We start from the raw sequence: 112662 nt of genomic DNA on the forward strand, positions 1-112662 counted from the left end.
CGGCCGTCCCGACGCTCCGCAGGCTCCGCGTCGCGCCGGAACCGGCTCGCAGGGGCCCAGCGCCCCGCGTCGCTTCGACCGTGACGACCGTGCACCGCGTCGTGACAACGAAGACCGTCCGCGTCGTTCGTTCGACCGCGATGACCGCGCTCCGCGTTCGTTCAACCGTGACGACCGCGCGCCCCGTCGTGACAACGATGACCGGCCCCGTCGCTTCGACCGCGATGACCGCGCCCCGCGCAGCTTCAACCGCGATGACCGTGCCCCGCGTCGTGACAACGATGACCGGCCGCGTCGTTCGTTCGACCGTGACGACCGTGCGCCCCGTCGTGACAACGACGACCGTCCGCGTCGTTCGTTCGACCGTGACGACCGTGCGCCCCGTCGTTTCGACCGCGACGACCGTGCACCGCGCAGCTTCAACCGCGACGACCGTGCGCCCCGTCGTGACAACGACGACCGTCCCCGTCGTTCCGACCGCGACGACCGCCCGCGTCGTTCGTTCGACCGCGACGACCGTGCGCCCCGTCGTGACAACGACGACCGCCCGCGTCGCTCGTTCGATCGCGACGACCGCGCCCCGCGCAAGTTCGACCGCGACGACCGCACCGACCGTGCCCCGCGCCGCTCGTTCGACGAGCCCGAGCGCGGCAAGTTCGTGCCGGCCGACGACGTCAAGCTCGAGAAGCTCCAGGCCGAGGCCACCATCGCGGCCGACGTCGAGGGCGTGACCTTCGGTGACCTGGGCATCGGCGGCAACATCTCCCGCGCCCTGCAGGAGCTCGGCGCCTCGAGCCCGTTCCCGATCCAGGCGGCGACGATCCCCGACGTGCTCGCCGGCAAGGACGTCCTCGGTCGTGGCCGCACCGGCTCCGGCAAGACCATCGCCTTCGGTGCGCCGCTGGTCGAGAAGCTGATGGAGCACGGCGGCGGCACCAAGCGCAAGATGGGCCGCGCCCCGCGTGCGCTCATCCTCGCGCCGACCCGTGAGCTCGCCCTGCAGATCGACCGCACGGTGCAGCCCATCGCCCGTTCGGTCGGCCTGTTCACGACGCAGATCTACGGCGGCGTGCCCTACGGCCGTCAGGAGGGCGCGCTCGAGCGCGGCGTCGACATCATCGTCGGCACCCCCGGTCGTGTGCAGGACCTGATGAACAAGGGGAAGCTCGACCTCAGCGAGGTCATCATCTCCGTGCTCGACGAGGCCGACCACATGTGCGACCTCGGGTTCCTCGAGCCGGTGCAGGAGATCCTCTCTGCCACGGCGGAGGTCACCCCGCAGGGCAACCGCGCGCAGAAGCTGCTGTTCAGCGCGACGCTCGACACCCAGGTCGCGGCGCTCGTCGAGCAGTTCCTGCACGAGCCGAGCGTGCACGAGGTCGCGGGTGAGGACCAGGCGTCCTCGACCATCGACCACCGTGTCCTCGTGGTCGAGCAGCGCGAGAAGGACCGTCTCCTCGAGGAGCTGGTCGCCGGCGACGGCAAGACCATCGTCTTCGCCCGGACCCGCGCCTACGCCGAGCGTCTGGCCGACCAGTTCGAGGACGCCGGCATCCGCGCGACCTCGCTCCACGGTGACCTGAACCAGTCGCGTCGCACGCGCAACCTGCAGCTGCTCACGAGCGGCCGCGTCAACGTGCTCGTCGCCACCGACGTCGCCGCCCGCGGCATCCACGTCGACGACGTCTCGCTCGTCGTGCAGGCCGACGCCCCGGACGACTACAAGGCGTACATGCACCGCTCCGGCCGCACGGGTCGTGCCGGCAAGGAGGGCACGGTCGTGACCATCGTCCCGCGTGGCCGCATCCGCAAGATCGAGGGCATCCTCGAGCGCGCCGAGATCGAGGCGGACCTGGTGCAGGCCGCGCCCGGTGACGGCATCGTGTCGGAGCTCGCCGCGCGCTAGTCGCGAGCACACGACGGACGGGAGGCCCGGTACCAGCTGGTACCGGGCCTCCCGTCCGTCACACGGTGCGACCGAAGACCGCACGGGTCCGGTCCGCGGCCCGGCCGCGACGTCAGCTTGCGTCCGGGTCATCCTCTCGGAGGACCCAGAGCCGCCGTGCTCATGCCCCCGACTGATGACACGGGCGAGCAGGACCGCTGCAATGATCACGTGACACCCGCAGCGCTCGTCGGACGACTCCGCCGGTTCCCCGTCTCCGTCTCCGTGGCCGCAGCGACGACCGCGCTCCTCGTGACCGCGCGGATCGCTCACGCCGAGCCCGACTTCCCGCACCACCCGCCCGTCGCGTGCCTCGCCATGGTCCTCGTGATCGTGACGACGGTGCTCGCCGAACGGTCCTTCGGTTCCGTCCGCACGGTGGCCATCGGCGTGGTGGCCCCGGCGCTCGGCGTCCTCGGAGCCCTGCTCACCGTCAGCATCGGGTCAGCGCTCGGCGAGGCACACGCCGAACTCGCGGTCGGCCAGCCGCTCTTCGCCCCGTCGATCGTCGCCGCCGCCTTGCTCGGTGCCGCTTCGGCAGCGATGCCCGCGCAGCACCGGTGGCGTACGCGAGCCGCGCTCTGGACCGTCGTCCTCACGCTCGTGCTCTTCGCCGGCCACGGATCGGACCTCGCCCGTGCCCTGGCGACGCTGCTCGGCACCGCAGCCGGTTCGTTCGTGGTGCGCCGGGCCTCCGGTCCCGACGCGCCGACCGCGCGTGACACCGTCAGTGCACGCACCTGCGTCGTCGCGACGCTCATCGCGCTCGGCGCGGGCACCCTGGTGACCCCTGTCGTGCCGGACCCGGACGGCGTGCTCTCGGTGTTCGCCGACGCCATGAGCGACCGTGCGGTCGTCATCGTCGGGCTCCTCCTGCTGGTGTCCGCCTGGCTCGTGCAGCGTGGCCGGCGGACGGGCATCGTGCTCGCCGTCGGCGTGCTCGTGACGCTGACCGCTGTCCTCGCCGATGTGTTCCTCATCGAACCGATGACCGACGACGCCGTGCAGTGGCGCGGTCTCGGGCTGGACGCGATCGAGTGGCAGGTCACACTGCTCGGCGCGTGGCTCGTGCCGGCGATGGTGCTGCTGGCGGTCCTGGCGCTCCGCGGACGCCTCGTCCGCTCGCGGTTCCGTGCCGCCACCGACGGCCGCGGTGCCCTGGTCGAGATGCTCCGCGACGGCGATGCCGGAACCCTCGGCCACATGGGCACCTGGCGCGGCAACGCCACCTGGACGGACCCGGACGGACGTGGGGCCGTGGCGTACCGGGTCTGCGGGGACGTGGCACTCACCGTGTCGGACCCGGCGTGCAGCGCTGCGGACCGCGCCGAGGTCGTGTCCGCGTTCACGGCCTTCTGCGACCGCAACGGCTGGGTGCCCGCGTTCACGAGCGTGCACGACCCGGTGCGGCAGATCCTCGCCGCCGACGGGTGGACCGCGCTGCCCGTGGGAGTCGAGTCGGTGCTGGACGTCGCCACCTTCGACCTGCGCGGCAAGAAGCGGCAGGACCTCCGGACGGCCTCGAACCGGGCGGACCGTGAGGGGGTCCGCGACGAGTGGACGACCTTCGACGCCCTCGCTGACGAACACCGTGCCGAGGTCGAGGCGATCTGCACGCGGTGGGCGAGCGACCGGAGACTGCCGGAGATGGGGTTCACCCTCGGCGGCTTCCACGAGCTCGACGACCCCGACGTCCGACTCATGCTGGCGGTGACGGCCGACGGGCAGGTGACCGCGGTCACGAGTTGGCTGCCCGTGTACGAGCACGGCGTGCTGGCCGGCTACACGCTCGACGTCATGCGCCGCGGCGACGACGGCATGCCGGGCGTCATGGAGTTCCTCATCGCCCGGACCGCGATCCGGGCACGCGACGCAGGCCTGCAGATGATCAGCCTCTCCGGCACGCCGCTCGCCGCACACGACGGCGCACCGTCACTCGTGTCCTTCGGATCGGTCCTCGTCGCCCGACTCCTCGAGCCGGTGTACGGGTTCCGGTCGCTCCAGCGCTTCAAGGAGAAGTTCGGCGCCCGACACGAGGCGCTCTGGATCGTGGTCCCCACGCCGTTGCACGTGCCGCGGGTCGCACGTGCCCTGGCCGGCGCGTACGTACCGGGCCTCCGTCCGAAGCACCTCTGGGCACTGCGGCAGGCACACCGCTCGGTCGTGCGCGAGCCCGCTCCGACGCGGGTGGTGTCCGAGCAGTGAGTCCGACCGAGTGGCTGCTCGCCACCCAGCTGCAGGCGCCGTCCAAGCTCGTCCCGCTGGACGTGGCGTTCGCCGTGCTCGGTCTCGCCGTCCTGCTGCCGGCGCTCGGGGCGCTGCGTTCGCGCGTCGCATGGCGACGGGCCGGGGTCCGCGCTGCCGTCGCGGTGGTCGCCGCCGCGGTGGTGCTCCTCGTGTGCTGGGTCCTCAGCGATCTGATGAACCTGTTCGGCGTCGCGCTGAGCCCCGTCACCCGGATGTGGTTCGTCGTTGCCGCAGCTGCACTGGCCCTGGCGGTCGTCGGACTCGTGCAGGGCCGTCGCTGGCGCCGCGTCCTCGCCGGGCTGCTCGTGCCGACCGCGCTGCTCGCGTCCGCCCTCGGGGTGAACGTCGAGTTCGCGATGTACCCGACGCTCGGCACCGTCGTGCAGACGGACCCGTTCCCGGAGCTCGACCTCGCCGCAGCCCCCGTCGCCACCATGCCCACGACCGGCGAGGTCCGCACCGTCGAGATCCCCGGGGAGCGATCGGGGTTCCCCGCACGGCCCGCCGTCGTCTACCTCCCGCCCGCTGCCCTGGTCAGGGATCCGGCGCCGCTGCCCGTCGTCCTCGCCTTCTCCGGCCAACCGGGGGCTCCGAGCGACCTGTTCACCGCCGGCAGGATGGGCAGCGCACTCGACGGCTACGCCGCAGCCCACCACGGCCGAGCGCCGATCGTCGTCTCCGTCGACCAGCTCTCCGCGCCCGGCCTGAACACGATGTGCGTCGACTCGGACCTCGGCAACGCAGCGACGTACGTCACCGAGGACGTGCCGCGCTGGCTGACGGCGCACCTCCCGGTGACCCCGGACCGCCGTGCGTGGGGCCTCACCGGCTTCTCGCAGGGGGCGACGTGCGCGATGCAGTTCGCCACCGCGCACCCCGACCGGTTCGGGGCCGTGCTCGCGGTGTCCAGCGAGCTGCAGCCCATCGACCAGAACCCGCAGCACAGCGCGGACCGGGCCTTCGGCGGATCGGTCACCGCGTGGAAGGCCGCCGGTCCGATCGCGCACATGCGGGCGGACGACCTGCACGGGCACGCGTTCTGGTTCACCGCGGGGTCGGCTGACGGGGCGTTCAGCCGCAGTGCTCGCGTCCTCGCCGACGCTGCACGGGCAGCGGGCGCGGACACCAGCGTCGCGTTCGCCCCGGGGAGCGGACACGACTGGAACACCGTGCAGTGGTCGTTCCGCACCGAGCTCCCGCACCTGGCCGACGCGCTGTCCGCGGGGCGTCACTGATCCGCGCCACCGGGGTCTGACCCACCTTCTGACGGACGGGAGGCCCGGTACCAGCTGGTACCGGGCCTCCCGTCCGTCACATGGTGAGCACCAATGGTCGGGTCGCGACGTCGGACCCGACCATTCCTGCTCACGAAGCGGCGGCGCGGCCGCACGGCCGCGCGCGCTCAGCGGTTGAAGAACAGCAGCCCGCGCACGAAGCCGGCCTGTCCGGCGTGCTGCGTGCAGTCGTCCAGGATGCTCACGAGGCGCGCTCCGGCCGTCACGGGCGGGTCCCACGCGTCGTCGACGACGGGGTCGAGGTCGTCCGGGCCGAGCGTGCCGAGGTACGCGACCGTGCGCTCGTGCACGGCGCGCAGGTACCCGGTGAGTAACTCGGCGGAGGCCCGCACCCGACCGACGTCGTCGCGGGACATGCCGTAGCCGAGCGCCTCGGCCGGGAACGGCAGCCCGAACCGGTCGTACCAGCCGTCCGCCGTCCAGACCTGCTCGGAGCCGGCGAGCTCGGCGATCTGCACGTCCTGGCCGCGGGCGATGTGCCACGCGAGCCACGCGAGGGTGTTCGCCCCGGCGGCCGGCCGTGCCGCGAGCTGGTCTTCGGAGAGCCCGTCGACGGCCCGCTCGACCGTCTCGGGGACGCGGGAGAACGCTTCGGTGAGGAGTTCAGAGGGGGTCATGGCGCTCACGCTACGCGCGGGCCGTGCCACCCGCTGTCACACGGCGGCGCTGCGGTGGTGGCGCTCCAGGGCGGCACCGAGCCCCTCGAACGCGGCCGCGACCACGGCGCGGTCGGACGGTGCGACGACCTGCCGGAACGCGTCGGAGTAGACGGCGCCGACCTCGCGGGCGACCGCCGTGCCCGACGGCGTGAGGTGCAGGAGCACGCTCCGGCGGTCCTCCGGGTTCGGGCGACGTTCCAGGTGTCCGTGCTTCTCGAGTCGGTCGATCAGCGACGTCATCGCCCCGGTGGTGAGCTCGAGGTACTCGCCGGCCTGCTTCGGGGTGACGCCGTGGCCGCCGGCGGCGCTGAGGAAGAACACGAAGCGGGTGTCCGTGGCGTTCAGCCCGCGGATCGTGCTCTCGTGGTGCAGGACTCGTGCGTGCTGCATCTGGAGCACCCGGAAGGCGGTGAGCAGTCGCGGCAGGTCGGCGTCGGGGTCCGTGTCGGCGGTGACGGGGTCGAGCGCCGTGACGTCGGGCGACATCGGTGCCGGCGGCGTGGTGGGGGCGACGCGCGCCGCGGGGACGGCGGGTGCGTGCGGGGGGAGGACGACCGGGTCGGTGTCCGTCATGGGAGCTCTTCTCGGGTACAGGGTGGGAACTTCAGTCAACAAGTAACTCACTCGTCAAGATACCCCCATCAGTGGGGACATCTCAGGTCTTGTGAGCTGCTCGAACGCCAAGTAGCTTGATCGTCGTACCACCTCGGCACGTAGCGCGACCAACCACCGCGGGCCCGTCCGAACCACCGATCAGATCTCTTCCTCACGGAGTCCAACCATGTCTCGTGTCACGCCTCGTGCTGCCCGCCTCGCCGCCTGGATCGCCATCCCCGCCGCCCTCGTCGCCTCGGGGGTCGTCGTCTCGACGGCCTCGTACGCGGCGTTCTCCTCGACCACCGTCAACCCGACGAACAACTGGACGGCCGGCAGTGTCGCCCTGTCCGACGACGACAACAACACCGCGCTGTTCACGGCGAACAACCTGAAGCCCGGCTCGGCCGGTGCGAACTGCATCGCGGTGACCTCGACCGGTTCGCTGCCCTCGGCCGTCAAGCTCTACGGCACGAACGTCTCGACCACGAAGGACCTGGCCGCGAACGTCAACCTGACCATCGAGCAGGGCACCGGCGGCGGCTTCGGCTCCTGCTCCGGCTTCACCCCGGCCGCCACCGGCGGCTCGCTCTACAGCGGCACCGTCGCGGGCTTCGGCGCCGCCTCGACCAACTACGCGACCGGCGTCGGTACCTGGGCCCCGACCGGCACCGCGTCCGAGACGCGCGTCTACCGCGTCAGCTACACGGTCTCGAGCACCGCTCCGAACACCGTGCAGGGCGGCACCGCAGCCCTCGGCTTCACCTGGGAGGCCCAGAACAGCTGAGCCGGGACCGGGGCCGAACCAGCCCCGTCCGTTCCCTCCCCGCAACGCGCCCCCGGTCGAAGGCAGTCATGAGCAGCATCGCAGTGCACGGTGGTCCCGCACCGCACGCAGCGGTCCGTGACGCCGTCGACTGGGGGCGCGTCGTCGTCGCCACCCTCGCCCGGGGCGTGGTCGCGACGCTGCTCGGACTCGCACTCTGGGCGGCCGCGCCGGCGCTCATCGGCTGGCAGCCGACCACCGTGATGACCGGCTCGATGGAGCCGCGGATCGTCCCAGGTGACGTGGTCGTCTCGCGTCCGGTCGGTTCGGGCGAGATCGCGACGGGCAAGGTCCTGCTCGCCGACGACCCGGACCAGCCGGACCACCTGCGCATGCACCGCTACGTCGAGGACGGCCCGCGCGGCACCATGGTCACGAAGGGCGACGCCAACCCCCAGCAGGACTCCACGCCGATCGAGCGCTCCGCCGTGCACGGCGTCGCCTTCCTGCGCATCCCGTTCATCGGGACACCGATCCGGTGGATCAGCGCCGGGGAGTGGGGCCTGGTCGCGATGCTCGCGCTCGGCCTGACCGCGGTGCTCGCGCTCTGCACGATCGACGGGTCGCTCCGGCGACTCGTCGAGGCCGACGACGACACCGACGGCACCGCCGGTGGTCCGGACGACGCAGCTGGCCCGAACGACGCCGCCGGTCCGGCAGACGGTACCGACGACGGCCTGGAGGCACGGGACGGCGCCGCTACGGGCCTCCCGACCGGTGCGTCCACCGTCCTCACCCGTCGCGCGCTGCGTCGACGAGCGCGTCGCGTGCGGCGGCTGCGCCGCGTTGGCGGGGGCGCCGCGGTGCTCGTGCTCGCCGCGGCCGTCGGCGTCCTGGTGCCCGGAGCGGCGGACGCGGCACCGTGGTCACGGACCACCGTCGCACCGACCGCGACCTTCACGGCGGGCACGGCGACCGGTGTCCCCACCCTGACCTGCGCCCCGGCCGGGTCGAACACGGTGACGATCGCCTGGACCTACGACAACGGCGCGACCGTGCCGGTGTCGTTCGACCTGATGAACGGGACGACGCAGGTGGCCAGCACGACCACCGCCGGAGCCCGTTCGATGCCCTACGCCGGTGCTGGACTCCTGAACCTCGGCACCACGTACACGCTGCACCTCCGCACGAACCTCGGCAACAACTGGACCGCGACGAGCACACCGACGGTCAAGGTCAAGGTCGTCTCGGTGCTGGGCCTGGCGTCCGCGAGCTGTGTGACCGCCTGAGTCCTCCACAGGGCGCCGCGAGGTGCTCGGAGGATGTCCCCGGCCGGCGTTACCGTGGCCGCATGCGCATCCTGCACACCGGCGACTGGCACCTCGGCCGCACACTGCTGGGTGCCGACCTGCTCGAGCACCAGGCCGCGTTCACCGACTGGCTCGTCGACCTCGCCCGCGAGCGCGCGGTCGACCTCGTCGTCATCGCCGGCGACGTCTACGACCGTGCGATCCCGCCGGTGGACGCCGTCCGCATGCTCTCCCGCGTGCTGGAACGCCTCGCCGAGACCACGACGGTGGTCCTCACGCCGGGCAACCACGACTCGGCCGCGCGGCTCGGCTTCGGGGCCGGCGTGATGGGGCAGCGCGTGCGCATCCTCGCCGAGCCCGCCCACGTGGCCGATCCGGTGCTCGTCACCGACGACGACGGCCCGGCGGCCGTGTACGGCATCCCGTACCTGCACCCCGACCTCACGCGGTACGCCCTGGCGGCGGTCCCCGACGAGCCCCTCGCCCGCTCGCACCACGCCGTCGTGCACGCCGCCACCGAACGGATCCGCGCCGACCTCGAGACGCGGGCCGACACCCGGAGCGTCGTCGTCGCGCACGCCTTCGTCGGGGGCGCCGACCCGAGCGACAGCGAGCAGGACATCCGCGTCGGCGGGGTCGACCGCGTCGCCGAGTCGGTGTTCGACGGGTTCGACTACGTCGCCCTCGGGCACCTGCACGGCCCGCAGCGCGTCGGCGACGACGACCGGATCCGGTACGCCGGGTCGCCGCTGGCGTTCTCGTTCGGCGAGCGGCACCAGCGGAAGTCCGTGACCATCGCCGACCTCGACGCGGCGGGTGCCGTCACCGTCGAGCTCGTGCCGACCCCGGTGCCACGGCGGCTCGTCGACGTCCGGGGCAGCATCGACGCCATCGAGTCCGGGGAGTTCCGGGCCGATGCCGACGCCTGGGTCCGCGTCGCGGTGACCGACACCGTGCACCCGGAACGCATGTACGCCCGCGTGAAGGACCACTTCCCGCACGCCCTCGCGATCACGCACGAACCGGCGGACCGGCCGGCCGCCACCGCCGCGCGGGCCGTCACCGCGACGTCCGACCCGGTCGAGGTCGCCGGCGACTTCGTGGCCTTCGCCACCGGCGGGCTGCCCGACGACGACGAACGCGCGGTGCTGACCGAGGCGTACGAGGCCGCGGTGCTCGCCCTACAGCGTGAGGGGGACCGCTGATGTACCTGCACCGACTCGAACTGCGCGCCATCGGGCCGTACCCCGACCTCGTGACGATCGACTTCGCGGCGCTGGCCGCGTCCGGGGTCTTCCTGCTCGAGGGGCCGACCGGTTCCGGCAAGTCGACGATCATCGACGCCGTCGTGTTCGCCCTGTACGGCGGACTCGCCGGTTCCGACGCCAGCTCCGACCGGCTGCACAGCCAGCACGCCGACCCGGCGGTCGAACCGTTCGTCGAGCTCGTGTTCGAGACCGGCGCAGGCGTGTTCCGGGTCCGGCGCACCCCGCAGTACGACCGCCCGAAGCAGCGGGGGACCGGCACGGTGAAGCAGCAGGCGTCCGTGCAGCTGTTCCGACTCGCCGCGCCCACCGACGTCGCCGGCGAACCCCTGTCGTCCCGCATCCCCGAGGTCGGGGTCGAGATCGCCCGGATCGTCGGGCTCGACCGCGCGCAGTTCCTGCAGACCGTGGTGCTGCCGCAGGGCGAGTTCGCACGGTTCCTCCGCTCCCCGGGTGAAGACCGCCGGAAGCTCCTGCAGTCGTTGTTCGGCACCCAGGTCTACGACCGCACCGCCGACGAACTCGCCGCTCGCCGCCGAGCCGTGCAGGCCGAGGTAGAGGGCGCCGACGACCGCGTCCGTGACGCCCTGGCCCGGTTCGCGCAGGCGGCCGACCTCGCCGAGGCCGACGAGTCCGTCGTCCCCGGTACGGTGGCGTCCCTCCGCGCGACGGCCGACGCCGCCGGCGCAGCCCGGACGGCTGCGGCTGCCGCTGCGACGGCGGCGACCGACCACGAACGATCCGTGACGGCCCGTGCGGCCGCCCTCGAGCGACGAGCGGCGCTGCTGCGGCGGCGGGCGCTCCTCGACGACGACGCCCCGGTGATCGAGCAGGCGCGGACCGCGGTCGCGACGGCCGAGCGTGCCGCCCGGGTCGCCGCGGTGGCCGACGGCCTCGACGCCGCGACCGTGCGGGCCGACGACACCGCCGCGGCGGCAGCCCGACTGCGCGACCAGCACGCGCTCAGCGCCGTCGACGCACAGCAGATCGCCCGGCGCCGCGACACCCTGACCGACGCCCTGTCCGACGTCCGGCACCTCGTCGCGGTCGAGGCCGGAGCGGACGGCAGGCGCACCGCGATCGCCGAGGCCACCACGACCGCATCGCGGCTCACCGACGACCTCGCCGCCCTCGACACCGCGCTCGGAGCCCGGCCGACGGAACGAGCCCGGATCGTCGAGGCCGCCCGGACCGCGTCGACGACCGCTGCCGACGCCGACGCCGCCGCGCACGAGGTCGCCCGGGTGCGGTCGCTCCGTGCCGACCTGGCCGCGCGCGACCACGCAGAGCAGCGCGTCGCCGATGCCGAACGCGTCGTGGCCGGAGCCCGCCGTCGGGCCACCGAGGCGCTCGGTGCCGAACGCTCCCTGCGCGAGCGCCGGATCGCCGGGCTCGCCGGGGAGCTCGGTGCCGCGCTGGCTCCCGGCGACCCCTGCCCGGTGTGCGGATCGACGGCGCACCCGTCGGTGGCCGCGCCGCAGGACGACCACCCGACGATCCAGGCGGTGGAGTCCGCGGGCGACGCCACGCGTCTGGCCGACCAGCAGCTCGCCGACGCCGCGGCCGACCTGGCCGTCGACCGTGCGGAGCACCGCCGGCTGACCGCCGTCGTCGGCACGGTCGACACCGTCGCCCTCGACGCCATGGCGGTGGCCGCCGACGAGCGGGTCCGAGCGGCGCACGAGGCTGCGGCGCTGGTGCTGGAGCACGAGCGCGAGCGGACGGCGCACGACACCGCGACCCGGGCGCTCGAGCGTGAGCGGAACGACCTCGACGCCCGGCGCACGGTGCTCGCGTCGACCGCGGCCTCCGATGCCGAGCGGCTCGAGGCCGACCTGCGATCGGTGCACGAGGCGATCGACCGGCTCGCAGCACTGCTCGACAGCGACGACGACCGCTCGTCTGTCTCGCTCCACGCCGTGGTCGACGAGCTCGACGGGCGGCTGACGGTGCTCCGCGCGGTCGCCGAGGCCGACGAGCGCGCGGCCACCGCGGCCCGCGCCCGCGACGAGCGCGGCGCCGAGGTCGCCCGGATCCTCGACGAGCAGTCCTTCCCCGACGTCGCTGCCGCACGAGCCGGCCTGCTCGATCCCGACACCGTCGCGCGCTTCCGCAGCAGCATCAGCGCAGCCGAGTCCGAACGCGCCGTCGTGCGGGCAGGGCTCGACGACCCCGCGGTGGTGCAGGCCGCCGACGACGATCCTGAGCAGCTCGACGTGCCGGCGGCGCAGGCCGAACGGGTCCGCGCGACGGCCGAGCTCGACGAGGCCACCCGGCTCGCGGTGACCGCAGCGCACCGCGCCGAGGCCGTCGAGCAGTGTGCGACCGAGGTCCACCGCACCGTCCGTGCGCGACAGGAGACCTCGGCCCGCAGCCGCGCCGTCGTCCGCCTCGCCGACGTCGCGAACGGCGTGGCATCGGTCAACCCGACCGGCATCACGCTCGGCACCTACGTGCTCATGCGGCGCTTCGAGGACGTCGTGGCGGCGGCGAACGACCGGTTGCGCGGCATGCTCGCCGGGCGCTTCACCCTCGAGACCTCCGACGAGCGGGAATCCGGGTCACGGTCGCGACGGACGGGGCTCGCCCTCGCCGTGCACGACCACACGACCGACACCGTCCGTGATCCCCGCAGCCTGTCGGGCGGCGAGACGTTCACCGTGTCACTGTGCCTGGCGCTCGGGCTGGCCGACGTCGTGCAGGCCGAGGCCGGCGGGGTCTCGCTCGGCACGCTCTTCGTCGACGAGGGGTTCGGCACGCTCGACCCCGAGACCCTCGACGACGTCATCGGACAGCTGTCCCGACTGACCGCGGGTGGGCGACAGGTCGGGATCGTCAGCCACGTCGAGGAACTCAAGCAGCGGATCCCGGAGCGGATCGCCGTGCGCCGCACCCCGACCGGCGGGTCGCGGGTGACGACCACGGTCTGACCTGACCTGACCTGACCTGACCAGACCAGGCGCTACGGGGTGGGCGTGGCCCCCACCGTGCCGTCCGGCGGCGGCAGGATGTCCGCCGCGATCCACGGGAACACCCACTGGAACAGCACGAACACGATCGCTGCGAGCAGGACCAGCAGCTCGAGCACCTTCAGGACAGTGGGGCCGGGCAGCAGCCGCCAGACCAGGGGGAAGATCACTTGGCGGTCTCCGAGAGTTCCTTCGGGGTGCCCTCGGACGCGGGCATCCAGTAGTCGAGCTTCGCGTGCGTCACGTACCGCTCCGCCGCCGACCACATCGGGTGGCAGGCGGTCAGCGTGAGCCAGCGGTCCTGGGCGGTCGGTTCGACGCCGGGCTTGTTCGGCACCGGCGCGATCGTCTCGATCTTGTCGGGCGTGACGATCTGGCTGTCGGTGACCTTGTAGACGTACCAGACGTCGAACTTCGTCTTCGCGTCGGTGACCCGGACCACGACCGAGTCGCCCTTCTGCAGTTCCGCGATCTGGTTGAGGGGCTTGCCGTAGGTGACCCGGTGTCCGGCGACGGCGAAGTTGCCGGGGGCGCCGGGCATCGCGGTGCCCTGGTAGTGCCCGAGCCCGATGGTGTTGAGGACCTTCTCACGATCCGTGCCCTCGCCGATCGGCCGGTTGTAGTCGTTGCCGAACCGGGGGATCTGCATCGTCCCGAACACGTCCGACAGCGCCGGCGGTTCGTCCAGCACGGGTGCGGTGCCGCGGTGCTCGGTGCCCTCGACCTTCGGGGTCTTGACCTGGTCGAGGCCCTGCACGAGCTTCGTCTGCTCGTTCACGGCGACCACGTCGGTCCACCACGCCGTCCACACCACGTACAGGCCGGTGCCGGCGCCCGCGATGATGAGCAACTCGGCGATGAGCGAGACGATCGCGCCGCCGACCGTCTGGCGTCTGCGCGGGGAACGCCGGGACCGCGAGCCGGCTTCGTCGTCCCGTGCGCTGCGGCGCGACGGGATGGTGTCGTGTGCGGTCACGGGGCTCCTGATCGGCTGGGTGGTCGGACAGGTCTATCAGATCACGACGACAGGCCGGTGACGACGTTCTCCCCACCCCCGTTAACGTGGGGGCATGGAGTACCGGATCCGCCCCTTCGCCACCGAGGACACCGACGCGGTCGTCGCCCTGTGGGAATCCTGCGGGCTCGTCCGACCCTGGAACGACCCCCGACGTGACATCGCCCGCAAGCTGACGGTCCAGCCCGAGCTCTTCCTGGTCGCCGAGCCGGACGCCACCGACGGTGACGACACCGACACCCACACCGACACCGACACCGCCGAAGCCGGCGTGGTCGCCGCGGGCATGGCCGGCTTCGACGGGCACCGCGGCTGGGTGAACTACCTCGCCGTGCGCCCCGACCTGCAGGGCTCCGGCCTCGGTCGCACCCTGATGGCCGAGTTCGAGCGGCTCCTGACCGACCTCGGTTGCCCGAAGCTCAACCTGCAGGTGCGTGCGGGCAACGAGCAGGTGCTCGGGTTCTACGCGTCCCTCGGCTACACCGACGACCGCACGGTCTCGCTCGGGAAGCGCCTCATCCCCGACGCCTGACCGCGCGCTACGCCAACGCCAGCGCCACCGACGCGACGAACGCCAGCACGATGCCGATCCACTGCTGCGCGGTCAACCGCTCCCGCAGCACCACCCCGGCCAGCACCACCGTGCCGATCGGGTAGAGCGCGTTGAGCACACTCACGACGGGCAGGGTCGCCGGATCGTCGCTGCTGTGCAGTCCCGCCTGGATGAACACGTTCGCCATCGCGTCGAAGACGCCGCACACGGCCACGGTGACCAGCAGCCGTGGACCCCATCCTCGACCCGACCGACGCCCGGGGGTCGCGGCAGCCCCGTCGGGGCGGGCCGACGTCGGGGCGGACACCGGGCCTCCCGTCCGGAGTACGACGACGATCGCCGCCGCACCCAGCAGCACCGCCTGCAGCACCCGCGCGACCACGAGAGGTGCGATGCCCGAGTCGGACGGCGTCATGTCGTAGGCCAGCACGATCCCGCCGAAGCCGCACCCGGCGACGGCGGCCGCGACCACGCCCCGGGCGGTGAGCCGTGCGCCCGAGGCGTCCCGGACCACCGCGACCAGGACCACCGCGACGACCGCGACCACGAGCGCGCCGGTGGCCACGGGTGACAGCACCGTGCCACGGAACACCGCGACGAGCACCGGCACGACGGCCGCGAAGACGGCGGTGACGGGGGAGAGCACGCTCATCGGGCCGATCGCGAGTGCCGCGTAGAGCAGCAGCACCCCGATGCCGCCCGAGAGGCCGGCAACCGCACCCCAGACCGCGGCCGGCCACGAGAACACGCCGCCGAGGACCACCAGTCCGACGAGCAGCGGCACGATCCCGATCGCGGCGGCCACCGCGGTGACGACGACCGGGCGGACCCGGCGCGAGGCGAGTCCGCCCAGGAAGTCGGCGAACCCGTAGACGATCGCGCCGGACAGGCCGAACAGGACGGTGAGCACGGCTCCCATCCTGCCCGGCCCGGTACCCTGCGGTGCGTGAGTGTTCCCTACCAGCGCCTGCCCCGGATCGACGCGCGCTGGAGGTGGTGGCGGCCGCTCGTCGCCCTCGCGTTCCTGGCGGGGTGGTACCTCGTGTCGCAGGTGCTGATCACCGTCGCCTACTTCATCCCGGTCGCCGCGGTCGGGGGCGCGTCCGGGCTCTACGGCCTGCTCGACGACCTGCAGAGCGGTGCCCTCGACCCGACCGACCCGTTGACCCTCTCGCTGACCCTGGTGTCGCTCGTGGTCCTGCTGCCGGGGGTCCTGCTCGCCGTGAAGATCGCGCGGATCGGACCGGCCGGCATCCTGTCGTCGACGCGGTTCCGGGTCCGGTGGGCCTGGACGGCGTGGTGCCTGCTGCCGACGCTCGTCATCGCGGCGTTCATGTTCGTCTGGCAGACCGGCCTGTTCTGGGACGGCGGGATGATCACGACCGACGGCGGCTTCGCCTGGAACCACGACGCGATCGGCCAGTCGACTGTCTCGCTCGGCACCCTCACCCTGACGATCGTGCTCGTCGTCCTGCTCGTCCCGTTCCAGGGCGCTGCCGAGGAGTACATCTTCCGCGGCTTCCTCATGCAGACCGTCGCGTCGTGGATCCCGCGTCGCGTCGGCACGATCATCGCCGTGGCGGTCTCGACGGTCGTCTTCGCGGTGCTGCACATCCCGAACGGCTACAACGTCTGGGGCATCCTCGACGTCGGCTCGTTCGGCCTGATCGCGGCGATCATCGTCCTCCGGACCGGCGGGCTCGAGGCCACGGTCCTGCAGCACGCGTTCAACAACATCATGATCTTCGTGCTGCAGGCGCCCGGTTGGTCGAAGGTCGACCTGACCTCGTCGGACGCGAACGGCACGTGGCAGGGGACGCTCGTCACCCTCGTCACGTCGCTCGCGTTCTGGGGCATGGTCGAGTTCCTGGCGTGGTGGCGGGGGCTGGACCGCCGGTTCGCCGGCCACGAGGCGCCCCGGTTCCGCGGTGTGACCCCGGCCTGGGCGGGCGGCGTCCGCTGGACCCGGCCGGGAGGCACGGGCTGGGCGACCACGCCGGCCCGCGCCGACGACGTGGCCGGCTCCGACCACCGTGCCGGCTCCGGCACGGACGGTGCTGTGGACAGTGCGGTGGGTGTCGCCGGTCGCCCGTAGGCTCGTGGCATGAGCACCACGCCCGCGTCCGCTGCCGTGCCTGCTCCCGCTGCCGTGTCCGCACCCCGTGCCGCTGCGCTCGACGTGCTGCACCGTGTGTGGGGCTACGACGACTTCCGCGGCGAGCAGGCGGCCATCATCGACCAGGTGGTGGCCGGTGGTGACGCCCTGGTGCTCATGCCGACCGGTGGTGGCAAGTCCCTCTGCTACCAGGTGCCCTCGCTCGTCCGTGACGGCGTCGGGGTCGTGGTCTCGCCGCTCATCGCCCTCATGCAGGACCAGGTCGACGCCCTGGCCGCGAACGGCGTCCGGGCCGCGTTCCTCAACTCCACGCAGGGCCCCGACGAACGGTCCCGGGTCGAGCGTGCCGTGGTGCAGGGCGAGGTCGACATGCTCTACCTCGCGCCCGAGCGGCTCCGGCTCGAGTCCACCCGTGCGCTCCTCGACCGGGCGCGCGTCTCGCTGTTCGCCATCGACGAGGCACACTGCGTCGCCCAGTGGGGGCACGACTTCCGCCCGGACTACCTCGAGCTGAGCGTCCTGCACGAGCGGTGGCCGACGGTGCCGCGCATCGCCCTCACCGCCACCGCCACGCCGCAGACCCACCGCGAGATCTCCGCCCGGCTCGGCCTCGACGACGCCGCGCACTTCGTCGCCGACTTCGACCGGCCGAACATCCAGTACCGCATCGAACCGAAGACCGGCGCGCTGCAGCAGCTGCTCACCTTCATCCGCACGGAGCACAGCGGCGACGCCGGCATCGTGTACTGCCTGTCCCGCAACTCCGTCGAGCGCACCGCGACCGCCCTGGCCGATCAGGGGATCAACGCCCTGCCGTACCACGCGGGCTTCGACGCCCGGGTGCGTGCCCGCAACCAGTCGACATTCCTGCGCGAGGACGGCGTCGTCATGGTGGCGACGATCGCGTTCGGCATGGGCATCGACAAGCCGGACGTCCGGTTCGTGGCGCACCTCGACCTGCCGAAGTCGGTCGAGGGGTACTACCAGGAGACCGGCCGTGCGGGTCGTGACGGGCTGCCGGCCACCGCGTGGCTCGCGTACGGCCTGAACGACGTCGTGCAGCAGCGGCGGATGATCGACCAGTCCGAGGGCGACGCCGCACACCGTCGGCAGCTCAGCGCCCACCTCGACGCCATGCTCAGCCTGTGCGAGACGATCGAGTGCCGCCGGGTGCGGCTGCTCGCGTACTTCGGGCAGGAGAGCACGGCGTGCGGCAACTGCGACACGTGCATCGCGCCGCCGGAGTCGTGGGACGGCACCGTCCCCGCGCAGAAGCTGCTGTCCACCGTCGTGCGGCTCGAGCGTGAGCGCCGCCAGCGGTACGGCGTCTCGCACCTCGTCGACATCCTGATCGGCAAGCGGTCGCCCCGCGTGCAGGAACTCCAGCACGACACCCTGGCGACCTTCGGCATCGGTGCCGACCTGTCCGAGGGCGAGTGGCGAGCGGTCGCACGACAGGTGCTGGCCCAGGGCTACGCGGCGGTGTCGGGCGACGGCTTCGGCACGGTCGTCCTCAGTCCCACGAGCGCCGAGGTCCTGACCGGCAAGGTGCAGGTGCGGATGCGTCGCGACCCGGTCAAGGCGCCGCGGGCCGGCCGCAGCAGTCGACGAACGGTCGTCACCGACATGCCGCAGGAAGCCGTCGGCCTGTTCGAGGCCCTGCGTGCCTGGCGTGCTGCCGAGGCCCGCGAGCAGGGCGTCCCCGCGTACGTGGTGTTCAACGACGCGACGCTCCGGGGCATCTCCGCCGTCCGCCCGGCCGACGTCGACCAGCTCGGCGAGATCTCCGGCGTCGGCGCGGCGAAGCTCGAGCGGTACGGGCGAGCGGTCCTCGACGTCGTCGCCGCGGCCGACTGACGCCCCCTTCCACCACTGCATGCCGTTCCGGGCATGTGCCCTCCGCGCGCCTCATTACACTCGGTAGCTCGCCACCACGAGGAGGTCCGGTGTCCGGTTCGACGAAGTTCGCCACCGTGCTCAGTCGCGCGGTGGTGACCCCGCTCGCCCGGTTGCTGTGGCGGCCGAAGATCATCGGTCGTCGGAACGTCCCGAAGCGCGGCCCGGTGATCCTCGCGAGCAACCACCGCTCGTTCATCGACTCGCCCGCGATCACGCTCATGGCGCCGCGCAAGGTGTCGTTCCTGGCGAAGCAGGAGTACTTCACGGGTTCGGGGCTCAAGGGAGCCGTCTCGCGGGCGTTCTTCGGTGGCATCGGCGCCATCGGGGTCGAGCGTGGCGCGGGTGCGGCGGCCCAGCAGGCCCTCGACCTCGGTCTGGCACGCCTGCAGGAGGGCGAGGCGTTCGCGATCTACCCGGAGGGCACGCGCTCGCTCGACGGCCGGATCTACAAGGGCCGAACTGGAGTGGCGTGGCTGGCGTTGACGAGCGGTGCCCCTGTGGTGCCCGTCGCGCTCACCGGCACCGAGGACGTGCAGCCGGTCGGGTCCCGGCTGCCGAAGCTCGCCCGCGTGACGATCGAGTTCGGGCAGCCGATCGACCTGTCGTCCTTCGGCGAGGCGTCGTCCGGTCGTGCTCGGCGCCACGCGACCGATGCGGTGATGGCGGCGATCCAGGAGCTCAGCGGCCAGGAGCCGGCGAACGCCTACAACAACCCGCCCGCGACGATCGTGGAACGGGTCCGTCGTGCGCTGCAGCCGGACGACCCGACCGCGGCCGCCGTCGACCCGGACTGATCGCGGCGACTGTCCGGTCACTATTGCACATCTGAAATATCGATGGTTGAATGGCGGACGTGCCGCTCGGCACGCCGCCATCGCCGGTCGCCCGAGAACGACCAGCCACGACATCCAGATCGGACCGTCCGCAGCATGTCCTCCACCCCGCTCTTCGACTCCATCGCCCAGCGTCGCGATCAGGCCGACGCTCCACACTCCACCGTGCACTCCACCCCGTCGCCGGCGCTCGCCGTCGTGACCCCGGTGCCGACCTCGCCGATGTCCGCGCCCGTCCGCCCGGGTGACTCCACGCTGGTCCCGGCCGCCCTCGTCGCCGCGATCGACGAGATCCCGGTGCGGGTGGCATCGGCCCTCGTGACCGAGGTCACGATCCGTCCCGAGCACCTCGTCCTGGTCGAGACCGTCGCCGACGCGATCACCCGCGCTGTCGTCGACGCCGTCGTGTGCGAGCTGGACCGGATCGCCCGTGACGGCGTCGTCCGCGTCTGACCGGGCCGGTCACCGCACGATGACGACCCTCGACGACGGTCTGCCCCGGCGCCCGCGCGGTGCCGAGCGCCGTACCGCCGACCGACCGACCGAGCCCCCGCTGCGCCGTGCACGGCACGCTGCACAGCCCGGGCCCCTCCGAGCCGCCGGGGTGGCGGTGCCCCCTCCCGCCACCCCGGCTTCCACCCGGCCCGCGCAGTCCGCACGGCCGACCCGGTCCACGCTGGCCGCGCGGCCGACCCGGCCCACGCAGGCCGCCGCTCCCGCGCGCCGCCGTCTCGCGTCGTTCCGGATCCCCGCCCGGCGGACACTGCCCGCCGCGGCGGTGACCGCCGTCACGTGCCTGTTCGTCGCGGTCGGCTCCCCGCAGACCGCCGTCGCCGCTCCGGCCGCTCCGGAAGCCACGTCGGCATCGGCCGGCATGCAGCACTTCGTCGCCGACGGTTCGTCCGGGCCGACCGCCGGCCGCGACGACTTCTCGGTGGGTCGTGCCGCGGCAGCCCTCCGGGTCCCCGGTGGCTCGGGCCCGACCGGTGGAGCCGTCCGCCCCACGGTCGGTGCGGTCCCCGACGCCGGTGGCTTCGGCTCCCGCTGGGTCGTCGGCTGCGCGGCATGCTCGTCGAACCACCAGGGGGTCGACTTCGCCGCGGCCATCGGGACCCCGGTCGTCGCCGCGCTGCGCGGCCGGGTCGTCTCGGCGGGTGTGCTCGGTGGCTACGGCAACCAGGTCCTCCTGCAGCACGCCGACGGCACCGCGACCCGGTACGGGCACCTGTCGGCGATCGACGTCCGCCCCGGCCAGGTCCTCCGCGCGGGGGAACGCCTCGGGGCCGTCGGCAACACGGGCGTCTCGACCGGCGCCCACCTGCACTTCGAGGTCATCGTGGCCGGCACACCGATCGACCCGGCCGCCTGGCTGCAGGCTCGCGGCCTCCTCTGACGGCGGCGGGCGTAGCGTCGGGACGGTCGCGGCACGGAGCCGCGCCAGGACGGAGACGCACGTGCGAGTGACGGTGTTGGGGACGGGTGCGATGGGCGCCGGCGTGGCTGGATCGCTGCTCCGTGACGGCCACCAGGTGACGGTCTGGAACCGGAGTGCCGACAAGGCCGCACCCCTGGGGGACCGCGGCGCAACGGTGGCGAGTGACCCGGGCAGTGCCGTCGAGCACGCCGAGGTCGTCCTGCTCACCCTGTTCGACACCGATGCGGTCGTCGATGTCCTCGAGCAGGCCGCTGGTGACGCCCCGACCGACGCCGTGTGGGTGCAGGCCTCGACGATCGGGGTCGACGGCACCGCGACGGTCGTGCAACTGGCCGAGAAGTACGGCATCACCCTGGTCGAGGCCATGATGCTCGGCACGAAGGCCCCCGCGGAACAGGGCAAGCTCACGATGCTCGCGGCCGGCCCCGCGGACCTGCTGGACCGTGTCGACCCCGTGCTCGACGCGATCGGCGCGAAGACCGTCCGTGCCGGCGACCACGTCGGCGACGGCACCGCACTCAAGCTCGCCGCGAACGCCTGGATCGCGTCGATCACCGCGGCGACCGGGCAGTCCCTGGCTCTGGCGGCGGCACTCGGGCTCGACCCCGCGCTGTTCCTGCAGGCGATCGAGGGCAGCGCGAGCGACTCCGCCTACGCCCACACCAAGGGTGCCGCAATGATCGCCCGCGAGTTCCCCGCCCAGTTCGCACTCGACGGCCTGCGGAAGGACATCGGACTCATCACCGATGCCGCCCGGACCGCCGGGGTGTCCACCACGCTGCTCGAGGCACTCGGGCGCGTCTACGCCGATGCCAGCGCAGCCGGGCACGGGGGCGACGACATCGCCGCGGTCGGCACCGCGTTCTGACACACGGGCACCCGCACCCGCACGCGCACGCACGGATCGGCCGATCGATCAGCCCCGACGGAACAACCGCCGAAGCCGCTTCGTGAGCCGCCCCACGGCCTCGTCGTTCATGGTGTTGGCGAGGTCGAACGCCTCACGAGCCGGATCGGACCCGGCCTGGATGCGTCGGAGTGCTGCGTCGGCACGGGCTCGCGAGTCGAGCTCGGCGAACGGCATGTCGTCCTCGGGGTGGTGCTCGCCGCGAGGGTCCATGCAGACCAGGCTACGCGCGACGGAGGTGGTCCGACCCGCCGTCGAGCTCGTCCACGACGCGGACCATTTCGTCCAGGAAGTCCACGACGACGGCCATCTCGTTGCTCGGCAGGTGCTCGGTGACCTCGAGCGCGCGGGCGTCGAGCTCCTCGATGACCCGGAGCGCGTGCCGCATCGAGGTGCCGGTGGCGGTGAGGATCACGCCACGGCGATCGTTCGGGTCGGCGTGCCGTTCGACGTGACCGCTGCGGACGAGCCGGTCGACGAGCGCCGACGTCGACGCCGCCGTGATCTCGAGCCGCTCGGCGAGGTCCTTCGCGTTGACGGTGCGGCCGTCGTGCTCGGCGTCGATCAGGAACCGGAGCGCCAGCAGTGCGTTCTCGCCGATCCCCAGTGCCTCGCGCGCTCGGCGCTGGGCAGCGCTCTCGGCCGTCCGGTACCGCCGCAGGGCGTTGAGGACGTCCACGGCGGAGACCGCGGAGTCCTCGTACCAGTACCCCGCGGTGCTGGTCATCACCTCGGACGTCATGCCCCAATGCTAGACGCTCTAGTTAGATTGTCTAGCGAGCGCGGAGACGGGACACCTGCAACACCCGTGACGCGGTTCTGTAACACCCCGGCAACGCTGGCTCGTTAGGTTCTGGACATGCAGGAGCAGCCGTGCTGAGCCGCCTCGCGGGGAACGTCTTCCACGTGGGGAGCGCGGTGGAGCGCACCGACGTCGTCGCACGGTTGCTCGACGTCTACGTCGCCCGCCGCGAACCAGGCACCCTCGACGACGACCGGCTCGTGTCCACCGAGCTCCGCAGCGTCATCGGGACCACCGGCCCCGCGAACGACCCGGACCGCGCCGCCACCGTCGACGCCCTCGCGCTCGACCGGCACGAACCCGCGTCCATCGCCGCCGCGGTCGCCGTCGCCCGCGACCACGCACGCCGTGCCCGCGAGGTCGTCTCGAGCGAGCTCTGGGACTGCCTCGACGTCACGCGGTCGCGGATGCCCCGGAAGATCGCCCCCGACCGTGCGCACGAGTTCCTCGGCTGGGTGCGGGAGCGCAGTGCCCTCGCCATCGGGGTGGTCGAGGGCGACGCCAGCCGTGACGAGGTGTGGGAGTTCTTCACCCTCGGGCGATCACTCACCCGCTGCGCCTCCACCGCACGGCTGCTGGCGTCGCGGCTGCTCGAGCCGGACGCGGTCACCTCGTGGACGGCGGCGCTCCGGGCGTGCGGCGCGGGCGAGGCCTTCCTGCGCGGACGCGACCACCCACCGGTGCCGTCCGACGCCGCCGCCTTCCTGCTCCTCGACGCCCACAGCCCGCGGTCGTTGCGCTTCACCGTGCACCGCGCGGCCGAGTGCCTGGCCGACGTCGCCCCGTCCTGCGTCGCGGACGAGGTCGCCGGGTTCGACGAGGTCCGCGCCCTGCTCGACGGCATCCCCGAGGAGTCGGCGCTCGCGGTGGCGGGTGACGTCGGGCAACGGCTGGCGGTGGCTGCCGACCGCGTCGCCGCGGCCCTCGACGAACGCGTCTTCGCGTCGTCCGCTCCCGTCCTCTGAGCCGACCGGGGGCGTGTGGCGGAAGGCGGCTGGTCCGCGCGTCGTGACCGCGGCCGTGGGCCCGGGTGGCGTCTGACGGGAGGCCCGTGGCGGCGCCGGTGCGGGCCTCCCGTCCGACGGTCGGTGCGTCACTGGCCGTCGGCCGACGGGCAGGGCGACCCGCCGGTCCGTCAGACGGCGCTGGAGCGGTCGGCGAGCGCCTCGTCGCGTTCCAGCTCGCGGCGGAGCGCCGCGCGTGAGCCGACCACCGGCACGGCGTGCGTGATCGCCAGGTGCAGCCGCGAGTCGGCGTCGTAGCGCAGCCGGACCCGCTGGTACCGGACGAGCCAGACGAGCGCGATCCCGAGTGCGACGAAGCCCGAGGCGGCGCCGACGACGATCGCCCAGCGCGGGCCGAAGGCGTCGGCGACGGCACCGACGAGCGGGGCGCCGATGGGGGTGCCGCCCGCGAAGATCGCCATGTAGAGCGCCATCACGCGACCGCGCATCGCGGGCTTCGTCGTGGTCTGCACCAGGGCGTTCGCCGTGGTCATGAAGGTCAGGGACGCGAGCCCGACGAACACCAGCACGATCGCGAAGGTCCAGTACGTCGGAGCGAGGGCCGCGGCCGTGCACGCGAGCCCGAACCCGCCGGCGGCGAGGACGAGGGTGCGCATCCGCGGCTTGTCCCGGCGGGCGGACAGCAGCGCGCCGAGCACCGAGCCGATCGCCATCACCGAGTTGAGCAGCCCGAACTCGCCGGCGCCCTGGTGGAACTCGACCCGCGCCATCGTCGAGGTGAAGATCGGGAAGTTCACGCCGAACGTGCCGACGACGAAGATCATGCAGAGCACGACGACGATGTCCGGTCGGGTGCGGACGTACCGGAAGCCGGCGACGATCTGCCCCTTGCCGCGGCCCGCCCGGACCCGTTCGGCGAGCTGGGCGGGGTCGACGAACCGGAGTGCGAGCAGGACGGCCAGGAACGACCCGGCGTTGATGACGAACACCCATCCGGAGCCGATCGCCGCGATGAGCACACCGGCGACCGCGGGGCCGATCAGGCGTGCGGCGTTGAACGACGCGGAGTTCAGGGCGACGGCGTTCGAGACGTCCTCGCCCTGCACGACGTCGGAGACGAAGGCCTGCCGGATCGGGGCGTCGAACGCGGCGACGATGCCGAGTGCCAGGGCGAAGCCGTACAGCGCGAGCAGGGTGGCGGTGTGCGTGAGGACCATGACGCCGAGTCCCAGCCCGAGCAGTCCCATCAGGCCCTGGGTGAGCATGAGCATCTTCCGGCGGTCGAACCGGTCGGCGGCGAGCCCGGTGAGCGGCAGGAGCAGCAGCTGGGGGCCGAACTGCAGGGCCATCGTGATGCCCACCGCGACGGCGTTGTTGTCCGAGAGCTGGGTCAGCACGATCCAGTCCTGGGCGGTGCGCTGCATCCAGGTGCCGACGTTCGACACCAGGGCCCCGGCGAACCAGATGCGGTAGTTGCGTCCGGCGAGGGAGCGGAACATGGCGGTCACTGCTGGGCCAGCCTCCTCATGATCTCGGTGGCGTCGGCGAGGGTGCTCCGCTCGTCGGCGGTGAGTGCTGCGAGTCGCGGGGAGAGCCAGCCGTCGCGGCGGCGTCGGGTCTCCTCGACGAAGGCGGCTCCGGCGGGTGTCGCACCGAGCAGCACCTTGCGGCGGTCGTCGCCGTGCCCGCACTTGGACACCAGGCCCCGCTCCACCAGCACCGCGACGGTCTTCGTCATCGACGGCGGGGTGACGCCGTCCTGTCGGCTCAGGTCGGCCAGGGTCATGGCGCCTTCGCGGTGCAGTCGGGCGAGGGCGGAGAACTGCGCGTCCGTGACGCTCGAGTCGGCCTTCTGGGCACGGAGTGTGCGGGACAGCCTGTTCACCGCGATGCGGAGGTCGGTGGCGTCGGTCATCGGTCGTTAGCCTAGCTCATTAGTTCAGCGAACGAACTGGATTTCGGGTGTACCGTGCTCTTAGACAACACGTGTTGCCGAGAGAGAAGGAGAACATGTCCGAGTTCGAGGGCAAGGTCGCCGTCGTCACCGGTGGTGGCAGCGGCATCGGCGAGTCCGTCGCGAAGGAGCTCGCAGCGGCGGGCGCCACGGTGGTCGTCGCCGACATCAACCTGGCGGGCGCCGAGCGCGTCGCCGCGTCGATCGTGGAGGCCGGTGGCACCGCTCGCGCGTTCGAGGCGAACTCCGCGGTCGCCGCGGACAACGAGCGCATGGTGCAGTTCGCGGTCGACACGTTCGGCGCGCTGCACCTCGCCGTGAACAACGCCGGCATCGCTGCGGCACCGCAGCCGATCGGCGAGTACGACATCGCCGCCTGGGACCGCGTCCGTGCGGTCGACCTGGACGGCGTCTTCTACGGGCTGCGCTACGAGATCCCCGCGATGGTGTCCGCCGGCGGTGGCGCGATCGTGAACATGGCGTCGGTGCTCGGCGTGGTCGGGATGGCCCAGAACGCGGCGTACGTCACCTCGAAGCACGCGCTCGCCGGACTGACCAAGGTCGCCGCGCTCGAGTACTCGTCGCAGGGCGTCCGCACGAACGCCGTGGGCCCCGGGTTCATCGACACCCCGATGCTCCGGAAGTCGCTCTCGCCCGAGGCAGTCGCGGCACTCGAGGACGAGCACGCCACGAAGCGGCTCGGCACCGTCGCCGAGGTCGCCGCGCTCGTGCTGTTCCTGCTGAGCGACAAGGCCTCGTTCATCACGGGCAGCTACCACCTGGTGGACGGCGGCTATTCCGCCCACTGACGGCTCGGGTGCACCTGGTCGTTCCGGGCGTGCCGGGTCGAAACGGGCGTACCTGGTCGTTCCGGGCGTGCCGGGTCGAAACGGGCGTACCTGGTCGTTCCGGGCGTACCTGGTCGTTCCGGGCGTACCTGGTCGGTTCTTTCGACCAGGTACGCCCGTTTCCGCTTTCCAGCGCGGGTGCGATGGGAAGGACCGTCGGACGGGAGGCCCGCCCAGCGTGCGCCGGTCGGCTCGCGCTGGGCGGGCCTCCCGTCCTTCAGTGCCGCGCGTCCGTCAGGATCGCGTCGTGCGGGAGCAGCGCGTGCACGCCCCACGTGCGGTTCGCGACCTGCGTGATGCGCATGCTCACCGCCACGCTCGCCATCGCGAGTGCCTCGGCGCGGCCGATCCCGTGCAGCCCGGCGATCCAGTCGACCATCCGGTCGAGCGCCGTGGCCGTCGCGACGTTGAGGTCGGCATCGAAGCCGAAGGTGATGCGTCCGGCGGGGGTGTCGGCGTGCACACCCTCGACCGGAGCCCGGTCGAGGAGCGTCAGGGTCATCGTCGTGGTCATGCCGCACTCGACCGCCGTCCCGGAGACCTCGCCGTCGCCCTGGGCCGCGTGCCCGTCGCCGACGTGGAGCAGGGCGTCCGGCACCGTCACGGGCAGGTACAGGGTGGAGCCGGCGATCAGCTCGCGGCAGTCGATGTTGCCGCCGCCGACCGTGCGGGGCGGGATCGTCGAGTGCTCCCCGGTGGGCTCGGGCGGGACGCCGACGACGCCGAGGAACGGTGCCGTCCGCACCCCGAGGCCGAGCTGGTTCACGGCGACACCGGCGGGCACGTCGATGTCCCAGAGCAGCGGGCCGCGCGACGCCGGATCGGTCAGGCCGAGCGCGCGGTTCACCGGGGAGTCGACCCCGCCCGAGGCCGTGTAGCCCCAGTCGTCGGGCACGAGGTCGTCGAAGTGCACCGCCAGGACCATCCCCGGACGTGCTCCCGCGACGGCGATCGGCCCGACCAGGCAGTGGCCCCGGCGCGGGTCGATCAGGGTCGGGGCGTCCAGGCCCGGGCCCGGCTGGCGTTCCGTGTAGCCCGCGGCGCTCAGGGTTCGGACCGTCACCGTGTCGCCCGGTTCAACGGTCAGGACCGGCTGGCGTTCGGCGGTGAAGACGTCGACGGCGGAGTCGACCGTGGCGTCGAGGTGGTGGTGGGTGGTCACCCGTCGATCATCCCAGGCGGGGGTTCTGGGCGTGCCTGGTCGGATCGGGCGTACCTGGGCGGAACGGGCGTACCTGGTCGGATCGGGCGTGCCTGGTCGGAACGGGCGTACCTGGTCGGAAGTTCTGACCAGGGACGCCCGATTCCACCAACCATCGCGGGTGTTCTGGGAAGGAACGTCCTCAGTGGAACTGGGGGATCGTCAACCAGATGCCCGCCAGCACCGCGGCGATGCACAGCGCGAAGCACAACACGGCTCCCGCCAGTGCCGCCGGCGGGGTGTGCCCGGAGCGCGGGGTCTCGTCGGAGTACTGCGTGCGCTCGCCGCCCGCGTCGTCCGGCTGCCCCGTCCCGAGCAACCGGAGGCCGAGCGTGTACACGAGCACCAGGCCCACGGCGGCCACGAAGCCGACGCCGGCGACCGTGCCGATCGCGGTGAAGTCGATGTCCATCGTCGTTCCCCTCAGTTCGTCGCGCCGGTCGGCTGCGGCTCGGCCTGCTCGGCCGGCCCGGACTCGGTGGTGATGTCCTCGTGCGAGATCGGCTTGCGCTTGGCGAGGACGGAGAAGGTGAGCCCGCCGGCCAGGGCGAGGACCGCGACGAGCACCAGCCCGAAGGCCGAGGTCGACGCGAGCCAGGTCGCGAGCGCCCCGACCACCGCAGCGGCGGGCAGCGTGATCACCCACGCGACGACGATGCGGCCGACGACCGACCAGTGCACGTCGGCGAGCTTCTTGCCGAGCCCCGAACCGACGACCGCGCCGCTCGTCACGTGGGTCGTCGAGAGCGCGAAGCCCAGGTGCGACGAGATGAGGATCGTCGCGGCGGAGCTGGTCTCGGCGGCGAAGCCCTGCGGCGACTGCACGTCGGAGATCTTCTTGCCGACGGTCTGCATGATCCGCCAGCCGCCCATGTACGTGCCGAGGCCGATCGCGAGCCCGCAGGCCAGGATCACCCAGAGCGCCGGACCGGTGCCGGCGGCCTGGTAGTTCGCGGCGATGAGGGTCAGCGTGATGACGCCCATCGTCTTCTGCGCGTCGTTCGTGCCGTGTGCGAGCGACACCAGCGACGCCGAGATCGTCTGCCCGTGCCGGAACCCCGTCGCCGCACCGTGCGTCGTCGCGTTCTTCGTGAGCACGTACGCCAGGTACGTCGCGACCAGGGCGATCACCCCGGCGATGACCGGGGAGAGCAGCGCTGGCAGGACGACCTTCGACACCACCGTCGCCCAGCTGATCGAGTTCAGACCGGCCCCGATGATCGAGGCGCCGATGAGCCCGCCGAAGAGCGCGTGCGTGGAGGACGATGGCAGCCCGAGGTACCAGGTCGCCAGGTTCCAGAGCACCGCGCCGACGAGCCCCGCGAAGATCATCGTGGGGGAGATGTGGATGCCGTCCTGCCCCTCACGGATGATGCCCTGCGAGACGGTCTTGGCGACCTCGGTGGACAGGAACGCGCCGACCACGTTGAGCACGGCGGAGATGAGCACGGCGGTCCGGGGCTTGAGTGCTCCCGTGGCGACCGACGTGGCCATGGCGTTCGCGGTGTCGTGGAAGCCGTTCGTGAAGTCGAACACGAGGGCCACGACGATCACCAGCGTGACGATGACGATGACGTCCATGCGCAGGACGCTAGGCCCGCCCGGAACCCCCTGCGTGAACGCCGGGTGAACAGGTCCGGGATGGAGCGCGTCTGCGAGGATGGCAGTGTCTGAAAGGATGCGAGTGTGCCCACCTTCTCCGCCGCTCGCGGCGACGCCTCGTTCACCGACGCCCACGGCGTCGAGATCGTCTACTCGACCTGGCGTGCGGCACGGCCGAAGGGTGTCGTGCAGATCGCGCACGGGGTCGGGGAGCACGGGCTCCGGTACGAACCGCTCGCGCAGGACCTGGTGCGCGCCGGCTACACCGTGCACGCGAACGACCACCGCGGGCACGGACGCACCGGCCTGACCCAGTGGGACGGCGACCACGCCAAGCTCGGTCGGCTCGGCCCCGGCGGCCTGCGTGCGGCGATCGCCGCGGTGGAGCAGATGAGCGCGGTCGCGCGGGCCGACGAACCCGGGCTGCCGCTCGTGCTCCTCGGGCACTCGTGGGGGTCGCTCATGGCGCAGCGGATCGTGAACACCTCGTCGGACCGCTACGACGGCGTCGTCCTGTCCGCGAGCGCCTACCGGCTGCCCGGCTGGATGAACAGCGGCGACCTCAACGCACGGCACGCGGGGTCGGGACCCACCAAGTACGAGTGGCTCACCCGCGACCGCACGATCATCGACGCGATGGCGCTCGACCCCCTGGCGGTCGAGGCCGACGTCATCGGGCTGTTCGGGCTCGCCGACACCCTCCGGCTGCTCGGGGTGCCGCGGCGGGGGATCCCGCACGACCTGCCGATGCTGCTGCAGGTCGGCTCCGACGACACCCTCGGGGGTCCGCGCTCGATCGAGCGTCTGGCGCAGGCGTACCGCCGACGCGGCCGGCTGTCCGACGTGACCGTGCAGGTGTACGAGGGCGCGCGGCACGAGGTCTACAACGAGACGAACCGCGCAGAGGTCATCGGCGACCTGGTCGCGTGGCTCGACCGGGTGACGGCCGGCCCACTGCCGGGCAGTCGGCCGTCCGGAATAGGGTTGCGGCATGCACGGTGAGTACAAGGTCCCCGGAGGCAAGCTGGTCGTCGTCGACCTCGAGGTCGTCGACGGCTCGATCCAGCAGTTCCGCCTGGCGGGTGACTTCTTCCTGGAACCCGACGACGCGCTGCCGCTCATCGACGCGGCCGTGAACGGGCTCCCCGCCACCACCGACGCCGCGGGCATCGCCGCAGCCGTGCGGGCGGCCCTGCCGACCGATGCGGTGCTGCTCGGCTTCACGCCCGAGTCCGTCGGCGTCGCGGTGCGCCGCGCGCTGTCGCGGGCCTCGACCTGGCGCGACCACGACTGGCAGATCGTGCACGAGGGGCCGATCAGCCCGAACGAGCACCTCGCGCTCGACCAGGTGCTGACCGAAGAGGTCGGTGCAGGCCGTCGCGGTCCCACGCTGCGCATCTGGGAGTGGGACCAGCCAGCCGTCGTGATCGGCTCGTTCCAGTCGCTCAAGAACGAGGTCGACCCCGCCGGCGCCGAGAAGTACGGCGTGCAGGTGGTCCGACGGATCTCCGGCGGCGGCGCGATGTTCATGGACGCCGGTGCCGTGATCTCGTACTCGCTCTACGTGCCGTCCGACCTGGTGCAGGGCATGACCTTCGCCGACTCGTACGCGTTCCTCGACGAATGGGTGATCGAGGCGCTCAAGTCGCTCGGCATCGAGGCGTACTACCAGCCGCTCAACGACATCACCTCGACCAAGGGGAAGATCGGCGGTGCCGCACAGAAGCGCCTCGGTACCGGTTCGCTCCTGCACCACGCCACCATGAGTTACGACATGGACGGCGAGAAGATGGTGCAGGTGCTGCGCATCGGGCGCGAGAAGATGAGCGACAAGGGCACCACCAGCGCCGCGAAGCGCGTCGACCCGCTCCGCTCGCAGACGGGGCTGTCCCGCGCCGAGATCATCGAGCGGCTGATCGGCACCTTCACCCGCCTGTACGGGGCGACCGAGGGGCACATCACCCAGGCCGAGCGGGAGCGGGCGCAGGAGCTGGTGCGGACGAAGTTCGCGACGAAGGAGTGGCTCGAGCGGGTGCCGTGAGCCCCGTTCCGATGGACGATGGACGCGACGGCCGGAGCTGAGGGGGGACGTCCCGGCCGCCGCTGGTTCGAGTGTGCGCCTCGACCTCATGAACCAGACGTGTGGATGATGAGAATCCCCCGCGCGGCTGATCCGCTCGCCGCGCAGCCCACGTAGCGTCGCTGCCGTGAACTGGTTGATCTTCCTGGGGGCGGTGGCCGCCGTGGCCGTCGTGGTGTGGATCGCCGATCGCATGGGGTGGATCGACCTGTCGAACAAATCCCAGCGGAGCGGTGGATCCGGAGGCATGGTCGGGATGCTGGACGAGGTGTTCGCACCGACCCGGCACGAGACCCAAGCCGAGTACGAACGGCAGGCGCGCCTGCCGAAACAGGCCCCGTCACCGGCGGACGACGACCACGACCTGCTCAGCGGCAGCGTGCTCATCCGGGTGCCGACGGTGCGGAGCGCCGGGCGGCACGAGGCCCGAGTGGGGACGCACGACCGCTCGTACTGAGCTGATGGGCGCCGCGCTCGTCAGCGCGTCGCTCGCGTCAGCGCGTCGTGAGCTCCTGGTAGTCCGGGTGCCGCTCGATCCACGCGTGCACGTAGCTGCACTGCGCGACGACCCGGCGTGACGAACTCGCACGCACGTCGTCGAGGGCGTGCTGCACCAGGATCGACGCGTGCCCACCACCGCGGTGCTCGGGATCGACCTCGGTGTGCACGAAGCGGATCTCGTCGCCGTCGATCTCGTACGCCGCGAGGCCGATGACCTCGCCGTCCTCGATCAGGGAGTACTGCTGCTTGTCGGTGTCGTTGCGGACCTCGGGTGCTGCTGCCATGCACTCGACCGTACGCCGGGGCCTGGGCGTGCGGTGCGTGTTCGCTCGGTGCGGTGCGGTGCGGTGCGGTGCGGTGCGGTGCGGTGCGGTGCGGTGTGCGTCGAGCGTGCTCGCTCGGTGCGCGACAATGGGTCCGTGCGCAGGGGAGACGACCGAGGCCCGGACCGCGTCGTCCTCGGCGACGCCCTCGACGTGGTCCCCGCCTACCCGGACGGGTCCTTCACGCTGGTGTACCTCGACCCGCCGTTCAACACCGGCCGGTACCAGCGCCGGCACGCGACGTCCGCCGTGCCGAAGGCCGACGGTCCCGTGATGGGATTCCACGGCCGGACCTACGAGCGGGTGCGCGGCGACCTGATGCGCTTCGACGACCGGTTCGAGGACTACTGGTCGTTCCTCGAGCCCCGACTCATCGAGGCCTGGCGGCTGCTCGCCGCCGACGGCACGCTGTACCTGCACCTCGACTACCGCGAGTCGCACTACGCCAAGGTGCTGCTCGACGCGCTGTTCGGCCGTGAGTCGTTCCTGAACGAGATTGTCTGGGCCTACGACTTCGGTGCCAAGTCCAAGACGCGCTGGCCCACCAAGCACGACACGATCCTGGTCTACGTGAAGGACCCATCGCGGTACTGGTTCGACTCCGAGGCCGTCGACCGCGAGCCGTACATGGCGCCGGGTCTCGTCACCCCCGAGAAGCGCGAGCGCGGCAAGCTGCCCACCGACGTCTGGTGGCACACGATCGTCTCGCCGACCGGCCGCGAGAAGACCGGCTACCCCACGCAGAAGCCCGAGGGGGTGTTGCGGCGGATCGTGCAGGCGTCCTCACGCGAGGGGGACTGGGTGCTCGACTTCTTCGCGGGCAGTGGGACCACGGGCGCCGTGGCACAGGCGTTGGGGCGGCGGTACGTGCTGGTGGACGACAACCCCGCGGCGATCGACGTGATGCGGAGGCGGTTGCCGGGTGCGTCGTTCGAGGTGGCTGGAGCACCGGCGGCAGCGGCGGGGGACGCGGCGCCGGCGGTCTGAGGCGCGGCACCGAGAACGGCAACGGCTCCCTCGACCCGACGACCCGACGACCCGACGACCCAACGACCCGACGACCCGAGGGAGAACCGACGCCGATGACCGCCCTGAAGCAGTGGATCGCAGTCACCGTGACCACGATCGCGATCGTCGGCACGACTGCCGGCTGTTCTGGAGGACAGATGGAGAACCGACCGACCCAGGAGCCGGCCGATGCGAAGCGCAGCATCCAGCAGCTCGTCGACGACACGACCGATGCGCTCGGAGGGACGTGGACGGCCCAGGAAGGGCCGCGGCTCGGCACGTGCGAGGACGAGCGCGGCGTCGGTGAGGGTGTGAACTACACGTACATCAAGTCCCGTGCTGATCGCGGCGACGTCGAGCAGGGGATCCGGACGCTCGAGAAGCTGTGGGGCGAGCGCGGACTCGACACGAAGCGGTTCTCCGATGCCGACGCGTCCTCCAGCGGCGTCGACGGCAGCGGGGACGGCGTGGCGAACATCGGGTTCCAGTCCTCCGACCTCGGCGGGGGCGACACAGTCAGTGGCACCTCGGCGTGCGCTGCCGGGGACTACGTCGAGATGCGCGAGCGAGAGCGCTCGTAGCCTCCGCACGGGATCGACGATGTCGATGTCGTACGACGTCGACGGTGTCGCTCCCGCGCGGCCGCAACAGTTGCACGCGCGCAGATGCGACGAGGTCGCTGTCGTGCGACAGCGACCTCGTCGTTCGGCATCAGCGAGCGAGCGCCAGCGCCGACTACTCCGCGGAGTGCCGCCCGTGCGCGTGCGCGTCGTCAGCGTCCGGCCGGGAGGCGCGGCTCGCCTCCGCCGCATCGGCTCCGGCCCCGTGGGCGTCCGGCTCCACGACCGGGGCGGCGTGGGCAGCCCGGGTCCGGATGGCACCGGTCGTCGTCGGGGGCTCGTCGACCGGCGCAGCCGCCGAGTGTGCACCGTGCGTCGTGGCGTTCGGCAGCGGCGCGCGGGTGTCGTCGACCCCGTGCGGCAGCACCGAGACGTCCGACGCCCCGGTGGCCCGGGCGGACCGAGGCTGCACGTCCGGCGACGTCGGAACGTCGGGCGAGGTCGGGAACGACCCCGTCGGCACCGGACCGGCTCCAGGTGCGGCGGCGGCAGCGGCTGCAGCGGCCCTCCCGTCCGACCCCGCACCGGCTGCCGTGCGCGCGGCATCGGCCTGCTCCTGCAGCGCCGAGGTCTTGCGGAGCGGCGGCACCCGGAAGAACCACGTCAGCACGAACGCGAGCAGGATCACCGCGAGGCCGACGTAGTAGACACGGACGGCCGAGTCGCTGAACCCGACCAGGAACGGACGGCTCAGCCGGGGGTCCGCCCCGTTCAGGAACGACGTGTCGCTCGTCGCCGAGTCGGTGGACGAGCTCGCGGCCGAGTCGCCGCTCTTGAGCTGCTTGATCAGCGTCGGGGCGACCTGGTCGACGACGTTCTCCCGCTGCCCCTTGTCGGAGTAGTCGATCTGCAGCGTGCCGTCGACGACCGAGGCGTTCGCCTTCGTGGCCGCCGTCTCGAGCGCCTGCTGTTCGGCTGCGGGCTTGGCGTCGTCGACCTGCTGGGCGATGATCGTGTCCGCTGCGGCGGCCGGGACGGTCCCCGCGGCGACCTGCTGCTGCACGGCTGCCGTCACCTGCTTGGTCACGGCGGCGTCGGCGGCCTGCTTCGCCTGCGCGGTGCCCTGGTCGAGACCGTCCTGCACCTTCTTCTGCACCGGGTCGACGATCTTCGACCAGATCTCGTCCATCACGCCCTGGTTCCTCGACGCGTTCGCGACCGAGGGCGTCATCGCGGCGTTGAGCGCGCTCTTCAGGTCGGACTCGTTCTGCATCGCGGCGCTGATGTTCGTCGGCATCAGGGTGAACAGCACGGAGAGCAGGACAGCGGTGCCCATCGTGCCGCCGATCTGGCGGAAGAACGTCGCGGCGCTCGTGGCGACGCCGATGTCCCGCGGTGACACCGAGTTCTGCGCGGCGAGGGTCAGCGTCTGCATGAGCTGTCCGAGTCCGAGCCCGATGCCGAACATGCCGAGCATCAGGAACCACAGGGGCCGGTCGGCGGTCAGGAACGTCAGGACCGTGAAGCCGATCGCCGTGAACGCCGTTCCGGTGATCGGGAAGACCTGGTAGTTGCCGGTCCGCGAGATTATCTGGCCGGAGGCGATCGACGAGATCATCAGGCCGAGCACCATCGGCAGCATGGCGAACCCGGACTCGGTCGGGGTCACGCCCTTGACGATCTGCAGGTAGAGCGGGATCGTCAGCATCGCGCCGAACATGCCGAAGCCGACGAGCACGGACAGGATCGCGGACATCGAGAACACCCGCGATCCGAAGAGCTTCATCGGCAGGATCGCGTCGTCGCCCATGGCACGCTCGACGATGATGAACGCGATCAGGCCGAGGGCGCCGATGGCGTAGCAGGCGAAGGCGGCGGGGGAGTCCCAGCCCCACTCGCGGCCCTGCTCGGCGATGAGCAGCAGCGGCACGAGCGTGACGATGACGAGCGTCGCGCCCCACCAGTCGATACGGGGCTTGCCCCGGTCGCCGAACTTCGGCAGGTGCAGGAACGTCAGCACCATGAACAGGGCGATGATGCCGATCGGCACGTTGATCAGGAACACCCAGCGCCAGCCGGCGATGAACAGCAGCTGGTCCGCGCCGGCGAAGACGCCGCCGACGAGCGGCCCGATGACGGACGAGATGCCGAAGACCGCCAGGAAGTAGCCCTGGTACTTCGCCCGCTCGCGCGGGGCGAGCATGTCGCCCATGATCGCCAGCGGCAGGGACATCAGACCACCGGCACCCAGGCCCTGCAGCGCGCGGAACCCGGCGAGCATGAGCATCGAGTCGGAGAACGACGCCGCGAACGAACCGACGATGAAGATGCCGATCGCGGTGATGAAGAGCGGCCGGCGACCGAAGATGTCGGAGAGCTTGCCGTAGATCGGGGTCGTCACCGTCGACGCGATGAGGTACCCGGTGGTGACCCAGGCCTGCTGGTCGAGTCCGTGCAGGTCGTCACCGATGGTGCGGATCGCGGTGCCGACGATCGTCTGGTCGAGGGCACCGAGGAACATGCCGGCCATCAGGCCGTAGATCACCAACAGGATCTGTCGGTGGTTCATCACGACGTTGGACGCCGTGGTGGGGGCCGCGGGGGCGGTCGCCGTCTGGGTCATGAGCAGGGTCTCCCGGGGTACCGATGCGCTGGCAGAACGATTTTTGCGCTGCCTGCAAAGTTACAACTGCCGCAAGTGCTCGGTCGCACCGAGACGGCTTCCTGAGTGGATCGGCAGTCACGGTACGCCCAGTGGGCCCCGGTGGCACACGGCCTGGAGGCCCGGCACGGTTCCGGCGGACGGGCTGCGGTGTCCGAGACCCGCAGCCCGTCCGACGAGGGCGCTACGCGCCCAGTGCTGCGTCGACGATTTCCTTGGCCTCGCGCTGCACCTGCTCGAGGTGTTCCTGCCCGACGAAGCTCTCCGCGTAGATCTTGTAGACGTCCTCGGTGCCCGACGGGCGCGCGGCGAACCACGCCTTGTCGGTGACGACCTTCACGCCGCCGACGGCTGCGTCGTTGCCCGGGGCCTTCGACAGCTTCGCGGTGATCGGGTCGCCGGCCAGGGTGTCCGCGGTGATGGCGTCGCCGTCGAGCTTGCCGAGGCGAGCCTTCTGCTCCTTCGAGGCCGCGGCGTCGACGCGCTGGTAGACGGGGGCACCGAAGCGTTCGGTCAGCTCGGCGTAGAGCTGCGACGGGGTCTTGCCGGTGACGGCGACGATCTCGGACGCCAGGAGCGCCAGGATGATGCCGTCCTTGTCGGTGGTCCACGCGGTGCCGTCGGTGCGCAGGAACGACGCCCCCGCGGATTCCTCGCCGCCGAAGGCCACGGAGCCGTCGATCAGGCCGGGGACGAACCACTTGAAGCCGACCGGGACCTCCCACAGGCGACGGCCCAGGGACTCGGCGACGCGGTCGATGATGCTCGACGACACCAGGGTCTTGCCGATCGCGGCGTCGTCGCGCCACTCGGGCCGGTGCGCGTAGAGGTACTCGATCGCGACCGCGAGGTAGTGGTTCGGGTTCATCAGTCCGCCGTCGGGCGTGACGATCCCGTGCCGATCGGAGTCGGCGTCGTTACCCGTCAGCACGTCGAAGTCGTCCTTGCGAGCGAGCACCGAGGCCATCGCCGAGGGGCTCGACGGGTCCATCCGGATCTTGCCGTCCCAGTCGAGCGTCATGAACGCCCACGTGGGGTCGACCTCGGGGTTCACGACGGTCAGGTCGAGTCCGTAGTGGTCGCGGATGGCGTTCCAGTACGGCAGCGAGGCGCCACCGAGCGGGTCGGCACCGATCTTCACGCCGGCACGCTTGATCGCGGCGATGTCGATGATGTTCTCGAGGTCGGCGACGTACGTGTTCAGGAAGTCGTAGCGCTCGGGCGCGGCGTCCTCGGTGCGCTGCACCTCGGCGTTGCCGCCCTCGATGATCGCGTTCGCGCGGTTCGCGATCCAGCTCGTGGCGTCGCTGTCGGCGGGACCGCCGTGCGGCGGGTTGTACTTGAAGCCGCCGTCGCGGGGCGGGTTGTGGCTCGGCGTGATGACGATGCCGTCGGCCGTGTCCGGGTTGCCGGCGCGGTTGTAGCGGATGATCGCGTGGCTCAGCGCGGGCGTCGGCACGAAACCGTCCTGGCTGTCGGCGAGCACGCGCACGCCGTTGGCGGCGAGGACCTGCAGAGCGGTCTGCTCGGCGGGGGCCGAGAGCGCGTGGGTGTCGCGGCCGATGAAGAGCGGCCCGTCGGTGCCCTGCTCGCGGCGGTACTCCACGATCGCCTGCGTGATCGCGGCGATGTGGGTGTCGTTGAAGGCGGTGTCGAGCGACGACCCGCGGTGTCCGGACGTGCCGAACACGACCTTCTGCTCGGGGACCGAGACGTCGGGCACTCGGTCGTGGTAGGCGGCGAGGAGCTCGTCGAGGTCGACGAGGTCGTCTGCGGTCGCTGGGGTGCCGGCGCGGTCGTTCATGCGTCCATCCTGGCATCGGCCGCCCTGGCGCGTTCGGGGGAAGTGCACCGGAGGCCGGGGGAACGCGAGCGAGCGGCCGCCCCACCCGGGTCGAGGGGGGACACCCGGGGCGGACGACCGCTCGCGGTCTGTGGAGGCAGGTGCCTCAGGCGGTGCGGAACGAACCCGTCGCCGTGCGGAACGAGCCGGTCACGGTGCGCGTCGAGGACGTCGCGGTGCCGGGACGGCGGAACTGCGTGTCGACGAAGCGGCCGAGTGCTCGGCCGATGCCGGTGCCGGTGTAGCTGCCGACCGGGCTGCGGGTCGCGTCGCCGGCGAAGGCGCCGAGCTCGGCGCGGGTCTCGAGGCCGGTCACGTAGGCGCCGCCCAGGGGGTTCTGACGGTTCTGCATGGGTGCTCCTCGTCGTCGTGCCGAGGTCCGCGGGTCACCGAGCCGGCGACCGCGACGCCGTCGGCTGGATGACCACCACTCTACGCACTTGTCTTGCATCATGCAAAACAAGAGTGCGTTCTGCGGTCAGATCCACCCTCGGTCCCAGGCCACGGCAGCGGCTGCGACACGGTTGTCGACGTGCAGTTTCGCGATCGCCGACGACAGGTGGTTCCGGACCGTGCCGTGTGCGAGCGAGAGCTCCCGGGCGATCTGCTTCGTCGCGAGCCCGTCGCGGGTGCAGCGCAGGACGTCGGCCTCCCGCGGGGTGAGCGGGCTCTCGTCCTCGGTGAGCGCAGCCGCCGCGAGACCGGCGTCGATGTACCGCTCGCCTGCCGCCACGTCGCGGATGATCTCGGCCAGCCGCGCCGCCGGTGTGGACTTCGGGACGAAGCCTCGGACACCGGCGGCCAGCGCACGCCGGAGGGTGCCGGGCCGCGCGTGGCGGGTGACGATCACCGTGGGCATCGCGTCCGACAGTGCGCGGGCGGCCTCGATGCCGTCGAGGACGGGCATCTCGAGGTCGAGCAGGACGACGTCCGGCCGATGCGTCCGGGCCGCGGCCACGGCTCCTGCCCCGTCCGCGACGTCGGCGACGACCTCGAGGTCGGTTTCCAGGCCGAGCAGTGCGACGAGTGCTCCACGGATGAGTTCCTCGTCGTCGGCGATGACGATCCTGATCACGGGCGCACCGCCGTTCGTGCGGGAACCGGGATGCGCACGAGGAGGATGAAACGGTCCTCGCTCCTGTCGGCGTCGACCGTCCCGCCGTTCGGCGCGACGCGCTGTCGGAGTCCGTCGATGCCGGTGCCGGCGCCGGTGCCGGGACGCTCGGACGGCCGCGGCGCGTCGTTCCACACCGTCAGTCGCCAGGCGTCGCCGTCCCGCAGCAGCTCGATCGACGCGGTGGTCGCGCGACTGTGCCGGATGGTGTTCGTCGCGGCCTCGCGGATGGCGACGGCGAACAGGGCGCCGACCGGGTCGGGCATGCCGGCGGTCTCGATGCGCACCGTGCAGTCGATCCCCGCCGATCGGAGGACGGCGGCGGCGTTCCGGACCTCGACCGCCACGGTGACCGTGCGGTAGCCGCCGACGAGCGCCCGGGTGTCCTCGAGCGCAGCCTGGGCCACCATGCGGATGTCCGACAGCTCCGCTCGGGCGCGCTCGGGGTCGCCGGGAAGCAGCCGTTCGGCGAGCTCGCTCTTCAGTGCGATGACCTGCAGGTGATGGCCCTGGATGTCGTGCAGATCGGTGGCGAACCGGAGTCGTTCCTCGGTGACAGCGAGGTCGGATGCGGTGCGACGAGCGGCTTCGAGCCGGAGCACGACGCGGTGGATCCAGACGACGCTGAGCGGCATCAGGGCGAAGAGCGCGAGGGTCCCGACCAGGACCAGTTCGGCGGGCTCGGCGCGGGCGTCGGCCGCCGCGACGAGCAGCACGACGGTGCCGGCGAGCACGGTGACCCGCGCCCACCCGCGCAGCAGGCAGCCGATCGTGCCGCCCGCGATCGCCAGGGTGAACGACCACGCGGAGCCGGTCGCCGACGGGACGAGCGCGACCACCCACGTGGCGGCCGCGAGCACCAGCAGGGCGAGCACGGCCGGGTGGCGTGCCGACGCCTCGCCGGCGGGGCGGAGCAGCAGCGGGATCGATGCGAGCGCCGCCACCGTCGCGGCGGCGGTGAGCACGACGAGTACGGGGGTTCGTGCCGTCGTCGGGCCGTCGGTCCCGATGAGCACCTGCACGCCGCCGCCCACCAGCACCACGAGCCAGAGCGACGCGACCGACGACCAGCGGACCACCCGGACGTCGGCGTCGGCGCGGGGCTGTTCCTGCCCGGGTTGCGTCACGCGCCCAGGGTAGCGAGGGTCGCGTCGGTGTCCCTGGCGATCCGTTCGGACAGCGTGTGGTGCAGGTAGTGGTCGCCGACCAGCCCGATCACCCGGCCGTGGTCCACGCTCGCGGCCTGGCGCTCGTGCAACCGGACCCAGTTCGGCACGTCGTTGTCGTTCGTCCGCACGAACAACAGCACCGGCAGGTCCGCGGGGAACCGCGAGTCCTCGACGGACCGGAAGTTCTCCGGCGCGTGCCGCATCTCGTCGATGATCGTCGGGGCGGCACCGTTCTTCGCCGAGAGCAGCTGCATCTGGCGCCTCGTCGCGTCGTCGTAGGCATCGCCGTACGTGTCCGAGGACGCTCCACCGAGAGCGCGCAGCAGACCGAGTCGGTCGAGGGCGACGATCGCGCCGGTCGGGATCGGCTCGTCCCAGCTCGACTGTCGCGGCACACTGCTGTCGATGCCGACGAAGGCGGTCACCTCGTCGCGGTACGCCTTCGTGTAGGGCAGGGCGTAGATGCCCGCGACCGAGTGGCCCATCAGCACGTACCGGTCGATGTGCAGGTGCTGCAGGGCCTCGTGGACCTCGCGGGTGATGTTCGCGGCGGTCCGCGGGACGTCGGTCTGGTCGCTCAGCCCGGTGCCGAACGGTTCGACGGCGACGACCCGGTGCGTCCGGGCGAGCTGGTCGGTGAGCGGCCCGAAGTCGAGCCCGGGAGCGGCGGTGCCGAGGCCCGGCAGGAGCACGATCGTCTTGATGTCGGAGTTGCCGGTGCCGCGGACGACGACGTTCATCCGCTTGCCGTCCACGGGCACACGCTCGCCGTAGTCGTCGATCTCGGACGCTTCGACGTGGGTCGCGACGACGTTGACGACCGTCGTCGTCGCCAGGGCGAGGACCGGGACCGCAACCAGTGCGCCGAGGGTGATCAGGGTGATGCGCAGGGACTTCCGCACGGTGCTCGTCTCGATCGGGCCGCGCGGGGTCCGCGCGGCGGGTCCGGTCAGTCAAACGGCGTGGGGCGCGGAGCGGATGTGCCCCGGTGTCACGATCGACCGTGACGGATGTCACGGTCGATCGTGCCGCGGGCCGGTCAGGCGAGCAGCTCGCAGAAGTTCCGGCCCTCGGCCGTCCAGCTCTGCCGCGGGACCATCCCGGCGTCCGCCGCGTGCCGGTGCAGGGCGTCGAGGCCGACCTCGGCCCACGGGAACCCGGCGCTCTCGTTGCCGTCGGCGTCCACCACCCGCGCGGTGTACACGCGGTCGGCCGCGGCTTCGGGGTTCGTCTCGACGATGACCCGGCCGCCGGCTCGTACGATCTCGCGGCAGCGGGCGAGCAGGGCCGTCGGGTCGCCGCCGATGCCGATGTTCCCGTCGATCACCAGCGCGGTGTCCCAGTGACCCTCGTCGGGCACGGCGTCGAACACGGAACCCTGCAGGGCGGTGCCGCCGGCGCGCTGCGCGATGGCCACGGCCTCGGCGGAGACGTCGACGCCGAGCGCCGGGATGCCCCGGGACCGTGCGGCGACGAGCATCCGGCCCGGACCACAGCCGATGTCGATGACCCCGCCGTCGACGTCGTCGAGGAGCGAGCGGTCGACGCGGTCGGCGGCGGCGCTCCAACGGCCGACGTCCATCGTGGTGACGGCGTCGGGGCGGTCGGCGTCGGTCAGGCGCAGGTGGCCGTCGGTGCGCAGGGCGCGAGCGTACGGCTCGCCGCCGCCGGCACCGAACGAGACGGGTGCGTGCATGGTCATCGGGTGCTCCCCACGGTCTCGGCACGGAGTGCCCGGGTGAAGTCGGAGTCGGGTGCGAGGTCGGCGACCCGCTCGGCGTCCGGGATCGTGTCGACGTCGAGCAGCTCCCCGAGCACGCCCACGTCGAGTCCGGCATCGGTCAGGCGTGCGAGCTGCACGGCTCCGGTGTCGTCACGCGACATCGGGACGCCGCGCAGCAGGTCGCCGGTGGGCTGTCGCAGGTACAGCGACCAGAAGCCGCCGTCCTCGGCCGGGCCGAACCAGGCGTCGCGGGCGGCGTCCTCGAACACCGGCGCGAGGTCCGCGGTGGACACCTGCGGGGTGTCCATGCCGACGAGCAGCAGCGGACCGTCGACGGCGTCGAACAGGAACCCGAGGCGCTCGTCCAGACCGCCACCGGGCTGGTGCAGCACCTCGAACCCGTCGGCCGCGGCGGGCACGACATCGCCGTCGAAGAACAGGACCCGGCGGGCCGCGGGCAGTGCGCGGACGGTCGCCAGGGTGTCGGCGAGGCTCGCGGACGCGACGCGTGCGGCGCCCTCGGGCGAGAGCGCCGGCGTCAGCCGGGTCTTCACCTTGCCGGGCAGGCACTCCTTCGCCACGACGGCGACGGTGACGTCGGCGCGCGGAGCGTCGCTGGCGTGGGTGGCGGTCACGAGCGGGCCTCCTCGACCACGGGGGTGGACTCCGCCGCCTGGCGGAGCGGCCCCGGTGCGACGACCCGGACATGGGCCTCCCGGCGGTACGCACGGAGCAGACGGGACATGTCCCGCACCGCGTTGATCGTGCCGCGGAGCGTGCCGGTGACCTTGCTGTCACCGATGCGCTGCGCGTACCCGATGTCGGACTCGTCGACGCGCCAGCCGGCGGCGTGCGCGGCCAGGACCATCTCGAGCGGGTAGCCGCTGCGGCGGTCGCGCAGGTCGAGGGAGACGAGGTCCTCGCGGCGCATCACACGCATCGGGCCGAGGTCGCGCAGGCGGTAGCCGGTCGCGCGGTGCATCAGGACGGCGAGGACGCGGTTCGCGAACCGCGCGTGCGGGGCCCACGCGCCGCGGCCGGTCGGGACGCGACGGCCGAGTGCCAGGTCGACGCGGCCACTGGCCACGCGGTCGACCAGGGGCGGGAGCTCGGCCGGGTCCATCGAGGCGTCGGCGTCGCAGAACGCGACGAAGTCGGCGGTTGCCGCGGCGACCCCGGCGGCACACGCCGAACCGAACCCCTTGACGGGTTCCGTCACCACGAGGGCACCGTGGGCGCGGGCGACGTCGGCCGATCCGTCGGTCGACCCGTTGTCGACGACGATGGCCCGGTAACCCGTGGGGAGGCGCGCGATGACCTTCGGCAGGGCGTCCGCCTCGTCGAGGCACGGCAGGATCACGTCGACAGTCATGTCCGTCATTCGGTGCGGTCGGTCGGATCGACGGGTCTGTCCTGGCATGCACTCGACACAACACGACGACGCGCTGCGGGGTACAGGAAACTGCCGGGTCCTGGTCGTTCAGCGCGCTCGATCCGCGTCCGGTCCCCAGAACGGGGGACAGGGTGCGCGCGTGTGTTCCGCGAGTGGTTCCGCAAGACGCCGTCGTGTCGTCGAGACGCCGCCGGATGCGGCGGCGTCTCACGCAGCAGGGGGCATGGTGCCGACACGACGGCGTCCTGCGGGGCCGTGGGGGCGGGGAATTCGGACGGGAGGCGCGGGGCGGGGCCGTCACGGCCCTCCCGTCCGGTGGCTGGCCGTGCTCTCAGGCGTCGCTCGCGCCGACCGGCCCGCTCACGCGTTCCGGCTAGCGGACGGCGCTGCGGAGCGGTGCCGTCGCGAAGTCGCGCATGCCGGCCTCGAAGTCGACCTCGGCGTGCCAGCCGAGCTCGGCGGCGATGCGTGCCGAACTCGCGGTGACGTGGCGGACGTCGCCCAGGCGGTACTCGCCCGTGACGACCGGCTGCGGGCCGTCGGGTCCGGCGATCGCGGCGGCCATGTCGCCGATGGTGTGCACGGTGCCGGAGCCGACGTTGTACGCGCGGAACGTGTCCGACGGCAGGTCGGCGGTCGCCGCGATGGAGGCGGCGTTCGCACCGGCGACGTCGTCGACGTGCACGAAGTCGCGTCGCTGGGCGCCGTCCTCGAAGACCCGGGGTGCCTCGCCGCGGGCCAGCGCCGAGCGGAACAGGGACGCGACACCGGCGTAGGGGGTGTTCGCCGGCATGCCCGGCCCGTAGACGTTGTGGTAGCGGAGCGCGATCGCGCGGCCGCCCGTGGCACGGGCCCAACTGGAGGCGAGGTGCTCCTGCGCGACCTTCGTCTGCGCGTACACGTTGCGGGGGTCGAGCGCGGCGGACTCGTCGATCAGGCCGGGCAGCAGGGGCTGACCGTCGGGGCCGATGGGGTCGAAGTGGCCGGCGTCGAGGTCCTCGCGGCGGCGGGCCGGCGGACGGGTCGGCTCGCCGGAGGCGGTGGTGTACGCGCCCTCGCCGTAGACGACCATCGAGCTGGCGACGACGAGCCGGCCGATGTCGTGCCGGTCCATGCCGGCGAGGACGTGGGCGGTGCCGGCGTCGTTCGACGAGACGTAGTCGGGGGCGTCCTGGAAGTCCACGCCGAGGCCGACCTTCGCGGCCTGGTGGCACACGACGTCGATGCCGTCGAGGGCGGCGTCGAGGGCGACCCGGTCGCGGACGTCGCCGTGCACGAACGCGATGCCCTGCTGCTGGTGGGCGTGGATGACCTCGGCGGGGTCACCGTGCACGTCGTCGCGCAGGGAGTCGAGGACGCGGACCTCGTGGCCGTCGGCCAGGGCGCGGCGGACGATCGCGGAGCCGATGAAGCCGGCGCCGCCGGTGACGAGGAGGCGGGTCATGCGGTGGCGCCTGTGGTGGCGGTGGCGGCGGGCTGGGCCTGCGTGGCGGTGGGGCCTGTGGGCTGGGCCTGCATGATGCTGGCGCTCGCGCTGGTCGGCACGAGTTCGCGCGGGGTGAAGTCGGCGGGGATGGCGGCGACGATCTGGCCGATGGCGCGGACGATGACCTCGTTGGCGCGGGCGAGGCGTTCCATGACGAGGGCGTGGGTGACGACGGCACCGGCGTCGTCGACGTCGGGGCCGCTGGCGGCGGCTGCGGCCTCGTCCTCGGTCGGGGCCAGTCCGGCGTCGGCGTCGGTGACGAACGACATGTTCACCGTGGCGATGCCGAGTTCGGCGGCCAATGGGACCTCGGGCGTCATCGTCATGTTGATGGTGTGGCCGCCGGCCTGGCGGAGCCAGACGGACTCGGCGCGGGTGGAGAACCGGGGACCCTGGATGACGACGCAGGTGCCGGTCGGACGGAACGGCACGTCGAGCCCGGCGACGGCGTCGATCGCCGCGCGGCGGAGCGTCGGGTCGAACGGGTCGGCGAAGGACAGGTGCTGCACGTCGTCCTCGAAGAACGTGTCGGCGCGGCCCCAGGTGCGGTCGATGAGCTGGTCCGTCACGACGAAGGTGCCCGGGGCGTAGTCGGGGTGCAGGCCGCCCACGGCACTCGAGGACACGATCGCGCGGACGCCGAGCGAACGGAGCGCCCAGACGTTCGCACGGTGGTTGATGCGGTGCGGGGCGACGGAGTGCTCACGGCCGTGGCGGGTCAGGAACGCGACCCGTCGTCCGGCCATCGTGCCGATGCTGATCGGGCTCGACGTCGGGCCGAACGGGGTCGGGACGTCGAGCTCGTCGGCGGTGCCCTCCTCGAACAGCTGGTAGAGGCCGGAGCCTCCGATGACACCGATCGTCACGGCTTCGTCGTTCTCCACAGGTCCTCCGGTTGGTCGTCGGCGCGGGCTGCGCGCTGGATACGCTACTGACGGCGCCACCGGGCGAACCGGGAACGGCGCCACCAACCCCTGTTCGGAGGCACCTGTGCGAACGATCGGTCAGCACCGCGACGACGTGGCGGCGTTGCTCGCCCCGGTGGTGGCGGGCCTCGGAGCAGAAGAACTACCGATCGACGAACTCGTCGGCGCGGGGTTCGGGGCCGGGTTCGCACACCGCGTGCTCGCGGCCGCCGTCCTGTCGCCCGTTCCGCTGCCGCCGTTCGACAACAGCCAGATGGACGGGTTCGCGGTGCGGGTCGCCGAGGCCGGGCAGCAGGTCCGGGTCGTCGAACCGATCCCCGCCGGCGTGGTGCCCGAACCGCTCGAGCCCGGCACGGCCGCGCCGATCATGACCGGTGCACGGATCCCGACCGGCGCCGACGCGGTGTTCCCGGTCGAGGCGACCGAGCCCGGCGCGTTCCCGGCGGCGCTCGAGCTGCCCCGGGTGACGGCGCCCGCTGACCTGACCGCCGGCACGTTCGTGCGGGTCACCGGCAGCGACCTGCCCGCCGGTGCCGAGCTCGCTCCGGCCGGTTCCGCGGTCACGCCGGCGCTGCTCGGGGCCCTGGCTGCTGCGGGGGTGACGACCGTGTCGGTGCGCCGACCACTGCGGGTCCTCGTCGTCTCGACCGGCTCGGAGCTGCAGGGCGCCGACACGGACGCGGCGACCATCGGTGACGCCAACGGCATCGCGCTCCGGGCCGCCCTGGCTCAGGTCGGTGCGGACTCGCGGGCCGTCCGGGTTCCCGACGACGTCTCTGCCTTCGACCGGGCGCTCGATGCGGCCGTGGGGGACTGGGCCGACCTCGTGCTGACCACCGGGGGCATCAGCGCCGGGGCGTACGAGGTCGTCCGACAGGCGCTCGAACCCCGCGGACTCGCGGTGACGCCGGTCGCGATGCAACCCGGTGGGCCGCAGGCGTTCGGCAGTGTCGTGTCCGGAGAAGGTCGCGCCGTACCGGTCGTGTCCTTCCCCGGCAACCCGGTGTCGGCGCTCGTCTCGTTCGAGGTGTTCCTGCGCCCCCTGCTCGCCGCCGCTGTCGGACTCGTGCCGGACCGCCCCACGCAGGTCCTGCCGGCGGCGTCCGCTGCCGGCTCACCCGTCGGCAAGCACCAGGTCCGTCGCGGCCGGGTGCAGGACGGGGCCGTGCACTTCGTCGGTGGGCCGAGTTCGCACCTGCTCGTGCACTACGCCGCCGCCACCCACCTGGTGCACGTCCCCGTGGGGGTCGACACCGTCGAGGTCGGCGACCCCCTGACCGTCTGGAGCCTCCGATGACCGACCCGTCCGCCTCCGACCAGCTGTCGCACGTCCGTGCCGACGGCAGCGCGCACATGGTCGACGTCTCCGCGAAGGACGTCACCGACCGGTCGGCCAACGCCACCGCCACCGTCGTCACCCGTCCCGACGTCGTCGCACGCATCCTCGACGGCTCGCTGCCCAAGGGCGAGGTCGTCGGCACCGCCCGGATCGCCGCGATCATGGCGGTGAAGAAGACCTCCGACCTGATCCCGCTGTGTCACCCGCTGCCGATCGCCGGCGTGCAGGTCGACATCACCGGCACCGACGACCGCGTGCTGATCGAGGTGTCGGTCCGCACGACCTCGCGCACCGGCGTCGAGATGGAAGCCCTGACCGGGGCGAGCGTCGCCGCCCTGACGGTGTACGACATGGTGAAGGCCGTCGACCGAGCGGCCGTGATCACGGACGTGCGCGTGCTCGAGAAGCACGGCGGGCGCTCCGGGGACTGGAGCAACCGATGACCGCCGAGCCGACCAAGGGCCGGGCCGCCGTCGTCGTGGTGTCCACGCAGGCCGCCGCCGACCCCGCACTCGACCGCACCGGACCCGTCATCGTCGACTGGCTACGCGACCGCGGGTTCACCACGAGCGACCCGATCATCGTCCCCGACGGCGGCGCGATCACCGAGACCGTCACCGCCGAACTCCTGGCCGACGCACGGGTCGTCATCACCACCGGCGGCACCGGGGTCACCCCGACCGACCGGACCCCCGAGGCGGTGGCGGGGCTGATCGACCTCGAACTGCCCGGCATCACCGAGGAGATCCGTCGACGCGGGCTCGCGGGTGCCGGCCCCACCGCGCTGCTCACCCGCGGCGTCGCCGGGGTCACGAACGCCGGGTGCCTGCTCGTCACCCTGCCCGGGTCGCGCGGCGGGGTGTCCGACGGGCTCGCCGTGCTCGACGGTGTGCTCGACCACGTCGTCGCCCAGGTGCACGGCGAGGGCCACGCCCCGCGGAGCGCCTCGTGAGCAGCACCGAGGCCACCGCACGGGTCGTGCTGGCCGACGTCGTCGACCGCGACATCAGCGTCGACGAGGTCGCAGCCGTGGTGGCCACCGAGCAGGACGGCGCCGTGGTGACCTTCGCCGGCATCGTCCGTGACCACGACGGTGGCAAGGGCGTCACGGCGCTCGACTACGAGCGGCACCCCAGCGCCGGCGACGTCATCACCGAGGTCGCCCGGACCATCGCCGAGGACCACCCCGACGTCCGGATCGCCGTGCTGCACCGGGTCGGGGCGCTCGGCATCGGTGACGTCGCGCTCGCCGCAGCGGTGTCGTCGTCGCACCGGGCTCAGGCGTTCGCCGCGTGCGGTGCCCTGGTCGACCTGGTGAAGGAGCGCGTGCCGATCTGGAAGCACCAGCGGTTCACCGACGGGACGGACGAGTGGGTCGCGGCGCTGTGACCGGCCCCCACCCTGTGCACCTTCGCAACCGGGACGCTCGTTCGGGGCATGGTGAGACTCCAAGCGGATCCATAGAATCGCGAACATGAGCGTCTTGCTGCCCGGGATCACCGTCATCCTGCTGGTCTTCGCCCTGATCGACATCCTGACGAAGACGGATGACCAGATCCGCGGCCTGCCGAAGATCGCGTGGGTGATCCTCGTGATCCTGGTCCCCGTCGTCGGCAGCATCGTCTGGTTCGCCATCGGCCACGACTGGGCTCCGGGCGAACGGAACCACGGTCGCTACATCGAGCCGACCCGCCACGAGGACCGGTACGCCACCCTCGGCGATGCCCGCAGTGCGCACGGCGCCAAGCGCGTGACCGGCACGGAGCAGGAGCTCGCCGAGCTCGAGCGCGAGATCGAGTACTGGGAGGCGCAGGCCCGCCTGAAGCGTGCAAAGGAGGCCGCGGGCGAAGGCGACGCGGCCCCCGCGAGCTGACCCGGGCCTCCAGGCCGTCGCACCGACGCGCGGAGCGCCGCCTCGCCGACGCACCGTGCGCGGTCTGTCGGCTGGTGCGAGGTTGCGCGCTCCGTGTGCCGCTACAGGCTCGCACCGAGCGGGCAACCTCGCACCACTCGAACAAGCGCGCACCGTGCGACCAGAGCCGGCCGAACACCCGAACCACCCGCCCCGCACCCACCACCCCGCCGCGCCACCTACCCTTGACGCGTGGCACATCTCCTCGGCGCCGAGAACCTGCATCTCGAGTTCCCCACCAAGGTCGTCTTCGACAACGTCACCCTCGGCATCGACGAGGGTGACCGGATCGGCGTCGTCGGCCGGAACGGCGACGGCAAGTCGACCCTCCTCGCACTGCTGTCCCAGCGCCTCGAGCCGGACGGCGGCCGCGTCACGCACCGGCGCGGGCTGACCATCGGCTACCTGGACCAGCGCGACATCCTGCCCGAGGGCGCGACCGTCGGCAGCACCGTCGTCGGCGACCTCGAGGAGCACGAGTGGGCCGGTGACCCGAAGATCCGCGACATCATCGGCGGTCTGGTCTCGGACATCCCGTGGGACGTCAGCGTCGACGAGCTGTCCGGTGGGCAGCGTCGCCGTGTGGCCCTCGCGCGGCTGCTGGTCGGCGACTGGGACGTCCTGTTCCTGGACGAGCCGACCAACCACCTGGACGTCGAGGGCATCGAGTGGCTCGCCGGGCACATCAACCGCCGCTGGTCGTCGAACCAGGGCGGCATGGTCGTCGTGACGCACGACCGGTGGTTCCTCGACGCGGTGTCGACCGACACGTGGGAGGTCCACGACGGCGTCGTCGACCCCTTCGAAGGTGGCTACGCCGCGTACATCCTGCAGCGCGTGGAGCGTGACCGGCAGGCGGCCACGATCGAGCAGCGCCGCCAGAACCTGGCCCGCAAGGAGCTCGCGTGGCTCCGCCGCGGTGCCCCGGCCCGCACGAGCAAGCCGAAGTTCCGCATCGACGCGGCGAACGCCCTGATCGACGACGTCCCGCCGATCCGCGACACGGTCGCGCTGTCCCGGACGGCGACCGCGCGCCTCGGCAAGGACGTCGTCGACCTGCTCGACGTGAGTGTCTCGTTCGACGGTACGCAGATCCTCGACCGCATCGAGTGGCGCATCGCTCCGGGGGAGCGGACCGGCATCCTCGGCCCGAACGGCGCCGGCAAGTCCACGCTGCTCAACCTGGTCTCCGGGCGGCTGCAGCCGACGAGCGGGCGGGTGAAGACCGGCAAGACGGTGCAGGTCGCGGTCCTCGACCAGCAGCTCGCCGACCTGCAGCAGTTCGCCGACGACCGCGTGCGCGAGGTGGTGGCCCGCAAGAAGACGAGCTACGTCGCCGACGGCAAGGAGATGACGCCGTCGCAGCTGCTCGAGCGGCTCGGCTTCACCTCGGAGCAGCTCTCCACGCCGGTCAAGGACCTGTCCGGTGGGCAGAAGCGGCGCCTGCAGCTCATGCTCATCCTGCTCGACGAGCCGAACGTGCTCATCCTCGACGAGCCCACCAACGACCTCGACACCGACATGCTCGCCGCCATGGAGGACCTGCTCGACACCTGGCCCGGCACTCTGCTGGTCGTCAGCCACGACCGGTACCTGCTCGAGCGCGTGACCGACCAGCAGTACGCCGTGCTCGGCGGGCACCTGCGCCATCTGCCCGGCGGCGTCGACGAGTACATGCGTCTGCGCGAGGCCGGCACCGGTGGCGGGACCGCCTCTGCGGCTGCCGCCGCGTCTGCCGGGAGGCCCGACACCGTGGGCGGGACCGGCTCGGCCGGTGCCGTGGCCGGGTCGACTGCCGCCGGTGCGTCCGCCCTGTCGGGAGCGGACCGGCGGACGGCCGAGAAGGAGATGTCGGCGCTCGACCGGAAGATCGCGAAGGTCGGCGCGGACCGCAAGAAGCTGCTCGACCAGTTCGCGACGCACGACCAGTCCGACTACGCCGGACTCGGCGAACTGCAGGCGAAGCTCGCTGCGCTCGAGGCCGAGGTCGAGCAGCTCGAGGAGCGCTGGCTCGAGGTCGCGGAGCTGCTCGGGGTCTGAGGCGGTCTACTCGACGGACGCGGGGTCGACCGCGTCCTGGCCGTTGTCCGTCGGGGTGGTGTCCTCGGGGGCCCCGCCGCCGGGGTTCGCCACGACCTCCCACAGGTGGCCGTCCGGGTCCTGGAAGAAGCCGGACCACATGCCCCACGGGCGCGTGTACGGCGGTTCCGGCATCGTGGCGCCCGCTGCCTGCGCCCGTTCGAGGAACGCCTCGGCCTCGGCCTGACTGCTCGTGAAGTGCCCGATCGTGCTGCTCGGTGCCGTGGCCAGCTGCACGCCGGAGTCCTTCGCCATGTCGTCCCGGCCGTAGACGCTGACGATCAGGCCGTCGTCGAGGGTGAACATCGCCGTGGTGCCGCCGGCCTGCGTCTCGGTGGCGGGGTACTCGGTGCCGATGACGCCGCTGCCCTCGATGCCGAGCAGGGCGCGGTAGAACTCGACCGATCGAGCGACGTCGGCGACGGCGAGGGTGATGGCGTGCATGCGGCGCACGCTACGCCGGGGCCGCTCGGCGCGTGTCACGCTGTCGGTCAGTCCCCGAGGCCCAGGATGAGTCGGCGGAGCAGCCCGGCCAACTGGCCCTGCTCGTCGGCGGAGACCCCGGACAGGATGTCGCGCTCGGCAGCCAGCAGGTCTGCGATCGCCGCGTCCACCGCCACCCGGCCCTTGCCCGTCAGCGAGACGAGGATGCCGCGGCCGTCCTTCGGGTCGGTCCGTCGCCCCACGAAGCCGCGGGCCGCCAGGCGGTCCACCCGGTTCGTCATCGTGCCGCTCGACACCAGGGTCTGCTGCAGCAGGGTCTTCGGGCTCAGCTCGTAGGGCTCACCCGCCCGCCGCAGTGCCGACAGGACGTCGAACTCCCACGGTTCCATGTCGCTCGCGTCGAACGCCGTCCGCCTGGCGCGGTCCAGGTGCCGGGCAAGCCGGTCCACGCGGGACAGCACCTCGAGCGGGCCGAAGTCGAGGTCGGCACGCTCACGACCCCACGCCGCGACGATGCGATCGACCTCGTCCTCATGCGGCATCTCTCCATCTTGGCCGAACCCGGAGCGGACAGCCAGCCTCGTCGGTCGTGGGAGGATGGAGGAGCACCTCCGGGTGTGTTCCGCCTTGGTGTAATGGCAGCACGACGGCCTTTGGTGCCGTTAGGTCCGGGTTCGAATCCTGGAGGCGGAGCGGACGACGGGGTGATCGGTCTATCGACGGAATCGGTTCGGTGTGTTCGCTCCGTGGAGCCTCCGGACGTGCTCGGACCTCCCGTGGCATCTTCAGCGGGGTCAGGCCGCCACTGGTATGTCCAGGGGCATGGTCGTGACCTCGATCGGATCGCCTCCTGCTGCCTCGTCGCGAGGTTCGCGTGACTGGTGGCGCTTGCCGAGTAACTCAATCACTCGGGCGAGGAGCGCGGGCGAGCGCTCATCTCATGGGCGTGCGCGTCTGCTTCGGTCTTGTAGATCTCGCCCCATGCGATGCTCGCGGGCATGGCATGGAGACGCACGTCCGCGTCAGGCAGGCTGATCTGCACGAAGTGCGGGAAGGCGGGGAACGTCCAGAGGTCTTCGTCCTCGAACCGACTCCAGAGCAACAACTCTCCGACGCCGAGCGGGTGGCCGAGTTCCTGACCGTTCAACGGCGGATCGCAGCTCACCATCAGCGCATGGTGACCGTTCGGCAGCTCGATCGGTCGTTCCACCCTGCACCGGAAGACGGTCGAGAACCGCTTGCTGTCCATGGACGAGAGGAAGAAGACTTCCAGCATTTCAGAACTCCGGGTTGGCTCCGCTGACGTTGACTGAACGGATTGATCCGATGTCGATCCTGTGCGGATGGTGACGGATCCAACGGTCAGCCGCTCGTCACCACGAACTCGGCGCGTAGTCCTTCAGGAAGACACCGAACACGTCCTCGCCGGCTTCGCCCCGGACGATCGGGTCGTAGACGCGGGCTGCCCCGTCGACCAGATCGAGTGGCGCGTGGAAGCCTTCTTCGGCGAGCCGGACCTTCGTGGGGTGCGGCCGTTCGTCGGTGATCCAGCCGGTGTCGACGCTCGTCATCAGGATGTTGTCGGTCTCGAACATCTCCTGCGCGCTCGTGCGGGTGAGCATGTTCACGGCGGCCTTCGCCATGTTCGTGTGCGGGTGCCCCGGCCCCTTGTAGGCGCGGCCGAACACCCCTTCCATGGCGCTGACGTTCACCACGTAGGTGCGGCGTCCCGTGCTCGCGGCCATGGCGGGGCGGAGCTTCGAGATGAGGATGAACGGCGCCGTGGTGTTGGCCAGCTGGACCTCGAGCATCTCGAGCGGGTCGACCTCGTCCACCTGCTGGGTCCACGAGTTCTCGTCGTGCAGGTCGGGGACCAGGCCGCCGGCGTCGATCGCGGTGCCCAGGGCGAGCCGTTCGAGCGAGCTCGACCCCGGCGCCATCGCCTGTTCGGTCAGCTCGTCGGCTCGGGCTGCGGCGGCCGCGAGGATCGGGTGCGCGGCAACCGAGCGGGCGAGCGCCAGCGGGTGCTGGTCGTTCGTGTGCCCGAAGGTCACGAGTTCGGGCAGCGGTCCGTCGGGCAGCGGCGCGAGTTCCGCGTCGACCAGCGGCTGGTAGGCGCCGGTCGACCGGCGCACGGTCTGGGTGGCGTTGTTGATCAGGATGTCGAGGGGACCGGACGCGGCGACGTCCTCGGCGAGCCCGATCACCTGCGCGGGGTCGCGCAGGTCGATGCCGACGACCTTCAGACGGTCCATCCAGTCGGCGGAGTCGGGCAGGCTCGCGAACCGGCGCACCGCGTCGCGGGGGAACCGCGTGGTGATGGTGGTGTGGGCCCCGTCGCGCAGCAGCCGGAGGGCGATGTACATGCCGATCTTCGCGCGACCGCCGGTGAGCAGTGCCCGCTTGCCGGTCAGGTCCGTCCGGGCGTCGCGCTTCGCGTGGCTCATGCGGGCGCACGCCGGGCAGAGCTGGTGGTAGAACGCGTCGACGACCGTGTAGTGCTGCTTGCACATGTAGCAGGGCCGTGCCTTCAGCAGCGTGCCCGCGGTGGTCGACGCGGTCGAGGCGCTGATCAGGACGCCGCGGGTCTCGTCGTCGATCCGGTCGGCGGCCCCGGTGGCGGTGGCGGCGATCACTCGGCGGTCGGCCTCGGCGATGACGCCGCGCTTCTCGAGACGGTGCGCGCGCTTGACGGCCTTGAACATCTTCGCGGTGGCCTGGCGGACCCGGATGAAGTCCGGGTGCGTCTCGTCGATCGACGGCAGCTGCTCGAGCACCCGGAGCGCGACGGTCAGGTCGTCGGGGTCGATGCCGCTGGGTTCGGGGTGCTCGGAGCTCACACGCGATCCTACGTCGGGACCGAGCACCGATCAGACGAGCTGCTGCTCCATGCACACGCTCGTCGGGTCGTCGACGTACGGGCCGAACCGGGGGATGTCCGCGTACCCGGCCTTCCGGTACAGCGCGATCGCCGCGGCCTGCGGCAGACCGGTCTCGAGCCGGACGGTCCCGATACCGACCGCGCGGGCCCGGTCGTGCAGGGCGTCGAGCAACCGCGTCCCCACGCCGAGCCCACGCGCGGCGTCGCTCACGAACATGCGCTTGACCTCGCCGGTGCCGTCGCCGGCGTCGACGAGCGCCACCGTGCCGAGGGCGGTGCCGTCCTCGCGCGCCACCAGGAACGTGACGTCGGGCTGGTCCAGGTCGTCGACGTCGAGGGCGTGGTAGTTCTCGGCCGGGTAGAGGCTCAGTCCGTAGTCGTCGCCCTGCTGCAGCAGGTGCAGGACGTCGTCCTGTCGGGGGCTCTCGATCCGCACGGTCAGCACCGTCACACAGTAGCGAGGACCACGAGAACAGTGGGCAGACGAGGCCCCCGGCCGACGGCGATCAGACCAGGAGTCCCTCGCTGACCTCCCACAGGCGCCGGGCATCGTCGGCGTCGACCATCGCCGAGTTCGCGTCGGACGGGATGCGGTCCGCTGTGAGGGGCAGGACCCGGTCGTCGATCACGGCGACGTCGCTGTCCTTGAGGTAGACCCCGCCGACGCCGTCGAGCAGCGGGCTCGCGGCACCGAACACGAGCGTCGCTGCGCCCTGCTCGACGGTCTTCTTGCCGACCTCGGGGTCGATGACGGTCACCCCGTGGTCGTCGACCAGTCCCTGCTCGCGGTACGAGGCGATCCGGGAAACGTCGTGCGGGCCGGGTCCGATGATGACACCCGGGTGCGCGGCGAAGGCTCGGATGCCCTGGTCGGCGTACCGCCGGTCGAGCTCCACCGTGAACAGGACGTTCGCCCGCTTCGACTGCCCGTACGCGGTGACCGGGTCGTACCCGTGCGCGAACGTCAGGTCGTCCCACCGGATCTGCCCGAACCGCGCCGCACCGGAGGTGACGGTCAGGACCCGCGCACCCCGGGCCTCCAGGAGGGCGGGGAGGAGCGCCCGCGTGAGCTGGAAGTGCCCGAGGTGCGTCGTCGAGAACGCCAGTTCGTTGCCGCGGCCGTCGAGCCGGCGGTCCGGGGTGAAGAGCATCGCGGCACTGTTCACGAGCATGTGCAGCGGGCGGCCGGAGGCCGACCAGCGCGCGGCGAAGGCATCGACCGACGACGGGTCGGTGAGGTCGAGGGCCTCGACGTGGATGCCCGGGATGTCGGCGACGGCTGCGGATGCCCGGTCGACGTCACGGGAGGCGACGGTGACGTCGGCGCCGGCCGCCGCGAGGGCGCGGCTGGTCTCGCGGCCGAGCCGGCTGTGTCCGCCGGTCACGACGACGTTCCGGCCGGTCAGGTCGACGCCGTCCAGGACGTCGGCGGCGGTGGACGCGGCGGTGAAGCCGCTGGGCAGGGGGTGCTGGTCGGTGTTCACGAGTGGTGCTCCTTCGATTCGATGTGGCCGACGGTGGCAGCAGGGCCGACGGCGTCGGCGATCGCCGACCACGCGTCGGGGTCGAGGCCGAGCTCGGTCCGGAGGAACGCCGTCGTGGTGTGGCGGACGAGGTCCACACGCTCGGGGCTCTCGTCCGTGGTGGCGGTCGACTCGTAGTCCTGGATCCCGCCGAGCAGGTGCTCGCCGCCGTGGACGGTCACCAGGTGCCGCGCGCCGGGGCTCAGGTGGTAGACGTCGGTGAACCAGTCCGGACCTCGCGTCGAGAGCTGGGACTGATCGTGGTCGCCGGCGACGACCAGTGACGGGGTGTGCAGCTGGCTGAAGTCGGGGCTCATGAACGCGAAGTGCTCCTGCGCGAACGGCGCGAGGTCGCCGCGCGCGATCCCGGTGGTGGACAGCAGGACCCCGGCGCGCACGCGGTGGTCGGTGCGGTCCTCGCCCGGCCGCCCGTCGGCGTCCAGGACGCGGGCCCCGAGCAGCATGCCCACGGACTGTCCGCCCCACGAGTGTCCGACCGCGGCGAGGCGCGCGGTGTCGACACGCCCGCTCAGGCCGGGGACCGCGTCGATGATCTGGTCGAGGTCGTCGAGTACCCGCTCGAGGTCGTCGACGCGCGTCTGCCAGAGGGTCGGGTAGCGCGGGTCCTCGAGCGTCAGACCGTAGGCCTTCGCGTCGAGGAAGGTCGGTTGGACGACGACGAAGCCGTTCGCGGTCCAGTGGTCGACCAGGGGGTCGCCGCCGGTCATGGACTGGCCGAAGCCGTGGGCGAAGACGATGACGGGCAGGTCCGTGCCGGTCGTCGGTGCGGTGATCCGGACCTCGAGGTCCTGACCGCGCGAGGGTGCGGGAAGCGTGACGGGGCGCACGCTGATGACCTGCGGTCGAGGTGCTGTGGGTGCCATGTGGGCCTTTCCGGGATGCGGTGTCGCCCGTGGTCGGAGCGATCGTCGTCCGAAACGGAGCGACGTTCCGGAACGATACGGAACAACGATCCGGATTGCAAGAAGAAGCGGAGCATTGTTCCGCATCGCGTCGGTGTCGTGCGATGATCGACGCATGAGCAGCCCGTCGACCGACCCCGTGCCGCGTCGCCGTCGCGACGTCGAGCGCAACGAGCGCACGATCCTCGACGCCGCTGCCGCGGTCTTCACGGCCTCGGGCGTCGGCGCACCGGTGCGCGAGGTCGCCACCGCCGCCGGTGTCGGGGTGGGCACGCTCTACCGGCACTTCCCGACCCGTTCGGACCTGGTCGTCGCCGTCTACCGGCACCAGATCGAGGCCCTGGTCGACGCCGGGCCGGCGCTGCTCGACTCCGAGCCGACACCGTTCGCCGCCCTGCTGCGCTGGGTGCACCAGTTCGTCGACTTCCTCGGCACCAAGCACGGCCTGGCGCGTGTCTGGGAGGGCGACGCCGACGGCTTCACGGCGCTGCACACGCTGTTCGTCGACGAGCTGGTGCCCGTGCTCGGCCGGCTGCTCGACGCCGCGCGGGCCTCCGGCGAGGTGGCTGCACCGACCCCGCCGTACCAGCTGCTCCGGGCCGTGGGCGACCTGGTGGCGTGGAGTCCCCAGGACCCCGACTACGACGTCCGGACGATCGTGACCCTCCTGGTCACCGGGCTGCGACAGGCGCAGCCGACGGTGACCGACAGCGCGTAGCCGGCCACGTGCACTGGTCGCGACCTGCACCGGACTGGAGGCGCGGTGCGGGCTGTCACGGGCCTCCCGTCCGGCGTCGCGACCGTCTCGGGCCGCACCAGCGCCGTCGGAGCGCCCCGTTCAGACCGCGTCCGGCTCCGCCGGGCAGCCATCTGTGTCCTCGTGTTCCGGCAGCACGTCGACGTCGGTGACCGTGCACCCGAGCGGCACCTGGCCGAGCGCCAGCAGGAGCGCCGTCCGCCGGTCGTCGTGCTCGGTCTCGATCACCCGCCGCTCGGTGGGCACGACGACGAGTCGGACCCGATGCGTCACGGGTGCCCCCACGCTGCGGTGCCGCGCAGGCGTCGCTCGGCGTGCTGACCACGTCGCCGACGCAGCAGCAGGTGGCGGACCGCGAGCAGGTGCGGGAACTCGACGAGCATGCCGACGACGATCGCCGTGGTGACCAGCGCCTGGTGGGGAAGTGCGGCACTCGTCAGCCCGATCATCAGGGGCGCGTTGCGGGCCGCCGTCGTCATCGCGAGCAGCGCCGACCGCGGGTACGACAGGGCGGCGAGGCGTGACGCCCACTCGGCTGCGATGAACATGACGGCGAAGAAGACCACCGCGCACCCCAGCACGGCGACGAACACCGGCAGGTTCGCCAGCAGCAGCGCGATGTGCGAGGCGAAGAGCCCGGCGACCATCGCGCCCACGATCCAGGGAACCGCGCGGCCGGGCAGGGTGGCGGCGCGGGCTCGAGCGCCGTCCGGCAGCAGTGAGATCCCGAGGCGGACAACCACGGCGATCCCGGCGGGCAGGACGAACCACTGCAGCAGGGTGCCGACGGTCCCCACGGCATCAATGCCGGCGTTGCCGCCCAGGACCGTGATCCACACCGGGAACAGCAGCAGCTGGGTGACCATGTTGATCGGCAGCAGGGTCGCCCCGACAGCGGTGTCCCCGTCGCTCAGGCGGGTGAACGCCAGGAACCAATCGGTGCAGGGTGCCAGGAAGTACAGCATCACGCCGAGTTGGACGGCGGGGTGCCCGGGCAGGGCCACGCGGGTGAGCAGGAACGCGACGAGCGGGGCGAGCAGGAAGTTCATGCTCCAGGCGATGCCGATGACCTTCCACGCGCCCGTCGTCCGTGGGAGGCGGCGCAGCGGGACGTCGACGAACAGGGCGACGACCAGGGTGATCACCAACGGGTCCACCACGGAGCCCATGGCGTCGCCGCTCGCGGGGGAGGCCCCGCCGATCACCGACCCGACCAGGATGGCGCCGCCGACGATCGCGGGGGTGGCCCAGAGCCGTGCACCGGCGGGGTGGGCGGGCCGCTGTGCGGGCATCAGCACGCGCATTCGACACCGCAGCAGCTCAGGTCGTCGGTGAGCATCCCGGCGTCGTCCCACTCCTGCAGGGCGCCGCAGTCGCGCCCGGCTCGTTCGCCGATGACGCGGGCGACGTGGGCGAACCGCTGCCGGAACTTGTACACGAAGCAGAACTGCAGCCCACCGTGCCGGAGCGCCGTGCCTGCCAGGAACAGCCCGGGCGTGGTGGTCGACTCGTCGTCCTCGGTGAGCAGCGGCCAGCCGTCAGCGCGGGTGTCGAACAGGCTCGCGGCCGGCCCGAGCCCCGGGCCGTACCCGGTGGCGAGGATCGGTGGCACGTCCGACACCAAGGCGGTCCGTCCGGCGACGCCGACGGTGAACCCCTCTCTGGACCGTTTGATGCCGGTGACCTGTCCGTCGTCGACCAGGGCGAGGCGTCCGCTGGCCCGCGCGGCCGCGAGCCGCTGACGGGTCCGCGGGGCGAGGCGGAACGACGGGTCGGACCCGCTGCCGGCGTCCCAGGGGTGGGACGGGTCGACGACCGTCACCGTCGCCCCCTGCTCGACGTGGTGGCACGCCAGGTCGATGCCGGACTCGAAGCCACCCACGACCACCACGTGTCCGGACTGCGCCACCCAGGCTGCCTCGGCGGACGCGTGCACCCCGAGCGAGGTGCCCGCGCAACGGGGCAGGATCGGGTCGGAGAACTCGCCGCCGGCCCAGACCACGTTGCGGGTGATGACGGGGCCGCGGCTCGTGGTCACGCGGAAGCCGTCGTCGTCCGGCTCGATGCGCTCGACCTCGGTGTCGAGCAGGGTCGGCAGGTGGAAGGCCGCGACGACGCCGCGCAGGTACCGGGCGTACTCCGGCCCCGAGGGGTAGTCGGTCCCCAGGCTGTAGGCGGGTGAGGTGTGCGGGTGGACCGCGTTGAGGTCGGTGGCCCCGAACCCGTTCCCGGTGAAGGACGGCGTCAGGAACCGCTGGTGCTCGGGCCACCGCCGGAACGTGTCCCCGACGACGCCGCGTTCGACGACGCCGAACAGCAGGCCGTCGACGGCGTGGAGTGCCAGGCCGGTGCCGACGCCGGCCGGTCCGGCTCCGACCACGAGGGCGTCGAGGGTCTCAGTGGGGTGTGGTGCTGGCATGGGGTCGGTCTTCCCAGCAGCTGCGGCTGCGTCGATGGAACGGCCACCGTCGTGTGGCCGCTGAGCCCCATCTTAGTGAGAAGCGTTATCAACAAGCTACCGCAGCATCAGCCCACCGGGGTCGAGTACAGGACCGCCAGGGTCGCCACCAGTCCGACGACCACGATGCCGAGGTCGAGCACGGCCAGGGTGACGAGTCGGGCCCGCTGCGGCCGGACGGCCGTCCGCACCACGACCATCGCCACGAACAACACGACGACGAGCACCAGCGCCGGCCATCCGATCGCCGGCGCTCGGATCGCCATGAGCACCATCACCGCGGCGACGATGACGGCCGTGACGGCTCCCCACACGAGCCAGTTCGAGCCCGAAGCCGTCCGGAGTGCGGGCTGGTCGCCGACGCGGGTGGGATCGGGGCGGCGGGGCTGTTCGTCGGACACGAACCGGACGGTACGCGGCGGCCCCTGCCCGTCCCCGCAGCCGCCCGGCCACGAGAAGATGGGGTGTGCACACCGCCGCGACCATCCTCGACGCCGTCGTCCGGCACATCGACGCGACGGGGTTCGCCGCACACGGCATCCACGTGCGCACGCGGACTTCGGCTCCGGGCACCAACGGCACCGTGGACGACGTTGCCGAGCACCACTGGACCCCCGACGTCCGGCGCGAGGTCCACTCCGCCGCCAAGGGCGTCTGCGTCCTGGCCGCCGGCATCGCCGCCGACGACGGCCTGGTCGACCTCGACGAACCGATCGCGACGTACCTGGCCGGCGCCGGCCTCGGGGCGGAGACCGGCCTCGCGCTCGGCGACGGCGTCGACCGGGTCACCCTCCGCCACCTGCTCACGATGACCAGCGGGATCGACATGCCCTGGTCGCCGACCGAGCTGACGGACTGGCCGGACCTGGCGGCCGAGTTCCTGCGGCGCCCGTCCCGCGGCCGGGTGTTCCAGTACGCGAACGCCAGCACCTACACCGCGATGCGCGTGCTCGAGACCCGGGTCGGCGACGTCGGCGCGTTCGTCACCGAACGGCTGTTCGCGCCGCTCGGCCTCCGGGACGTCGAATGGCAGCGCTGCCCGAACGGGTTCGTCGCCGCGGGCGAGGGGCTGTCGCTCAGCACCGAGGAACTCGCCCGCGTCGGGCACCTGATCCGCGACCGCGGGGTCGTCGACGGACAGCGGATCGTCAGCGCGCGGTGGTGCGACGCGATGCACACCGACTGGGTGGAGCGCGAGGGCACCGGCCCCGGGTACGAGCGGTACGCGCTGGCGGGGTGGGGTGGTCCCGGCCGACTCTGGCGCCTGCACGGTGCGTACGGGCAGATGCTGCTGTTCGACGAGACCGAGGCGAGCAATGACACCGGCACCGTCGTCACCATCACCGCCGACGACCACTTCGGCGCCGACGCGCTCGCCGCCTTCGTCGCCGACGAGCTGGCCCGGCAGGACCCCCGCCAGGACCCCCGCCGGTAGCGACCGCGACGACCCGACCTGCACGTCCGCGCGCGCCCGGCGTGGGAGGATCGATCAGTGCAGCAGCAACCCGTCGCGATCATCATCGCGGCCATGAGCGAAGAGGTCTCGGCCTTCGCCGACCTCTTCGGCGGCGTCCCCGTCCTCGACGGCCCCGTCGGTGGCCACGACCCGCACCAGCTGCTCGACATCGGCGGCGCCACGGTCGTCGTGCGCCGCAGCGGCATCGGATTCACGAACGCCACGGCAGCGGTCGCCCACGGCTTCCACGACTTCGGCCCGGGCATCCCGGTCATCAGCGTCGGGACCGCCGGCGGGCTCATGCACGGTGTCGCCATCGGTGACGTCGTGGTCGGCGACCGGTACGTCAACCTCAACGCCGACGCCACCGCGTTCGGCTACGCCCTGGGCCAGGTCCCCGGCATGCCGACCGGATACGCGCCGGATGCCCGGCTCGTCGAGCTCGCGATGGGCGCCGACATCGCGTGGCCGCTGCGATCGGCGACGATCGGCTCGAGCGAGGTCTTCGTGACCGAGGGCCGTGCCCGCGCACTCCGGGTCGCGTTCCCCGACGTGGCCGCGGTCGACATGGAGTCGGCCGCCATCGCGCAGTTCGCCCACGTGCACGACATGCCGTTCGTGTCGGTCCGGTGCATCAGCGACCTCTGCGCGCCGGACGGCGCCGAGTTCCGCGAGCACCTGGACGACGCCGCGGCACGCGCAGCGCGCGTGGTCCACGACCTGGTGCTCGGCCTGCGTTCCTGAGTCCGCACCGGTGCACCGGCCCGGAGGCGTGACTCGCCGCCGCCGGTCTGCCGGCGGTGATCCGGGCCTCCAGTCCATCCCGCCTGGTCGCGTCCGTGCCTGCGTTCCGCGGCCATCAGGCGGCCGGAATTGCGTTCCACGGACGTTCCGGGACGGATCGCGAACTCGGCTCCGAGGCCCTCGTTAGCCTCCATTCGGGGGGCCAAGGAACCACGGCCAATCACACAGGGAGATCAGCCATGAGCGCCTACACGAGCGACGAGAACGTCGAACCTGCACGCATCACCACCTTCAAGCGCGTCCGCAAGCAGTGGCGTCGGACGGGTGAGGTCGGCTACACGCACAGTGGCAGCGACTTCTTCCGCGACGACGCCCCGGAAGCGGTCCAGCGGTAACCAGCGGCAGCCACGAAGTGCCCGCCAGGAGCGATCCTGGCGGGCACTCCTGCGTCAGCGACCGAGCTGGTCCCGCAGGTAGGGCGCGGTCCGGCTGGTGGTCGACGCGGCGACCTCGGCGGGCGTGCCGGAGGCGACGACCCGGCCGCCGTCGTCGCCGCCCGACGGGCCCATGTCGATGACGTGGTCGGCGCTCGCGACGACGTCCATGGCGTGCTCCACCACGACGACCGTGTTGCCCGCCTCGGTCAGGCGGGCGAGCTGGGCGGTGAGCAGCTCGACGTCGGCCGGGTGCAGGCCGGTGGTGGGCTCGTCGAGCAGGTACAGGGTGTGGCCGGTCCGCGCACGCTGCAGTTCCGTGGCGAGCTTGATGCGCTGCGCTTCGCCGCCGGAGAGCTCCGGAGCGGGCTGGCCGAGCCGCAGGTAGCCGAGGCCGACCTCGCGGAGGGTCTCGAGTCCGCGCCCGGCTGCGGGCAGGGACGCCAGGAACGGCGCCGCTTCGTCGACGGTCATGCCGAGGACGTCGGCGATGGACGCTCCGTTCCACCGGACCTCGAGCGTCTCGGCGGTGTAGCGGGAGCCGTGGCACTCGGGGCACGGTGCCCAGCTGCCCGGCAGGAAGAGGAGTTCGACGGACACCGACCCCTCGCCCTGGCAGACCTCGCACCGGCCGCCGGCGACGTTGAACGAGAACCGTCCGGCGGTCCAGCCCCGGGCCTTCGCCTCGTCGGTCTGGGCGAAGGCGGCCCGGACCGCGTCGAACAGGCCGGTGTAGGTGGCGAGGTTCGAGCGGGGCGTCCGGCCGATCGGCTTCTGGTCGACCTGCACGACGCGGTCGATGAGCGGGTGCGACGTCGCGACGCCGGGCAGCACGCCACCGACGAGCGACGACTTGCCGGAGCCGCTGACCCCGGTGACCGCGGTGAGCACACCGAGCGGCAGGTCGACGTCGAGCCCCCGCAGGTTGTGCAGGGTGAGGTCGCGGAGTTCGAGGGTGCCGATCGGGGACCGGACGGCGCGGTCGGCGGTCGGCTGCCGGGGCTCCAGGAAGCGCCGGGTGACCGAGGCCTCGACCTCGGCCAGGCCGGCGACCGGGCCGCTGTACAGGACGGTGCCGCCGCCGGTGCCCGCGCGGGGGCCGACATCGACGATCCAGTCGGCTCGCCGCACGATGCTCATGTCGTGCTCGACGACGAAGACGCTGTTGCCGCCGGCGCGCAGGTCGTCGAGGACGTCGACGAGAGACTCCGCATCGGCGGGGTGCAGCCCGGCGCTCGGTTCGTCGAGCACGTAGACGACACCGAACAGACCGGAGCGCAGCTGCGTCGCGATCCGCAGCCGCTGACTCTCACCGGGGGAGAGCGTCGGGGTGGCGCGGTCGAGCGCGAGGTAGCCGAGGCCCAGCCCGACCAGGACCTCGACGCGGGTGAGCAGGTCGCGGGAGATCGCCACGGCGACCTCGGTGTGCTCGCCGGACGATGCTCGCGACGTCGCCGCTGCCGCGTCGGTGATCGCCGCGATCGGGCGCAGGACGTCGGCCAGGCCGGTCAACGGCAGGGCGTTCAGCTCGGCGATCGAGTGGCCGCCGATCGTGACGGCGAGGGCGGCTCGGGTCAGGCCGGTTCCGCCGCACAGCCCGCACGGGCCGGACTCGACGAACTGCAGCACCTTCTTGCGCTGGGTTTCGCTCTGCGAGTCGGCGAGGGTGTGCAGCACGAACTGGCGGGCACTCCAGAACCGGCCCTTGTAGGGCTTGGCCACACGGTCGCGCTTCGGCTGCACCTGGACGACGGGTTGTTCTTCGGTGAAGAGCAGCCAGTCGCGGTCCTTGCGCGACAGCTCGCGCCACGGGCGGTCGATGTCGTAGCCGAGCACGGCGGTGACGTCGCGCAGGTTCTTGCCCTGCCACGCACCGGGCCAGGCGGTGATCGCGCCGTCGCGGATGCTCAGCGACGGATCGTGCACGGCCGATGCCTCGGTGACCTCGTGCGCGGTCCCGATGCCGTGGCACCGGGGGCAGGCGCCGGCGACGGTGTTCGGCGAGAAGGAGTCCGACTCGAGCCGGTCGGCGCCGGACGGGTAGGTGCCGGCACGCGAGTAGAGCATGCGCATCGAGTTCGACAGCGTGGTCATGGTGCCGACGGTGGAGCGGGAGCTCGGGGCGCCGCGGCGCTGCTGCAGGGCGACGGCGGGCGGCAGTCCGGTGATCGAGTCGACGTGCGGGGTGGACCCCTGCGCGATCAGCCGCCGCGCGTACGGGGCGACGGACTCGAGGAACCGCCGCTGGGCCTCGGCGAAGACGGTGCCGAAGGCGAGCGAGGACTTGCCCGAACCGGAGACGCCGGTGAACGCGACGATCCGGTCGCGGGGGATGTCCACGTCGACGTCGCGCAGGTTGTTCTCGCGGGCGCCTCGGACGCGGATGAAGTCGTCCGGCCCGGGTCGGTCGTCGGTGGGGGTCGAGCGAGGAGCGGGCATTCGCTCGATCGTAGGCTCGGCCACTGGGAGAAGCAGTACCGGTGCGGAACCGCGAACGACGAAGAGCCGCTCCGCCCTGATCGGCGGAGCGACTCTTCGTGTCGAGCGGTGTTGCGGCAGGTGTTACTTGATCTGGGCGGTGATGGTGGCGGTGCCGACGAGGAGGCCACGCTTGACGGCGTCGGTGCCGAAGGTCTTGTTCAGGAGGCCGGCGGCGTCTTCGGAGATGTGGACGGTGGTGCCGGTGAGGATGGCGTTGTCGCCCTCGAGCTGGAGGGGCTTGAGGGAGCCGCCGTGCAGCTCGAACAGGAACGCGTTGGCCGCGGCGACCTTGCCGTTGACGAGGACGTCGCCGTAGAGCTTGGACGAGCCCGGGTTCACGACGAAGTTCTCCAGCGTGACGGTGGTGTCGCCGGCCTTCAGGGTCAGACCCGAGTCGTCGTGGTTCAGCAGGCCCTGCACGTAGGGGCGGTAGTTGCCGTCGGGGGACCAGTAGGTGACCGACCCGGCGGTGATCGGGAACGACACCGACCCGTCGGCGAGGGTCGCATCGCCGGAGACGCCGGGGGTGAGCTTCAGGGCGGTGAGGGCGTCGGTGAAGCCGGAGTCGAGCTTCACGGCGGTGGAGCCACCGAGGACCTCGGGGACCGAGGCGACGGGTGCGGGGATCTTCGACTCGGACGAGGAGGACACCGTGTGCACGTTCGGGGTCGCGGCCTGGGCGGAGGAGATCCCGAACGCGGCACCGCCGAGGACGAGGGCGCCGGTCGTGGCGAGGGTGATGGAGGTCTTGAGGCTCTTACGCATCGTGATCAGTCCTTTGCTGTTGTCGCGCTCGGCGCGGCTGCTGTGTGCGCGCCGAACACACCCTTGGTGGGGTGGAGAACCAGCGATGTGCGGCTGGTGAGCGCTCCGGGTGTTTCCCGGTCGTTGCAGGTGATTCGGCACCCTGCGGCGAAGGGTTTGGACGGATCTGCCGTCGTTACCGCTCTGTGACCTTCGGGCTCATCCGGACAGCGGTCACGCCCGCAAGTACGTTCTCTGAGAGGCCGCTGAACGTGGTCCATCGAGAAAGGCATTCCCCATGGCATCGACGTCCAGTCGTCCCACCTCCGTCACCGTGTCGTTCGTCATCTGGCTGGTGGTGGTCCTGGCGAACATCCTGCAGGGCATCATCGGTCTGGTCTCGGGTGGCAGCTCCTCCGCCGCACAGGACGTCGGCACCGCCCCGCTCGTCGGCGGCGCGATCTTCGCGTTCATCCTGGCCGTGATCGAGCTCATCATCGTCTTCAAGATGCGCGACGGCCGCAACTGGGCCCGCATCGTGCTGACGGTCCTCGCGGTCCTGCAGCTCATCGGTGTCGGCGTCGGCGCGGCCTCGGGTGGCAACGCCTTCGGCTGGATCGGTGGCGTCGCGGTGCTCATCGCGACGATCCTGATGTACGTCGGTGGCGCGAACGGGTACTTCCGTCGCCACTGAGCACGCGTGCGTGCGGATGCGCTCCTGCGTGACGCACACCGGTCGCTGAACGCGATCACCTGACGGACGGGTCAGAACGCCTTGCCCGGGTTCAGGGTCCCCGCCGGGTCGAGCGCGTCCTTGACGGAGCGGTGCATCGCGAGCACGCGGTGGCCGAGCTCGACCCGCAGGCCCGGCAGCTTCAGCAGCCCGACGCCGTGCTCACCGGTCACGGTCCCGCCGAGCGCCAGGCAGTCCGCCACGATCTGGTCGAACGCGGTCTTCGCGCGGGCCTTCGCGGCGTCGTCGCCCTCGGGCGCGATGATCAGCGGGTGCAGGTTGCCGTCGCCAGCGTGCGCGATGTTGGCGATCGTGACGTCCTGTGCGTCCGCGGTCACCTGGATCCGCCGGAGCATCTCGGGCACCGCGCTCCGCGGCACGCAGATGTCCTCGGTCAGCACCGGGCCGAGCCGTTCGAGCGCCGGGTAGGCGAGTCGGCGGGCCTGGAACAGCCGGTCGATGTCTCCGGGGTCGGTGGCCCGCTCGACGTCCGTCCCACCGGCCTCGGCGAACACGTCCGCGACGTGGTCGGCGATCTCGTCACCGGCCGCACCGCGCTCGTCGACCCGGGCGAGCAGCAGGGTGTCGACGTCCGCCGGCAGCCCGAGGTGCATCCAGTCGTCGACGGCCCGCAGGCAGGTGCGGTCGACGATCTCGAGTGCCGCGGGGACGATCCCCGCGCGCGAGATCGCGGCCACGGCGTCGCCCGCTGCGGTCAGCGAGGGGAAGTACCCGATCACCGCCCGTTCGTCACGGCCGGCCAGGGGGAGCAGCTTCACGGTGACCGACACGACGATGCCGAGCGTGCCCTCGGAACCGACCAGCAGCCCGGTGAGGTCGTACCCGGCGACGCCCTTCGCCGTCCGGCGGCCGAGCTCCACGACCGACCCGTCGGCCAGCACGACGGTCATGCCGAGCACGTAGTCGCGGGTGACCCCGTACTTGACGCAGCAGATGCCGCCGGCGTTCGTCGCGACGTTGCCGCCGATCGTCGAGATCGCCGAGCTCGCAGGGTCCGGCGGGTACCAGAGGCCGTGCTCGGCGACCGCGGCGCGGAGTGCGTCGTTGATGACGCCGGGTTCGGCGACCGCGTAGCGCTCGTCGGTGTTCACCTCGAGCACCCGGTTCATCCGCTCGAGCGACACGACGATCGAGTCGGCCATCGCGTTCGCGCCGCCGGACAGGCCGGTGCCGGCACCGCGGGGGACAACCCGGAGGCCGGCGGCGGCTGCCCAGCGGACGGCGGTGACGACGTCGTCGGTGCTGCGTGCCAGGACCACGGCGAGCGGTGCCGTGGAGTCGGCCCACTCGGCGTCGTCGTGGCGGTAGCGCTCGAGCGACTCCGGGTCGCGGAGCACCTGGTCGGACCCCAGCAGGTGTTCGAGGGCGGTGGCGTCGGCTGCGGTGGCGGATGCGGCGGTGACGGTCATGCGGGGTGGGGGTCCTTCCGGGGCGCGGCGGTGCGGTTCGGAAGCATCGACGATACGCCGGTCAGTCCAGGCAGAACTCGTTGCCCTCGACGTCCTGCATGACGATGCACGACTCGTTCACCTGGTCCGCCGTCATCCGACGGACCTGGGTGGCGCCGAGCCCGACCAGTCGGGCGCTCTCGGCGTCGAGGGCCGCGAGCCGTTCGGCACCGGTCATCCCGGTGCCGACCCGGACGTCCAGGTGCACGCGGTTCTTCACCGTCTTGCCCTCGGGGACGCGCTGGAAGAACAGGCGGGGACCGGCACCGGTCGGGTCGACGCACGCGAAGGCCGATCCCTGGTGCTCCGGCGGCAGCGACCGGTCGAACGCGTCCCAGTCGGCGAACCCCGGTGGGGGCGGTGGCACCACGTACCCGAGGACCTCGCACCAGAACCGGGCGACACGCTCCGGCTCGGCGCAGTCGAACGTCACCTGGACCTGTCGCACCGTTGCCATGCGGTCACGGTACGCGCGGGTGCCGAGCCTCGCCGCAGCCGCGTCAGTGCTGCTTGCCGCGCAGGCGGCCGATGCCCAGCACGATGCCGACGACGACCATGCCCAGTGCGAGGCCGACCACGGCCGACACGGCCGTGTCGGCGATCCAGACGACGACGGGGCCTGCGGCCTCGAGCGCGTGCTCGATCACGTGCAGCAGGTCGTACGGCCCGTGCCAGAAGGTCTCGGCGAGGTTCGCGATGACCAGGTGTCCACCGACCCACAGCATCGCGACCGTGCCGATGACGCTGATGACCCGGAAGACCATCGGCATCGCACGGACGATGCGGGCACCGATCCGGCGGGTGCGGCGGACGGAGTTCTTCATCATCTGCAGGCCGATGTCGTCGACCTTCACGAGCAGTGCCACGGCGCCGTAGACGACGGCGGTCATGACCAGACCGATCACGATCAGGGCGCCGAGCGTCGGCCAGAGCCCCAGGTCGGGGTCGAGGCCCGCCAGTGCGATGAGCATGATCTCGGTGCTCAGGATGAGGTCGGTGCGGATGGCGCCGAAGACGAGCTTCGGTTCGGTGACGGCCTCGTCGGAACCGCCCTCGTGGTGGACACCGAACCACTCGGTGACCTTCTCGGCGCCCTCGAAGCACAGGTACGTGCCGCCGAGCAGCAGCAGCCACGGCAGGACGCCGGGTGCGAAGGCCGTGAGCAGCAACGCCAGCGGGATGATGATGATGAACTTGTTGAACAGGCTGCCGAGGGCGATGCGCCCGACGACCGGGAGTTCACGAGCGGGCTCGAGACCCTGCACGTACTGGGGCGTGACGGCGGCGTCGTCGATCACGACCCCGGCGGTCTTCGCGCTGGCCTTGAGGGCTGCGGAGAGGATGTCGTCCACCACGGCGAGCAATCCGACTGACAATTCGTTCTCCACTCGTCTGACCTGTGACCGTGCACAGCGTAGTGGCCGCGGAGCATCCTGAACGCCAGCCACGGGGCGTCCGTAGGCTCGCGGCATGGCTGACTTCACCGCATCCCAGGCCGCCGTCGTCCGGATCGAGCGTTCCGAGCAGGGGCGCTGGGACCTCTCCGTCATCAGCGACGCCGGTGTCGCGATGGGGCACGGGGTGTACCTGTTCGACGCGGACCACGACGACGCCGAGGACGAGCAGGCCGCGGCCCTCGACTTCGTCCGCGACTACGGGTTCCGGTTCGAGCGCGACGCCGTGCAGGCCGACGGTCCCGACGCCTTCTGGGCACCGCTGCTGCCGTCCGACCAGCAGTAGGCGCTGCAGCGCGCGGGACTCAGCGCGCGGAGTCCTCGAACCCGATCAGCCAGGTGACCCCGTACGCGTCGCGGACGGTGCCGTCCCAGTCGCCCCACGGGCGCTGCTGCAGCGGGTCGACGACCGTGCCGCCCTCGGCGAGCTGGTCGAACCACCGACGCAGGACGTCCGGTTCCGCGGCGCCGAGCAGTGAGAAGAGCAGCCCCGTTGCCGAGAACGGGGTGTCGCCCTCGCTCGCGTCCGCGGCGAACAGCTGCAGCTCGCCGGTGAGCTGGCCGTGCGCGACGGCGTCGGCCGGACCGTCCGTGCGGGAGAAGTCCGCGTAGGTCGCGATCTGCACTTCGCCGCCGAACACCCGCTGCCAGTGCTCGAGGGCCTGCCTGGCGGTGCCGGCGAACTGGAAGTACGGCGCGGGTCCGGTCGTGTGCATGCCCGGCAAGGTACTCCGGCGTGCGGCGTGGAGGAACCCCGGGGCTCGTCAGTCGAGCAGCGCGAGTGCGCGCTCCAGGACGTCCTCCGGTCGTCCGTCGCCGTGCAGTGCCCACCAGGTGAGTGCGGCGCTCGCGGCGGCGGCCAGCGTGTGGGCGCGCACGGCGACGGCGAGGTCGTCGGCGGTGACCCCGTCCCGCTCGGCCACGTACCGCAGGATTTCGTCGGTCAGGGCCGTGACCGTGGCGGCGCCGACGTGCTCGAGCGACGGGTTCGCGCGGATGACCCGGAGTCGGTGTCGGGTGACCTCGACCGCGTCGTCCGGGAACGTCGCACCGATCCGGTAGGCCGCCCGGAGCGCCACCGCCGAGGGCTCGTCGGCCGGCCGTGACCGCAGGGCTTCGCGGAAGCGTGCGGCGAACTCGTCGAGACCGCCCCACACCAGCGCCGCCTTGTTCGGGAACAGTCGGAAGAGCGACCGGCGACTGACCCCGGCCGCCGCGGCGACGTCGTCCATCGACACGGCGTCGAAGCCCTGGTCGTCGAACAGCCGGAGTGCGACGAGGGACACGGCGTCGGGGTCGATGGTGCGTGGGCGCCCCGTCGGACGGTCGTTCGTCGAGCTCATGGAGACCTTTCGGCACTGAGTGCTATAACCGGGTGTGGCGCAGCGAGCGCCCCGCATCGAGGAGACCACATGACCGACACCACCGCCGGACGGTTCACCGGCAGGACCATCATCGTCACCGGAGCGGGTTCCGGTATCGGACGCGCCACGGCGACGCGCATCGCGAACGAGGGTGGCCGCGTCATCGCGACCGATGTCGTGGCCGAGCGGCTCGACGCACTCCGCACGGAGCTCGAGGGCTTCGCCGTGGAGACCGTCGTCGGTGACGTCGCCGCGAGCGAGACCATCGACGCACTCATCGCCGCCGCCGGCGACCGGGTGGACGGGCTCGCCAACGTCGCCGGCATCATGGACGCGTTCCTGCCGCCGGACGAGGTCGACGACGCCACCTGGGAGCGTGTCTTCAGCGTCAACGTCACGGGCCCGATGCGCCTGACCCGCGCCGTGCTGCCGCTGATGATCGCCGCCGGCAAGGGGTCGGTCGTGAACGTCGCGTCCGAGGCCGCGTTGAAGGCCTCGGCCGCCGGTGCTGCCTACACCTCGTCGAAGCACGCCATCGCCGGGTACACCAAGAGCGTCGCCTTCTTCCACGGGCCGCAGGGCATCCGGGCGAACGCCGTGGCGCCGGGTGCGGTCGCCACGAACATCGAGGCGCCGATGCGCAGCGAGTACGCGGCCCACCGGGTCGGTCCGATCATGCAGACCACCATCCCGCCGGTCGCCCAGCCCGAGCAGCTCGCCGCCGCCATCACCTGGCTGCTGAGCGACGACTCGGCGAACGTCAACGGCGCGGTGCTGCCGAGCGACGGTGGCTGGTCCGTCGTCTGACCCGTTGCTGCGGCACGAGACGCCGTCGTCACGTCGAGACGCCTCCGGAAACGGGGGCGTCTCGACGACTTCGCGGCGTCGGGCAGACACGACGGCGTGTTCGCCACCCGGCCACCTGACGGACGGGAGGCCCGTGGCGACACCGCCACGAGCCTCCAGTCCGTCTTCCGGCCACGTCGACGACGCGCGGTTCCTTCCCAGAGCACGTGCGCTGGAAAGCGGAATCGGGCGTACCGGGCAGGAAGTTCCTGCCCGGTACGCCCGATTCGACACGGCGAGCCGACGGCCGGCGGCTCAGGAGACGAGCGCCGCCATCTCCCGCACGACGGCGCGGAGCCGATCCGCGAGCTCGTCGTTGCTCCGCACGGTCTCGCGGTGCGCCACCTCGCTGAGCGCCGACATCACCAGGGTCACCGCGGTTCGGGCGGTCTGCGCGTCCGTGCGGGTGCCGACGACGCTGAGCAGGGACTGGCGCGACTCGGCCATCCACTGCATGACCATCGAGGACATCTCCGGCCGGAGCACGAGCAGCTCCTTCATGCGACGGCGGTCCTGCGAGAGCGGGACGGTGGCCGCGACCAGGGCGCACAGGTCGTCGACCAGGGCACCGTCGGCCTCGGCGAACCAGGCCGCTGAGCGCTCCGGGACCTCGACGGAGTCGAGCCCGAGCGCCGCGTGCGCCTTCGACGAGAAGTAGTTGAAGAAGGTGCGGGGGGAGACGTCGGCGTCGGCGCAGATCTGCTCGACCGTGACGCCGTCGAGTCCGTGCGCGGACACGAGCGTGAGCGCTGCGTCGTGCAGTGCCTGCCGGGTCTGCTGCTTCTTCCGTTCACGCAGCGTGCACGGCTCCGTTGCCGCAGCCGCTGCCGGGGTGGTGATCACGTGGACTCCTGCTGGGTTGGTGTGTGTGGGAGGGGCGCCCGCCCGGAAAGGGGGCACGGACGGACGCCCCGGTCGGTCACCGACGGTGCGTCGGCGTGGATCCGGTCGAACCCGAACCGGTCGAACCCGAACCGGTCGGCACGGACCCGGTCATCGGGCCCGTGAACGAGCCGGCCTCGGCTGCGGCGGCGCCCGCCTCGGCCTCGAGCTGTGCTTCGGCGGACATGTCGGCCTGCTCCTGCAGGGCGGACCGCTGGCGCAGCGGCGGCACCCGGAAGAACCAGGTCAGCACGAACGCGAGCAGGATGACGCCGAGACCGACCCAGTAGATCGTCACGGACGAGGCGTTGAAGCCCGCCATGAACGGCCGGGTCAGGCGGCTGTCGGCACCGGTCAGGAACGAGGTGTCGTTCGTGCTGGTGGCGCTGTCGCTCGTGGTGTTGCCGTCGTCGACCTTCTTTGCCAGCTCCGGGGTGAGCTCGTCGACCCAGTAGGAGCGCTGGTCGGCGTCCGCCCAGTCGACGGACACGGTGCCGTCCTGCACGCTGGCGTGCGCCTGTTCGGCGACCTGCTCGAGTGCCGACTGTTCGGCGGCCGGCGTGGCCGCGGCGACCTGCTGGTCGATGACGGTCTGCGCTGCTGCGGCGGGCACGGCACCGGCGGTGACCTGCTGCTGCACCGCCGCGGTGACCTGCTCGGTGACCGCGGCGTCGGCGGCCTGCTTCGCCTTCGCCGAGGCGGCGTCGAGCTGCGACTGCACGGTCTTCGTCAGCGGGGTGACGACGGGCGTCCAGATCTTGTCCATGGCGCCCTGGTTCGCCTTCGCGCTGGCGACGGTCGGGTTGAGCGCGGCGTCGAGCGCCGGACCGAGGTCCTTCTGGTTCGCGGTGGCGGTCAGGATGTTCGCAGGCATCACCGAGAACAGGATGGACAGCAGGACGGCGGTGCCGAGCGTGCCACCGATCTGGCGGAAGAACGTGGCGGACGACGTGGCGACGCCCATGTCACGGGCCTCGACGGAGCCCTGCGACGCCAGGGTCAGCGACTGCATGACCGAGCCGAGACCGAGACCGATGAGGAACATGCCGATCATCAGGAACCAGAGCGGCTTGTCGATCGACATGAACGTCAGGACGACGTAGCCGGCGGAGACGAGCGCGGTGCCGATGACCGGGAAGATCCGGTACCGGCCGACGCGGGCGACGATCTGCCCCGAGGTGATCGAGGCGATCATCAGACCACCGACGAGCGGCAGCGTCGCGAAGCCGGACTCGGTCGGGGTCAGTCCGACGACGATCTGCAGGTAGAGCGGGATGGTCAGCATCGCGCCGAACATCGCGAAGCCGACCAGGAAGCCGATGACGGTCGCCATCGAGAACGTGCCCGAGCGGAACAGCTTGAGCGGGATGATCGCCGCGTCGCCCATCTTCGACTCAATGAGCAGCAGGCCGATCAGGCCGACGACACCGACGACGTAGCAGGCGATGGCGGCGGGGGAGCCCCAGCCCCAGATGCGGCCCTGTTCGGCGACGAGCAGGAGCGGCACGAGGGTGACGATGACGGCGGTCGCGCCCCACCAGTCGACCTTCGGCTTCGCGTCGCCGGCGCCGTGCACCTTCGGCAGGTGCAGGAACACGATGACCATGAGGAGCGCCGCGACACCGATCGGCACGTTGATCAGGAGCACCCAGCGCCAGCCCGTGATCCACAGGATCTCGGAGGAACCGGCGAGCAGACCGCCGATGAGCGGGCCGATGACGGACGAGATGCCGAACACGGCGAGGAAGTACCCCTGGTACTTGGCACGCTCACGCGGGGCGAGGATGTCGCCCATGATCGCGAGCGGCAGCGACATCAGCGCGCCGGCACCGATGCCCTGCACCGCGCGGAAGGCGGCGAGCATGAGCATCGAGGTCGACATCGACGACAGGACGGCGCCGAGGATGAAGACGACGATGCCGAAGATGTACAGCGGACGGCGGCCGAAGATGTCGGAGAGCTTGCCGTAGATCGGCGTCGCGATCGTCGAGGTGATGAGGTACGCGGTCGTCACCCAGGCCTGCTGGTCGAGCCCGTGCAGGTCGTCGCCGATCGTGCGGATCGCCGTGCCGAACACCGTCTGGCCGAGCGAGGACAGGAACATGCCCGCCATCAGGCCGTAGATCACCAGGAGGATCTGACGGTGGGTCATCAGCGGCTGCTGGCCGGCGCCTCCGGAGGCCGCGGGGGCCTCGGCGGTGTGCCGACCGTGCTGCACCGGGACGGGTGCGGTGGCGGTCATCGAACTCCTTTTTCTGGCTGTGAAACTTTGCAGACCGCGCAACGATACATCTGTTGCTTCCGGCAAGCAACTAAATGTGCCCGCTACGCTGAGCCCGTGACCGACGACCGGCGTGCCGCCGAGCGACTCCTGCGATCCCAGCTCGACCGGCTGTGGGTCCGGCAGACCCTGCGCTCCTCGCTCATCGAGTCGCGGGGCGGCCTCGACCCGACGGCCCGCGTGATCCTGCGAGCCGTCGCCGGGCACGGGCCGGTCCGGGCGACCGCGATCGCCGACGCGACGGGGTTGTCGCGCCCGGTGATCAGCCGCCGGGTCGCCTCGCTGATCGAGGCCGAGCACCTGATCGGGTCGCCGGACCCCGCGGACGGCCGCGCCACGCTCGTCACGCTCGCCCCCGCCGGCCGACGACTGCTCGACGAGCTGGACGCCGCCGGCGCCGAGGTGTTCGACGACCTGACGGAGGAGTTCGCCTCCGACGAGCTGCGCTCGCTCGCCGAGATGCTGACGCGACTGAACGACCGGGCGGACGCGGTCCTGGGGATCGGCACCGCGCGCTCCTGACGCGACCAACAGGGCGGACAGGAGGCCCGTGGCGGCGTCGCCACGGGCCTCCCGTCCCTGCGGAGCGCGCATTCGAGATACCGTTGGTGGTATGAGCACGGACACCACCCCCACCACTGAGACCCTCGACGACGGGCCCGTGGTGACGTTCGCCGATCTCGGCCTGAGCGACGCTGTGCTCAAGGCCGTCAAGGACATCGGTTACGAGACCCCTTCCGCCATCCAGGAAGCCACCATCCCCACGCTCCTCGCCGGGCGCGACGTCGTCGGCCTGGCGCAGACCGGTACCGGCAAGACCGCGGCCTTCGCGCTGCCGATCCTGTCCCGCATGGAGTCCGGCAGCAAGAAGCCGCAGGCGCTCGTGCTGTCCCCGACGCGCGAGCTCGCCCTGCAGGTGTGCGAGGCGTTCGAGCAGTTCGCGTCCCACATGAAGAACGTCCACGTCCTGCCGGTCTACGGCGGCCAGGCCTACGGCGTGCAGCTCTCCGCCCTGCGCCGCGGCGTCGACGTGATCGTCGGCACCCCCGGTCGCATCATGGACCACCTGGCGAAGGGCACGCTCGACCTGTCCGAGCTGAAGTACCTGGTGCTCGACGAGGCCGACGAGATGCTCAAGATGGGCTTCGCCGAGGACGTCGAGACGATCCTCGCCGACACCCCCGACGACAAGCAGGTCGCGCTCTTCTCGGCGACCATGCCTGCGCAGATCCGCCGCATCTCGCAGCAGTACCTGACCGACCCGGCCGAGATCACCGTCAAGACCAAGACGAAGACCGCCGCGAACATCACGCAGCGCTACCTGATGGTCTCGTACCCGCAGAAGGTCGACGCGCTCACCCGCATCCTCGAGGTCGAGGACTTCGAGGGCATGATCATCTTCGTCCGCACCAAGAGCGAGACCGAGACCCTGGCCGAGAAGCTCCGTGCCCGCGGGTACGCCGCCGCCGCGATCAGCGGTGACGTCGCCCAGGCCCAGCGCGAGCGCACGGTCAACCAGCTGAAGTCGGGCAAGCTCGACATCCTGGTCGCCACCGACGTCGCCGCCCGTGGCCTCGACGTCGACCGCATCACGCACGTCGTGAACTTCGACATCCCGGTCGACATCGAGTCCTACGTGCACCGCATCGGCCGGACCGGTCGCGCCGGCCGCTCGGGCGACTCGATCAGCTTCGTCACCCCGCGTGAGCGTCGCCTGCTGTCCGCGATCGAGCGCCACACCAAGCAGCCGCTCACGCAGATGCAGCTGCCGACCATCGACGACGTCAACGAGACGCGTCTGACCCGCTTCGACGACGCCATCACCGCGGCGCTCGAGGACCAGGGCCGGATCGCCGCCTTCCGCGACGTCATCGCGCACTACGTCGAGCACCACGACGTCCCCTCGGACGACGTCGCCGCCGCCCTGGCCGTCGTGGCGCAGGGCGACTCGCCGCTGCTCCTCACCGCAGCCGACGACGCCCTCCGCAGCCAGATGGAGCGCGACGCCCGCCGCGGCGAGCGCGACGAGCGTGGTGCCCGCGACGACCGTGGCGGCCGCAACGACCGCGGCGACCGTGGTGGCGACCGCGACCGTGGTGACCGCGGCGACCGTGGCCCGCGCCGTTCGCAGCCGATGTCGCCGTACCGCATCGAGGTCGGCCGTCGTCACCGCGTCGAGCCGCGCCAGATCGTCGGTGCCCTGGCCAACGAGGGTGGCCTGCGTCGCGACGACTTCGGTGCGATCCAGATCCGTCCGGACTTCTCGATCGTCGAGCTGCCGGCCGACATGGACCCCGGTGTGCTCGACCGCCTGACCGACACCCGGATCAGCGGCAAGCTCATCGAGATCCGTGCGGACCGCCGTGGCGGTGGCCGCCGCGACGACCGCGACGACCGTCCGGAGCGCAAGCCGCGCTACTGAGACGCGCCGCGTCCGAGACGCGACCCCCTTCGGACGGGAGGCCCGGTGCCAGCGGGCACCGGGCCTCCCGTCCGTCGTCGGTGCGGGTCCCGGGCCCGCGAGACGCCGTCGTGTCGGTTCCGCGCCGCCGAGTCGGCGAGGCGCCGTCGGATTCGGCGGTGTCTCGGGAACACGACGGCGTCTGCCGGTACGGGCCCTTCGCATCTTGCGGTGCGGGGAACCGCAGATCCCGCCCGCAGGCGTTCCCCTGGAGTCCGCACGGTGCTGTGATGACCGGAGCCGTGACGCAGGGAGCCGCGGAGAAGGCAGGGGAACCATCGTGTACCGAGCACTCATCACCGCGGTCGCCGCCGCGGCGCTCGTCTTCGGAGGTGCGGTGCCGGCGACGGCGCACACCTCTCCGTCGGTGCCGGGAGCACCGACCGCTGTCCGCGTCACCGGCGACGCGGACAGTGCCACGCTGACGTGGCGCGGCCCGGACCGTGGCGCCAAGGTGACCGGCTGGAAGGTCGACGTCGACGCCGTCGCGAACCGGCACGACCACCAGGTCCACCGACTCCTCCCGCGCGCCCGCTCCGACCGCTTCGACGAGCTCTCGCCCGCGACCACCTACCGCTTCTCGGTGCGTGCCCTCGGCCACCGGGGGACCGGTCGCACGGTCACGCTGCGCTGGACGTCACCGTCGGTGCCCGAGCCGGAGACGGCGCAGTCGCTGTTCGCCCTCGACGGCAACGGTGCCGTCGTGCGGTTCGCGGACTCCGGCAGAGGGGCGAAGACCGTCGTCGCGACGCACGGCGAAGGCTTCGCCGCGAACGCCGACGGTGACGTGTTCACCCCGTCGGCGGACGGCAGCGAGATCCTGCGGGACCCGGCCGACGGCAGCGGGATCTCGATCATCGCGTCCGGCCTGCACCTGACCCCGGACCTGCGCTCCGACGCCGAGGGCAACCTGTACTGGGTGGACTCTGTGACCGGCGCGGTGCAGAAGCTGTCCGTCGGAACCTCGACCCCGAAGGTCGTGCTGGACCTGGGTGGCAAGGCCGTCGGGAGCGATGAGCGTTTCTGGACGGTCACCCCGGACGGCAAGGTCGTCGTGCTCGGCGGAACGGTCAGCCGGCCGTACGTCAAGGGCACCGGCATCGCCGCCCGCACGTTCACCGGGCCGGGCGGCTCGACCGTCGGCTACCCCGCCGGCGTGCTCGCGGACTCGCAGGGCAACGTCTACGTCGACATCCGCTCGCCCGGTGCCGCTGGGGCGTGGACCTGGTACCAGCTGAAGTTCGGGGCGACCGAACTGACGAAGATCGAACCGCGGAACGCGTTCGAGTACGCTGCCGCGAACGCGGACGGCTTCTCGCTCCTGCAGTCGGCGGAGTTCTGCCCCGCCCCGGCGGAGTACCCGACCAGCCCGACCGGTTGCAAGATCGACCGCGGCATCCCGGACAAGCTCGTGGTCGGCAGCGGTGGCACGTCCACCGTGCCGGTGACCGGGCTGACCGCCGGTTCGCGTGGCGAGCACCTGGGTGCCGCCTCCGTCGACGGGGACGTGTTCGTGTCCATCGACAGCGGCCCCTCGGTCGGGCTGTGGAAGGTCCCCGCCGCGGGTGGAGCTGCCCAGCAGCTCGACGCGGCGCAGTACTCGAGGCTGCTGGTGATCTGACCGGCGGTGCGAGGCGGAAGGGGGACAGGGCGCAACGGCGCGTCCTGTCCCCCTTCCGTGTGCGGTGCGTGGATCAGACCACGCCGGCGGCCGTGCGGCGGCAGACCTCGTCCCACGGGGTCGGTTCGATGCCGAAGCGTGCCCGGCTCTCGCGGTCGTCGACCACGTACGGCGCGGTCCACTGGTAGGTCAGGTCGGCCAGCTCACGCATCATCGGCGACACGAGTCCGCCGACGCGGAACAGGGCCGCGGGCATCCGGTGCACCGGCACCGCGGGCTTCCCCGCCGCCGTGAGGACGTCGGTGAGGGCCTGGCGCTGCGTCCGCGGGGCGTTGCTGGGCACCATCCACGTGCGACCGTGTGCGCCATGGTCCTCGGCAGCGGCGACGAGGGTGCGGGCGACGTCGAGCACGTCGGTGAAGGTGTGCGGCAGGTCCGTGTGGCCGACCATCGACACCGTCCGTCCCCGCAGTGCCGCCGGCAGCACGCGTGTGACGTGCCCGTTCGCGCCGATCCCGGGGCCGAGGTAGTCCGAGGCGCGGACCTCGACGACCCGGACACGGCCGGCGTCGTGCGCGGCGAGGGCATCGGCCCACAGGGTCGCGCGGAGCACCCCCTTGTGGTCGGTGGCAGCGTCCGGCAGTCCCTCGTGCATCGGCCCGTCCACCGGGCCGTACGGGTACAGGTTCCCGGTGATGGCGTAGGTGGCCCCGGTGCGTTCGGCCGCGGTGAGCAGTGCTGCGGCGAGCGGGGGCCAGGTGCGCTCCCACTGCGTGTAGTCGCCGGGGTTCGCGCAGTTGTGGAGGACGGCTGCTCCCTCGGCGGCGCGGGAGAGGGCATCGGCATCGGAGGCGTCGAGCGCGACGTGCTCGACCCCGGCGATGCCCGAGCTGCGACCGGAGCGGGAGACGACGGTGACGCGGTCGCCCCGGATGGTCAACAGTTCTGCGACGTGCCGGCCGACGGGGCCGGCACCGACGACGAGGTGATGGGTCATGGTCTCCTGCTTCCTGGGTGCGAGAGCACCGCTCTCGGAACCGAGCATGACGGCTCTTCGACGCGAAAGCAAGAGCAGTGCTCTCCTTTGTGTGCGCTGCTCTCCCGTGCCAGGATCATCGGATGGCACCCACCGCCCGAGCACTCGCACGGCAGACGGTCACCGCGGAGATCCTGGCCGCAGCACGAACCCGCCTGACCGATCACGGTCCTGCTGCACTCAGCCTGCGTGCCGTCGCCCGTGACGTCGGGATGGTCTCGTCGGCCGTGTACCGGTACTTCCCGAGCCGCGACGACCTGCTGACGGCCCTGCTCATCACCGACTACGACGAGCTCGGCGCCGCGGTCGAGGCCGCCGGTGCCGCGGCCGGACCGGCCCCCGGTGCGCGCTGGGTGGCGATGTGCCGGGCGATCCGGGACTGGTCCATCGCGCACCCGGGGGACTTCGCGCTGCTGTTCGGTTCGCCCGTGCCCGGCTACGCGGCGCCCCGGGAGACCGTCGTGCCCGCGACGCGGACGACGCTGGCGCTGGTTCGGGTGGTCGCGGACGCCGTCGGGTCCGGTGCGCCAGGTGTGTCCGGTGCGCCTGGCGCGTCGGGCTCGTCCGTCACGTCGACGCCGGCGGCGGCCGGGAGGCCCGGATCACCCACCGCTCCTCCGGCGGCTCCCGGGGTGGCCGGTCCCGCCGTCGCGGACGGGGTCGCCACCCTGCGCTCGTTCGGCATCACCCTGCCCGACGAGGTCCTCGTCCGCACCCTGATGGCCTGGACGACGGTGTTCGGGACGATCTCGTTCGAGCTCTTCGGACACTTCGTCGGTTCCGTGTCCGACCCGGCCGCCTACTTCGACCAGGTCATCGTGCGTCTGGCGGATGACCTGGGGTTCACCGCCACGTTCTGACGCGCGTGCTGTCCCCAGATCGGGTGCGCTGCCTGACAGAGCACCCGCCCGTGCGGTAGACAGGTCGTCACGCCGAGGTCGTGCCCGATGACCGGAGCGGACGACCGGCACGGTGCCCTCCGGGTCAGCTGCCGGACGGAACCACACTCGGGCGTGCGACGCGGCCGGGGCCCGCGCGGGGATCAGGAGGAACGCTTGCGACGCAGCACGTCCGGCGACGCCGCGGACGGGGAGACCCGGTGACCGCGCTCGACGTCAGCCGACAGGACCGCCGCCGCCTGACCACCGGCACCGCCCGCCGACGCCTGGTGGCCGTGCGGACGGTGGCGCTCCTGGCCTCCCTCGCCGGTGTCAACTACATCGTGTGGCGCTGGGCGGCCTCGGTGAACTGGCACTCGTGGTGGATCGCGGTGCCGCTGATCCTCGCCGAGACCTACAGCGTCATCGACTCCCTGCTCTTCGCCCTCGGGGCCTGGCGGCTCCGAGAGCGCGGCGAACCACCGACGAAGCCGTCCACCGACGTCACCGTCGACGTCTTCATCACGACCTACAACGAGCCGATCGACCTGGTCGAGCGCACCGCCCGGGCGGCGAAGGCGATCACGCACCCGCACACCACCTGGATCCTCGACGACGGCAACCGCCCCGAGATGCGTGCGGCGGCCGAGGCGCTCGGCATCGGCGTCATCACGCGCGGCGCCGACTGGGTGGACCGGCCCCGGCACGCCAAGGCCGGCAACCTCAACAACGCCCTGCTCGCGACGCAGGGCGAGTTCCTGCTCATCCTCGACGCCGACCAGGTGCCCGACCCGGCGATCCTCGACCGCACCCTCGGGTACTTCAAGGACCCGCGGATGGCGCTCGTGCAGACGCCGCAGTGGTTCGAGAACGTGCCGGACGACGACCCCCTCGGCAGCCAGGCGCCGCTGTTCTACGGTCCGATCCAGCAGTCGAAGGACGGCTGGAACGCCGCGTTCTTCTGCGGGTCGAACGCCATCCTGCGGCGCGAAGCGCTCATGCAGCTCGGCATCTCGCGCTACGTGGCCGAGGTCGAGGCGTCCGTGCAGCGCACCCTCGCCACCTCGCGCAAGCTCCTCGCCCGCTCCCGCGAGATCGAGACCGACCCGCGCGTGCTCGCCGCCCTCGACGACGCCGAGGCCGTGGTGGACCAGGCGCGCGAGCAGGTGCGCGCCGGTGAGCCGCTCGGCGACGTGACGTACGCGTTCCAGCGGGGGATCGACGCCATCGCGTTCCGGTTCGCCGCCGCCGACCTCGAGTCCGTGCGGAACGACCTGCAGGAGCTCGCGGCGATGTCCACCGACGCCAACACCTTCGCCGGTCTCGACGACGCCGCCCTCGACGTGCTCGGCCGGCGCGAGGCCTCACCGGTCGCCGCCATCGAGTCCATCGCGGTGCTCGCCCGTGCCCTCGACGTGAACCGTGACGACGAGGCGCAGCCGATCATGCCGCTGGCGACGATCTCGGTGACCGAGGACATGGCCACCGCCATGCGCCTGCACGGCCTCGGCTGGAAGTCGGCCTACCACGACGAGATCCTGGCGAAGGGCCTGGCCCCCGAGGACCTGCCGACGATGCTCGTGCAGCGACTCCGCTGGGCGCAGGGCACCATGCAGGTGTTCTTCCGCGAGAACCCCCTGGTGCAGAAGGGGCTGTCGTGGGGGCAGCGGCTCATGTACTTCTCGACGATGTGGAGCTACCTGTCCGGGTTCGCCGCGATCGTCTACATCGCCGCCCCGGTGCTCTGCCTGTCGTTCGGGGTCATCCCCGTGCAGGCCTACAGCGTCGACTTCTTCGCCCGGCTCATCCCGTTCCTGGTCTTCAACCAGCTGCTGTTCTGGGTGGTTGCCGCCGGCAGACCGACCTGGCGCGGGCAGCAGTACTCGCTCGCACTCTTCCCGATCTGGATCGAGTCGGTGACCAGCGCCTTCCAGAACGTCTACCGGGGCAAGCCGCTCGGGTTCCGCGTCACCCCGAAGGTGCGCGACGAGACCGAGCAGAAGCCGCGTTGGGATCTGGTCAAGCCGCAGCTGTACGCGATGGGTGCCCTGGTGGCCGCGCTGGTCATGATCGGCATCCGCTACCTGACCGGCCAGGCCGAGGGGATCGCGCCGCTCGTGAACACCGCGTGGGTCGTCTTCGACCTGTTCATCTTCAGCATCGTGATCCGGGCCGTCCGGTACCGCGGCCCGGCCACCCCAGCCCAGTCCGAACACGAGTCGAGCACCGCCGGAGGCCCCCTGTGAGCACCGAGACCACGTTCGAGGTCGCCGCGACGCCGGACTCCCTCGACGAGGTGCAGGACCGCTTCGCCGCGTGGTGGGACGGCCTGGGCATCGACGACGTGCGGCTCCGCTTCGCGCTCGAGACCGCCCTGGCCGAGGTCGCCGCGAACATCGTCGAGCACACCGTCCGCGCCGACCGGGGGACCGGGCGCCGGTACTCCGTGCACCTCGAGGCCACCGACCGGGCCCTGACGGCGGTGCTGACCGACAACGGGATGCCCGTCGACATCGACCTGAGTGCCGTCACCATGGCCGACGTCGAACAGGAGAGCGGGCGGGGTCTCGCACTCGCCATCGCGGCGCTCGACCGGTTGGAGCACCGGCACGAGCCCGGCCACAACGTCTGGACGCTAGCGTGCGACCGGTGAAGAAGCCGGTGGCCCGCGCGGTCGCCCTCCTCGTCACGATCGCCACGCTCCTGCTCGGTGGTGCGCTGCCGGCGTCGGCTGCGTCCGTGCACCCGGCCGCCGCCGTGCAGCCGGCCGAGGGGTCGACGTGGTTCGGCCCCGACCTCGACTGGGCCAGCGACTCGCCCGAAGGGTACGAGGGGCGGCTCGGCGCGACGCCGTCGATGTACGGGGTCTCCGTCGACTACCCGCTCGACCGCACGGCGAAGCAGGAGCTCCTCCGCTCGGCGCGGGCGGCGGCGACCCAGGGGGCGGTGCTCGTCGTGAGCCTCGAACCCGACCGCGAACTGCGGTCGCTCGACACCGCGGACACCCGCGCCGTCAACACCGTGTTCGAGGACCTGCACGACCAGTACGACACCCAGGTGCTCGTCCGGTTCGCACCGCAGATGAACGGCACGTGGGTCCGCTGGGGCCAGCAGCCGACGGAGTTCGTCCGGGCGTTCCGGGCGCTCGGGACGACCGTGCACGCGGGCACGTCGGACGCGCTCATGGTGTGGTCGCCCGGGTACGGTGCCGGCTACCCGTTCGGCGAGTCCGCCGGGCGGCTGCGGAACCTGTCCCCGGTCGACGTCGCCAAGGCGGACACGAACGGCGACGGACAGCTCACCGGCGCCGACGACCCGTACGGGCCGTACTGGCCGGGGGCGGAAGCGGTCGACTGGGTCGGGCTGTCGATGTTCTCGTACGGCAAGGGCGACCCGACGGAGGCCGCCGGTCGCGCCGTGCCGCTCACCCGCAGCGGTGAGGTCGAGTCCCGGTTCGACGAGGACTGGGGGTACGACCAACCCCAGTCGGGCACGTTCTACGACCGGTTCGCGGCCGCCGACGACCGCCCGATGCTCCTCGACACCGGTGCCCTGTACAACCGCGAGCTGCAGGGCGACGCCGAGCTCCAGGTCAAGCGGAGCTGGTGGCGGCAGGTGCTCGCCGCGGTGCAGGAGCGTCCGCTGATCCGGGGCATGACCGTGCTCGAGGCCGAGCGACGCGAACCCGAGGCCGGCAACCGCGTGGCCGACTGGCGACTCACCGCGGACCCGGGCGTCGCGGAGTCCTTCCGCACCGACCTCGAGCGGTCCGGGGACTTCGCCTTCGGTCCGGTCACCGACCGCGTGACCGTGCAGCAGGGCAACGCCGCGATCTCCCAGGAGTACGAGACCGGCGGCGAGCAGATGGCGTGGATCGTCTGGCTGGCCGCCGGCCTGGCGATCGTCTTCCTGCTGAGCGGGGTGTTCGGCCGGCTCCTGCCGAGCTGGCGCTACCCCGACGACGGCAAGCCCGGGCGTGACCTGCGGCTCGACCTGTTCCGCGGGTTCATCATCCTCGCCGTCGTGATCACCCACATCGAGATCGGCGGGCCGTACTCGTACCTCACGCTGCACGCCGTCGGTGCGATCACCGGCGCCGAGATGTTCGTGTTCCTGTCCGGCATGGTCCTCGGCATGACGTACCCGTTCGCCGTGAAGAAGTTCGGCGAGTGGGCGGCGGCCATCGGGGCGTGGAAGCGTGCGCGCAAGCAGTACGTCGTCACGCTCGTGGTGATCCTGGTGGTCTTCGCGCTGAGCTTCGTCCCGTTCCTGAACACCGACGCCATCACCACGTTCACCGACCGCGGCACGGGCACCGGCGGTGTCGATGCCGAGGGCCGGGTCTACGACCTGTACCCGAACGCGATGCAGCTGCTCGCCTACCCGCCGCCCTGGTACGCGATCCGGCAGTTCCTGCTGCTCGAGATGGGGCCGTGGCCGTTCAACATCATGGGCCTGTTCGTGGTGCTGAGCCTGTTCATCCCGGTGTTCATCTGGGTGATCCGCCGCGGGTTCTGGTGGGCGCTCCTCGCCGCCAGCTGGGCGCTGTACGTGTTCCAGGCGCTCAACCCCGACTTCCGTCCGCTGAACTCCCAGTTCGAGGCGGTGTTCCCCCTGTTCACCTGGCAGGTGGTGTTCACCCACGGGCTCGTGCTCGGGTACTACCGGCGGCAGATCGTCGGCGCGCTCACCGGGCGCCTCGGCAAGGTCCTGGTCGGCGTCGCCGTCGGCGGGTACGCGGCGTTCCTGGTCTACGTGTGGGCCGGCGACCACTTCGGGTTCACCCCGGTGCCGTTCCCGGCGACGATGTACGAGTCCCTGTACAACACGGCGTACCAGCGGGTGGACCTGCAGTGGGGCCGCCTGGTGGACGTCGCGTTCTTCGCGGTCGTGTCCTACGCGATCCTCACGGTGTTCTGGAAGCCCATCGCCGCAGCCATCGGCTGGCTCTGGATCCCGCTCGGGCAGGCGAGCCTGTACGTCTTCGTCTGGCAGGTGTTCTTCGCCCTGGCGATCGCGTCGATCCCCGGTGTGCCGTGGGGGGACTTCTGGATCGGTTTCGTGGTGCACACGGCGCTGATCCTGCTGGCCTGGTACATGGTCCGCAAGAAGTTCCTGTTCTCCGTCATCCCGCGCTGATCGCGCGCACGGACGGACAGGAGGCCCGTGGCGGCGTCGCCACGGGCCTCCTGTCCGTCATGCGCTCACGTCTCAGGACGCAGGCAGCCGCTCGCGCAGGGCGCCGCGGACCGACTCCCACCCGGCCAGACGGTCGCGGATCGCGTCGTCCTGCTCGGCGGCCAGGGCGTCCCGGTGCGCCTGTTCGAGCACCTCGTCGATGACGACCCGGCGCCCGCTGCGGGCCGAGGTGATGGCCGCGTCGACCATCGTGAGGCTCATCACGTTGCCGTGCACCTCGCCGTCCGGCACCTCGCCGGAGCGGACCGCCCGGACGAAGGACGCCAGCGACCCGGCGATCTCGTGCCCGACCGACGGCGCAGCGGCAGGGGAACCGGGGGTGCCGTCGAGGTCGCTCGAGGGGTCGTGGTCGCCGTCCCAGAGTGCCGTGCCGGCCGCTCCGGAGGCACGCCAGTCGCCGTTCCACGAGGTCTCGGCACCCGGCGCGCACCACGAGCCGTCGTAGACGTAGCGGACGTCGTCCTCGAACGTGAAGACGGCTGCGGCGGCCGCGTCACCCCGGTACCAGGACCACGACGGGTTCCACGACTCGCAGTACACCGACACCGGGTCGCGTTCGAGCACGTACCGGGCGGAGTCGAAGGCGTGGATGGCCATGTCGAGCAGCAGGACGTCGTCCATCTCCTCGCGGAAGCCACCGAAGTGCGGCGCCTTCGCGAACCGGGTGCTCAGCCCGCCCACGGCACCGAGGTCGCGGACGTGCTGCCGGAACGCGACGAGCTGGTCGTTGTAGCGGCGGGACTGCGACACCATGAACAGCTTGCCGGTGGCCTCGGCGGCAGCGGCGAGCGACAGCGCCTCGGCGACGGTCTGGGCGGCCGGTTTCTCGCCGAGCACGGGGAGCCCGGCCCGGAGCGCCTGCAGGGTGACCGGGTGGTGCGCGACCGGCACGGTGATGTCGAGGACGGCCTCGGCATCGGTCTCGGCGGCCAGCACGGTCAGGTCCGTGCCGACCGGGATCGACGGGTCGCCGGCGTGCTCGGCCCCGGCGCGGGCGGCGTCGAGGTCGAGGTCGACGATGCCGACCAGCTCGACCTCGGGGTCGGCGGCGACGGTGGCGAGCCAGGCCCGCCCCATCCCGCCGGCGCCGACCTGCAGGACGCGGAGGGGGCTCACGCCTGCGCCCCGTCGCGCTCGGCCGCCGGCTCGCTGGCCGTCGGCGCGCTGGCCGCCGGCTCGGCGGTCTCGGGCTCGGCGGGCTCGGGCTCGGCGTCGTCGAACGGGCCGCGGTAGTGCTGCCCGTCGAAGTACTCGCCCAGGTCGTAGCGGCGGAGCGTCGGGATCTCCCGCTCCCGCTCGGGCCGGGCCCACTCGGCGCCGTTCGCGATCACGCGGCGGACGTCCGGGTGGTGGTAGACGGGGAAGTCCTGGTCACCGGGGGAGAAGTAGAAGATCTTCCCGAGGCCGCGGCGGTACGTCATGCCGCTCCGGAACACCTCGCCGCCGGTGAAGCCCGAGATGAACACGAGCTCGTCGGGTGTCGGGACGTCGAAGTACTCGCCGTACATCTCCTGCTCGGGGATGACGATCGGGTTCGGCACCCCGCGGGTGATCGGGTGCTGCGGGTTGACGGTCCAGACGAGCTCCTGGTCGTGCTCGCTGCGCCAGCGGAGGGTGCACGTGGTGCCCATCAGCTTGCCGAAGATCTTCGACCAGTGGCCGGAGTGCAGGACGAGCAGCCCCATGCCGGAGAGCACGTGCCGGTGCACCCGGTCGACCACGGCGTCGTCGACGTCCTGGTGTGCGGCGTGCCCCCACCAGGTGAGGACGTCGGTGTTCGCGAGGACCTCGTCGGTGAGGCCGTGCTCGGGCTCCTGCATGGTGGCGGTCCGGACGACGGCCTCGGGCAGGTGCTCGCGGATGCCGTCCGCGATCGCGCCGTGCATGCCGTCGGGGTACCGCTCGGCGACGTGCTGCTCGACCTGTTCGTGGACGTTCTCGCCCCAGACGGTGATGCGGAGCGGGGTGCTGGTCATGGTGTGTGCCTTTCGGGGGTGGTGAGACCCGGTCACTTGACTGCGCCGCCGGTGGCCCCGGCGGCGATGAACTTCTGCGCCACGAGCAGCAGCACGATGGCGGGGATCGAGGCCATCACCGCGGCGGCCATGACGGTCGACCAGTCGGCGGTGAAGGTGCCGATGTAGTTGTAGATGCCGAGCGTGATCGGCCGGACGTCCTCGGTGGTGGTGAGGGTCAGGGCGAACAGGAAGTCGCTCCAGGTGAACAGGAACGTGAACAGCCCGGCGGTGATCAGGGCGTTGGCGCTGATCGGCACGACGACCGAGCGGAAGGCCCGGAAGTTGCCGGCACCGTCGACCTTGGCGGCCTCGATGATCGACGGCGGGATGTTCTGCATGAACGCCCGCATGATCAGGATCGCGAAGGGCACGCCCGCGGTGCTGTCGGCCAGGATCAGCCCCGGCACGGTGTTGAGCAGGCCGAGGTCGTTGTACGCCGCGTACAGGGCGTTCGCGACGACGATGCCCGGGATCATCTGCGAGATGAGGATGCCGAACAGCACCGCGTTGATGCCCTTGACCTTGAACTGGGCGAGCGCGTACGACGCCGGCGTCGCGATGAGCAGGCTGACGACGACGCTGCCCAGGGCGATCGCCAGGCTCGTGACCAGTGCGCCGCCCTGGTCGGCGATGGCCTGCGCGTAGCCGCCGAGCTGCGCGTTGATCGGGAACCAGGCGGCCTCGATCGCGGAACCGGCCGGCTGCAGGGAGATGTTGATCATCCAGTAGACGGGGAACAGCATCACGGCGAGGATCAGGATCCCGACGCCGGACAGCACCCACTGCTTCGCGCTCGTGGGGCGGACGGGTCGCCGGGTGCCGCGGGTGACCACCGCGCGGGTCCGGAGGACGTCGTTGGTGGACGCTGCGTCAGTCATCGACGGCCTTCCTGTTGAGGCGGAGGTAGACGATCGCGAACAGGGCGGAGATCACGATGAGGATGTTGCTCAGCGCGGCGCCCTGCCCGAAGTCGAACTGCTTGAAGGACAGGTCGTAGGACTGGGTCGCGATGGTCTGGGTGGCGTTCGCCGGCCCGCCGTTCGTCAACCCGAGGATGATGTCGAGCACCTTGATCGTGTAGACGACGCCGAGCACGAGCGTGACGCTCACGACGGGGCGGAGCATCGGCCAGGTGATCGCCCAGAAGGCCTTCCACCCGGTCGCGCCGTCGAGTGCCGCTGCCTCGTACAGCTCGGTGGGGATGTCCTGCAGACCGCCGTACAGGATCGTGGTGTTGAAGGGGATCCCGATCCAGATGTTCACCGCGATGACGGTGATGAGCGCCACGGCGGGGCTCGTCAGCCACGGGACCGACGGGATGCCGAAGGTGCCGAGGAACTGGTTGACGACGCCCGAGTCCTGGTCGAGCATCCACTTCCAGACCGCGCTCGAGACGATGAGCGGCAGCAGCCAGGGCAGCAGGAGCAGCGAGCGCAGGAGGCCGGACAGCGGGAAGTTCCGTCGGAAGAACAGGGCGAGCAGCAGGCCGAGGACGAACTGGCCGACGATCGACCCGATCGTGAACAGCGCGGTGTTGAGCATCGCCGTGCCGAACAGCTGGGACGACACGACCGAGGCGTAGTTCGCCAGGCCGACCCACGGTGCCTCGCCCGTGTAGAACGTCGACGTCGTGTACGCCTGGAAGCTCATGACGATGTTCTTGACCACGGGGTAGCCGAAGAACAGCAGCAGGAACAGGACGGCCGGCAGCAGGAACAGCAGCTGCGCGATCCGTTCGAAGCGCAGCGAGCGGCCCGGGCGGGTCCGCCGGGACGGAGCGGGTGCTCCGTTCCCGGCGGCCCGCCGTGGGGCGACGGGGGTCGCGGTGCTCGTCATGCTCAGTTGCTCGACTGCGCGTTCTGCAGGGCGTCGGCCGGGGAGTCCTGCCCGGTCAGCGCCGACTGCACGGCCGTGTAGATCTTCGTCGCGGCCTTGGGCCAGTCGGCACCGAGCTCGCCGGTGCGGGCGCGGGCGTCGGCGACGAGGTCGACGAACACCTGCTCCTCTGGGACGTCCTTGCCGAACTGCTGCGCGACGTCGGTCTTCGAGGGGATCGTGTACCGCAGCTTCGCCATCGCGAGCTGGTTCGCGTCGCTGTTCATGCAGTCGACGATCTTCGCCGCGACGGCCTGCTTCGCCTTGTCTCCGGTGTTCGGGACGGTCCAGACCTCGCCACCGAGCGGGGCCACGGCCTTGTCGCTGGCGGCCTGCACGGGGATCTGGGCGATCCCGTAGTCGACCTTCGACTCCTTCAGACCGGGGATCTGCCACGGGCCGTTGATCATCATCGCGGCCTTGCCGGCCATGAACTGGTCGTTCACGTCGGCCTGGGTCCAGTTCACGACGCTCTTCGACATCGAGCCGTCGTCGACCAGGCTCTTCCAGAGCGACAGTGCTTCCTCGGTCTCCGGGGTCGCGATGTCCTTCTCGTCGCCGCCGTTCGACCACATGAACGGCAGGAACTGCCAGGTGCCCTCGTACGTGGCGTTGGCGTCGACGGCGAACCCGTACTGGTCGCCCTTGGTGAGCTTCGCCGCGGCGGACTGCAGCTCGTCCCACGTCTTCGGCGGGGTGACACCGGCCTCGGACAGCACCTTCTTGTTGTAGAAGAGCGCGATGGTGTTCACGGTGGGGGCGAGGCCGTAGACCTTGTCCTCGTAGGTCCCGGCCTGCAGCACGCCCTTGGCGTAGCCGTCGGTCGAGATGTCGTAGTCGGACAGTGGCGACAGCGCACCCGTCTCGGCGATCTGCTGCAGGTCCGGGTTGTCGAGCATCAGGACGTCCGGCAGGGTCTTCGACGACGCCTGCTGCAGGACCTTCTGGATGAGCGACGAGCCGGGCACCAGGCTGCGCTTGATGGTGACGTCGTTCTCGGCCCCGCACTTGTCGAGGTACTCGCCGATGACCTTCTTGTCGTTGCCCTGGTTGTAGTAGTCGAGCACGGTGATGGAGTCCACCTTGCCGCCGGAGCTCGCGGACGAGCCGCCGGAACAGCCGGCGAGGACGAGGGGGACGGTCGCCAGCATGGCGACCGCGCTGAGGACCTGAGGCGTCCTGCGGTGTCGAGGCTTCATTGCTTCGCTCTTCTCTGGATGGTTGCCGGACACGAGTCGAACGTGTCGCTCGTGGATCGGGGACGACCGGACCAGAACCGCTCCGTCGCGTCCCGAGTGGGGTCGAAGTTAGCATCGAAGCGGTTAGATGGTAAAGCGCTTAGACGAACTTTCTCGGGCACCGCCCCCGCTACAGTGAGCGGAACAGGGTGAGGGAGCGGCATGGCGACGATGCAGCAGGTCGCCGACCGGGCGGGCGTCTCGATCGCGACGGTGTCCTTCGTCGTGAACGGGAACAAGCGCGTGTCCGCCGACACCCGTGCCCGGGTCACGGCGGCGATGCGCGAGCTGGGCTACCGGAACAACGTGGTCGCCCGGGCACTGGCGTCGCGCCGCACCCGGATCCTCGCGCTCGTGTTCCCGGTGCTCGAGCACCGGCTCGGCCAGACCGCGCTGCAGTTCTTCACGAGTGCCGCGAGCCGCGCCTCGGAGCTCGGGTACCACCTGGTGCTCTGGCCGGCGGTGACGACGGCGGACGACGTGCAGGACCTCATCTCGGGCGGTCTCGCCGACGGGGTCGTGGTGATGGAGGTCACGATGCACGACCCCCGGATCGCGCGTCTGACCGAGCTCGAGGTCCCGTTCGTCGCGATCGGCCGCACCGCCGACCCCTCGGGCATCTCGTACGTCGACATCGACTTCGAGCGCACCGTCGAGGACGCCCTCGACCACCTCACGGGGCTCGGGCACCGTCGGATCGGGCTCGTGGTCGAGGACCTCGACGGCACCACGATGGCCGACTACGGGCCGAAGGTCCGCTCCGAGGCGGCGTTCCACGCCGGCATCGAGCGCCGCGGTCTGATCGGCACCGTGGTCGCCGCCGGCGCCTCGGCCGAGGGCGGGCGTCGTGCGGCGGCGGACCTGCTGGCGCACGACCCCGACGTCACGGCCGCGATCATCATGAAGGACGACTCGAACTTCGGGCTCGTCAGCGGGTTGCGGGCCGGCGGGCGCCGGGTCCCCGAGGACGTCTCGGTCATCGCGATCGTGTCCTCCGACGGTGCCGGCGCCGCGACCGAGCCGGTGCTCACAACGCTCAATGCCCCCGGTCCAGAGCTCGGCCGCCTGGCGGTCGAGTCGCTGGTCGACCGCCTCGAGGGCGGCAGCACCGAGCGCACGCACACGCTCATCCCGTGCGCCCTGCACCTGGCCGACTCGACGGCCCCCGCCCCCGCCTGACCCCCTGCCGGCCTGGAGGCGCGGGTCGGCCCCGCCACGCGCCTCCAGGCCGCCGCCGGCCCGTTTTCGGGCTGAGCGACAGTCCACGGCTCCCCGGGCGCGTGAGGTGTCGTCCACCACGAAAGGTGCGCGGCGCGGCCGCGCCGCCACCTCCCCCCTGGCGGACAGACCAGGCTCCGCCTGGTTGTGTGGACGTACAGGTTCGCAGCACCACACGTCGAGGAGGACGGATGGCAATCGACCGGAGGACGTTCATGCTCGGGGGAGCGGGGGTGCTGCTGCTCGCCGGCTGCTCCACCCGACCCGAGCGCACGCGGGTCGAGGACTGGCCCACCGAACCGCCCGAGGGCGAGGCGACGATCAGCTGGTGGGCCGGGCAAGTCGCCTCGAAGGACGGCGGTGACCTGCGGCGGAGGCTCATAGCGGAGTTCCAGAAGGAGCACCCGAACATCCGGGTCCGGATCGTCAGCGCCCCGAGCGACACCGACACGAACCGCACCAGCCTGACGACCCAGATCGCGGCCGGCAGCAGCACGCCGGACGTCTACCTCGGTGACGTCGCCTGGCCCGGGCAGTTCGCGAAGAACAAGCTCGCGACCCCCGTGGACCAGCTCGTCGGCGAGGACTTCTTCGACCAGTTCCCCGAGGGCCTGCGGCTGGCAGCGAGCGTCGACGGGACCTACTACATGTTCCCGCTGTACATCGACGAGTCGTTCTTCCTGTACCGGAAGGACCTGCTCGCGAAGCACTCCCTGCAGGTGCCGGGGTCGTGGGAGGAAGTGCGCGAGACCGCCGCGAAGCTCGTCGACACCGGCGACGTGTCGTACGGGTTCGCGTTCCAGGGCGACGTCTACGAGGGACTGACCTGCAACGTCACCGAGTTCGTCGCCGACGCCGGCGGGTCGCTGCTCAACGACGACCTGACGAAGCCCGAGACGACCAGCTCGGAGACGAAGCGGGCATTCGAGTTCATGCGCTCGCTGGTGACGTCGGGAGCGTCGCCACGGGCCACCCTGACGTACCAGGAGCAGGACACGAACGACGCCTTCTCCGGCGGCCGCGCGGCGTTCCTGCGCAACTGGTCGTACGCGTGGGGGATCGCGAACGGCCCGGACAGCCGGGTCGCCGGCAAGGTGGGTCTCGCCGCCCGGCCGACGTTCGACGGCATGGACGAGCACCACTCGACGATCGGCGGGTGGGGGAACTACATCAACCCGCACACCCAGGAACCCGCTGCGGCACTGACCTTCGCGCGCTGGATGTCGAGCGAGACCGCGCAGCAGTTCCTGACCCGTGAGGGCGGGGTCCTGCCGGCCCGGTCGGCGAGCCTCGTCAGCGCGGACGCGAAGCGCCAGGAGCGCCCGACCTACGACACGGCGGCGGGCATCACGCTCGTGCCCCGTCCGACCTCGACCGCCTACTACCCGAAGGTCTCGCAGGGCGTCTACCAGAACGGCAACAGCATCCTCGGCGGGCAGGCATCCGTCGACGGCGGCACCAGCGCGATGGCCTCCGCCATCTCGCTCGCCCTGCAGGGAGCGGCGCTGTGAGCGCCGGCACGGCGACACGACCGGCACGGCCTGGAGGCACGGGTCGCGTCGATCCGCCGCCCCGGCCGACGGGGCGGTCGCGTCTCGACCGCATCCGCTCGCGGGGCGCGTGGGGCTTCGCAGCCCCGGCGCTGCTGGTGGTCGCGGCGGTGACGATCTTCCCGGTCGTGTACTCGGTCGTCCTGAGCTTCGCGGACGTCGAGGTCGGGTACGAGGGCTTCACGATCCAGTCGTTCGGGTTCGACAACTACGCGGCCCTGCTGCAGAGCGCCGACTGGTACCGGGCGCTCGGCTTCACGGTGCTCTACACGGTGGTGACGGTGTCGGTCGAGCTCGTGCTCGGCATGCTCGTCGCGCTGGTGCTCGAACGCCTCGGGGCCACCCGCGGCTGGATGCTCGCGCTCATGCTCATCCCGTGGTCGCTCGTGACCATCGTGAACGCGCAGCTGTGGAAGTACATCTACGACAGCACCTACGGCGTCGCGACGTGGTTCTTCGGGTTGTTCGGGGACGCCCCGGTGATCCTCGGCGAACCGGTGCCCGCGATCACCGGGCTGATGGTCGCAGACATCTGGAAGACGACGCCGTTCGTCGCGATCATCCTGCTCGCGGGGCTCGTGCAGATCTCGGAGGACCACTACGAGGCCGCCGAGCTCGACGGCGCGAGCACCTGGCAGACGTTCTGGCGCGTGGTGCTGCCGCAGCTCACCCCGACCCTGACGATCGCGGTGCTGTTCCGCATCCTGCAGGCGTTCGGCGTCTTCGACCTGCCGTTCGTGCTGACGAACGGCGGCCCGGGCACCGCCACCCAGTCGCTCGCGATCATGGGCTACAAGGTGCTCTTCCAGGACATCAACATCGGACCGGGCGCGGCGATCGCGACCTCCACCGCGGTCATCGTCGCGGCGGGGTGTCTGCTGTTCCTCCGGGCGTTCCGGAACCAGGCGAAGGGAGGGGACGACTGATGCCCCGTCAACGTGTGCGCAAGGGCTGGCGGAAGTGGGTCAACACCGTCAACGTCAGCGGTGTCGTCATCGCGGTGCTCACCGCACTGCCGCTCTACTGGCTCGTCACGACGTCGCTCAAGCCGGCGTCCGAGATCGGGCAGTCGCCGCCCACCGTCTGGCCGCAGTCGTTCACATTCGACAACTTCGTGGTGGCCTTCCGCGACAACGCGCTCGGCCAGTACATGGTGAACAGCGTCATCGTGTCGGTGTCGACCACGGTGATCGTGCTCGCGCTGGCGTTCCTCGCCGGGTACGCCCTGGCCGGCCGGTTCATCCGGGGGCGCACGGCGATCATGACCTCGCTGCTCATGCTGTCGGTGTTCCCCGCGATCGCGGTGCTGACGCCGCTGTACCTGCTCGAGCGCAACCTCGGGCTGCTCAACTCGTACCCGGGCCTGATCGTGCCGTACGTGGCCTTCAACCTGCCGTTCGCCATCTGGATCATGCGGAACTACCTGCAGGGGATCCCGTCGACGATCGAGGAGGCGTCCGAGATCGACGGCGCCGGGGCGTGGCGGACCGTGCTGTCGGTGATCCTGCCGATGGCGAAGCCGGGCCTGTTCACGGTCGGCGTCTTCACCTTCACGGCGTCGTGGAGCGAGTTCCTGATGGCACTGACCTTCAACAGCGAGAACTCGTTCCGGACGATCCCGGTCGGCATCGCGCTCTTCGGGACGCAGTTCACGGTGCCGTTCGCGCAGATCTTCGCCGCGAGCGTCGCTGCGACGGTGCCGATCGTCATCCTGGTGCTCGTGTTCCGCCGCTCGATCGTGTCCGGCCTGACCTCCGGAGCCGTCAAGGGGTGACCGGTGTCCGGCATGCGGAGATAGGTAGGGAACTTACCTAGCTGCGCATGCTGGACATTCGTCCGGGCGGCGTCCTGACCGCCCGTACCCTGCCGTCAGGGGCTCGGTGCGCCGAGATCGACGGCTGCGACGATGCGGTCGATGATCCGCACGAACCTGGCCCGCTCCCGTTCCGAGAAGGAGGCCATCAGGTCGTGCAGGTGCTTGTTCGTGCCGTCCATCGCGCGCGCGTAGTCGCGGCGGGCAGCATCGGTCAGCTCGATGTACCGGCTGCGGCCGTCGTCGGGGTTGGGGACACGGCTGATGTGTCCGCTGTGCTCGAGTCGGTCCACCATGCCGGTGATCGCCGGGCCGGTGAGCCCCAGGTGCTTCGACAGGTCCTTCACGCGCACCGTCCGGCCCGCTTCCTCGGCGCGCGAGACGAACTGCAGCAGCGTCAGGTCGCCGCCGGAGACGCCGAGCTCGTCGCGCAGTCGACCGCGCAGTTCGGAGACCGCGGCCTCGAGCCGGGTCAGCGCCGCGTCCAGGTCGACATCGCTCACGACAATGCCCCCTTCGCACGGGTCTCGTCCGGGTCACGATACGCCGCAGTCACCGCCCCAGCGTATCCACATAACGCGGAGCGTGGAACGGTGCAGGTGGCGATGACGGATTCGGGGCACCGTGGCTGACCCCGTCCCGACTCCACAGTCCGCTGCACGCGCCGGGGAACCGGTCCGTTTCGAGGTCTCCGGCGGGGACCCGGACTCGGCCGAGCGCGACCTCGCCGCCGTCCACGGCGCCGATCGGTGGTCCGTCCGGCGCCTCGACGACGACTTCTCGTACCGGTACACGGCCGTCGGGGACTCCGACGTGAGCATCCGGCGTTCGCAGCTCCGCGGTGCCGTGCGCGGCTCGGTGCCCGTCGGTGCCGACTACGTGGTGACGTGGATCACCAGCGGGACCGCGCACCTGGACTCCGGGCGCGTCCGGATGGAGTTGCGCCGGGACGTCCCCGTGCTCCTGCCGCCCGAGGAAGACTTCGTGTTCACGGCTGAGGACCACGACCAGCGGCTGGTGCACTTCGGGCGGGAGTACGTGCACCGCGTCGCGTTCGAACGCCTGGAGGTCGAAGCGGCACCACTGCGGTTCGACCCGACCCGCATGCCCGAACCGGAGACCGCCGAGCGCTGGCAGGGGGCGCTCGTGGCGCTGTCCCGGGCCCTGCGCGCCGAGGGACCCGACTCCGACGCGTGGCACGAGGCCAAGCGGTCGGCCGCCACCGCGTTCCTGGACACCTTCCCGCCGCAGGCCGACGACCTGCCCGCGGTGCTCGGCCTGCCCCGGAACGCCCGGCTGCGGGCGGCGGTGGAGTACATCCACGCGCACGCCGCCGAGCCCGTCACGGTCCAGGAGCTGTCCGAGGTCGCCGGCCTGAGCGTGCGGTCGGTGCAGGAGTCGTTCCGCCGGGTCTTCGACGTGTCGCCGCTGACCTACCTGCGCGAGGTCCGGCTCGACCGCGTGCGTGGGGAACTGCTCGAGCTCGACCCGCAGGCCGGGGTCGTCGGCGACGTCGCCCGACGGTGGGGGTTCGCCCACCTCGGCCGGTTCTCGGCGGCGTACGCGGCCCGGTTCGGCGAGTACCCGAAGCAGACCCTGCGGCGCTGACGGCGGCGGGTGCTCAGCGGCCGGACGCCGGCCTCGGCGCGGGGCCCGTGCTCGCCCGCACCCGCAGGGTCGTGGGGAGCCGGACGTGGTCCGTGGTCGGTTCGCCACGGAGCATCGTCAGGAGCATCTGCACGGCGTGCGACCCGAGCTCGGCGAGCGGCTGCGACACCGTGGTGAGCGGCGGGGTCGTGGTGGACGCCTGCGGCACGTCGTCGAAGCCCACGACGGACAGGTCCTGGGGGACGCGGAGCCCGACCTCGGCCGCGGCGCGGAGCACGCCGATCGCCGACGAGTCGTTCGCGGCGAACACCGCGGTGGGGCGGTCGGCGAGGGTCAGGAGCTCGCGGGCGACGGCCGCGGACTGGTCCTCCTGGTAGCCGCCGTCACGCAGCAGGCACTCGTCGACCGTGATGCCCGCGGCCGTCAGTGCCGAGCGGTACCCGGCGGCGCGCAGCTGGGCGGAGGCCAGGTCGGCGCGTCCCTGCAGGTGCGCGATGCGGGTGTGTCCGAGTGCGAGCAGGTGTTCGACCGCCTGCACCGCGCCGGCCTCGTTGTCGGCGTCGACGGTGGAGTGCCCCTCCGGCCCGGTGTGCGGGTCGATCGCCACGACGGGGATCGACGAGCTCGACAGTGCCGTGGTCGGGGTGACGACGATCGCGCCGTCGATCAGGGTGCCGGACAGGCGGGAAAGCGACCGGCGCTCCCACCCGGGTCGGTCGGCGCCGGTCATCAGGCCGGCGTAGGCGAGGAGCTCGTAGCCGGTGCCGGTGGCCGCCCGCGAGATGCCGCGGAGCAGCTCGGTCGAGAACGGCTCGAACTCGGGCACCAGGATGCCGACGACCCCGGTCCGCGAACTCCGCAGGCTCCGGGCGACCAGCGAGGTCTCGTACCCCAGGTCGTCGACCACCTGCTGCACGCGGAGCATCGTGGCGGGTGCGACCCCGTCGCGCTGGTTGATCACCTTGGACACCGTCGGGATCGAGACCCCGGCCACCCGCGCCACGTCGCCGATCGTCACCCGGCCGGCACCGGGACGCGCGCCGAGTGCCGAGTCCATGTGCACACCGTACCGCTGCGGCACCATGCGATCGGTAAAGAAAACGTTATCGATATCGATTGACATCGACCTGGAGCAGCAGGCATGCTCTCCGCAGCGGCAGTCGATGTCGCGCATGTCAACGACGACACTTCAGGAGTTCCACGATGACGAGGAAGATCCGTGCCGCGGCAGCCATCGCGCTGATCGGGGCCACAGCACTGGTGGCCAGTGGGTGCTCGGCGGGCAGCGATGCCTCCGAGGACGGCGGGAAGGTCACGATGACCTTCTGGCACAACTCGACCACCGGACCGGGCAAGGCCTACTGGGCCTCGACGGTCAAGGCGTTCGAGGAGAAGTACCCGAACGTCACCATCAAGACCCAGGCGATCCAGAACGAGGACCTGGACGGCAAGCTCCAGACCGCCCTCAACTCCGGCGACGCCCCCGACGTGTTCCTGCAGCGCGGCGGCGGCAAGATGGACGCGATGATCGCTGCCGGGCAGCTCATGGACATCTCCGACTCCATCAGCGCCGACGCGAAGAAGTCCATCAGCGCGGGCACGTTCGCCGGGTACGAGAAGGACGGCAAGACCTACGCCATGCCGGGCGCGGTGCTCCCCGAGGGCATCTGGTATTCGAAGGACCTGTTCAAGGAAGCCGGCATCGAGGGCACGCCCACGACCATGGACGAGCTGAACGACGCGATCACGAAGCTCAAGGCCAAGGACATCGACCCGGTCGCAGTCGGCGCGAAGGACGCCTGGCCGGCCGCCCACTGGTACTACAACTTCGCGCTCCGCGAGTGCAGCCAGAAGACCCTCGAGGACACGGCGAAGTCGCTGAAGTTCGACAACGCCTGCTGGACGAAGGCCGGCGAGCAGCTCGAGGACTTCAACGCCACCAAGCCCTTCAACAACGGCTTCCTGACCACCGCAGCACAGCAGGGCGCCGGCAGCTCCGCCGGTCTCCTCGCCAACCACAAGGCGGCCATGGAGCTCATGGGTGCGTGGGACCCGGGCGTGATCGCGTCGCTGACGCCGGACGCCAAGCCGCTGCCCGACCTCGGCTGGTTCCCGTTCCCCGCGATCGACGGTGGCAAGGGTGACCCGAAGTCGATGATGGGTGGCGTCGACGGCAACTCCTGCTCGGCGCAGGCCCCGAAGAAGGCGTGCACCGACTTCCTGAACTTCATCGTGCAGAAGGACAACCAGGAGGGCTACTACAAGGCCTTCAACGCCATCCCGGTGAACAAGGAAGCCCAGTCGGTCGTCGACTCGGACTACCTGAAGACGGCCCTGGCCGCCTACCAGGAGGCCCCGTTCGTCTCGCAGTACCTCGACACCCTGTACGGCCAGAACGTCGGCAACGCGCTGAACACCAGCGTCGTCGACCTGCTCGCCGACAAGGGCAGCGCGAAGGACATCGTCGAGACCACCAACCAGGCTGCGGCCAAGGGCTGAGCATGACCCTCGACACCTCGCTCGGTACGACTCCGACCACCGGGTCGGACACGGCCGCGGGGACGTCCCCGGCGGGGAGCGGTTCGCCGCTCCCCGCCGGTCGGCGGACCAAGCGCCGCATCGCGGACTGGCGGAAGCGCGTCGAGATCGCGGTCCTCGCCGGACCCGCGGTCATCGTCTTCGTCACGTTCGTGATCCTGCCCGTGGCGCTCGCCGCCTACTACGGGTTCTTCAAGTGGCAGGGCTACGGCCCGCCCACCGACTTCGTCGGGCTGCAGAACTACCTGATCATCTTCCAGGACAAGGCGTTCCACGCGGTCCTGATGCACAACGGCTTCATCGTCGTGCTCTCGCTGGTGCTGCAGGGGCCGATCGCGATCGTGCTCGCACTGCTGCTCAACCAGAAGATGCACGGCCGAGGACTCGTCCGCGTGCTCGTCTTCGTGCCGTACGTCATCTCCGAGGTGATCGTCGGCACCGGGTGGAGCCTGATGCTCCAGTCGAACGGCGCCGTGAACGACCTGTTCCAGAGCATCGGCCTCGGCGGCCTCCGTGCGGACTGGCTGTCGAACCCCGACATCGCCATCTGGACGCTGCTCGTGATCATCTCGTGGAAGTACATCGGCTTCGCGGTGATCCTGTTCCTCGCCGGCCTGCAGAGCATCCCCGAGGAACTGTTCGAGGCCGCCGCCATCGACGGCGCCGGCTACTGGCAGATCCAGCGTCGCATCACGCTGCCGCTGCTCGGTCCGACCATCCGCATCTGGGCGTTCCTGTCGATCATCGGCTCGCTGCAGCTGTTCGACCTCGTCTACATCATCTGGGGGCAGTACATCGCGTCGACCGCGGGCACCTCGACGATGGCGACGTACATGGTCGCCAACGGCCGGACCTCGGGCAACTTCGGCTTCGGCAGCGCCGTAGCGGTCGTGATGTTCGTGATCTCGCTCGTGGTCGCCCTGATCTACCAGCGCTTCGTGCTCCGCCGCGACACCGCGGGTGCACTCACCGAGAGGAAGAACTGATGGCCACCACGAGCATCGTCGCCCCCGGGCGCCGGGCCGTGCGGGAGCGCCGGTCCAGTGCCGCGATCGGACGCGCGAACCCGCTGACCTACGTCGTCGCGATCCTGTTCGTCGCCGCCAACCTGGCACCCGTGCTCTACATCGTGCTGGGCGGCTTCCGGACCAACTCGCAGATCACCACGAGCCCCGCCGGACTGCCGGCACCGTTCGAGTTCGGCAACTACGGGTCCGTGCTGTCCAGCGGCATCTTCTGGCAGCAGCTCGGCAACTCCACGATCAGCGCCGTCACGACCACCCTCGGGGTCGTCGTGCTCGGGCTGATGGTGAGCTTCGTGCTCGCCCGCTACCGGTTCGCCGGCCGCGGGGCGCTCTACGCCCTGTTCGCCGCTGGTCTGATGTTCCCGATCACCGTCGCGATCACCCCGCTGTACCTGCTCGTCAAGGACCTCGGTCTGACGAACAGCCTGGCCGGCGTGATCCTGCCGCAGATCGCGTTCGCGCTGCCGACCACCGTCATCATCCTGGTGCCGTTCCTGCGGGCGATCCCCGACGAGCTCGAGGAGGCCGCGTCGATCGACGGAGCGAGCCGTCTCGGGTTCTTCTTCCGGATGGTCGTGCCGCTGTCGCTGCCCGGCGTCGTCACGGTCGGCATCCTGGCGTTCATCGCCAGCTGGAACAGCTACATCCTGCCGCTGTTCATCCTGAACAACGAGGCCGCGTACACGCTGCCGCTCGGGGTCCAGTCGTTCTCGTCGCAGTACTCCGTCGACACCGCCAAGGTGCTCGCGTTCACCTCGATGTCGATGATCCCGGCGCTCGTGTTCTTCACGATCTTCCAGCGCCGCATCGTCGGTGGCCTGACCGGGGCGGTGAAGGGGTGACCGCGACGGACGCGACGCAGACCGCCGGACGCGACCCGCGCCTCCAGGCCGACAGCGCGACGGACGCGACCGCGACGGACGCGACCGCGACCACCGCCGGACCCCGCGCCGACGCCCTGCTCGCCGTGATGACCCTCGACGAGAAGGTCGCGCAGCTCGTCGGCTACTGGCTCGACCAGAACGGCGTCGTCGCCCCCATGCAGGGCGAGATGGCGGCCGTGCAGCAGGGCAGCGCCCTGGCGGACATCACCCGCGACGGCATCGGGCAGTTCACCCGCGTCTACGGCACCCGTCCCGTCGAACCCGACGAGCGTGCCGCCTGGCTCTGGGCCGAACAGCGCCGCCTGCAGCGCGAGACCCGGCTCGGGATCCCGGCACTCGTCCACGAGGAGTGCCTGACCGGGCTCGCCGCGTGGAAGGCCGCGACGTTCCCGACCCCGCTGGCGTGGGGCGCGTCGTTCGACCCGGAGCTCGTCGAGCAGGTCGGCGCCGCGATCGGTGCGTCCATGCGCCAGCTCGGCGTCCACCAGGGGCTCGCACCCGTGCTCGACGTGATCCGTGACCCCCGCTGGGGCCGGGTCGACGAGTGCATCGCCGAGGACCCGTACCTGGTCGGTACGGTCGGCACCGCGTACGTGCGCGGGTTGCAGTCCGCCGGGGTCGACGCGACCCTGAAGCACTTCCTCGGGTACTCGGCGTCGCAGGCGGGGCGGAACCACGCCCCCGTGCACGCCGGGGCCCGCGAGGTGGCCGACGTGTACCTGCCGCCGTTCGAGATGGCGCTGCGCGACGGCGGCGCCCGGAGCGTCATGAACTCGTACGCCGAGATCGACGGCGTGCCCGTCGCGGCGAACGGCGAACTGCTCACCGACCTGCTCCGCGACCGGCTCGGCTTCGACGGCACCGTCGTCGCGGACTACTTCTCGGTGGCGTTCCTCGAGGTCATGCACGGCATCGCCGCCGACCGTGGCGAGGCCGCGGCGCTGGCGCTCGAGGCCGGCATCGACGTCGAGCTCCCGACCGGTGACGCGTACCTCGCGCCGCTGGTCGAGCGGGTCCGCAACGGGCAGGTGGACGAGGCCCTCGTCGACCGCGCCGTGCTCCGGGTGCTCCGGCAGAAGGAGCGGCTCGGCCTGCTCGAACCGGACGCGTTCGCCGAGGACGCCCCCACCGGGATCGACCTCGACACCCCGCTGCACCAGGCGCTCGCACGGCAGCTGGCGGCGAAGTCGCTCGTGCTGCTGTCGAACGACAGCGGCACCGCCGACAGCGGCAGCGCCGACGGCGGCAGCGCTCGCGCCACCCCCGTCCTCCCGCTCGCACCGGGGGTCTCGGTCGCGGTCATCGGCCCGAACGCCGACCGAGCCGAGGCCCTGCAGGGCTGCTACTCGTTCGCCAACCACGTGCTCGCCTCGCACCCCGACCTGCCGCTCGGCTTCGCGATCCCGACCGTCCGCGAAGCCGTCGCCCGGGCCCTCGGCCCGTCGGCGGTCCGCTTCGCAGCGGGCTGCGCCGTCACGGGCGACGACCGGGCCGGCTTCGCCGACGCGGTCGCCGTGGCCTCCGCCTCGGACGTCGCGGTGGTCGTCGTCGGCGACCAGGCCGGACTCTTCGGCCGCGGCACGGTCGGCGAGGGCAACGACACCGAGTCGCTCGACCTGCCCGGCGTGCAGCGCGAGCTGGTCGCGGCCGTCGTCGCGACCGGGACCCCCACCGTGATGGTGCTGCTCACCGGCCGGCCGTACGCGATCGGCTGGGCGCTCGACGGCGACCAGCCCCGTCCGGCCGCGGTCGTGCAGGCGTTCTTCCCGGGGGAGGGCGGCGGGCTGGCGATCGCCGACCTGCTCACCGGCGAGGCCTCGCCCTCGGGCCGCCTGCCGCTGTCCCTGCCCCGGTCCGCCGGTGCGCAGCCGTTCACGTACCTGCACCCGCGGCTCGGCGGTCCGTCGGACGTCACCGCCGCCGACTCGACGCCGGTGCGACCGTTCGGCTTCGGCCTCGGCTACACCGACTTCGCCTACGACGAGCTCGTCGTCGACCAGGACGTCCGCTCCGACGGCGTCTTCACCGCGTCGGTGACGGTCCGGAACACCGGGTCCCGTGACGGCGAGGACGTCGTGCAGCTCTACGGGCACGACGTGCACGGCAGCGTCACCAGGCCCGAGGTGCAGCTCCTCGGGTACGCGCGGGTCGCGCTCGCCGCGGGGGAGTCCGCGCGGGTCCGCTTCCGTGTCCCGGTGCAGCGCTTCGCGTTCACCGACCGTCGGATGCGCAAGGTGGTCGAGCCCGGCGACGTGCAGGTCTGGGTCGCGTCGCACGCGGCGGCGTCCCGGCCGGGAGGCCCGGTGGCAGCCGGTGGGATCGTCGCCTCGGGCGACGGTCCGGTCCGGCACCCCGTGCCCGGCACCGCCACGGAGCGCGCCACCATCGCGGTCACCGGCGCGGTCCACGAGGCCACCCTGGACGACCCCCGGCTGGTGGAGTGGTCGCTCGTCTGACGGCAGTGCGGGGAGGCGTCGGCACGACCGATGCCTCCCCTCACGTCGCTCGTCGACCGCCCCCGGGGTCGGTGGCCAGTGCGGCCGGGTCGCGGACGCCGCGGAGCGGTGAGGCGACGACCCAGACGACGGTGAGCAAGATCCCCGCGCACCCCAGGGCGAGGCCGGTCCGCGTGCCGAGCAGCTCTCCGACCAGGCCGCCGAGCCCAGCCCCGATCGCGATGACGCCGTAGGACAGCCAGCGCATCGTGGCGTTGACGCGCCCGAGCACCCGGTCCGGCGAACGCAGCTGACGGAGCGTGAGTGCGACGACGCTCGACAGCGAGGTCCCCATGCCGTTCACGGCGAAGACCCCGATCAGGACGGTGACCGTGACCGGCGTCGACCACGACGGATCGATCAGGGGGAGCACTGCGAGCGCGACGCACTCGGCGGTGGCGCAGGCGACCAGGACGGGCCCGGCACCGAACCGGCGGACACTCGACGGTGCCGCGGAGGCGCCGACCACGGCGCCGATCGCGCCGAGGCTGAAGACGAGGCCGAGCAGCCCCGCGTTCAGTCCGAGCTGCCGCACGGCGTGCACGGTGAAGAGCACCATCACCCACTGCGCGAAGAGGTTGTAGATCCCGGCGAAGCCGACCAGCGAGACCAGGTACCGGTCGCGACCGACGAACCGCAGGCCCTCGCCGAGGTCCCGCAGTGCGCTCCGTCCGGTCGGGGTCGGGCGGGCCTCGGGTGCCCGGATGCCGAGCAGCGCGACCGCCGACACCACGTACGTCACGGCGTGGAGCGCGAGGGCCCACGGTGCCGACAGCACCTGGACGAGCAGCCCCCCGAGTCCTGGGCCGCCGACCTCGGCCGCCGCCGCCGTCGCCTCCAGCCGCCCGTTCGCGCGTTCGAGCTGCCGGCGTCCGGCGACCGTCGGCAGGAACGACTGGTAGCTCACCTCGAACGCGACGGTGAAAGCGCCGAGGAGCCCGACCAGGACGACGAGTACCGGCAGGGTCAGCGTCCCGCTGAACGCCACCACGACGACGACCACGGTGATGGCGGCACGGGCGAGGTCGGACACGACGAGGACCGGGCGTCGGCGACGGCGGTCGACCAGGACGCCGAGGGGCAGCGCGAGCAGGAGGAACGGGAACCACCGCGCTGCGTTCAGCACCCCGACCTCGCCGGCGGACGCGTGCAGGACGACGACGGCGAGCAACGGCACCGCCAGTTCGCTCACCTGCCCGCCGACGGCCGAGGCGCCTTGCGCCACCCAGAACCGCGTGAAGTCCGGGCCGAGGCCGGTCCGTGCTGCGCTAACGCGTGGAACGCTGGTCATGCATTAGACCCTGGCACAGGCGATGCACATGGCACAACGGCTGATCACGCATTAGTCTCGGAGCATGGTGGCCCCCGACGCGCACTCGACGTTCCCGGAAGTGGGCGGACACACTGCGCTCGACCTCGTCGACACCGTGCACTGGCGACTCGATCCCCGACGTTCGATCGACACCCTGAGCAGCTTCGACGCCGTCGTGGCGTGGTGCGAGCAGATGGGGGTCCTGCCCGGGAACGCGACGGAGACAGTCCGGCTCGCCGAGGCCGCGCCCGCCGTCGCGGCGCGGGAGCACGCCGCGGTGCTGGCACTCCGCGAGGCGGTCTACGAAGCGGTGTTCAAGTCGTCACCACGCGCTGCCGCCCACATCGCTTCCGAGTACGTCGCTGCTCTCGAGCGCGCGACGATCGAGCGGGGCACGGACGGGGCGTCGTGGTCGTGGCGAATACCGGCCGACCTCTCCGGGCCGAGGGGCGCGATCGCCCTGCTCGCCCAGGAACTGCTGACGTCCGACCTCAGCGCGGCACGGCAGTGCGGCGACGACGCGTGCGGCTGGGTCTACTTGGACACGTCGCCCCGGCACAACCGCGTCTGGTGCACGGCCGCGGGGTGCGGCAACCGCAACCGGGTCGCGCGACACCAGGCGAAGCGTCGCGGAGCGACGGCGCCACACGACGGGCGCCTGGGCTGAGGCGCGGCGCGCCCGTGCCGTGGGCCTGAGCGGCTGACGGACAGGAGGCCCGGTGCCAGCGTGCACCGGGCCTCCTGTCCGTCAGCGGGTCGCGGTCACCCGAGGCGGTTCGATCCGGTCGGACAGGTCCAGTGACCAGACGGCGACGCCGGTCAGGCCGAGCCGTTCCGCCAGGGCGACCCGCTCACGCAGGGAGCGTGCGTCGGACCACCAGAGCACCTCACCGCTCGGCAGGGTCGCGGTCCACTCGCCGACGGTCGTGTCCCACGTCGCGGTCACGCCCGCCTTCCGGACCCGCAGTCGTGCCTGGGCGTCCGAGAGCTGACCTCCCGGACGCTTCCCCTGCCAGTGGTAGCCGTACCCGGCGACGCCGAGCACGATCTGGTCGCGGGGGGCGAGGGTCGCGAGGGCGCGGGCGGCCTTCGACGACCACGCGAGCGACCCGACGGGGCCGGGTGCGTCCGGCTCCCAGGGGCCGTGCTGGTCGTAGGCCATGAGCGTCAGGTGGTCGAGCGGGGCGCGGAGGGCGCGCACGTCGTAGCCCAGGCGGGCGTACCCGGCTGCTGTGGTCGACGCGGACAGGGCGATGTCGAGCCGGACGTCGTCGCCGACGGCGGCCCGGAACTCACGGGCGAAGGCGGTGAGACCGGGCTTCTCGGCCGAGGTCAGCGCCTCGAGGTCGATCATGATCGAGTCCCAGCCGCCCGTGGCCACGTCGGCGGCGAGTGATCGGACGACCCGGGCGCGGTTCGCGGGCGAGGTCAGGAGCTTCCGCGCGATCGGCTCGCTGAAGTCGCCGTCGGCCTCGGAGTAGTTGCTGACGAGCAGCTGCGCGGTGAGCCCGTCGGCGTGTGCCCGGTCGCGCTGGGCCTCGGCAGCGTGCGACGGGGCGGTGACCTTCGAGCCAGTGCGGTCGAGCAGCAGTCCGTCGACGCCGACCACGTCCATCGCGGCCGCGTTCGCGTCCACCAGGGCGGTGTCGGCGTTCTCGGGCTGGAAGCCGGTCACGTCGAACCCGTCGGCCCGGGCGGCGGTCGGGGTCGTGCAGCCGGCGAGTGCGAGTCCTGCGGAGAGGACGGCGGCGAGCAGCGCGGAGCGGCGTCGATGCGGGGTGGTCGTCACGGCGAAGGGGCGTCCTGTTCGGGGTGGCCGGGTGCCGACCACGGCGGGAGCTCGGCCGACGGGTACCCGCCGTGCTCGTCGGGCGCCCGCAGCATCGGGTTGACCGCGCGCAGCCGGATGCCGGAGGTGTCCCCGGCGGCCCCGCGGACGGCGCTCGCCAGCAGGAACGCGACGACGTCGGCCGTGCTGCCGTCGGGGTCGTAGCCGTGCCAGGGGCGGTCGTCGCCCTGGGCGCGGCGCAGGGCGCTGGCGAACGTCGCGTCGGCGTCGTCGACCTCCACCTCGCAGTCGAGCACGATCCGGAAGCGTGATCCCTCGCCCGGGGACCCGGCGAGGTCCGACGTGGCTCGGGGGTCCGGGTCCTCCGGGTCGAACAACCGGAGCGCCGCGGACGGTGCGGTGCCGAAGGCGGCACGGTACTCGGCCGCCATCCGGCCGGCGTTGCTGAAGTGCCAGTGCTTCGCGACGTCCGCGATGGTGCGGCGGTCGGCCGGTGTCATCGACAGCAGGTCGCGGCGGACGCCCTCGAGCCGTACCCCGCGCAGGTACGACGCGGGCGAGGTCTGCAGCTCCCGCCGGAACGCGCTCTGCAGGCCGCGGGTCGACAGGTGTGCGGCGGCGGCGATGTCCGGTACGGAGATCGCGTCGCGGGCGTGGGCGTGCACGAACCGCAGCGCCTCGTGCACGGTGCGGGACAGCCGTGCTCCGCCGTGCTCGGGACCACTCGCCGTGGTCGGTGCCTGGTCCATACGTGGAGGGTACGAGTCGGTCGGGTGGATCGGCCTCCGACGCCACGACGCCGCCGTTATCCGAGGTGCGCGGATGTGGATCGCACCCGTTCGGGGGCCATTGTGGACCCCCGGTGAGGGTGCTTATCGTCCAAGAGGTACTCAAACTGTCCCCCTCCGAACAGGGTCGGAGGCACGGGGGCAGATCGGAGGATCTGATGAGTGGTTACGAGCGTGCACCGGGGGTCGCCCCGGTCCACATCACCTCCTACCGGGCTCGGGCACGCGCTGCCCGACGCGGGTGGATCGTGCAGTCCGAGGACGACGTCGACCGCGAGCGGTTCACCTTCGCGGACCTCCGCGCCCGGCGAGGATCGGGCCGGTGAGCAGCGACACCGTCCCGCGGGCCGCCGTCAGCCACGCACCCCGGACGGCCGAGCGCTGCGGCCGGACCCCCGCGGACGCGGTCCGGACGGTCCGCGCCGTGTACGACGGCCGCGACGTCCGGTTCGCACCCACCGACCGGTTCGCGTTCCGCCACCGGACGGTGCGCCACCTCAACGTCGCACTGCTGTCGTCGGCGGTGTCGACGACCACCGCCGCTTCGTTCACGCCGGACGGCACGCCGGTGCTGGCGTGGTCCACCGCGGGGTGCCTGCGGGTCGACGACGACGCGCCCGCCCGGCCCGGCGTGCCGGTGCTCCTGCCGACGGACCGACCGTTCACGCTGATCGTGCCGGCGGGGACCGTCCAGGTGCTGCGGGTGGACGGTGGCTTCCTCGACGCCGTGAACGGGGTCGTGTTCGATCACCGCTTCGCCGGCCGACTGCGATCCCGCCCGACCGAGTCCGAGGTGTCCCAGCTGCTCGCCCGCATCGACGCGGTCGCGGTCAACGCGCTGCACCCCGACCGCAACCCGGGCGGCCACCTGTCTGCACAGGTCCTGCTGGCCGAGGCCGTCCTGCGGGCCTTCGGCGGGACGGACGCCGAACCAAACACACGGCCGGTGCGCCGGACGGTGAACACCGTGCAGCTCGCGCAGGCCTGGCTCGCGGAGCACTGCGACCGGCCGCTCCAGCTCGCGGACGTCTGCGGGGCCGTCGGGGTCAGCTCCCGCACGCTCCAGGAGAACTTCGTGCAGCACGTCGGCGTGAGCCCCATGACGTACCTGCTGCAGGTCCGCCTCGACCGGGTCCGGATCGCGCTCCAGCTCGCCGACCGGGCGCAGACGACGGTGGCCGAGGTCGCGCACCGGTGGGGTTTCCGCCACATGGGGCGGTTCTCGAGCACGTACTTCCAACGCTTCGACGAGTACCCGAAGAAGACGCTCCAGACGAGCACCTGACCCCCGACACCCGTCAGCGCAGCCGGTCCGCCAGGAACGCCGCCTGACGCTCCCAGTGCCGGAAGCCGCCACCCTCGTGCCCGTTGTACGGGTACACGACGATCTCGCGGTCGGAGGAGCCGAGGGCGTTGAACGCGGCGAAGGTCGTGCGGGGCGGGACGACGTCGTCCATCAGCGCGACCGAGAACAGCGCCGGGGCGGTGATGCCGGCGGCGTGGTTCACCCCGTCCAGGTACGCGGCGGTCTCCCACACGCGCTCGGCCGCATCGCGGTGGACGGCGAGGTACTGCGCGAGCTCCAGGTACGGACCCCCGACCGCGACGTCGGTGCCGTTCCGCCAGTCGGCCAGGAACGCCACGTCGGGCAGCACCGCGGCGACCGGCCCGACGTGTGCCTCGACCAGGGCCGCCGCGGCGATCGTGATGCCGCCGCCCTGGCTGCCGCCGGTCAGGGCGATGCGCTCGGGGTCGATCCCGGGCAGCGTCCGCACCGCCTCGACGAGCCGCACGGCGTCGGTGTAGACGCGGCGGTAGTAGTGGTCGGCCGGTGAGCCGATGCCGCTCGTCATCCAGCCGCTGGCGTGCGGGGCGGAGCCGTGCGGGTCCGGGGTGTCACCGCCGGCCCACCCGGAGCCCTGGCCGCGGGTGTCCATCACGACGTGCACGTACCCGGCGAGGGCCCAGTGCACGCGCTCGCCCGGGCGACCACGGCCACCGCCGTAGCCGAGGAACTCGACGACGACCGGCAGTGCGCCGCGGTCGTCGACCACCGGACGGTTGACCCAGGCGCGCACCGGGTCGCCGGCGAACCCGGGGAACGTCAGGTCTTCGACGACGAGACCGGTCACCGGGGTCTCGGCGGGCACGAGGGTCGTCTCGACCCCCTCGCCCGCGGTCCGGGCGGCGGCGATCGTGTCCGCCCAGAAGGCGTCGAAGTCGGCGGGACGACGGACGTCCGAGCGGTGGGCACGGAGCGCGTCGAGGGGCAGGTCGGTCAGTGGCATGGGGGTCCTCCGGGGGCGGGGAGTGTCGGATCCGGTGCGTCGGTCAGCGCGCCGCGGCGCGGTACTGCTCGAGCACCTCGGGGTGCGGGTCGGACAGCACGGTGGTCGTCGCGGTGTCCCACGTCGGCAGTGCGCCGGTGAGTGCCCATGCGGCCTGCTTCGCAGCACCCGCCGCGACGTACTCGCCGGGCTCCGGCACCAGGACGTCACGGCCGAACACCTGTGCGGCGACGGTGCGGACCGCCGGGTTCCGCGCAGCGCCGCCGATGAGCAGCAGCCGCTCGACGGTCACCCCGGTGTCCTGCACCGCGGCCAGTCCGTCGGCGAGGGCGCAGAGCATCCCCTCGACGGCCGCCCGGGCCAGGTGCGCCCGGTCGGTGGTCGCCGGCGTCATGCCGAACAGCGACGCGGTCGCGTCCGGCCGGTTGGGCGTGCGCTCGCCGACGAAGTACGGCACCAGGACGAGGCCGTCGGCCCCGGCCGGCGCCTGCAGCGCCAGCTCGCCGAGTGCGTCGTGGTCGACGCCGAGCAGGCCGCCGATCACCTCGAGCACGCGGGCCGCGTTGAGCGTCGTGACGATCGGGAGGCGCGACCCGGTCCCGTCGGCGAAGCCCGCCACGGTCCCGCTCGGGTCACGCACCTCGGCGTCGCTGACCCCGAAGACCGTGCCGCTGGTGCCGAGGGACACCGCGACGTCGCCCGGGCCGAGACCCAGGCCGAGCGCTGCCCCGGCGTTGTCACCGAGTCCGGCGCCGACGACGAGGCCGGTCCGCGCGATCGCGCCGCCGGGCAGCTCGACGTCGGTGGACAGGGTGCCCATGGCCTCGTCGGGAGCGACCACGCGGGGCACGACCACGGCGTCGTCGTCACCCATCGACGCCGGACGCATCGGTCGCCCGAGCGCGAGCTCGAACAGCTCCGGGTCGTACTCGCGGCGCACCGGGTCCCAGTACCCCGTACCGCTGGCGTCGGATGCGTCCGTCGCCAGGGCGTCGAGGTCGGGGCCGAGCGGGCTCTCGTCCGCCGGGCCGTGGCCGCGGAGCCGCCACGACAGCCAGTCGTGGGGGAGCGCCACGGCCGCGACGCGGGCCGCGTTCTCGGGCTCCGCGTCGCGGAGCCACCGCAGCTTGGTACCCGTGAACGACGCGACCGGCACCAGCCCCGTCCGGGCGACCCACGCCTCCTGGCCGAGCTCGTCGACCATCTGCGCGGCCGCGTCCGCACTGCGCACGTCGTTCCAGAGCAGGGCGTCGCGGACCACGCGGCCGTCGGCGTCGAGCGTGACCATGCCGTGCTGCTGCCCGGCGATGGCGACGGCACCGACGTCGTCGAGGCCGCCGGCGTCCGCGACGGCGGCACCGAGGGCGTCCCACCAGTGGCGGGGGTCGACGGAGGTGCCGTCCGGGTGGGACGCGCGTCCCTCGCGGACGACCGCACCGGTCGCTGCGTCACGGATGGTGACCTTGCAGGACTGGGTCGACGAGTCGACCCCCGCGACCAGGTCAGCCCCCTCGGCGGCAGGCCGCCTCAGCGCGCGGGATGCAGCCGCTGGCGCGTCTGCCTTCAATTCCGCGCGCCCATCAGGTGCTCCATCGCGAGCTGCTGCAGGCGGACGAAGCCGAAGCCCTTGCCGCCGAAGTAGGCGTCGGCGTCGAAGTCCTCGTAGGCGGACCGGTCGGCGAGGAACGTGTCGTACGACTCGCCGTCGTTGAGCGTCGGCGTCGACAGCTCGCCGACCTTGGAGGCCTCGAGCGCCGCCTGCACCTCGGGGTCGGCGCGGAACGCCTGCGCACGCTCCTTGAGGAGCAGGTACATGCGCATGTTGGCCGACGCGGAGTCCCAGACGCCGGTGATGT

General features: G+C 71.8%; 111 protein-coding genes and 1 tRNA gene (2 of these 112 only partly in view). 54 read left to right on the plus strand and 58 right to left on the minus strand.

Annotated elements, in window-relative coordinates; genetic code table 11:
* From ABRP24_RS07145 to ABRP24_RS07155, 3 genes are all read left to right on the plus strand, one after another.
* On the plus strand, positions 1 to 1906 hold the 3' portion of the coding sequence (locus ABRP24_RS07145) for a DEAD/DEAH box helicase (protein ID WP_349847041.1). It extends 290 nt beyond the left edge of the window; 1906 of the gene's 2196 nt are visible here — the last part of the coding sequence; the start codon falls outside the window, past its left edge; it ends in the stop codon at positions 1904 to 1906.
* A 210-nt stretch (positions 1907 to 2116) separates the two neighbouring features.
* Complete coding sequence (locus ABRP24_RS07150) at positions 2117 to 4150, plus strand: DUF2156 domain-containing protein (RefSeq protein WP_349847039.1); 2034 nt, start codon at positions 2117 to 2119, stop codon at positions 4148 to 4150.
* On the plus strand, positions 4147 to 5427 hold the full coding sequence (locus ABRP24_RS07155) for an alpha/beta hydrolase-fold protein (protein WP_349847036.1): 1281 nt from the start codon (positions 4147 to 4149) through the stop codon (positions 5425 to 5427). Before ABRP24_RS07150 ends, ABRP24_RS07155 begins: the two co-directional genes overlap by 4 nt.
* A 167-nt stretch (positions 5428 to 5594) precedes the next feature.
* Here ABRP24_RS07155 and ABRP24_RS07160 read toward each other — a convergent pair whose 3' ends face one another.
* Together ABRP24_RS07160 and ABRP24_RS07165 are read right to left on the minus strand one after the other, a co-directional pair.
* Complete coding sequence (locus tag ABRP24_RS07160) at positions 5595 to 6104, minus strand: DinB family protein (protein WP_111234943.1); 510 nt, start codon at positions 6102 to 6104, stop codon at positions 5595 to 5597.
* A 36-nt stretch (positions 6105 to 6140) separates the two neighbouring features.
* On the minus strand, positions 6141 to 6719 hold the full coding sequence (locus ABRP24_RS07165; protein WP_111056851.1) for a MarR family winged helix-turn-helix transcriptional regulator: 579 nt from the start codon (positions 6717 to 6719) through the stop codon (positions 6141 to 6143).
* Positions 6720 to 6927: 208 nt separating this feature from the next.
* On the opposite strand from ABRP24_RS07165, the gene ABRP24_RS07170 reads away from it, so the two are divergent.
* From ABRP24_RS07170 to ABRP24_RS07185, 4 genes are all read left to right on the plus strand, one after another.
* Entirely contained in the window at positions 6928 to 7527 is a 600-nt protein-coding gene (locus ABRP24_RS07170) for a hypothetical protein (RefSeq protein ID WP_071248308.1), read from the plus strand.
* 68 nt (positions 7528 to 7595) lie between these two features.
* A complete protein-coding gene (locus tag ABRP24_RS07175; protein WP_349847032.1) occupies positions 7596 to 8795 on the plus strand; it encodes a S24/S26 family peptidase in 1200 nt (399 codons plus the stop codon).
* 62 nt (positions 8796 to 8857) lie between these two features.
* Positions 8858 to 10021 (plus strand): exonuclease SbcCD subunit D, encoded by a 1164-nt coding sequence (locus tag ABRP24_RS07180; protein WP_349847030.1) that lies wholly within the window; start codon positions 8858 to 8860, stop codon positions 10019 to 10021.
* On the plus strand, positions 10021 to 13011 hold the full coding sequence (locus ABRP24_RS07185) for an SMC family ATPase (RefSeq protein WP_349847029.1): 2991 nt from the start codon (positions 10021 to 10023) through the stop codon (positions 13009 to 13011). Before ABRP24_RS07180 ends, ABRP24_RS07185 begins: the two co-directional genes overlap by 1 nt.
* A 32-nt stretch (positions 13012 to 13043) precedes the next feature.
* Here the strand turns inward: ABRP24_RS07185 and ABRP24_RS07190 are convergent, their stop codons facing one another.
* Together ABRP24_RS07190 and ABRP24_RS07195 are read right to left on the minus strand one after the other, a co-directional pair.
* On the minus strand, positions 13044 to 13220 hold the full coding sequence (locus ABRP24_RS07190; RefSeq protein ID WP_155896771.1) for a hypothetical protein: 177 nt from the start codon (positions 13218 to 13220) through the stop codon (positions 13044 to 13046).
* A complete protein-coding gene (locus ABRP24_RS07195) occupies positions 13217 to 14026 on the minus strand; it encodes a class E sortase (RefSeq protein WP_231495642.1) in 810 nt (269 codons plus the stop codon). The genes ABRP24_RS07190 and ABRP24_RS07195 overlap by 4 nt, the downstream gene beginning before the upstream one ends.
* 94 nt (positions 14027 to 14120) lie before the next feature.
* Between ABRP24_RS07195 and ABRP24_RS07200 the strand changes: the two genes are divergently transcribed.
* A complete protein-coding gene (locus ABRP24_RS07200; protein ID WP_349847027.1) occupies positions 14121 to 14597 on the plus strand; it encodes a GNAT family acetyltransferase in 477 nt (158 codons plus the stop codon).
* 7 nt (positions 14598 to 14604) lie between these two features.
* Here ABRP24_RS07200 and ABRP24_RS07205 read toward each other — a convergent pair whose 3' ends face one another.
* Positions 14605 to 15528 (minus strand): EamA family transporter, encoded by a 924-nt coding sequence (locus tag ABRP24_RS07205; protein ID WP_349847025.1) that lies wholly within the window; start codon positions 15526 to 15528, stop codon positions 14605 to 14607.
* A gap of 36 nt (positions 15529 to 15564) precedes the next feature.
* On the opposite strand from ABRP24_RS07205, the gene ABRP24_RS07210 reads away from it, so the two are divergent.
* The 6 genes from ABRP24_RS07210 (at position 15565) to ABRP24_RS07235 (ending at position 21769) form a co-directional block, all read left to right on the plus strand.
* A complete protein-coding gene (locus ABRP24_RS07210) occupies positions 15565 to 16713 on the plus strand; it encodes a CPBP family intramembrane glutamic endopeptidase (protein WP_349847023.1) in 1149 nt (382 codons plus the stop codon).
* A gap of 9 nt (positions 16714 to 16722) precedes the next feature.
* The gene (gene recQ / locus ABRP24_RS07215; RefSeq protein WP_349847020.1) at positions 16723 to 18591 is read left to right on the plus strand and encodes a DNA helicase RecQ; all 1869 of its coding nucleotides are present in this window, start codon (positions 16723 to 16725) and stop codon (positions 18589 to 18591) included.
* Between the two features lie 89 nt (positions 18592 to 18680).
* Positions 18681 to 19427 (plus strand): 1-acyl-sn-glycerol-3-phosphate acyltransferase, encoded by a 747-nt coding sequence (locus tag ABRP24_RS07220; protein WP_027465061.1) that lies wholly within the window; start codon positions 18681 to 18683, stop codon positions 19425 to 19427.
* A gap of 135 nt (positions 19428 to 19562) precedes the next feature.
* Positions 19563 to 19919, plus strand: a complete 357-nt coding sequence (locus tag ABRP24_RS07225; protein ID WP_071248283.1) for a hypothetical protein — start codon at positions 19563 to 19565, stop codon at positions 19917 to 19919.
* 19 nt (positions 19920 to 19938) lie between these two features.
* Positions 19939 to 20859 carry a M23 family metallopeptidase gene (locus ABRP24_RS07230; protein ID WP_349847018.1) on the plus strand — a complete coding sequence of 307 codons (921 nt, stop codon included), beginning with the start codon at positions 19939 to 19941 and terminating at the stop codon, positions 20857 to 20859.
* Positions 20860 to 20932: 73 nt separating this feature from the next.
* Positions 20933 to 21769 carry an NAD(P)-dependent oxidoreductase gene (locus ABRP24_RS07235; protein ID WP_301604708.1) on the plus strand — a complete coding sequence of 279 codons (837 nt, stop codon included), beginning with the start codon at positions 20933 to 20935 and terminating at the stop codon, positions 21767 to 21769.
* Positions 21770 to 21817: 48 nt separating this feature from the next.
* On the opposite strand, the gene ABRP24_RS07240 is transcribed toward ABRP24_RS07235, so the two are convergent.
* Positions 21818 to 22021: a hypothetical protein gene (locus ABRP24_RS07240; protein WP_027465064.1), complete on the minus strand. Its 204-nt coding sequence runs from the start codon at positions 22019 to 22021 to the stop codon at positions 21818 to 21820.
* Between the two features lie 10 nt (positions 22022 to 22031).
* Positions 22032 to 22550 carry a MarR family winged helix-turn-helix transcriptional regulator gene (locus tag ABRP24_RS07245; protein ID WP_071248276.1) on the minus strand — a complete coding sequence of 173 codons (519 nt, stop codon included), beginning with the start codon at positions 22548 to 22550 and terminating at the stop codon, positions 22032 to 22034.
* 131 nt (positions 22551 to 22681) lie between these two features.
* Between ABRP24_RS07245 and ABRP24_RS07250 the strand changes: the two genes are divergently transcribed.
* Positions 22682 to 23575: an alpha-E domain-containing protein gene (locus tag ABRP24_RS07250; RefSeq protein WP_051596633.1), complete on the plus strand. Its 894-nt coding sequence runs from the start codon at positions 22682 to 22684 to the stop codon at positions 23573 to 23575.
* 170 nt (positions 23576 to 23745) lie between these two features.
* Here ABRP24_RS07250 and ABRP24_RS07255 read toward each other — a convergent pair whose 3' ends face one another.
* Together ABRP24_RS07255 and ABRP24_RS07260 are read right to left on the minus strand one after the other, a co-directional pair.
* Positions 23746 to 25074, minus strand: a complete 1329-nt coding sequence (locus ABRP24_RS07255; protein WP_348522468.1) for an MFS transporter — start codon at positions 25072 to 25074, stop codon at positions 23746 to 23748.
* Between the two features lie 5 nt (positions 25075 to 25079).
* Positions 25080 to 25490 (minus strand): MarR family transcriptional regulator, encoded by a 411-nt coding sequence (locus ABRP24_RS07260; protein WP_349847011.1) that lies wholly within the window; start codon positions 25488 to 25490, stop codon positions 25080 to 25082.
* Between the two features lie 95 nt (positions 25491 to 25585).
* Between ABRP24_RS07260 and ABRP24_RS07265 the strand changes: the two genes are divergently transcribed.
* On the plus strand, positions 25586 to 26338 hold the full coding sequence (locus ABRP24_RS07265) for an SDR family NAD(P)-dependent oxidoreductase (protein ID WP_349847008.1): 753 nt from the start codon (positions 25586 to 25588) through the stop codon (positions 26336 to 26338).
* A 256-nt stretch (positions 26339 to 26594) separates the two neighbouring features.
* Here the strand turns inward: ABRP24_RS07265 and ABRP24_RS07270 are convergent, their stop codons facing one another.
* From ABRP24_RS07270 to ABRP24_RS07280, 3 genes are all read right to left on the minus strand, one after another.
* Positions 26595 to 27539, minus strand: a complete 945-nt coding sequence (locus ABRP24_RS07270) for an acetamidase/formamidase family protein (protein ID WP_232750432.1) — start codon at positions 27537 to 27539, stop codon at positions 26595 to 26597.
* Positions 27540 to 27720: 181 nt separating this feature from the next.
* Positions 27721 to 27990, minus strand: a complete 270-nt coding sequence (locus ABRP24_RS07275; RefSeq protein ID WP_071248265.1) for a hypothetical protein — start codon at positions 27988 to 27990, stop codon at positions 27721 to 27723.
* 11 nt (positions 27991 to 28001) lie between these two features.
* Positions 28002 to 29159, minus strand: coding sequence for an inorganic phosphate transporter (locus tag ABRP24_RS07280; protein WP_138802610.1), 1158 nt, complete (start codon positions 29157 to 29159; stop codon positions 28002 to 28004).
* Positions 29160 to 29264: 105 nt separating this feature from the next.
* On the opposite strand from ABRP24_RS07280, the gene ABRP24_RS07285 reads away from it, so the two are divergent.
* From ABRP24_RS07285 to ABRP24_RS07295, 3 genes are all read left to right on the plus strand, one after another.
* Positions 29265 to 30182 (plus strand): alpha/beta hydrolase, encoded by a 918-nt coding sequence (locus ABRP24_RS07285; RefSeq protein WP_349847006.1) that lies wholly within the window; start codon positions 29265 to 29267, stop codon positions 30180 to 30182.
* The gene (locus ABRP24_RS07290; RefSeq protein WP_301625342.1) at positions 30172 to 31221 is read left to right on the plus strand and encodes a biotin/lipoate A/B protein ligase family protein; all 1050 of its coding nucleotides are present in this window, start codon (positions 30172 to 30174) and stop codon (positions 31219 to 31221) included. The genes ABRP24_RS07285 and ABRP24_RS07290 overlap by 11 nt, the downstream gene beginning before the upstream one ends.
* Positions 31222 to 31387: 166 nt before the next feature.
* The gene (locus tag ABRP24_RS07295; RefSeq protein WP_051596634.1) at positions 31388 to 31717 is read left to right on the plus strand and encodes a hypothetical protein; all 330 of its coding nucleotides are present in this window, start codon (positions 31388 to 31390) and stop codon (positions 31715 to 31717) included.
* Positions 31718 to 31754: 37 nt separating this feature from the next.
* Here the strand turns inward: ABRP24_RS07295 and ABRP24_RS07300 are convergent, their stop codons facing one another.
* Entirely contained in the window at positions 31755 to 32045 is a 291-nt protein-coding gene (locus tag ABRP24_RS07300; protein WP_027465074.1) for a GNAT family N-acetyltransferase, read from the minus strand.
* 135 nt (positions 32046 to 32180) lie between these two features.
* On the opposite strand from ABRP24_RS07300, the gene ABRP24_RS07305 reads away from it, so the two are divergent.
* A complete protein-coding gene (locus tag ABRP24_RS07305; RefSeq protein WP_301629441.1) occupies positions 32181 to 33071 on the plus strand; it encodes a site-specific DNA-methyltransferase in 891 nt (296 codons plus the stop codon).
* A gap of 95 nt (positions 33072 to 33166) precedes the next feature.
* Positions 33167 to 33673, plus strand: a complete 507-nt coding sequence (locus ABRP24_RS07310) for a hypothetical protein (protein WP_301629442.1) — start codon at positions 33167 to 33169, stop codon at positions 33671 to 33673.
* A gap of 154 nt (positions 33674 to 33827) precedes the next feature.
* Here the strand turns inward: ABRP24_RS07310 and ABRP24_RS07315 are convergent, their stop codons facing one another.
* The 11 genes from ABRP24_RS07315 to ABRP24_RS07365 form a co-directional block, all read right to left on the minus strand.
* Positions 33828 to 36275 carry an MDR family MFS transporter gene (locus ABRP24_RS07315; protein ID WP_349847002.1) on the minus strand — a complete coding sequence of 816 codons (2448 nt, stop codon included), beginning with the start codon at positions 36273 to 36275 and terminating at the stop codon, positions 33828 to 33830.
* Between the two features lie 223 nt (positions 36276 to 36498).
* Positions 36499 to 38118, minus strand: coding sequence for a phosphoglucomutase (alpha-D-glucose-1,6-bisphosphate-dependent) (pgm, locus tag ABRP24_RS07320; RefSeq protein WP_027465078.1), 1620 nt, complete (start codon positions 38116 to 38118; stop codon positions 36499 to 36501).
* A gap of 145 nt (positions 38119 to 38263) precedes the next feature.
* Positions 38264 to 38509: a hypothetical protein gene (locus ABRP24_RS07325; protein ID WP_138802615.1), complete on the minus strand. Its 246-nt coding sequence runs from the start codon at positions 38507 to 38509 to the stop codon at positions 38264 to 38266.
* 126 nt (positions 38510 to 38635) lie between these two features.
* Positions 38636 to 39232 carry a response regulator transcription factor gene (locus ABRP24_RS07330; RefSeq protein ID WP_232750437.1) on the minus strand — a complete coding sequence of 199 codons (597 nt, stop codon included), beginning with the start codon at positions 39230 to 39232 and terminating at the stop codon, positions 38636 to 38638.
* Positions 39229 to 40398, minus strand: coding sequence for a sensor histidine kinase (locus ABRP24_RS07335; protein WP_138802617.1), 1170 nt, complete (start codon positions 40396 to 40398; stop codon positions 39229 to 39231). The genes ABRP24_RS07330 and ABRP24_RS07335 overlap by 4 nt, the downstream gene beginning before the upstream one ends.
* On the minus strand, positions 40395 to 41342 hold the full coding sequence (locus tag ABRP24_RS07340; RefSeq protein WP_349846999.1) for an alpha/beta hydrolase: 948 nt from the start codon (positions 41340 to 41342) through the stop codon (positions 40395 to 40397). Before ABRP24_RS07340 ends, ABRP24_RS07335 begins: the two co-directional genes overlap by 4 nt.
* 137 nt (positions 41343 to 41479) lie before the next feature.
* On the minus strand, positions 41480 to 42142 hold the full coding sequence (locus ABRP24_RS07345) for a bifunctional 2-polyprenyl-6-hydroxyphenol methylase/3-demethylubiquinol 3-O-methyltransferase UbiG (RefSeq protein WP_027465080.1): 663 nt from the start codon (positions 42140 to 42142) through the stop codon (positions 41480 to 41482).
* Positions 42139 to 42798, minus strand: a complete 660-nt coding sequence (locus ABRP24_RS07350; protein ID WP_349846996.1) for a DUF2064 domain-containing protein — start codon at positions 42796 to 42798, stop codon at positions 42139 to 42141. Before ABRP24_RS07350 ends, ABRP24_RS07345 begins: the two co-directional genes overlap by 4 nt.
* Positions 42795 to 43544 carry a glycosyltransferase family 2 protein gene (locus ABRP24_RS07355; protein ID WP_349846995.1) on the minus strand — a complete coding sequence of 250 codons (750 nt, stop codon included), beginning with the start codon at positions 43542 to 43544 and terminating at the stop codon, positions 42795 to 42797. Before ABRP24_RS07355 ends, ABRP24_RS07350 begins: the two co-directional genes overlap by 4 nt.
* A 385-nt stretch (positions 43545 to 43929) precedes the next feature.
* Entirely contained in the window at positions 43930 to 45000 is a 1071-nt protein-coding gene (locus ABRP24_RS07360; RefSeq protein WP_349846993.1) for an NAD-dependent epimerase/dehydratase family protein, read from the minus strand.
* A complete protein-coding gene (locus ABRP24_RS07365) occupies positions 44997 to 45926 on the minus strand; it encodes an MTAP family purine nucleoside phosphorylase (protein WP_349846991.1) in 930 nt (309 codons plus the stop codon). The genes ABRP24_RS07360 and ABRP24_RS07365 overlap by 4 nt, the downstream gene beginning before the upstream one ends.
* 106 nt (positions 45927 to 46032) lie before the next feature.
* Here ABRP24_RS07365 and ABRP24_RS07370 point away from each other — a divergent pair, with 106 nt between their 5' ends.
* The 6 genes from ABRP24_RS07370 (at position 46033) to ABRP24_RS07395 (ending at position 51259) form a co-directional block, all read left to right on the plus strand.
* Positions 46033 to 47265: a molybdopterin molybdotransferase MoeA gene (locus ABRP24_RS07370; protein WP_349846989.1), complete on the plus strand. Its 1233-nt coding sequence runs from the start codon at positions 46033 to 46035 to the stop codon at positions 47263 to 47265.
* Positions 47262 to 47750 (plus strand): cyclic pyranopterin monophosphate synthase MoaC, encoded by a 489-nt coding sequence (gene moaC / locus ABRP24_RS07375; protein WP_214522803.1) that lies wholly within the window; start codon positions 47262 to 47264, stop codon positions 47748 to 47750. Before ABRP24_RS07370 ends, moaC begins: the two co-directional genes overlap by 4 nt.
* Positions 47747 to 48259, plus strand: coding sequence for a molybdopterin-binding protein (locus ABRP24_RS07380; RefSeq protein ID WP_349846986.1), 513 nt, complete (start codon positions 47747 to 47749; stop codon positions 48257 to 48259). The genes moaC and ABRP24_RS07380 overlap by 4 nt, the downstream gene beginning before the upstream one ends.
* Entirely contained in the window at positions 48256 to 48696 is a 441-nt protein-coding gene (locus ABRP24_RS07385) for a molybdenum cofactor biosynthesis protein MoaE (protein ID WP_349846985.1), read from the plus strand. Before ABRP24_RS07380 ends, ABRP24_RS07385 begins: the two co-directional genes overlap by 4 nt.
* 85 nt (positions 48697 to 48781) lie before the next feature.
* The gene (locus ABRP24_RS07390) at positions 48782 to 49180 is read left to right on the plus strand and encodes a PLDc N-terminal domain-containing protein (RefSeq protein ID WP_051596635.1); all 399 of its coding nucleotides are present in this window, start codon (positions 48782 to 48784) and stop codon (positions 49178 to 49180) included.
* A gap of 231 nt (positions 49181 to 49411) precedes the next feature.
* Positions 49412 to 51259 carry an ABC-F family ATP-binding cassette domain-containing protein gene (locus tag ABRP24_RS07395; RefSeq protein ID WP_111040183.1) on the plus strand — a complete coding sequence of 616 codons (1848 nt, stop codon included), beginning with the start codon at positions 49412 to 49414 and terminating at the stop codon, positions 51257 to 51259.
* Between the two features lie 6 nt (positions 51260 to 51265).
* Here ABRP24_RS07395 and ABRP24_RS07400 read toward each other — a convergent pair whose 3' ends face one another.
* Positions 51266 to 51742 carry a VOC family protein gene (locus ABRP24_RS07400; RefSeq protein WP_349846982.1) on the minus strand — a complete coding sequence of 159 codons (477 nt, stop codon included), beginning with the start codon at positions 51740 to 51742 and terminating at the stop codon, positions 51266 to 51268.
* A 47-nt stretch (positions 51743 to 51789) separates the two neighbouring features.
* Positions 51790 to 52284, minus strand: coding sequence for a MarR family winged helix-turn-helix transcriptional regulator (locus ABRP24_RS07405; protein WP_027465090.1), 495 nt, complete (start codon positions 52282 to 52284; stop codon positions 51790 to 51792).
* Positions 52285 to 52363: 79 nt separating this feature from the next.
* Here ABRP24_RS07405 and ABRP24_RS07410 point away from each other — a divergent pair.
* Positions 52364 to 52435 (plus strand) — tRNA-Gln (locus ABRP24_RS07410).
* 211 nt (positions 52436 to 52646) lie between these two features.
* Here ABRP24_RS07410 and ABRP24_RS07415 read toward each other — a convergent pair.
* From ABRP24_RS07415 to ABRP24_RS07435, 5 genes are all read right to left on the minus strand, one after another.
* Positions 52647 to 53018 (minus strand): hypothetical protein, encoded by a 372-nt coding sequence (locus ABRP24_RS07415; RefSeq protein ID WP_214522742.1) that lies wholly within the window; start codon positions 53016 to 53018, stop codon positions 52647 to 52649.
* A gap of 97 nt (positions 53019 to 53115) precedes the next feature.
* A complete protein-coding gene (locus tag ABRP24_RS07420; RefSeq protein ID WP_349846977.1) occupies positions 53116 to 54582 on the minus strand; it encodes an SDR family NAD(P)-dependent oxidoreductase in 1467 nt (488 codons plus the stop codon).
* Between the two features lie 30 nt (positions 54583 to 54612).
* Positions 54613 to 55068, minus strand: coding sequence for a GNAT family N-acetyltransferase (locus tag ABRP24_RS07425; protein ID WP_111100045.1), 456 nt, complete (start codon positions 55066 to 55068; stop codon positions 54613 to 54615).
* Between the two features lie 61 nt (positions 55069 to 55129).
* On the minus strand, positions 55130 to 56107 hold the full coding sequence (locus ABRP24_RS07430; RefSeq protein ID WP_349846974.1) for an SDR family NAD(P)-dependent oxidoreductase: 978 nt from the start codon (positions 56105 to 56107) through the stop codon (positions 55130 to 55132).
* Positions 56104 to 57030, minus strand: coding sequence for a chlorophyllase (locus tag ABRP24_RS07435; protein ID WP_349846972.1), 927 nt, complete (start codon positions 57028 to 57030; stop codon positions 56104 to 56106). Before ABRP24_RS07435 ends, ABRP24_RS07430 begins: the two co-directional genes overlap by 4 nt.
* A gap of 154 nt (positions 57031 to 57184) precedes the next feature.
* Here ABRP24_RS07435 and ABRP24_RS07440 point away from each other — a divergent pair, with 154 nt between their 5' ends.
* Positions 57185 to 57787 carry a TetR/AcrR family transcriptional regulator gene (locus ABRP24_RS07440; protein ID WP_111056882.1) on the plus strand — a complete coding sequence of 201 codons (603 nt, stop codon included), beginning with the start codon at positions 57185 to 57187 and terminating at the stop codon, positions 57785 to 57787.
* Positions 57788 to 57907: 120 nt separating this feature from the next.
* On the opposite strand, the gene ABRP24_RS07445 is transcribed toward ABRP24_RS07440, so the two are convergent.
* The 4 genes from ABRP24_RS07445 to ABRP24_RS07460 all read right to left on the minus strand — a co-directional run bounded on the left by ABRP24_RS07445 (position 57908) and on the right by ABRP24_RS07460 (position 60685).
* Positions 57908 to 58099: a hypothetical protein gene (locus ABRP24_RS07445; RefSeq protein WP_349846970.1), complete on the minus strand. Its 192-nt coding sequence runs from the start codon at positions 58097 to 58099 to the stop codon at positions 57908 to 57910.
* Positions 58096 to 59118, minus strand: a complete 1023-nt coding sequence (locus ABRP24_RS07450; protein WP_349846967.1) for a hypothetical protein — start codon at positions 59116 to 59118, stop codon at positions 58096 to 58098. The genes ABRP24_RS07445 and ABRP24_RS07450 overlap by 4 nt, the downstream gene beginning before the upstream one ends.
* Complete coding sequence (locus ABRP24_RS07455; protein ID WP_349846965.1) at positions 59118 to 60245, minus strand: NAD(P)/FAD-dependent oxidoreductase; 1128 nt, start codon at positions 60243 to 60245, stop codon at positions 59118 to 59120. The genes ABRP24_RS07450 and ABRP24_RS07455 overlap by 1 nt, the downstream gene beginning before the upstream one ends.
* A 107-nt stretch (positions 60246 to 60352) precedes the next feature.
* A complete protein-coding gene (locus tag ABRP24_RS07460) occupies positions 60353 to 60685 on the minus strand; it encodes a hypothetical protein (protein WP_027465100.1) in 333 nt (110 codons plus the stop codon).
* 65 nt (positions 60686 to 60750) lie between these two features.
* Between ABRP24_RS07460 and ABRP24_RS07465 the strand changes: the two genes are divergently transcribed.
* The 3 genes from ABRP24_RS07465 (at position 60751) to ABRP24_RS07475 (ending at position 62879) form a co-directional block, all read left to right on the plus strand.
* On the plus strand, positions 60751 to 61719 hold the full coding sequence (locus ABRP24_RS07465) for a serine hydrolase domain-containing protein (protein WP_349846962.1): 969 nt from the start codon (positions 60751 to 60753) through the stop codon (positions 61717 to 61719).
* Between the two features lie 57 nt (positions 61720 to 61776).
* The gene (gene mtnN / locus ABRP24_RS07470; RefSeq protein WP_083404427.1) at positions 61777 to 62484 is read left to right on the plus strand and encodes a 5'-methylthioadenosine/S-adenosylhomocysteine nucleosidase; all 708 of its coding nucleotides are present in this window, start codon (positions 61777 to 61779) and stop codon (positions 62482 to 62484) included.
* Positions 62485 to 62723: 239 nt separating this feature from the next.
* A complete protein-coding gene (locus ABRP24_RS07475) occupies positions 62724 to 62879 on the plus strand; it encodes a hypothetical protein (protein ID WP_155896774.1) in 156 nt (51 codons plus the stop codon).
* A gap of 54 nt (positions 62880 to 62933) precedes the next feature.
* On the opposite strand, the gene ABRP24_RS07480 is transcribed toward ABRP24_RS07475, so the two are convergent.
* Both ABRP24_RS07480 and ABRP24_RS07485 read right to left on the minus strand, forming a co-directional pair.
* Positions 62934 to 65357 (minus strand): excinuclease ABC subunit UvrA, encoded by a 2424-nt coding sequence (locus ABRP24_RS07480; RefSeq protein ID WP_349846959.1) that lies wholly within the window; start codon positions 65355 to 65357, stop codon positions 62934 to 62936.
* Positions 65358 to 65480: 123 nt separating this feature from the next.
* Positions 65481 to 66164, minus strand: coding sequence for a hypothetical protein (locus tag ABRP24_RS07485; RefSeq protein WP_110865654.1), 684 nt, complete (start codon positions 66162 to 66164; stop codon positions 65481 to 65483).
* Positions 66165 to 66441: 277 nt separating this feature from the next.
* On the opposite strand from ABRP24_RS07485, the gene ABRP24_RS07490 reads away from it, so the two are divergent.
* A complete protein-coding gene (locus ABRP24_RS07490; protein ID WP_051596478.1) occupies positions 66442 to 66837 on the plus strand; it encodes a hypothetical protein in 396 nt (131 codons plus the stop codon).
* A gap of 71 nt (positions 66838 to 66908) precedes the next feature.
* Here ABRP24_RS07490 and ABRP24_RS07495 read toward each other — a convergent pair whose 3' ends face one another.
* The 3 genes from ABRP24_RS07495 to ABRP24_RS07505 form a co-directional block, all read right to left on the minus strand.
* Entirely contained in the window at positions 66909 to 68306 is a 1398-nt protein-coding gene (locus ABRP24_RS07495) for an FAD-linked oxidase C-terminal domain-containing protein (protein WP_349849815.1), read from the minus strand.
* A gap of 61 nt (positions 68307 to 68367) precedes the next feature.
* Complete coding sequence (locus ABRP24_RS07500; protein ID WP_027464428.1) at positions 68368 to 68802, minus strand: VOC family protein; 435 nt, start codon at positions 68800 to 68802, stop codon at positions 68368 to 68370.
* Positions 68803 to 68845: 43 nt separating this feature from the next.
* On the minus strand, positions 68846 to 69721 hold the full coding sequence (locus ABRP24_RS07505) for a DUF808 domain-containing protein (protein WP_035807701.1): 876 nt from the start codon (positions 69719 to 69721) through the stop codon (positions 68846 to 68848).
* 94 nt (positions 69722 to 69815) lie between these two features.
* On the opposite strand from ABRP24_RS07505, the gene ABRP24_RS07510 reads away from it, so the two are divergent.
* Positions 69816 to 70085 carry a hypothetical protein gene (locus tag ABRP24_RS07510; RefSeq protein ID WP_071245932.1) on the plus strand — a complete coding sequence of 90 codons (270 nt, stop codon included), beginning with the start codon at positions 69816 to 69818 and terminating at the stop codon, positions 70083 to 70085.
* Between the two features lie 19 nt (positions 70086 to 70104).
* On the opposite strand, the gene ABRP24_RS07515 is transcribed toward ABRP24_RS07510, so the two are convergent.
* Positions 70105 to 70515, minus strand: a complete 411-nt coding sequence (locus ABRP24_RS07515; protein WP_349849812.1) for a VOC family protein — start codon at positions 70513 to 70515, stop codon at positions 70105 to 70107.
* 48 nt (positions 70516 to 70563) lie between these two features.
* Positions 70564 to 71142, minus strand: a complete 579-nt coding sequence (locus ABRP24_RS07520) for a TetR family transcriptional regulator (protein ID WP_027464431.1) — start codon at positions 71140 to 71142, stop codon at positions 70564 to 70566.
* A 69-nt stretch (positions 71143 to 71211) separates the two neighbouring features.
* Here ABRP24_RS07520 and ABRP24_RS07525 point away from each other — a divergent pair, with 69 nt between their 5' ends.
* Positions 71212 to 71970: an SDR family NAD(P)-dependent oxidoreductase gene (locus ABRP24_RS07525; RefSeq protein ID WP_349849810.1), complete on the plus strand. Its 759-nt coding sequence runs from the start codon at positions 71212 to 71214 to the stop codon at positions 71968 to 71970.
* Positions 71971 to 72264: 294 nt separating this feature from the next.
* Here the strand turns inward: ABRP24_RS07525 and ABRP24_RS07530 are convergent, their stop codons facing one another.
* Both ABRP24_RS07530 and ABRP24_RS07535 read right to left on the minus strand, forming a co-directional pair.
* Positions 72265 to 72852, minus strand: coding sequence for a TetR/AcrR family transcriptional regulator (locus tag ABRP24_RS07530; RefSeq protein WP_051596480.1), 588 nt, complete (start codon positions 72850 to 72852; stop codon positions 72265 to 72267).
* 76 nt (positions 72853 to 72928) lie between these two features.
* On the minus strand, positions 72929 to 75133 hold the full coding sequence (locus ABRP24_RS07535) for an MDR family MFS transporter (RefSeq protein ID WP_349849807.1): 2205 nt from the start codon (positions 75131 to 75133) through the stop codon (positions 72929 to 72931).
* Positions 75134 to 75229: 96 nt separating this feature from the next.
* Here ABRP24_RS07535 and ABRP24_RS07540 point away from each other — a divergent pair, with 96 nt between their 5' ends.
* The 3 genes from ABRP24_RS07540 (at position 75230) to ABRP24_RS07550 (ending at position 79254) form a co-directional block, all read left to right on the plus strand.
* Positions 75230 to 75694: a MarR family winged helix-turn-helix transcriptional regulator gene (locus ABRP24_RS07540; protein WP_027464433.1), complete on the plus strand. Its 465-nt coding sequence runs from the start codon at positions 75230 to 75232 to the stop codon at positions 75692 to 75694.
* Positions 75695 to 75785: 91 nt separating this feature from the next.
* Positions 75786 to 77594 (plus strand): DEAD/DEAH box helicase, encoded by a 1809-nt coding sequence (locus tag ABRP24_RS07545; protein WP_349849805.1) that lies wholly within the window; start codon positions 75786 to 75788, stop codon positions 77592 to 77594.
* A gap of 319 nt (positions 77595 to 77913) precedes the next feature.
* Entirely contained in the window at positions 77914 to 79254 is a 1341-nt protein-coding gene (locus ABRP24_RS07550) for a fibronectin type III domain-containing protein (protein ID WP_349849803.1), read from the plus strand.
* A 73-nt stretch (positions 79255 to 79327) separates the two neighbouring features.
* On the opposite strand, the gene ABRP24_RS07555 is transcribed toward ABRP24_RS07550, so the two are convergent.
* The gene (locus tag ABRP24_RS07555; protein ID WP_349849801.1) at positions 79328 to 80251 is read right to left on the minus strand and encodes an NAD-dependent epimerase/dehydratase family protein; all 924 of its coding nucleotides are present in this window, start codon (positions 80249 to 80251) and stop codon (positions 79328 to 79330) included.
* 122 nt (positions 80252 to 80373) lie between these two features.
* On the opposite strand from ABRP24_RS07555, the gene ABRP24_RS07560 reads away from it, so the two are divergent.
* The 4 genes from ABRP24_RS07560 (at position 80374) to opgC (ending at position 86307) form a co-directional block, all read left to right on the plus strand.
* On the plus strand, positions 80374 to 81150 hold the full coding sequence (locus tag ABRP24_RS07560) for a TetR/AcrR family transcriptional regulator (protein WP_301601218.1): 777 nt from the start codon (positions 80374 to 80376) through the stop codon (positions 81148 to 81150).
* A gap of 308 nt (positions 81151 to 81458) precedes the next feature.
* Positions 81459 to 83414 (plus strand): glycosyltransferase, encoded by a 1956-nt coding sequence (locus tag ABRP24_RS07565; protein ID WP_349849823.1) that lies wholly within the window; start codon positions 81459 to 81461, stop codon positions 83412 to 83414.
* Entirely contained in the window at positions 83411 to 83821 is a 411-nt protein-coding gene (locus tag ABRP24_RS07570) for an ATP-binding protein (protein ID WP_051596482.1), read from the plus strand. The genes ABRP24_RS07565 and ABRP24_RS07570 overlap by 4 nt, the downstream gene beginning before the upstream one ends.
* The gene (opgC, locus tag ABRP24_RS07575; RefSeq protein WP_349849799.1) at positions 83818 to 86307 is read left to right on the plus strand and encodes an OpgC domain-containing protein; all 2490 of its coding nucleotides are present in this window, start codon (positions 83818 to 83820) and stop codon (positions 86305 to 86307) included. The genes ABRP24_RS07570 and opgC overlap by 4 nt, the downstream gene beginning before the upstream one ends.
* A 72-nt stretch (positions 86308 to 86379) precedes the next feature.
* Here the strand turns inward: opgC and ABRP24_RS07580 are convergent, their stop codons facing one another.
* Genes ABRP24_RS07580 through ABRP24_RS07600 form a run of 5 tightly spaced genes read right to left on the minus strand, consistent with a single transcriptional unit; the run spans position 86380 to position 91459 of the window.
* Entirely contained in the window at positions 86380 to 87483 is a 1104-nt protein-coding gene (locus tag ABRP24_RS07580) for a Gfo/Idh/MocA family oxidoreductase (RefSeq protein WP_349849797.1), read from the minus strand.
* Positions 87480 to 88343, minus strand: a complete 864-nt coding sequence (locus ABRP24_RS07585; protein ID WP_349849795.1) for a ThuA domain-containing protein — start codon at positions 88341 to 88343, stop codon at positions 87480 to 87482. Before ABRP24_RS07585 ends, ABRP24_RS07580 begins: the two co-directional genes overlap by 4 nt.
* Positions 88344 to 88375: 32 nt before the next feature.
* Positions 88376 to 89263, minus strand: coding sequence for a carbohydrate ABC transporter permease (locus ABRP24_RS07590; RefSeq protein ID WP_371836736.1), 888 nt, complete (start codon positions 89261 to 89263; stop codon positions 88376 to 88378).
* Positions 89256 to 90221: a sugar ABC transporter permease gene (locus tag ABRP24_RS07595; RefSeq protein WP_349849793.1), complete on the minus strand. Its 966-nt coding sequence runs from the start codon at positions 90219 to 90221 to the stop codon at positions 89256 to 89258. Before ABRP24_RS07595 ends, ABRP24_RS07590 begins: the two co-directional genes overlap by 8 nt.
* A gap of 2 nt (positions 90222 to 90223) precedes the next feature.
* A complete protein-coding gene (locus tag ABRP24_RS07600) occupies positions 90224 to 91459 on the minus strand; it encodes an ABC transporter substrate-binding protein (RefSeq protein ID WP_349849791.1) in 1236 nt (411 codons plus the stop codon).
* A 201-nt stretch (positions 91460 to 91660) separates the two neighbouring features.
* Between ABRP24_RS07600 and ABRP24_RS07605 the strand changes: the two genes are divergently transcribed.
* The 4 genes from ABRP24_RS07605 to ABRP24_RS07620 all read left to right on the plus strand — a co-directional run bounded on the left by ABRP24_RS07605 (position 91661) and on the right by ABRP24_RS07620 (position 96040).
* Positions 91661 to 92677 carry a LacI family DNA-binding transcriptional regulator gene (locus ABRP24_RS07605; RefSeq protein WP_232536592.1) on the plus strand — a complete coding sequence of 339 codons (1017 nt, stop codon included), beginning with the start codon at positions 91661 to 91663 and terminating at the stop codon, positions 92675 to 92677.
* A 230-nt stretch (positions 92678 to 92907) separates the two neighbouring features.
* A complete protein-coding gene (locus tag ABRP24_RS07610; protein ID WP_349849788.1) occupies positions 92908 to 94227 on the plus strand; it encodes an ABC transporter substrate-binding protein in 1320 nt (439 codons plus the stop codon).
* Positions 94224 to 95192 (plus strand): carbohydrate ABC transporter permease, encoded by a 969-nt coding sequence (locus tag ABRP24_RS07615; RefSeq protein WP_171907805.1) that lies wholly within the window; start codon positions 94224 to 94226, stop codon positions 95190 to 95192. The genes ABRP24_RS07610 and ABRP24_RS07615 overlap by 4 nt, the downstream gene beginning before the upstream one ends.
* Complete coding sequence (locus ABRP24_RS07620; RefSeq protein ID WP_027464448.1) at positions 95192 to 96040, plus strand: carbohydrate ABC transporter permease; 849 nt, start codon at positions 95192 to 95194, stop codon at positions 96038 to 96040. Before ABRP24_RS07615 ends, ABRP24_RS07620 begins: the two co-directional genes overlap by 1 nt.
* A 95-nt stretch (positions 96041 to 96135) precedes the next feature.
* On the opposite strand, the gene ABRP24_RS07625 is transcribed toward ABRP24_RS07620, so the two are convergent.
* Positions 96136 to 96582 (minus strand): MarR family winged helix-turn-helix transcriptional regulator, encoded by a 447-nt coding sequence (locus ABRP24_RS07625; RefSeq protein ID WP_071245956.1) that lies wholly within the window; start codon positions 96580 to 96582, stop codon positions 96136 to 96138.
* A gap of 121 nt (positions 96583 to 96703) precedes the next feature.
* On the opposite strand from ABRP24_RS07625, the gene ABRP24_RS07630 reads away from it, so the two are divergent.
* Positions 96704 to 97687 carry a helix-turn-helix domain-containing protein gene (locus ABRP24_RS07630; protein WP_138802655.1) on the plus strand — a complete coding sequence of 328 codons (984 nt, stop codon included), beginning with the start codon at positions 96704 to 96706 and terminating at the stop codon, positions 97685 to 97687.
* Positions 97688 to 97700: 13 nt separating this feature from the next.
* On the opposite strand, the gene ABRP24_RS07635 is transcribed toward ABRP24_RS07630, so the two are convergent.
* Positions 97701 to 98744, minus strand: coding sequence for a LacI family DNA-binding transcriptional regulator (locus ABRP24_RS07635; RefSeq protein ID WP_185974119.1), 1044 nt, complete (start codon positions 98742 to 98744; stop codon positions 97701 to 97703).
* 146 nt (positions 98745 to 98890) lie between these two features.
* On the opposite strand from ABRP24_RS07635, the gene ABRP24_RS07640 reads away from it, so the two are divergent.
* The 4 genes from ABRP24_RS07640 to ABRP24_RS07655 are packed head-to-tail and all read left to right on the plus strand — an operon-like array spanning position 98891 to position 104590.
* Entirely contained in the window at positions 98891 to 100186 is a 1296-nt protein-coding gene (locus ABRP24_RS07640) for an ABC transporter substrate-binding protein (protein WP_027464451.1), read from the plus strand.
* A 2-nt stretch (positions 100187 to 100188) separates the two neighbouring features.
* Positions 100189 to 101211 (plus strand): carbohydrate ABC transporter permease, encoded by a 1023-nt coding sequence (locus tag ABRP24_RS07645; protein ID WP_027464452.1) that lies wholly within the window; start codon positions 100189 to 100191, stop codon positions 101209 to 101211.
* On the plus strand, positions 101211 to 102092 hold the full coding sequence (locus ABRP24_RS07650; RefSeq protein ID WP_017886791.1) for a carbohydrate ABC transporter permease: 882 nt from the start codon (positions 101211 to 101213) through the stop codon (positions 102090 to 102092). Before ABRP24_RS07645 ends, ABRP24_RS07650 begins: the two co-directional genes overlap by 1 nt.
* A complete protein-coding gene (locus ABRP24_RS07655; RefSeq protein WP_371836737.1) occupies positions 102089 to 104590 on the plus strand; it encodes a glycoside hydrolase family 3 N-terminal domain-containing protein in 2502 nt (833 codons plus the stop codon). The genes ABRP24_RS07650 and ABRP24_RS07655 overlap by 4 nt, the downstream gene beginning before the upstream one ends.
* Positions 104591 to 104630: 40 nt before the next feature.
* On the opposite strand, the gene ABRP24_RS07660 is transcribed toward ABRP24_RS07655, so the two are convergent.
* Entirely contained in the window at positions 104631 to 105920 is a 1290-nt protein-coding gene (locus ABRP24_RS07660; RefSeq protein WP_301599958.1) for an MFS transporter, read from the minus strand.
* Between the two features lie 64 nt (positions 105921 to 105984).
* On the opposite strand from ABRP24_RS07660, the gene ABRP24_RS07665 reads away from it, so the two are divergent.
* A complete protein-coding gene (locus ABRP24_RS07665; protein ID WP_301599959.1) occupies positions 105985 to 106608 on the plus strand; it encodes a CGNR zinc finger domain-containing protein in 624 nt (207 codons plus the stop codon).
* An 81-nt stretch (positions 106609 to 106689) separates the two neighbouring features.
* Here ABRP24_RS07665 and ABRP24_RS07670 read toward each other — a convergent pair whose 3' ends face one another.
* Positions 106690 to 107730, minus strand: a complete 1041-nt coding sequence (locus ABRP24_RS07670) for a glycosyl hydrolase family 18 protein (RefSeq protein WP_301599960.1) — start codon at positions 107728 to 107730, stop codon at positions 106690 to 106692.
* On the minus strand, positions 107727 to 108479 hold the full coding sequence (locus tag ABRP24_RS07675; RefSeq protein WP_214522572.1) for an AraC family transcriptional regulator: 753 nt from the start codon (positions 108477 to 108479) through the stop codon (positions 107727 to 107729). The genes ABRP24_RS07670 and ABRP24_RS07675 overlap by 4 nt, the downstream gene beginning before the upstream one ends.
* A 197-nt stretch (positions 108480 to 108676) precedes the next feature.
* Between ABRP24_RS07675 and ABRP24_RS07680 the strand changes: the two genes are divergently transcribed.
* Both ABRP24_RS07680 and ABRP24_RS07685 read left to right on the plus strand, forming a co-directional pair.
* A complete protein-coding gene (locus ABRP24_RS07680) occupies positions 108677 to 108844 on the plus strand; it encodes a hypothetical protein (protein WP_196783359.1) in 168 nt (55 codons plus the stop codon).
* Complete coding sequence (locus ABRP24_RS07685; protein WP_214522571.1) at positions 108841 to 109803, plus strand: helix-turn-helix transcriptional regulator; 963 nt, start codon at positions 108841 to 108843, stop codon at positions 109801 to 109803. Before ABRP24_RS07680 ends, ABRP24_RS07685 begins: the two co-directional genes overlap by 4 nt.
* A gap of 13 nt (positions 109804 to 109816) precedes the next feature.
* Here the strand turns inward: ABRP24_RS07685 and ABRP24_RS07690 are convergent, their stop codons facing one another.
* From ABRP24_RS07690 to xylA, 3 genes are all read right to left on the minus strand, one after another.
* A complete protein-coding gene (locus tag ABRP24_RS07690) occupies positions 109817 to 110806 on the minus strand; it encodes an acetylxylan esterase (RefSeq protein ID WP_301599961.1) in 990 nt (329 codons plus the stop codon).
* Positions 110807 to 110849: 43 nt separating this feature from the next.
* Positions 110850 to 112307: a xylulokinase gene (xylB, locus tag ABRP24_RS07695; RefSeq protein ID WP_349849817.1), complete on the minus strand. Its 1458-nt coding sequence runs from the start codon at positions 112305 to 112307 to the stop codon at positions 110850 to 110852.
* A gap of 62 nt (positions 112308 to 112369) precedes the next feature.
* Positions 112370 to 112662, minus strand: the end of a protein-coding gene (xylA, locus tag ABRP24_RS07700; protein WP_111033642.1) for a xylose isomerase. 901 nt of this gene lie beyond the right edge of the window; the window shows 293 of its 1194 coding nt (coding positions 902–1194); its start codon lies off the right edge, out of view; it ends in the stop codon at positions 112370 to 112372.

The sequence above is a fragment of the Curtobacterium sp. WHRI 8282 genome, from assembly GCF_040223925.2.
Classification (GTDB): domain Bacteria; phylum Actinomycetota; class Actinomycetes; order Actinomycetales; family Microbacteriaceae; genus Curtobacterium; species Curtobacterium flaccumfaciens.

Bases quoted from the DNA above. Each gene is read 5' to 3' on its own strand.
- ABRP24_RS07160 (WP_111234943.1), bottom strand. From the start codon at position 6,104: ATGACCCCCTCTGAACTCCTCACCGAAGCGTTCTCCCGCGTCCCCGAG.
- ABRP24_RS07165 (WP_111056851.1), bottom strand. From the start codon at position 6,719: ATGACGGACACCGACCCGGTCGTCCTCCCCCCGCACGCACCCGCCGTC.
- ABRP24_RS07170 (WP_071248308.1), top strand. From the start codon at position 6,928: ATGTCTCGTGTCACGCCTCGTGCTGCCCGCCTCGCCGCCTGGATCGCC.
- ABRP24_RS07175 (WP_349847032.1), top strand. From the start codon at position 7,596: ATGAGCAGCATCGCAGTGCACGGTGGTCCCGCACCGCACGCAGCGGTC.
- ABRP24_RS07180 (WP_349847030.1), top strand. From the start codon at position 8,858: ATGCGCATCCTGCACACCGGCGACTGGCACCTCGGCCGCACACTGCTG.
- ABRP24_RS07185 (WP_349847029.1), top strand. From the start codon at position 10,021: ATGTACCTGCACCGACTCGAACTGCGCGCCATCGGGCCGTACCCCGAC.
- ABRP24_RS07200 (WP_349847027.1), top strand. From the start codon at position 14,121: ATGGAGTACCGGATCCGCCCCTTCGCCACCGAGGACACCGACGCGGTC.
- recQ (WP_349847020.1), top strand. From the start codon at position 16,723: ATGAGCACCACGCCCGCGTCCGCTGCCGTGCCTGCTCCCGCTGCCGTG.
- ABRP24_RS07225 (WP_071248283.1), top strand. From the start codon at position 19,563: ATGTCCTCCACCCCGCTCTTCGACTCCATCGCCCAGCGTCGCGATCAG.
- ABRP24_RS07230 (WP_349847018.1), top strand. From the start codon at position 19,939: ATGACGACCCTCGACGACGGTCTGCCCCGGCGCCCGCGCGGTGCCGAG.
- ABRP24_RS07240 (WP_027465064.1), bottom strand. From the start codon at position 22,021: ATGGACCCTCGCGGCGAGCACCACCCCGAGGACGACATGCCGTTCGCC.
- ABRP24_RS07245 (WP_071248276.1), bottom strand. From the start codon at position 22,550: ATGACGTCCGAGGTGATGACCAGCACCGCGGGGTACTGGTACGAGGAC.
- ABRP24_RS07255 (WP_348522468.1), bottom strand. From the start codon at position 25,074: ATGTTCCGCTCCCTCGCCGGACGCAACTACCGCATCTGGTTCGCCGGG.
- ABRP24_RS07260 (WP_349847011.1), bottom strand. From the start codon at position 25,490: ATGACCGACGCCACCGACCTCCGCATCGCGGTGAACAGGCTGTCCCGC.
- ABRP24_RS07265 (WP_349847008.1), top strand. From the start codon at position 25,586: ATGTCCGAGTTCGAGGGCAAGGTCGCCGTCGTCACCGGTGGTGGCAGC.
- ABRP24_RS07275 (WP_071248265.1), bottom strand. From the start codon at position 27,990: ATGGACATCGACTTCACCGCGATCGGCACGGTCGCCGGCGTCGGCTTC.
- ABRP24_RS07280 (WP_138802610.1), bottom strand. From the start codon at position 29,159: ATGGACGTCATCGTCATCGTCACGCTGGTGATCGTCGTGGCCCTCGTG.
- ABRP24_RS07290 (WP_301625342.1), top strand. From the start codon at position 30,172: ATGCACGGTGAGTACAAGGTCCCCGGAGGCAAGCTGGTCGTCGTCGAC.
- ABRP24_RS07300 (WP_027465074.1), bottom strand. From the start codon at position 32,045: ATGGCAGCAGCACCCGAGGTCCGCAACGACACCGACAAGCAGCAGTAC.
- ABRP24_RS07310 (WP_301629442.1), top strand. From the start codon at position 33,167: ATGACCGCCCTGAAGCAGTGGATCGCAGTCACCGTGACCACGATCGCG.
- ABRP24_RS07315 (WP_349847002.1), bottom strand. From the start codon at position 36,275: ATGACCCAGACGGCGACCGCCCCCGCGGCCCCCACCACGGCGTCCAAC.
- pgm (WP_027465078.1), bottom strand. From the start codon at position 38,118: ATGAACGACCGCGCCGGCACCCCAGCGACCGCAGACGACCTCGTCGAC.
- ABRP24_RS07325 (WP_138802615.1), bottom strand. From the start codon at position 38,509: ATGCAGAACCGTCAGAACCCCCTGGGCGGCGCCTACGTGACCGGCCTC.
- ABRP24_RS07345 (WP_027465080.1), bottom strand. From the start codon at position 42,142: ATGACCATGCACGCACCCGTCTCGTTCGGTGCCGGCGGCGGCGAGCCG.
- ABRP24_RS07355 (WP_349846995.1), bottom strand. From the start codon at position 43,544: ATGACGGACATGACTGTCGACGTGATCCTGCCGTGCCTCGACGAGGCG.
- ABRP24_RS07360 (WP_349846993.1), bottom strand. From the start codon at position 45,000: ATGACCCGCCTCCTCGTCACCGGCGGCGCCGGCTTCATCGGCTCCGCG.
- moaC (WP_214522803.1), top strand. From the start codon at position 47,262: ATGACCGACCCGTCCGCCTCCGACCAGCTGTCGCACGTCCGTGCCGAC.
- ABRP24_RS07380 (WP_349846986.1), top strand. From the start codon at position 47,747: ATGACCGCCGAGCCGACCAAGGGCCGGGCCGCCGTCGTCGTGGTGTCC.
- ABRP24_RS07390 (WP_051596635.1), top strand. From the start codon at position 48,782: ATGAGCGTCTTGCTGCCCGGGATCACCGTCATCCTGCTGGTCTTCGCC.
- ABRP24_RS07400 (WP_349846982.1), bottom strand. From the start codon at position 51,742: ATGCACGCCATCACCCTCGCCGTCGCCGACGTCGCTCGATCGGTCGAG.
- ABRP24_RS07405 (WP_027465090.1), bottom strand. From the start codon at position 52,284: ATGCCGCATGAGGACGAGGTCGATCGCATCGTCGCGGCGTGGGGTCGT.
- ABRP24_RS07415 (WP_214522742.1), bottom strand. From the start codon at position 53,018: ATGCTGGAAGTCTTCTTCCTCTCGTCCATGGACAGCAAGCGGTTCTCG.
- ABRP24_RS07435 (WP_349846972.1), bottom strand. From the start codon at position 57,030: ATGGCACCCACAGCACCTCGACCGCAGGTCATCAGCGTGCGCCCCGTC.
- ABRP24_RS07440 (WP_111056882.1), top strand. From the start codon at position 57,185: ATGAGCAGCCCGTCGACCGACCCCGTGCCGCGTCGCCGTCGCGACGTC.
- ABRP24_RS07450 (WP_349846967.1), bottom strand. From the start codon at position 59,118: ATGCCCGCACAGCGGCCCGCCCACCCCGCCGGTGCACGGCTCTGGGCC.
- ABRP24_RS07455 (WP_349846965.1), bottom strand. From the start codon at position 60,245: ATGCCAGCACCACACCCCACTGAGACCCTCGACGCCCTCGTGGTCGGA.
- ABRP24_RS07475 (WP_155896774.1), top strand. From the start codon at position 62,724: ATGAGCGCCTACACGAGCGACGAGAACGTCGAACCTGCACGCATCACC.
- ABRP24_RS07480 (WP_349846959.1), bottom strand. From the start codon at position 65,357: ATGCCCGCTCCTCGCTCGACCCCCACCGACGACCGACCCGGGCCGGAC.
- ABRP24_RS07485 (WP_110865654.1), bottom strand. From the start codon at position 66,164: ATGCGTAAGAGCCTCAAGACCTCCATCACCCTCGCCACGACCGGCGCC.
- ABRP24_RS07490 (WP_051596478.1), top strand. From the start codon at position 66,442: ATGGCATCGACGTCCAGTCGTCCCACCTCCGTCACCGTGTCGTTCGTC.
- ABRP24_RS07495 (WP_349849815.1), bottom strand. From the start codon at position 68,306: ATGACCGTCACCGCCGCATCCGCCACCGCAGCCGACGCCACCGCCCTC.
- ABRP24_RS07500 (WP_027464428.1), bottom strand. From the start codon at position 68,802: ATGGCAACGGTGCGACAGGTCCAGGTGACGTTCGACTGCGCCGAGCCG.
- ABRP24_RS07510 (WP_071245932.1), top strand. From the start codon at position 69,816: ATGGCTGACTTCACCGCATCCCAGGCCGCCGTCGTCCGGATCGAGCGT.
- ABRP24_RS07515 (WP_349849812.1), bottom strand. From the start codon at position 70,515: ATGCACACGACCGGACCCGCGCCGTACTTCCAGTTCGCCGGCACCGCC.
- ABRP24_RS07520 (WP_027464431.1), bottom strand. From the start codon at position 71,142: ATGAGCTCGACGAACGACCGTCCGACGGGGCGCCCACGCACCATCGAC.
- ABRP24_RS07525 (WP_349849810.1), top strand. From the start codon at position 71,212: ATGACCGACACCACCGCCGGACGGTTCACCGGCAGGACCATCATCGTC.
- ABRP24_RS07535 (WP_349849807.1), bottom strand. From the start codon at position 75,133: ATGACCGCCACCGCACCCGTCCCGGTGCAGCACGGTCGGCACACCGCC.
- ABRP24_RS07545 (WP_349849805.1), top strand. From the start codon at position 75,786: ATGAGCACGGACACCACCCCCACCACTGAGACCCTCGACGACGGGCCC.
- ABRP24_RS07555 (WP_349849801.1), bottom strand. From the start codon at position 80,251: ATGACCCATCACCTCGTCGTCGGTGCCGGCCCCGTCGGCCGGCACGTC.
- ABRP24_RS07560 (WP_301601218.1), top strand. From the start codon at position 80,374: ATGGCACCCACCGCCCGAGCACTCGCACGGCAGACGGTCACCGCGGAG.
- ABRP24_RS07585 (WP_349849795.1), bottom strand. From the start codon at position 88,343: ATGACCAGCACCCCGCTCCGCATCACCGTCTGGGGCGAGAACGTCCAC.
- ABRP24_RS07590 (WP_371836736.1), bottom strand. From the start codon at position 89,263: ATGACTGACGCAGCGTCCACCAACGACGTCCTCCGGACCCGCGCGGTG.
- ABRP24_RS07595 (WP_349849793.1), bottom strand. From the start codon at position 90,221: ATGACGAGCACCGCGACCCCCGTCGCCCCACGGCGGGCCGCCGGGAAC.
- ABRP24_RS07600 (WP_349849791.1), bottom strand. From the start codon at position 91,459: ATGAAGCCTCGACACCGCAGGACGCCTCAGGTCCTCAGCGCGGTCGCC.
- ABRP24_RS07605 (WP_232536592.1), top strand. From the start codon at position 91,661: ATGGCGACGATGCAGCAGGTCGCCGACCGGGCGGGCGTCTCGATCGCG.
- ABRP24_RS07610 (WP_349849788.1), top strand. From the start codon at position 92,908: ATGGCAATCGACCGGAGGACGTTCATGCTCGGGGGAGCGGGGGTGCTG.
- ABRP24_RS07620 (WP_027464448.1), top strand. From the start codon at position 95,192: ATGCCCCGTCAACGTGTGCGCAAGGGCTGGCGGAAGTGGGTCAACACC.
- ABRP24_RS07635 (WP_185974119.1), bottom strand. From the start codon at position 98,744: ATGGACTCGGCACTCGGCGCGCGTCCCGGTGCCGGCCGGGTGACGATC.
- ABRP24_RS07640 (WP_027464451.1), top strand. From the start codon at position 98,891: ATGACGAGGAAGATCCGTGCCGCGGCAGCCATCGCGCTGATCGGGGCC.
- ABRP24_RS07645 (WP_027464452.1), top strand. From the start codon at position 100,189: ATGACCCTCGACACCTCGCTCGGTACGACTCCGACCACCGGGTCGGAC.
- ABRP24_RS07650 (WP_017886791.1), top strand. From the start codon at position 101,211: ATGGCCACCACGAGCATCGTCGCCCCCGGGCGCCGGGCCGTGCGGGAG.
- ABRP24_RS07660 (WP_301599958.1), bottom strand. From the start codon at position 105,920: ATGACCAGCGTTCCACGCGTTAGCGCAGCACGGACCGGCCTCGGCCCG.
- ABRP24_RS07665 (WP_301599959.1), top strand. From the start codon at position 105,985: ATGGTGGCCCCCGACGCGCACTCGACGTTCCCGGAAGTGGGCGGACAC.
- ABRP24_RS07675 (WP_214522572.1), bottom strand. From the start codon at position 108,479: ATGGACCAGGCACCGACCACGGCGAGTGGTCCCGAGCACGGCGGAGCA.
- ABRP24_RS07680 (WP_196783359.1), top strand. From the start codon at position 108,677: ATGAGTGGTTACGAGCGTGCACCGGGGGTCGCCCCGGTCCACATCACC.
- ABRP24_RS07690 (WP_301599961.1), bottom strand. From the start codon at position 110,806: ATGCCACTGACCGACCTGCCCCTCGACGCGCTCCGTGCCCACCGCTCG.